The organism is Actinomyces sp. HMSC075B09 (genome assembly GCF_001812395.1).
In the GTDB taxonomy this organism is placed as follows: Bacteria; Actinomycetota; Actinomycetes; order Actinomycetales; family Actinomycetaceae; genus Gleimia; species Gleimia europaea.
Window position 1 is genome coordinate 57,672 of sequence record NZ_KV808742.1, and the last position, 113,024, is coordinate 170,695.

100 protein-coding genes, 1 tRNA gene, 1 pseudogene and 2 riboswitches (1 of these 104 only partly in view) are annotated in these 113,024 nt (G+C 56.3%); of the genes and pseudogenes, 33 read left to right on the forward strand and 69 right to left on the reverse strand.

What is annotated here, in order from left to right; translation table 11 throughout:
* A protein-coding gene (gene rdgB / locus HMPREF2854_RS07040; protein ID WP_070620934.1) for an RdgB/HAM1 family non-canonical purine NTP pyrophosphatase crosses the window boundary here: on the forward strand, positions 1-62 show its 3' portion. The gene continues 556 nt to the left of window position 1, outside the view; only the last 62 of its 618 coding nucleotides appear in the window; its start codon lies beyond the left edge, outside the window; its stop codon occupies positions 60-62.
* Positions 63-152: 90 nt separating this feature from the next.
* Here the strand turns inward: rdgB and HMPREF2854_RS07045 are convergent, their stop codons facing one another.
* The 4 genes from HMPREF2854_RS07045 to clpS are packed head-to-tail and all read right to left on the reverse strand — an operon-like array spanning position 153 to position 2,663.
* A complete protein-coding gene (locus tag HMPREF2854_RS07045) occupies positions 153-950 on the reverse strand; it encodes an MBL fold metallo-hydrolase (RefSeq protein WP_070620936.1) in 798 nt (265 codons plus the stop codon).
* Complete coding sequence (gene murI / locus HMPREF2854_RS07050) at positions 947-1,762, reverse strand: glutamate racemase (protein ID WP_070620938.1); 816 nt, start codon at positions 1,760-1,762, stop codon at positions 947-949. Before murI ends, HMPREF2854_RS07045 begins: the two co-directional genes overlap by 4 nt.
* 3 nt (positions 1,763-1,765) lie before the next feature.
* Positions 1,766-2,383 carry a DUF2017 family protein gene (locus HMPREF2854_RS07055; protein ID WP_148130927.1) on the reverse strand — a complete coding sequence of 206 codons (618 nt, stop codon included), beginning with the start codon at positions 2,381-2,383 and terminating at the stop codon, positions 1,766-1,768.
* A complete protein-coding gene (clpS, locus tag HMPREF2854_RS07060) occupies positions 2,358-2,663 on the reverse strand; it encodes an ATP-dependent Clp protease adapter ClpS (protein WP_070620942.1) in 306 nt (101 codons plus the stop codon). The genes HMPREF2854_RS07055 and clpS overlap by 26 nt, the downstream gene beginning before the upstream one ends.
* A 58-nt stretch (positions 2,664-2,721) precedes the next feature.
* Here clpS and HMPREF2854_RS07065 point away from each other — a divergent pair, with 58 nt between their 5' ends.
* Positions 2,722-4,068 carry a nicotinate phosphoribosyltransferase gene (locus HMPREF2854_RS07065; RefSeq protein WP_070620944.1) on the forward strand — a complete coding sequence of 449 codons (1,347 nt, stop codon included), beginning with the start codon at positions 2,722-2,724 and terminating at the stop codon, positions 4,066-4,068.
* 162 nt (positions 4,069-4,230) lie between these two features.
* On the opposite strand, the gene HMPREF2854_RS07070 is transcribed toward HMPREF2854_RS07065, so the two are convergent.
* The 3 genes from HMPREF2854_RS07070 to HMPREF2854_RS07080 all read right to left on the reverse strand — a co-directional run bounded on the left by HMPREF2854_RS07070 (position 4,231) and on the right by HMPREF2854_RS07080 (position 6,258).
* Entirely contained in the window at positions 4,231-4,554 is a 324-nt protein-coding gene (locus HMPREF2854_RS07070; RefSeq protein ID WP_034509238.1) for a DUF3039 domain-containing protein, read from the reverse strand.
* 499 nt (positions 4,555-5,053) lie between these two features.
* Positions 5,054-5,836, reverse strand: a complete 783-nt coding sequence (gene nagB / locus HMPREF2854_RS07075; RefSeq protein ID WP_070620947.1) for a glucosamine-6-phosphate deaminase — start codon at positions 5,834-5,836, stop codon at positions 5,054-5,056.
* A 140-nt stretch (positions 5,837-5,976) separates the two neighbouring features.
* A complete protein-coding gene (locus HMPREF2854_RS07080; protein ID WP_016444879.1) occupies positions 5,977-6,258 on the reverse strand; it encodes an HU family DNA-binding protein in 282 nt (93 codons plus the stop codon).
* Positions 6,259-6,602: 344 nt separating this feature from the next.
* Between HMPREF2854_RS07080 and HMPREF2854_RS07085 the strand changes: the two genes are divergently transcribed.
* Both HMPREF2854_RS07085 and HMPREF2854_RS07090 read left to right on the forward strand, forming a co-directional pair.
* A complete protein-coding gene (locus HMPREF2854_RS07085) occupies positions 6,603-8,387 on the forward strand; it encodes a DUF885 domain-containing protein (RefSeq protein ID WP_186822494.1) in 1,785 nt (594 codons plus the stop codon).
* Positions 8,380-9,150, forward strand: coding sequence for a Maf family protein (locus HMPREF2854_RS07090; protein WP_070620949.1), 771 nt, complete (start codon positions 8,380-8,382; stop codon positions 9,148-9,150). The genes HMPREF2854_RS07085 and HMPREF2854_RS07090 overlap by 8 nt, the downstream gene beginning before the upstream one ends.
* 89 nt (positions 9,151-9,239) lie before the next feature.
* On the opposite strand, the gene HMPREF2854_RS07095 is transcribed toward HMPREF2854_RS07090, so the two are convergent.
* The 3 genes from HMPREF2854_RS07095 to fdxA form a co-directional block, all read right to left on the reverse strand.
* Positions 9,240-10,601, reverse strand: coding sequence for a citrate synthase (locus tag HMPREF2854_RS07095; protein WP_083309449.1), 1,362 nt, complete (start codon positions 10,599-10,601; stop codon positions 9,240-9,242).
* Positions 10,602-10,687: 86 nt separating this feature from the next.
* Complete coding sequence (gene dapC / locus HMPREF2854_RS07100) at positions 10,688-11,920, reverse strand: succinyldiaminopimelate transaminase (RefSeq protein ID WP_070620951.1); 1,233 nt, start codon at positions 11,918-11,920, stop codon at positions 10,688-10,690.
* 195 nt (positions 11,921-12,115) lie between these two features.
* Positions 12,116-12,439, reverse strand: a complete 324-nt coding sequence (fdxA, locus tag HMPREF2854_RS07105) for a ferredoxin (protein WP_034509243.1) — start codon at positions 12,437-12,439, stop codon at positions 12,116-12,118.
* Positions 12,440-12,530: 91 nt separating this feature from the next.
* Between fdxA and HMPREF2854_RS07110 the strand changes: the two genes are divergently transcribed.
* Complete coding sequence (locus HMPREF2854_RS07110; RefSeq protein WP_083309450.1) at positions 12,531-12,776, forward strand: putative acetyltransferase; 246 nt, start codon at positions 12,531-12,533, stop codon at positions 12,774-12,776.
* Between the two features lie 96 nt (positions 12,777-12,872).
* Here the strand turns inward: HMPREF2854_RS07110 and typA are convergent, their stop codons facing one another.
* Positions 12,873-14,792, reverse strand: coding sequence for a translational GTPase TypA (gene typA / locus HMPREF2854_RS07115; protein ID WP_070620953.1), 1,920 nt, complete (start codon positions 14,790-14,792; stop codon positions 12,873-12,875).
* Positions 14,793-14,948: 156 nt separating this feature from the next.
* Here typA and HMPREF2854_RS07120 point away from each other — a divergent pair, with 156 nt between their 5' ends.
* Entirely contained in the window at positions 14,949-15,527 is a 579-nt protein-coding gene (locus tag HMPREF2854_RS07120) for a PH domain-containing protein (RefSeq protein ID WP_070620956.1), read from the forward strand.
* A 109-nt stretch (positions 15,528-15,636) separates the two neighbouring features.
* Here the strand turns inward: HMPREF2854_RS07120 and HMPREF2854_RS07125 are convergent, their stop codons facing one another.
* The 4 genes from HMPREF2854_RS07125 to HMPREF2854_RS07140 form a co-directional block, all read right to left on the reverse strand.
* A complete protein-coding gene (locus HMPREF2854_RS07125) occupies positions 15,637-17,316 on the reverse strand; it encodes an ABC transporter family substrate-binding protein (protein WP_070620957.1) in 1,680 nt (559 codons plus the stop codon).
* A gap of 385 nt (positions 17,317-17,701) precedes the next feature.
* Positions 17,702-19,837: an ABC transporter ATP-binding protein gene (locus HMPREF2854_RS07130; RefSeq protein WP_070620959.1), complete on the reverse strand. Its 2,136-nt coding sequence runs from the start codon at positions 19,835-19,837 to the stop codon at positions 17,702-17,704.
* Positions 19,834-20,832: an ABC transporter permease gene (locus HMPREF2854_RS07135; RefSeq protein ID WP_070620961.1), complete on the reverse strand. Its 999-nt coding sequence runs from the start codon at positions 20,830-20,832 to the stop codon at positions 19,834-19,836. The genes HMPREF2854_RS07130 and HMPREF2854_RS07135 overlap by 4 nt, the downstream gene beginning before the upstream one ends.
* Positions 20,833-20,834: 2 nt before the next feature.
* Complete coding sequence (locus HMPREF2854_RS07140; RefSeq protein ID WP_070620963.1) at positions 20,835-21,818, reverse strand: ABC transporter permease; 984 nt, start codon at positions 21,816-21,818, stop codon at positions 20,835-20,837.
* 696 nt (positions 21,819-22,514) lie between these two features.
* Between HMPREF2854_RS07140 and HMPREF2854_RS07145 the strand changes: the two genes are divergently transcribed.
* Together HMPREF2854_RS07145 and HMPREF2854_RS07150 are read left to right on the forward strand one after the other, a co-directional pair.
* Entirely contained in the window at positions 22,515-24,020 is a 1,506-nt protein-coding gene (locus HMPREF2854_RS07145) for a xylulokinase (protein WP_083309451.1), read from the forward strand.
* An 8-nt stretch (positions 24,021-24,028) separates the two neighbouring features.
* Complete coding sequence (locus HMPREF2854_RS07150) at positions 24,029-25,090, forward strand: NAD(P)H-dependent glycerol-3-phosphate dehydrogenase (protein ID WP_070620967.1); 1,062 nt, start codon at positions 24,029-24,031, stop codon at positions 25,088-25,090.
* 164 nt (positions 25,091-25,254) lie between these two features.
* Here HMPREF2854_RS07150 and HMPREF2854_RS07155 read toward each other — a convergent pair whose 3' ends face one another.
* Complete coding sequence (locus HMPREF2854_RS07155; RefSeq protein ID WP_070620969.1) at positions 25,255-25,818, reverse strand: NADPH-dependent FMN reductase; 564 nt, start codon at positions 25,816-25,818, stop codon at positions 25,255-25,257.
* 209 nt (positions 25,819-26,027) lie between these two features.
* On the opposite strand from HMPREF2854_RS07155, the gene HMPREF2854_RS07160 reads away from it, so the two are divergent.
* Positions 26,028-27,281, forward strand: coding sequence for a hypothetical protein (locus HMPREF2854_RS07160; RefSeq protein ID WP_070620971.1), 1,254 nt, complete (start codon positions 26,028-26,030; stop codon positions 27,279-27,281).
* A gap of 46 nt (positions 27,282-27,327) precedes the next feature.
* On the opposite strand, the gene HMPREF2854_RS07165 is transcribed toward HMPREF2854_RS07160, so the two are convergent.
* The 4 genes from HMPREF2854_RS07165 to HMPREF2854_RS07180 all read right to left on the reverse strand — a co-directional run bounded on the left by HMPREF2854_RS07165 (position 27,328) and on the right by HMPREF2854_RS07180 (position 30,523).
* Positions 27,328-27,906: a class I SAM-dependent methyltransferase gene (locus tag HMPREF2854_RS07165; RefSeq protein ID WP_070620973.1), complete on the reverse strand. Its 579-nt coding sequence runs from the start codon at positions 27,904-27,906 to the stop codon at positions 27,328-27,330.
* A gap of 246 nt (positions 27,907-28,152) precedes the next feature.
* Complete coding sequence (locus tag HMPREF2854_RS07170) at positions 28,153-28,839, reverse strand: ABC transporter ATP-binding protein (protein ID WP_070620975.1); 687 nt, start codon at positions 28,837-28,839, stop codon at positions 28,153-28,155.
* Positions 28,840-28,850: 11 nt separating this feature from the next.
* Positions 28,851-30,071 carry an ABC transporter permease gene (locus tag HMPREF2854_RS07175; RefSeq protein WP_034509276.1) on the reverse strand — a complete coding sequence of 407 codons (1,221 nt, stop codon included), beginning with the start codon at positions 30,069-30,071 and terminating at the stop codon, positions 28,851-28,853.
* Positions 30,072-30,115: 44 nt separating this feature from the next.
* Positions 30,116-30,523, reverse strand: a complete 408-nt coding sequence (locus tag HMPREF2854_RS07180; RefSeq protein WP_034509278.1) for a DUF4418 family protein — start codon at positions 30,521-30,523, stop codon at positions 30,116-30,118.
* A gap of 437 nt (positions 30,524-30,960) precedes the next feature.
* On the opposite strand from HMPREF2854_RS07180, the gene HMPREF2854_RS08580 reads away from it, so the two are divergent.
* A complete protein-coding gene (locus HMPREF2854_RS08580; protein ID WP_148130928.1) occupies positions 30,961-31,221 on the forward strand; it encodes a hypothetical protein in 261 nt (86 codons plus the stop codon).
* Here HMPREF2854_RS08580 and HMPREF2854_RS07185 read toward each other — a convergent pair.
* From HMPREF2854_RS07185 to HMPREF2854_RS07220, 8 genes are all read right to left on the reverse strand, one after another.
* Complete coding sequence (locus HMPREF2854_RS07185; protein WP_070620977.1) at positions 31,208-32,194, reverse strand: FAD:protein FMN transferase; 987 nt, start codon at positions 32,192-32,194, stop codon at positions 31,208-31,210. The two genes, HMPREF2854_RS08580 and HMPREF2854_RS07185, sit on opposite strands and share 14 nt — an antisense overlap.
* A gap of 48 nt (positions 32,195-32,242) precedes the next feature.
* Positions 32,243-32,686, reverse strand: a complete 444-nt coding sequence (locus HMPREF2854_RS07190) for an FMN-binding protein (protein ID WP_016444853.1) — start codon at positions 32,684-32,686, stop codon at positions 32,243-32,245.
* Between the two features lie 60 nt (positions 32,687-32,746).
* Positions 32,747-33,460, reverse strand: coding sequence for an ABC transporter ATP-binding protein (locus HMPREF2854_RS07195; RefSeq protein WP_016444852.1), 714 nt, complete (start codon positions 33,458-33,460; stop codon positions 32,747-32,749).
* Positions 33,460-34,590: an ABC transporter permease gene (locus tag HMPREF2854_RS07200; RefSeq protein ID WP_016444851.1), complete on the reverse strand. Its 1,131-nt coding sequence runs from the start codon at positions 34,588-34,590 to the stop codon at positions 33,460-33,462. Before HMPREF2854_RS07200 ends, HMPREF2854_RS07195 begins: the two co-directional genes overlap by 1 nt.
* Before the next feature lie 2 nt (positions 34,591-34,592).
* Positions 34,593-35,867, reverse strand: coding sequence for an ABC transporter permease (locus HMPREF2854_RS07205; protein ID WP_016444850.1), 1,275 nt, complete (start codon positions 35,865-35,867; stop codon positions 34,593-34,595).
* A gap of 1 nt (position 35,868) precedes the next feature.
* The gene (locus HMPREF2854_RS07210) at positions 35,869-37,131 is read right to left on the reverse strand and encodes a DUF2318 domain-containing protein (protein WP_034509282.1); all 1,263 of its coding nucleotides are present in this window, start codon (positions 37,129-37,131) and stop codon (positions 35,869-35,871) included.
* A gap of 122 nt (positions 37,132-37,253) precedes the next feature.
* Positions 37,254-37,907, reverse strand: a complete 654-nt coding sequence (locus tag HMPREF2854_RS07215; protein ID WP_186822309.1) for an iron transporter — start codon at positions 37,905-37,907, stop codon at positions 37,254-37,256.
* A gap of 72 nt (positions 37,908-37,979) precedes the next feature.
* Positions 37,980-39,614 (reverse strand): FTR1 family iron permease, encoded by a 1,635-nt coding sequence (locus tag HMPREF2854_RS07220; RefSeq protein ID WP_062614283.1) that lies wholly within the window; start codon positions 39,612-39,614, stop codon positions 37,980-37,982.
* A 197-nt stretch (positions 39,615-39,811) separates the two neighbouring features.
* Here HMPREF2854_RS07220 and HMPREF2854_RS08920 point away from each other — a divergent pair.
* A pseudogene (locus HMPREF2854_RS08920) lies at positions 39,812-40,350 on the forward strand (DNA methyltransferase).
* 450 nt (positions 40,351-40,800) lie between these two features.
* Positions 40,801-40,929, forward strand: coding sequence for a monooxygenase (locus tag HMPREF2854_RS08585; protein WP_005293248.1), 129 nt, complete (start codon positions 40,801-40,803; stop codon positions 40,927-40,929).
* A gap of 43 nt (positions 40,930-40,972) precedes the next feature.
* Here HMPREF2854_RS08585 and HMPREF2854_RS07230 read toward each other — a convergent pair whose 3' ends face one another.
* Complete coding sequence (locus tag HMPREF2854_RS07230) at positions 40,973-41,362, reverse strand: heavy metal-responsive transcriptional regulator (RefSeq protein ID WP_005290994.1); 390 nt, start codon at positions 41,360-41,362, stop codon at positions 40,973-40,975.
* Positions 41,363-41,460: 98 nt separating this feature from the next.
* Between HMPREF2854_RS07230 and merA the strand changes: the two genes are divergently transcribed.
* The 4 genes from merA (at position 41,461) to HMPREF2854_RS08785 (ending at position 44,386) form a co-directional block, all read left to right on the forward strand.
* On the forward strand, positions 41,461-42,882 hold the full coding sequence (merA, locus tag HMPREF2854_RS07235) for a mercury(II) reductase (protein WP_070620981.1): 1,422 nt from the start codon (positions 41,461-41,463) through the stop codon (positions 42,880-42,882).
* Positions 42,879-43,229 carry a hypothetical protein gene (locus tag HMPREF2854_RS07240; protein WP_005293255.1) on the forward strand — a complete coding sequence of 117 codons (351 nt, stop codon included), beginning with the start codon at positions 42,879-42,881 and terminating at the stop codon, positions 43,227-43,229. Before merA ends, HMPREF2854_RS07240 begins: the two co-directional genes overlap by 4 nt.
* Positions 43,230-43,421: 192 nt before the next feature.
* A complete protein-coding gene (locus HMPREF2854_RS07245; protein ID WP_005293257.1) occupies positions 43,422-43,691 on the forward strand; it encodes a hypothetical protein in 270 nt (89 codons plus the stop codon).
* A gap of 371 nt (positions 43,692-44,062) precedes the next feature.
* Positions 44,063-44,386, forward strand: coding sequence for a type IIL restriction-modification enzyme MmeI (locus tag HMPREF2854_RS08785; protein ID WP_049189366.1), 324 nt, complete (start codon positions 44,063-44,065; stop codon positions 44,384-44,386).
* 219 nt (positions 44,387-44,605) lie between these two features.
* Here the strand turns inward: HMPREF2854_RS08785 and erm are convergent, their stop codons facing one another.
* Positions 44,606-45,460 carry a 23S ribosomal RNA methyltransferase Erm gene (erm, locus tag HMPREF2854_RS07255; RefSeq protein WP_070429178.1) on the reverse strand — a complete coding sequence of 285 codons (855 nt, stop codon included), beginning with the start codon at positions 45,458-45,460 and terminating at the stop codon, positions 44,606-44,608.
* A 153-nt stretch (positions 45,461-45,613) separates the two neighbouring features.
* Positions 45,614-46,057 carry a recombinase family protein gene (locus HMPREF2854_RS08790; RefSeq protein WP_223845690.1) on the reverse strand — a complete coding sequence of 148 codons (444 nt, stop codon included), beginning with the start codon at positions 46,055-46,057 and terminating at the stop codon, positions 45,614-45,616.
* Positions 46,058-46,347: 290 nt separating this feature from the next.
* Between HMPREF2854_RS08790 and HMPREF2854_RS07260 the strand changes: the two genes are divergently transcribed.
* Complete coding sequence (locus HMPREF2854_RS07260; RefSeq protein ID WP_034509295.1) at positions 46,348-46,707, forward strand: Cd(II)/Pb(II)-sensing metalloregulatory transcriptional regulator CmtR; 360 nt, start codon at positions 46,348-46,350, stop codon at positions 46,705-46,707.
* A complete protein-coding gene (locus tag HMPREF2854_RS07265) occupies positions 46,704-48,596 on the forward strand; it encodes a heavy metal translocating P-type ATPase (RefSeq protein WP_034509298.1) in 1,893 nt (630 codons plus the stop codon). The genes HMPREF2854_RS07260 and HMPREF2854_RS07265 overlap by 4 nt, the downstream gene beginning before the upstream one ends.
* Positions 48,597-48,867: 271 nt before the next feature.
* Here HMPREF2854_RS07265 and ychF read toward each other — a convergent pair whose 3' ends face one another.
* Positions 48,868-49,953 (reverse strand): redox-regulated ATPase YchF, encoded by a 1,086-nt coding sequence (gene ychF, locus HMPREF2854_RS07270; RefSeq protein WP_070620983.1) that lies wholly within the window; start codon positions 49,951-49,953, stop codon positions 48,868-48,870.
* A gap of 88 nt (positions 49,954-50,041) precedes the next feature.
* On the opposite strand from ychF, the gene HMPREF2854_RS07275 reads away from it, so the two are divergent.
* The gene (locus tag HMPREF2854_RS07275) at positions 50,042-51,082 is read left to right on the forward strand and encodes a DNA recombination protein RmuC (protein ID WP_052038928.1); all 1,041 of its coding nucleotides are present in this window, start codon (positions 50,042-50,044) and stop codon (positions 51,080-51,082) included.
* 15 nt (positions 51,083-51,097) lie between these two features.
* On the opposite strand, the gene HMPREF2854_RS07280 is transcribed toward HMPREF2854_RS07275, so the two are convergent.
* Positions 51,098-52,114 (reverse strand): 4-hydroxy-3-methylbut-2-enyl diphosphate reductase, encoded by a 1,017-nt coding sequence (locus HMPREF2854_RS07280; protein WP_070620985.1) that lies wholly within the window; start codon positions 52,112-52,114, stop codon positions 51,098-51,100.
* Between the two features lie 130 nt (positions 52,115-52,244).
* Between HMPREF2854_RS07280 and xseA the strand changes: the two genes are divergently transcribed.
* The 3 genes from xseA to HMPREF2854_RS07295 all read left to right on the forward strand — a co-directional run bounded on the left by xseA (position 52,245) and on the right by HMPREF2854_RS07295 (position 54,915).
* A complete protein-coding gene (xseA, locus tag HMPREF2854_RS07285; RefSeq protein ID WP_070620987.1) occupies positions 52,245-53,573 on the forward strand; it encodes an exodeoxyribonuclease VII large subunit in 1,329 nt (442 codons plus the stop codon).
* 26 nt (positions 53,574-53,599) lie between these two features.
* Positions 53,600-53,839, forward strand: a complete 240-nt coding sequence (locus HMPREF2854_RS07290) for an exodeoxyribonuclease VII small subunit (RefSeq protein WP_070620989.1) — start codon at positions 53,600-53,602, stop codon at positions 53,837-53,839.
* Positions 53,840-54,000: 161 nt separating this feature from the next.
* The gene (locus HMPREF2854_RS07295) at positions 54,001-54,915 is read left to right on the forward strand and encodes a carbohydrate kinase family protein (protein WP_034509315.1); all 915 of its coding nucleotides are present in this window, start codon (positions 54,001-54,003) and stop codon (positions 54,913-54,915) included.
* 109 nt (positions 54,916-55,024) lie between these two features.
* On the opposite strand, the gene pflA is transcribed toward HMPREF2854_RS07295, so the two are convergent.
* The 4 genes from pflA to HMPREF2854_RS07315 form a co-directional block, all read right to left on the reverse strand.
* Positions 55,025-55,939 carry a pyruvate formate-lyase-activating protein gene (gene pflA, locus HMPREF2854_RS07300; RefSeq protein ID WP_070620990.1) on the reverse strand — a complete coding sequence of 305 codons (915 nt, stop codon included), beginning with the start codon at positions 55,937-55,939 and terminating at the stop codon, positions 55,025-55,027.
* A gap of 5 nt (positions 55,940-55,944) precedes the next feature.
* The gene (grcA2, locus tag HMPREF2854_RS07305) at positions 55,945-56,196 is read right to left on the reverse strand and encodes an autonomous glycyl radical cofactor GrcA2 (protein WP_034509318.1); all 252 of its coding nucleotides are present in this window, start codon (positions 56,194-56,196) and stop codon (positions 55,945-55,947) included.
* Between the two features lie 4 nt (positions 56,197-56,200).
* Complete coding sequence (locus HMPREF2854_RS07310; RefSeq protein ID WP_070620993.1) at positions 56,201-58,309, reverse strand: pyruvate formate lyase family protein; 2,109 nt, start codon at positions 58,307-58,309, stop codon at positions 56,201-56,203.
* A 163-nt stretch (positions 58,310-58,472) separates the two neighbouring features.
* The gene (locus HMPREF2854_RS07315) at positions 58,473-59,237 is read right to left on the reverse strand and encodes an isoprenyl transferase (RefSeq protein ID WP_070620995.1); all 765 of its coding nucleotides are present in this window, start codon (positions 59,235-59,237) and stop codon (positions 58,473-58,475) included.
* A 145-nt stretch (positions 59,238-59,382) separates the two neighbouring features.
* On the opposite strand from HMPREF2854_RS07315, the gene HMPREF2854_RS07320 reads away from it, so the two are divergent.
* Positions 59,383-60,093, forward strand: a complete 711-nt coding sequence (locus HMPREF2854_RS07320; RefSeq protein WP_083309454.1) for a PAQR family membrane homeostasis protein TrhA — start codon at positions 59,383-59,385, stop codon at positions 60,091-60,093.
* 97 nt (positions 60,094-60,190) lie between these two features.
* Positions 60,191-60,670 (forward strand): transcription elongation factor GreA, encoded by a 480-nt coding sequence (greA, locus tag HMPREF2854_RS07325; protein ID WP_034509328.1) that lies wholly within the window; start codon positions 60,191-60,193, stop codon positions 60,668-60,670.
* Between the two features lie 161 nt (positions 60,671-60,831).
* Here the strand turns inward: greA and HMPREF2854_RS07330 are convergent, their stop codons facing one another.
* Positions 60,832-62,262, reverse strand: a complete 1,431-nt coding sequence (locus tag HMPREF2854_RS07330) for an AI-2E family transporter (RefSeq protein WP_070620997.1) — start codon at positions 62,260-62,262, stop codon at positions 60,832-60,834.
* A 121-nt stretch (positions 62,263-62,383) separates the two neighbouring features.
* Between HMPREF2854_RS07330 and msrA the strand changes: the two genes are divergently transcribed.
* Positions 62,384-63,013 (forward strand): peptide-methionine (S)-S-oxide reductase MsrA, encoded by a 630-nt coding sequence (gene msrA / locus HMPREF2854_RS07335; protein ID WP_070620998.1) that lies wholly within the window; start codon positions 62,384-62,386, stop codon positions 63,011-63,013.
* A 91-nt stretch (positions 63,014-63,104) separates the two neighbouring features.
* On the opposite strand, the gene HMPREF2854_RS07340 is transcribed toward msrA, so the two are convergent.
* From HMPREF2854_RS07340 to HMPREF2854_RS07350, 3 genes are all read right to left on the reverse strand, one after another.
* Complete coding sequence (locus HMPREF2854_RS07340; protein ID WP_070621000.1) at positions 63,105-63,506, reverse strand: FKBP-type peptidyl-prolyl cis-trans isomerase; 402 nt, start codon at positions 63,504-63,506, stop codon at positions 63,105-63,107.
* A gap of 13 nt (positions 63,507-63,519) precedes the next feature.
* Positions 63,520-64,449 (reverse strand): Bax inhibitor-1/YccA family protein, encoded by a 930-nt coding sequence (locus HMPREF2854_RS07345; RefSeq protein ID WP_070621002.1) that lies wholly within the window; start codon positions 64,447-64,449, stop codon positions 63,520-63,522.
* A gap of 87 nt (positions 64,450-64,536) precedes the next feature.
* Positions 64,537-64,613: transfer RNA gene (locus HMPREF2854_RS07350), tRNA-Leu, on the reverse strand.
* Positions 64,614-64,830: 217 nt separating this feature from the next.
* On the opposite strand from HMPREF2854_RS07350, the gene nhaA reads away from it, so the two are divergent.
* Entirely contained in the window at positions 64,831-66,225 is a 1,395-nt protein-coding gene (nhaA, locus tag HMPREF2854_RS07355) for a Na+/H+ antiporter NhaA (protein WP_070621004.1), read from the forward strand.
* 17 nt (positions 66,226-66,242) lie between these two features.
* On the opposite strand, the gene HMPREF2854_RS07360 is transcribed toward nhaA, so the two are convergent.
* From HMPREF2854_RS07360 to galT, 9 genes are all read right to left on the reverse strand, one after another.
* Complete coding sequence (locus HMPREF2854_RS07360; protein WP_306825755.1) at positions 66,243-67,208, reverse strand: Ppx/GppA phosphatase family protein; 966 nt, start codon at positions 67,206-67,208, stop codon at positions 66,243-66,245.
* On the reverse strand, positions 67,205-67,741 hold the full coding sequence (locus tag HMPREF2854_RS07365; RefSeq protein ID WP_070621006.1) for a DUF501 domain-containing protein: 537 nt from the start codon (positions 67,739-67,741) through the stop codon (positions 67,205-67,207). The genes HMPREF2854_RS07360 and HMPREF2854_RS07365 overlap by 4 nt, the downstream gene beginning before the upstream one ends.
* A gap of 3 nt (positions 67,742-67,744) precedes the next feature.
* A complete protein-coding gene (locus HMPREF2854_RS07370; protein ID WP_083309455.1) occupies positions 67,745-68,377 on the reverse strand; it encodes an FtsB family cell division protein in 633 nt (210 codons plus the stop codon).
* A 132-nt stretch (positions 68,378-68,509) separates the two neighbouring features.
* Positions 68,510-69,790 (reverse strand): phosphopyruvate hydratase, encoded by a 1,281-nt coding sequence (gene eno, locus HMPREF2854_RS07375; RefSeq protein WP_070621010.1) that lies wholly within the window; start codon positions 69,788-69,790, stop codon positions 68,510-68,512.
* A gap of 160 nt (positions 69,791-69,950) precedes the next feature.
* Positions 69,951-70,475 (reverse strand): hypothetical protein, encoded by a 525-nt coding sequence (locus tag HMPREF2854_RS07380; RefSeq protein WP_070621012.1) that lies wholly within the window; start codon positions 70,473-70,475, stop codon positions 69,951-69,953.
* Positions 70,476-70,555: 80 nt separating this feature from the next.
* Positions 70,556-74,149 carry a transcription-repair coupling factor gene (gene mfd / locus HMPREF2854_RS07385; RefSeq protein ID WP_148130929.1) on the reverse strand — a complete coding sequence of 1,198 codons (3,594 nt, stop codon included), beginning with the start codon at positions 74,147-74,149 and terminating at the stop codon, positions 70,556-70,558.
* 24 nt (positions 74,150-74,173) lie between these two features.
* Positions 74,174-74,776, reverse strand: coding sequence for an aminoacyl-tRNA hydrolase (pth, locus tag HMPREF2854_RS07390; protein ID WP_070621016.1), 603 nt, complete (start codon positions 74,774-74,776; stop codon positions 74,174-74,176).
* 82 nt (positions 74,777-74,858) lie between these two features.
* Complete coding sequence (gene galK, locus HMPREF2854_RS07395; RefSeq protein WP_070621018.1) at positions 74,859-76,082, reverse strand: galactokinase; 1,224 nt, start codon at positions 76,080-76,082, stop codon at positions 74,859-74,861.
* The gene (gene galT / locus HMPREF2854_RS07400; RefSeq protein ID WP_070621020.1) at positions 76,079-77,275 is read right to left on the reverse strand and encodes a galactose-1-phosphate uridylyltransferase; all 1,197 of its coding nucleotides are present in this window, start codon (positions 77,273-77,275) and stop codon (positions 76,079-76,081) included. Before galT ends, galK begins: the two co-directional genes overlap by 4 nt.
* Positions 77,276-77,521: 246 nt before the next feature.
* Here galT and HMPREF2854_RS07405 point away from each other — a divergent pair, with 246 nt between their 5' ends.
* The 3 genes from HMPREF2854_RS07405 (at position 77,522) to HMPREF2854_RS07415 (ending at position 80,344) form a co-directional block, all read left to right on the forward strand.
* Complete coding sequence (locus HMPREF2854_RS07405) at positions 77,522-78,064, forward strand: 2'-5' RNA ligase family protein (RefSeq protein WP_070621022.1); 543 nt, start codon at positions 77,522-77,524, stop codon at positions 78,062-78,064.
* Positions 78,065-78,214: 150 nt separating this feature from the next.
* Positions 78,215-79,459 (forward strand): YihY/virulence factor BrkB family protein, encoded by a 1,245-nt coding sequence (locus HMPREF2854_RS07410; protein ID WP_261666686.1) that lies wholly within the window; start codon positions 78,215-78,217, stop codon positions 79,457-79,459.
* Between the two features lie 69 nt (positions 79,460-79,528).
* On the forward strand, positions 79,529-80,344 hold the full coding sequence (locus HMPREF2854_RS07415) for an exodeoxyribonuclease III (RefSeq protein ID WP_034509368.1): 816 nt from the start codon (positions 79,529-79,531) through the stop codon (positions 80,342-80,344).
* Between the two features lie 91 nt (positions 80,345-80,435).
* Here HMPREF2854_RS07415 and HMPREF2854_RS07420 read toward each other — a convergent pair whose 3' ends face one another.
* The 17 genes from HMPREF2854_RS07420 to HMPREF2854_RS07500 all read right to left on the reverse strand — a co-directional run bounded on the left by HMPREF2854_RS07420 (position 80,436) and on the right by HMPREF2854_RS07500 (position 105,916).
* Complete coding sequence (locus HMPREF2854_RS07420; RefSeq protein ID WP_070621025.1) at positions 80,436-81,323, reverse strand: bifunctional methylenetetrahydrofolate dehydrogenase/methenyltetrahydrofolate cyclohydrolase; 888 nt, start codon at positions 81,321-81,323, stop codon at positions 80,436-80,438.
* The gene (gene glyA / locus HMPREF2854_RS07425; RefSeq protein ID WP_070621027.1) at positions 81,320-82,609 is read right to left on the reverse strand and encodes a serine hydroxymethyltransferase; all 1,290 of its coding nucleotides are present in this window, start codon (positions 82,607-82,609) and stop codon (positions 81,320-81,322) included. Before glyA ends, HMPREF2854_RS07420 begins: the two co-directional genes overlap by 4 nt.
* A gap of 47 nt (positions 82,610-82,656) precedes the next feature.
* Positions 82,657-82,738, reverse strand: a riboswitch (ZMP/ZTP riboswitch).
* Between the two features lie 133 nt (positions 82,739-82,871).
* Positions 82,872-85,238 (reverse strand): YhgE/Pip domain-containing protein, encoded by a 2,367-nt coding sequence (locus HMPREF2854_RS07430; protein ID WP_070621029.1) that lies wholly within the window; start codon positions 85,236-85,238, stop codon positions 82,872-82,874.
* A complete protein-coding gene (locus tag HMPREF2854_RS07435) occupies positions 85,238-87,775 on the reverse strand; it encodes a YhgE/Pip domain-containing protein (protein WP_070621031.1) in 2,538 nt (845 codons plus the stop codon). The genes HMPREF2854_RS07430 and HMPREF2854_RS07435 overlap by 1 nt, the downstream gene beginning before the upstream one ends.
* Before the next feature lie 77 nt (positions 87,776-87,852).
* Positions 87,853-88,716 (reverse strand): formyltetrahydrofolate deformylase, encoded by an 864-nt coding sequence (purU, locus tag HMPREF2854_RS07440; protein ID WP_070621033.1) that lies wholly within the window; start codon positions 88,714-88,716, stop codon positions 87,853-87,855.
* 109 nt (positions 88,717-88,825) lie between these two features.
* Positions 88,826-89,812, reverse strand: coding sequence for a malate dehydrogenase (locus HMPREF2854_RS07445; RefSeq protein ID WP_070621035.1), 987 nt, complete (start codon positions 89,810-89,812; stop codon positions 88,826-88,828).
* Positions 89,813-89,961: 149 nt separating this feature from the next.
* Positions 89,962-91,632, reverse strand: coding sequence for a glucose-6-phosphate isomerase (gene pgi / locus HMPREF2854_RS07450; RefSeq protein ID WP_395994409.1), 1,671 nt, complete (start codon positions 91,630-91,632; stop codon positions 89,962-89,964).
* Between the two features lie 36 nt (positions 91,633-91,668).
* Positions 91,669-93,948, reverse strand: coding sequence for a 6-phosphofructokinase (locus HMPREF2854_RS07455; protein ID WP_070621039.1), 2,280 nt, complete (start codon positions 93,946-93,948; stop codon positions 91,669-91,671).
* A 132-nt stretch (positions 93,949-94,080) separates the two neighbouring features.
* Entirely contained in the window at positions 94,081-94,353 is a 273-nt protein-coding gene (locus HMPREF2854_RS07460; RefSeq protein ID WP_034509394.1) for a hypothetical protein, read from the reverse strand.
* A 61-nt stretch (positions 94,354-94,414) separates the two neighbouring features.
* The gene (gene purH, locus HMPREF2854_RS07465) at positions 94,415-96,094 is read right to left on the reverse strand and encodes a bifunctional phosphoribosylaminoimidazolecarboxamide formyltransferase/IMP cyclohydrolase (protein WP_070621041.1); all 1,680 of its coding nucleotides are present in this window, start codon (positions 96,092-96,094) and stop codon (positions 94,415-94,417) included.
* Between the two features lie 14 nt (positions 96,095-96,108).
* A riboswitch (ZMP/ZTP riboswitch) is annotated at positions 96,109-96,193 on the reverse strand.
* Positions 96,194-96,244: 51 nt separating this feature from the next.
* Positions 96,245-97,036: a phosphoribosylglycinamide formyltransferase gene (gene purN, locus HMPREF2854_RS07470; RefSeq protein ID WP_261666687.1), complete on the reverse strand. Its 792-nt coding sequence runs from the start codon at positions 97,034-97,036 to the stop codon at positions 96,245-96,247.
* A gap of 69 nt (positions 97,037-97,105) precedes the next feature.
* Positions 97,106-98,887, reverse strand: coding sequence for a cell division protein PerM (locus HMPREF2854_RS07475; RefSeq protein ID WP_070621043.1), 1,782 nt, complete (start codon positions 98,885-98,887; stop codon positions 97,106-97,108).
* A 140-nt stretch (positions 98,888-99,027) separates the two neighbouring features.
* On the reverse strand, positions 99,028-99,948 hold the full coding sequence (gene sucD / locus HMPREF2854_RS07480) for a succinate--CoA ligase subunit alpha (RefSeq protein ID WP_070621044.1): 921 nt from the start codon (positions 99,946-99,948) through the stop codon (positions 99,028-99,030).
* 13 nt (positions 99,949-99,961) lie between these two features.
* The gene (gene sucC, locus HMPREF2854_RS07485) at positions 99,962-101,125 is read right to left on the reverse strand and encodes an ADP-forming succinate--CoA ligase subunit beta (protein WP_070621046.1); all 1,164 of its coding nucleotides are present in this window, start codon (positions 101,123-101,125) and stop codon (positions 99,962-99,964) included.
* Between the two features lie 195 nt (positions 101,126-101,320).
* On the reverse strand, positions 101,321-103,951 hold the full coding sequence (locus tag HMPREF2854_RS07490; protein WP_070621048.1) for an ATP-dependent helicase: 2,631 nt from the start codon (positions 103,949-103,951) through the stop codon (positions 101,321-101,323).
* A gap of 88 nt (positions 103,952-104,039) precedes the next feature.
* A complete protein-coding gene (locus tag HMPREF2854_RS07495; protein ID WP_070621050.1) occupies positions 104,040-104,690 on the reverse strand; it encodes a LuxR C-terminal-related transcriptional regulator in 651 nt (216 codons plus the stop codon).
* Positions 104,687-105,916 (reverse strand): ATP-binding protein, encoded by a 1,230-nt coding sequence (locus tag HMPREF2854_RS07500; RefSeq protein WP_102218403.1) that lies wholly within the window; start codon positions 105,914-105,916, stop codon positions 104,687-104,689. Before HMPREF2854_RS07500 ends, HMPREF2854_RS07495 begins: the two co-directional genes overlap by 4 nt.
* A gap of 113 nt (positions 105,917-106,029) precedes the next feature.
* Between HMPREF2854_RS07500 and HMPREF2854_RS07505 the strand changes: the two genes are divergently transcribed.
* The 4 genes from HMPREF2854_RS07505 (at position 106,030) to HMPREF2854_RS07520 (ending at position 109,884) form a co-directional block, all read left to right on the forward strand.
* The gene (locus tag HMPREF2854_RS07505) at positions 106,030-107,181 is read left to right on the forward strand and encodes a PspC domain-containing protein (RefSeq protein WP_070621053.1); all 1,152 of its coding nucleotides are present in this window, start codon (positions 106,030-106,032) and stop codon (positions 107,179-107,181) included.
* Positions 107,182-107,190: 9 nt separating this feature from the next.
* Positions 107,191-107,784 (forward strand): hypothetical protein, encoded by a 594-nt coding sequence (locus tag HMPREF2854_RS07510; RefSeq protein WP_070621054.1) that lies wholly within the window; start codon positions 107,191-107,193, stop codon positions 107,782-107,784.
* A 105-nt stretch (positions 107,785-107,889) separates the two neighbouring features.
* Positions 107,890-108,168: a metal-sensitive transcriptional regulator gene (locus tag HMPREF2854_RS07515; protein WP_070621056.1), complete on the forward strand. Its 279-nt coding sequence runs from the start codon at positions 107,890-107,892 to the stop codon at positions 108,166-108,168.
* Between the two features lie 30 nt (positions 108,169-108,198).
* Positions 108,199-109,884: an FAD-dependent oxidoreductase gene (locus HMPREF2854_RS07520; protein WP_070621059.1), complete on the forward strand. Its 1,686-nt coding sequence runs from the start codon at positions 108,199-108,201 to the stop codon at positions 109,882-109,884.
* 111 nt (positions 109,885-109,995) lie between these two features.
* Here the strand turns inward: HMPREF2854_RS07520 and metG are convergent, their stop codons facing one another.
* On the reverse strand, positions 109,996-111,813 hold the full coding sequence (metG, locus tag HMPREF2854_RS07525; RefSeq protein WP_070621060.1) for a methionine--tRNA ligase: 1,818 nt from the start codon (positions 111,811-111,813) through the stop codon (positions 109,996-109,998).
* A gap of 181 nt (positions 111,814-111,994) precedes the next feature.
* Positions 111,995-112,855, reverse strand: coding sequence for a 16S rRNA (cytidine(1402)-2'-O)-methyltransferase (rsmI, locus tag HMPREF2854_RS07530; protein ID WP_070621062.1), 861 nt, complete (start codon positions 112,853-112,855; stop codon positions 111,995-111,997).
* Positions 112,856-113,024: the final 169 nt, after the last annotated feature.

A 113,024-nucleotide genomic window follows, 5' to 3' on the forward strand; every position in this document is an offset into this window, starting at 1 on the left:
CGCATCGGGCTAAGGCTTTCACGGCCCTTGCACCGCGAATCGTTGAGGCCCTCAAAAGCTAACTAAAACAGGGATTTCTTCGCTTCAGGGCCGTTACTCCGCTCCAGGCGATATTAGCTTCCTTGGCCCATCTGCCCCCGCGCGGCCAATCCTTAAAGCGAGTAGGTGGCCCCTGCGTATGCGGTGGAGATCGCGCCGTCCCACTCCTCACGCGCCTCCGCGATGACGATCTTCGGGTCGGTCCAGGGCTGAATGTGGGTGAGGACGAGCGACTCCACTCCTGCCTCGCGCGCGATTTTCGCAGCTCTCCCACCCGTCAGATGGATGCCGCGGGTGGTGTCGGCGCGGGTGAAGCCAGCCTCAGACAGAAGTAGGCTGACACCGTTTGCCATTTCTTGGATGCTGTCGCAGGTGTCCGTGTCTCCCGTGTAGGCGAGCTCCACGCGGCTCGAAGGATCACCCTCAGAGGGGCCTTCCACGCGGAATCCAAACGCGGGAACCGTGTGGTTAGCCGCGTACGGCGTGATGGTAAGCGGGCCTACTTGAAGCGGTTCCCGGTCGGCCAGTTGCACCGGCACGAACTCTTTCTCATAGGTTTCGTCAGGCGCGTATCCGTCAATGCCGCGCACCCGGTCCATCATCCCCTCCGGCCCGGCTAGTAACAGGGGCGGTAGCGGCCCGGTGGGATACCAGCGTCTGTGGACCTGCAGTGAAATGACGTCTCCCATGTGGTCGGCGTGCAGGTGTGAAAACAGGACTGCGTCTAGTTTCCGCGCGTCAATGTAGCGCCACAGCGCACCAAACGAGCCGGGCCCAAGATCCATCATCACGTTCCACGTGCGGATTTGACCAGTGTCGGTGTCCACTCCTCGCGCTTGTACCAGGTATGAGGAGGCCGCGGAGTACGGCCCCGACATGGAGCCGGTGCATCCAACTACGGTTAGCCTCACGAGTGCACCTCCATGCGCGAAATATCTCCCACCTGCGGGCCGAGGAAGCGCTTAGCCAGAGGGGCAAACTTGCGCTCGTCTCCGGTCACGTAAAACTCCGGCACGGGCTCACCTAGGCCCGGGTCGCGCAGCTTATCCTCTTCCACGAGGCGGCGGTAAACGTCACGGGCCGCGGACTCTGACGAAGACACGAGCTGCACGTCCTCCCCCATCACATAGGAGATGACACCTGTCAGTAGCGGGTAGTGCGTGCACCCGAGCACCAGGGTGTCAACGTCGGCCTCTTTAATTGGCTCTAAGTATTCGCGGGCAACTTCCAGCACTTCATCGCCGGTAGTGATGCCAGCTTCAGCGAATTCAACAAACTTGGGCGCTGCTTGTTGCACGATTTCGAGGCCGGGAACAGCCGCGAGCGCATCCAGATAGGCGCCGGATGTGACTGTGGCTTCGGTACCAATGATTCCGATTCGCCCAGTTCGAGTTGTGCGGGCCGCTCGGCGGGCGGCCGGTTGAATGACTTCAACGACGGAAATACCGGCGTCAACTTCATACCTTTCACGCGCGTCTCGAAGCACGGCAGCCGATGCCGTATTGCACGCAATTACAAGCATTTTCACGCCGCGCTCGGCTAAACGGTCCATGACGTCCAGCGCGAGTTCGCGCACGTAGGCAATGGGTTTTGTGCCGTACGGCGAATGCGCCGTGTCACCAACGTAAAGGATCTGTTCGCCCGGCAGTTTATCCATTACCGCGCGGGCAACAGTTAGGCCTCCTACGCCGGAGTCAAGTATGCCGATTGGAGCGGAATCCATAGTTTAGAGGTTACTAGCAGTATCTCCCTCTTGGACGGCCTGAAGTAGTGAATCTTGCCACCAAGACACTAGTACGAATACGAGGCCCACAAGCTCTTCCGCACTAATCTTGCGCGGCTTAGCAGAATCGTGAGCGAGGAGTGCGGCGGCGCGCTCGTACCAGTATTCCGTATCACCCGGAGCACTCACTTCGAGGCGACCAGCGAGCACCAATCGAAGATCATTGAGGCCGGACAGCCACTGCCACACGTCCTCACGCTCGATGGTGAACGTGCGCGATTCGCTGGTGGCGAGCTCGGCGAGTTTTCGGCCGATTATTTGCAAGCGCTCCGTCTTGAGCGTGCGCAGGGCATCTTCGGTAAGCGCGCGAAGGGCGGAGGCCTCTTCGGGATCGCTGCTCATCGAGGGCAGGAGGATCTTCAGCGTGGGATCATCGGGCTCATCCCGCTCATCCTCTGACAGAAGAGCGGAGAGCAAAGGTTCTTGGGTGGGCGCGTCGAGGATGAGGATCGTCTCGCCAAGCAGCGTCTGCATTAAGACAGCGACGTCCTCGTCAATCGTTGTTTCGTAGCCGCCGGGCGTGGATCTGAATTCGCTAAGTAGCATTAGTCGCAGGCTCAATAGTGGCTTTAAGGCCGTAGGAATGCATTGCGTAAACGTCGGCTTCCATGCGTTCGCGAAGGCCGGTTGAAACGATCGCCTTACCGATTTGGTGAACTTGAAGCATGAGGGCACGGGCGCGATTTTCGGTATAGCCAAAATGGTGCCGAAATACGCCAACGACGTACGCTTGCGTATTGATGGGGTCATCCCACACCACGGTGCACCACTGCGCGTGGTTTTCGCGCGTAGTGGCGGCATCAGCCCTGACGCGGGTGGTGGTTGTGGGAGTTGCACTCATGTTTTCAGCCTAAGAGATTGAGGCGTGCAAAGTGCCGGTTTGGGGATAAACTCGACTTATGCCTGCTTCTACATCTACAGCACTGTTAACCGACATGTACGAGCTCACTATGCTGGACGCCGCTTTGAAAGCGGGAACAGCGGAGCGTAAGTCCGTTTTTGAACTTTTTGGGCGGCGTTTGCCCGCAACGCGCAGGTTTGGCGTGGTTGCGGGTACAGGCCGAATATTGGAGGCGCTGGAGCGCTTCACTTTCTCTACCCATCAGATCGATTACTTGCATAAGAACAAGATCGTGTCTGATGTGGCGTTGGACTATTTGAAGGATTTCCGCTTTTCGGGCGACATTTTTGGGTATGCCGAGGGCGAAGTTTACTTTGAGGGTTCTCCCCTGCTGACCGTTGAGGGTACGTTTGCCGAGGCCGTGCTTTTGGAAACGCTTGCTCTGTCAATCTTGAACCATGACTGTGCGGTTGCCTCTGCCGCCTCGCGTATGACGATCGCAGCACATGGCCGCCCGTGCGTGGACTTCGGGGCACGCAGGACGCATGAGCGCGCCGCTGTTTCAGCCGCCCGCGCCGCTGTTATTGCAGGGTTTGTGGGTACTTCAGATCTGGAGGCCGGCATCCGCTACGGAATCCCTACCGTTGGCACGTCCGCACACTCGTTCACGCTTTTGCACGACTGCGAGGAAGATGCGTTCCGCTTCCAAATTCAAAGCCTTGGCCCTTCGACCACGCTCCTCGTGGACACTTACGACATTTTTGAGGCGGTGGAGCGGGGTGTGAAGCTCGCTCGTGAGATGGGCGGCGAGCTTGGCGCAGTCCGCTTGGATTCGGGCGATCTTGTGGCCCTGGCATTTAAGGTTCGCGGACTGCTCGATTCGCTGGATGCGAAGTCCACTAAGATCACGGTGACAAACGACCTCGATGAGTACGCGATTGCCGCCCTCGGTGCCGCTCCCGTGGATTCGTACGGTGTAGGCACAAAGATGGTGACGGGTTCAGGTGTTCCCACCGCCGCCCTCGTCTACAAACTTGTTGCGCGCGAAGATGGCGCCGGCAACATGGTGAAGGTGGGGAAGAAGTCCGCGTCAAAGTCCACAGTTGGTGGTCGCAAGATCGCTGGCCGCATTAGGGACGAGGAGGGCTACGCCTCCGAAGAGCTCATCGTTGCCGGTGGAACCGTGCAGGAGGCACACAAGATTTTGGAGGCGGAGGGGGCTCGTCCGCTGCAGATTCCGCTGGTTACGGGCGGGCAGATCCGTTCGGAGCTGTGGGGGCCTGGCGCGCTGGAGGCGGCCGCGGAACGCCACCGCCAGTCGCGCAACGAGTTGCCGTACGCCGCGTGGCGCCTGTCAGCTGGCGAGCCGGCAATCCCCACCAGGATGGTCAAACTCGACGACTAGCCCAGCGTTTGGAGGGATAACCTCGTTGGGAGGGATAGCCTCTCAGAAGGGACACTCCCGCATGGAAGTTTGGTGGCGGCCGCCACTCGTTTATGAAGGAAACCGCCCCTTGGGCGGTTTCCTTTTCAGGCTTGTTTCTCTATCAGAGATTGATCGGCTTGGTTATTCGTTACCGTCGGAGTAGGGCCAGTTGGGTCCGTGTGCCCCCATTTCGTCGCGCAGGGCTTTGCAACGCGGACAGACTGGGAACTTGGATGGATCCGACATGGGGATCCACACTTTGCCGCACAGCGCGATCACGGGTTGCCCGGTGATCAAAGACTTGGTTACGCGATCGCGGCGCACGTAGTGAGCAAATCGGTCACCATCACCTGGAGAGCGTTGCTCTTTAGTTTCGGTTCGCTCCAGCACCGAAGTACTGGTTGAGCGCGAGGGCGCGCTTGGCGCCTGCGGCTGGTCTGGCGCATCCAAGTTGAGGCTGAACATGCCTCTAGTTTAGGTAGTTTCCAGCCCCTGATCCACTGCCGCCCGCCAGCGCAACGATTCAGACCCAAACTGCCGTAACGGTATTCCGACCCAAAGCGGCAAAAACAGGCCCCAGAACCGGCACTTCCCCTCACGGACATGGTTTTCGAGGCCACCCGAAACAGTATTCCGACCCAAAGCGGCAAAAACCAGCAACCAAATCGGCACTTCCCCTCACGCACGTGATTCCAGGAGCCACCCGTAACGGTATTCCGACCCAAAGTGGCAAAAACCAGCAACCAAATCGGCACTTCCCCTCACGGACGCGGTTTTGAACGCCACCCGAAACAGTATTCCGACCCAAAACACCCAAAACAGGCGCCAGAACCGGCACTTCCCCTCACGCACGTGGTTCTAGAGGCCCCGCTCGCACGCCTCGAACCCCCGCCTGGCTTAGAGCACATAAAAGGGCGTGCAGGGCAGAACTTGAAAAGTTCGCCTGCACGCCCCTCTAGTTAGCTTAGAAGTTAGTTGAGTAGTAGTTATCCCAGTCTTCACGGTAGTTGGAGGCAAGTTCAAGCTCGGAAGCCGCTTCCTCGTCTACAAGCACGTAGACGAAGGGGTGGAGCTGGAGCACGGACGCCGGCCAGCGCGACGAAATACCGCCCTCAACCATTTCGCGGATTGCACGCGCCTTACCCTTACCCTGAGCAAACAGGATGATCTTGCGCGCCTCGAGGATGGTGCCAAGGCCCTGCGTCATGGCGCTGGTAGGCACCTGGTCAATGTCTCCGTCAAAGAAACGGGCGTTGTCGCGGCGCGTCTGGTCGTGAAGGTACACAACGTGGGTGCGCGATGCGAGGGAATCTCCCGGCTCGTTGAACGCAATGTGACCGTCTGAACCGATGCCGAGAACCTGGAAGTCAACTCCCCCAGCTTCGCGAATGGAAGCGTCATATTCGGCGGCAGCGGCGTTGAGGTCCGCGGCAAGCGCGTTCGGAGTGTTGACCGCTCCCTCAGCGAAATCAACCTGGTCGGTGAATTCGCGGTGAATGAAGTTCACGTAGCTTTCCGGGTGTCCAGCTTCGAGGCCAATGTACTCGTCAAGAGTGAAAGCGCGGCACTGGGCAAAGCTGATCTTGCCTGCCTGGTGGCGTGCGATGAGTTCTTTGTACAGAGGCAAAGGGCTAGAACCCGTGGCCAAACCAATTACTGAATCAGGCTTGTCTTTGAGTGCCGATTCGAGAATATCGGCGCCGACTTTACCAATAGCTTCGTTGTTTGGAAGAATTGCGATCTTCATTCGTTTTCCTTAACTAGATTGGTTAGCGTAGCCAAGCTACGCATTAGATTATATGCACCCTCACTTGGGTATATTGATTAGGAAGAAGAAAAGTGGCGAGGTTATCCTCGCCACTTTGTTTGGTTCGCTTCATGCGATGCTTACTTCTGGACAGCCTTCTTGAGGGTGGAGCCAGCGGAGATCTTCACGCCGAAGCCAGCAGGAATCTGAATCTGCTCGCCGGTCTGCGGGTTGCGACCGGTGCGGGCAGCGCGCTCAACACGCTCAACGGAGAAGAGGCCGGTTACCTTGACGGGCTCGCCAGCGGACAGGGACTCAATCAGGACTTCCTGGAATGCGGCTAGGGCAGCGTCAGACTGAACCTTGGTGAGGTTAGCCTTCTCGGCGATCTTAGCGACAAGCTGAGTGCGGTTTACGGACATGTTGGAACCTTCCGGTAGAAAACCAATATGAACAGTTACGAGCGAGTTTCGCTCTAACACCCACACACTAAGGCTTTAAGGGCGTGTTGTCAGCTTGAAACAGCGAGTTTTGAGCGTTTTGGGGTAATTTCCCACATTTTTTAGCCGTATTTTTACGCACGTTAAAAATCGTGTTAGGATCGCAAGTTTTGCGCGTGTTCATGGGCTTCCCGCGGGTGTTTTTAGATTTTGGGCAGATTATTCGGGCGCCGGTACTTCTAGCCGAGCCAGAGGGTTGTTTTGTTCTGTATTGTTTGCCCTACTCCGTGTTTTAGAGTTGAGAGGCAAGCATAGAAAGGATGATGATGCGTATACCTTCTGCGTTGGATCGCGTAACGGATGATTTTGTAGCAAGTCTTATTGGTTTGGTTCCGGAAGTAGCGATTGGCATGGGTGCGCCGTTCGCGGACAGGACAATCTCGGATTTTTCTCCCGAGGGCGCCGCGGAGCTTGCACAGCTTTATAGGCACACGCTTGAAAATGTTGCCAGCGTGCAGGATGAGGACGAGGTTGATTCGGTTACTCGCAAGGCTTTGGCGTGGGATTTGGGTAACCAGCTGGAGTTGCTCGAAGCCGGTTTAGCAGTTGGCGAGCTGAACAATATCGATTCGCCGGTGCAGGCAATCCGCGACCCGTTTACATTGATGCCAATGGAGACCGCGGAGCACTGGGATGACTTGGTTCGGCGCGTGCAGGAGGTTCCACAGGCGTTCAGCTCTTGTAAGCGCGGTCTTGAATGGGCGATGGAGGCCGGGCGTGTCCCCACGAGAGCGCAGGTTGAGTTCGTGCTTGGCGACCTGACGGCCCAAGGCGGCGCGCAGGATCCATATGGCAGGTTATTGAAGGAGTTCAATGCTTCGAGCGTGGCCAGCGATACGGGGCTACACAAGAGACTGGAGGAAGCCGCACGGAGCGCACAGGCTGCAACGCGTGATTTCAATACTTGGCTTAAACAGAAGATAGCTCCGGTTGCAACTAATCGCGATGCGGTTGGGCGAGACGAGTACATCCTGAAGTCTGCTCACTTCTTGGGCAAAAAGATTGATCCAGAAGAAACGTATGAGTGGGCACTGGAGGAACTGCGCGATATTCACGCCCAGCAAAAGGCAATCGTCAAGGAGCTTTACGGACCTTCGGTGACGGTAGGTGAAGCGTTTGACAAGCTCAATAGCGATCCGGCTCACCAGGTTCACGGCGTGGACGGGCTCCAGCGTTGGATGCAGGAGACCTCGGACGAGGCTGTGGAGTACTTGTCGGGCCGCCATTTCACGGTGACGGACCAGATGCGCCAGTTGGCGGCGAAGATTTCACCAGCCGGCGACGGAGGCATTTTCTACACTCAGCCAACGGATGATTTTTCCCGGCCGGGAACGATGTGGTGGGCTGTGCCGCCGGGCGTGGAGGTGTTCCACACTTGGCAGGAGAAGACAACCGTCTACCATGAGGGAATGCCCGGCCATCACATGCAGCTTGGCCGCGCAGTGTCTTTGAAAGACACGCTAAACACGTGGCGCCGCCAATTGTGCTGGTTCTCCGGTCACGGTGAGGGGTGGGCGCTGTATGCCGAACAGTTAATGGATGAGCTCGGATTCTTAAAGCACCCTGCTGAGCGGCTCGGCATGCTGGATGCGCAAAGACTACGCGCCGCACGAGTCCTCGTGGATATCGGCGTTCACCTGGGTCTTGAAAGGCCTTCAAACGCTTACCTGTCTTCTATTGGCATTTGCAACGCCGCATACGAGGATGCCTTGAACTCCTCCCCGTACTTAGACCTCGGTAAACCTGACACAGCAAAAGGCGTGTGGGATCGCAACGACCTGTGGGCATTTATGAGCTTGAATGTGGCTATGGATCCGAAGTTCCTAGAGTTCGAGACCACCCGCTACCTGGGTTGGGCAGGGCAAGCATCTTCTTACAAGGTGGGCCAGCGGGTCTGGCAGGATCTGCGTAGCAAGTGGCTGTCCGCGCCGACTGCACAAGCGGCTCAGAGTAGTTCCAGTGACACGCGTTTGCGCGAGTTCCACGACACTGCGCTTGCACTTGGCGGCCTTCCACTCGCCGTACTTGAGGACGTGATGAGCGGTGAGTGAATCCCCCGCCCTTTCTCGTGGCAATCACGGGGAGGCCAGCACTGTCCTGGTGCTGGCTTCGGCGTCACCCGCGCGGGCCAAAACGCTCCGCGCGGCGGGCATCGAACCACTTATCCGCGTGTCAAATGCGGATGAAGACGCCGTCCTCGCCCAGTTTGAGAACTCGGGGTCCGCTAACCAGGCGGCGCAAAAGGTCATGGCCCTAGCGAAGGTGAAGGCCGGGTCAGTAGCCCAGGCACTTAGCGCAACTGAGATCTTCGAGTTCGCACGCCAGCAAGGTATGCCCGCCCCCTCCTCGATTATCGTGGTTGGCTGTGATTCAATGCTGGAGGTCAACGGCGCGCTGGTTGGCAAACCTCATTCCCCTGAGGTGGCGGCGCGTCGTATTCGCGAGCTTTCACGCAATGACGTGGTGTTGCATACAGGTCACGCAATCACGCTGCTGCGCATAGATTATGATTCGGCCGTCTCGCTAGGAAGCTCGAACGGTAGCCCAAATGGATTAACGGTTCTGGAGACTCGCTATGACTCGTGTGCCACCACGGTTCATTTCGGCGAGCTTGATGAAGATGAGATCCACGCTTACGTGGCCACAGGAGAACCTTTAGAGGTTGCCGGAGCCTTCACTATTGATAGCCTCGGCGGCCCGTTCATTGAGGGAGTGACTGGGGATCCGCATTCGGTTGTGGGAATCTCGCTGCCTCTTCTTCGCCGGATCATCAAGGATCTTGGCGTCTTTTGGCCTAGCCTGTGGAACAAGTAGCGCACCATTACAACACAAATTAGAGGGAGGGCTTGGAACCGGATTTTCGGCCCAAGCCCTCCCCTATTTAGCTAGTCAGCGTGAGAGCGTTAGTTGCTTTTGCGAAGGCGGTTGCGTAGCGGAATGTATTCGCGCTCGGTTTCGCCAACGTAAACCTGACGCGGACGGCCAATGCGTCCCTCTGGGTCGCGAGCCATCTCCCTGTACTGAGCAATCCAGCCGGGCAGGCGGCCCATGGCGAACAGCGGGGTGAACATCTTGGTTGGGAAGCCCAAAGCCGAGTAGATGAGACCCGTGTAGAAGTCGACGTTCGGGTACAGCTTGCGCTCAACGAAGTAGTCGTCGTTTAGAGCCATTTCTTCAAGCTCCAACGCGATGTCCAAAAGCTCGTCCTGCTTACCCAGGCGCTCCAAAACATCGTGGGCCGCGCCCTTGACGATGGCGGCGCGCGGGTCGTAGTTCTTGTACACGCGGTGACCAAAGCCCATGAGGCGGACGCTCGAAGACTTGTCCTTGGCCTTCGCTACGAAGTCCTTCACCGTCATGTCCGAGTCGCGAATCTCCGCGAGCATGCGCAACACGGCCTCGTTAGCACCACCGTGAAGCGGACCGGAAAGAGCGCCAACACCCGCAGCCACGGATGCGTACATGTTCGCCTTCGCGGATCCAACCATGCGTACGGTCGAGGTGGAGCAGTTTTGCTCGTGGTCAGCATGCAGAATCAGAAGCATGTCGAGAGCTCGAACGATGGCCGGGTCAATGTCATACGACTGGTACGGCAGGCCAAACGTCATGCGAATGAAATCTTCGGTGTAGGAACGCTGTGCGTCCGGGTAGAGCGGCGGCAGGCCGGCAGCGCGCTTCGCGATGGTCGCAATCATGGTTGGCACCTTTGCTAGTAGCAGCACGGATGCCTTATCCATCGCCTCGTCATCGTCCGGATCCAGCGTGTGCTGGTAGTACGTTGCGAGGCCGGCAACGCCAGCCTGCAGGATGGCCATGGGGTGGCCGTTGCTGGGGAAAGCACCAAAGAAAGCCTGGAAGTCCTCGTGCAACAGACGGTGACGCTGTACGCGACGGATGAACGCTTCGAGGGTTACCGCATCGGGAAGCTCGCCGTAGATGAGCAGGTATGCGACTTCGAGGAAGCTGGAGCTCTTTGCGAGTTGCTCAATCGGGTATCCCCGGTAGCGAAGGATGCCTGCACCACCATCGATGTAGGTAATCGAGGACGAGGCGGATGCCGTATTGGTAAAGCCGGGGTCGTAAGTGGTTACGCCGGCGGTTGCAAGAACCTTGTTGATGCCTAGACCGTCCGAGCCGGCGGTGGCCACTACTCGCGGAAGCTCAACTTTGTGCTCATCAACCGTGAGTAGCCCGTTCGCTTTCTTGGTCTCGTCCACCTTCTCGGCTACTTCTGCCTTTGGGGTCTTGCCCTTTTCAGTTGCCATCTCCGCCTTCCTCCTGAGCTTGCGGAAAACCTTGAGCTTCGCTCCTTTGACGAAGCCGTCAAAATCAGATTATCTCAACATCGAGATTATTTCGCGGCGAATAAGGTTTTTACCTGTGACAAACGCTCGACAGCAGCGCGGATTCGTTCATCCTTACCCGATAGAGAAACTCTTATGAATCCTTCGTTACCTTCCCTATAGAATTCTCCCGGGGCCACAAGGATTCCGAGCTGGGCAAGTCGTTCCACAAGAGCGCGCCCATCCACCTCGCCCCGCTTATCACGCAGCCACAGGTATAGGCCCGCACGCGATTGGGGGTCATTTTCGAGGCCGACGCTTGCAAACGCGGCTTCGAGTTTAGCCCGGCGCCTAGCGTAGATACCCCGTTGAATAGACACGTGTGAAATCTGATCGCGCATGTCCGCTTCTGCATTATCGGGGACGTGTTCGAGTCCTTCGCGGGGGTTAGCGAATGCCGACGCGCTATCGAGTAGCGCCACGCTCATTGCGTGCATCACGGGTGAAGACACCATCATTCCCGCGTGCTTGCGTACGGCCACCGCCGCCTCAACCAGTTTCGGGTCACCCATCATGATGCCCCCGCGATACCCGGCCATGTTGGACTGTTTGGAAAGCGAATACAGCACCAACAGACCGCTCACATCGCCCTCGCACACCGCGTCGGACAGCAACGAAGGAACTCCCCCGTCAAGCAAGGATTCATCCCAAACGAGGGCGGCGTAGCACTCATCCGACGCCACAACCGCGCCGCGCTTCCTTGCCCACCAGACGATTTTGCGCAGTTGCTCCACGTCGAGCACATGACCGTTTGGGTTTCCCGGCGAGTTGAGCCAAACCATCTGAGCGTCTGGCCACTGCGCGGGATCCTCATCCACCGCAATGGGCTCGGCGCCAGCCAGGCGCACCCCGATGTCGTAGGTCGGGTAGGCACACCGCGGGATTAGAACGCGGTCTCCTGGCCTCACCCCCAGCATGAGGGGAAGCCACGCAACCATTTCTTTAGAGCCGATCGTGGGGATCGAAGTGGCACCCTCGTCCAATGCGGATATTCCGCGTGCCCTGGCCCAAACCTTGGTGGCTTCGAGGACCTCCTCCGTTCCAACCACCGTGGAATATCCCGGCGCATTTGCTGCCTCTTTCAAGGCATCTTGGATTATTTGCGGGGTCTCATCTACGGGCGTGCCGATGGACAGGTCCACGATTCCGCCCGGGTGCGCGCTAGCTACCTTCTTCGCTTCAGTTAGCGTGTCCCACGGAAACTGCGGCAGATCAACGCCGCGCGGTAATGAGCTTGTCATAGCTTGCCCCTCTTCTCCCCCGCTATACCTGGTTGCACTCTAGCGACCTTTTGCACCCGCCTCGACATATGCGAAACCCTCTGCGTCTTGCATGCGTCGCAAAGTTCAAGTGCACGAGTTTCAGCCGAGCTTTCCCCTCAATAAAGATATGCAACAAGGGCCCGACAAACGCCGAGCCCCATTACAAAAATCTGGCTAATCCTGATTTTGGGGAGGTAGCTTCGCAATGACCTCGTGGTCGTAATCCACAGCGCCCGTGCGGGCAGCGCCACCTGGTGAGCCAAGCTTGTCGAAGAAGTGCACGTTTGCCTCGTAGTATTCGGACCATTCTTCAGGAAGGTCATCTTCGTAGAAGATCGCCTCAACCGGACAAACGGGCTCGCAAGCACCGCAGTCTACACACTCATCCGGATGGATATATAGGCTACGCGCGCCTTCATAAATGCAATCAACTGGGCATTCATCAACGCATGCGCGGTCTTTAACGTCTACACAAGGTTGCGCGATAACGTAGGTCAAAACGGTCTCCTTAAGTCATTTTGCGTCGAAAATTCGCGGGCTGAAAACCCCGGCTACTTTTCGTGCCTCATATGGGGTTTATTATCTCACCATGAGCAGTTTTTCGACACCCGACCCGAACGAGGCTCCCCCAAGCCTGCCGTGGATGCAGTGGCAGGTGGGCCAGCGCGTTGTTGTCCGCTACCGCAAACCTGATGGGTTGTATGACGCCCTCGGCCACCTGACGGAGGTGGCGCCAACCCACGTCACGGTAAACACACGCAAAGGGCTCGTTACCGTTCCAGCTAGCGTCATGGTTACCGGCAAGCGAGTGCCAGAATCACCGTTCGGCAACTAGATGATTTCAGTTCGCCCAGGCAAAAGGCCCGCTCCGGTTTTAGCCAGCATGGCGGCATTAATACCAGTGCGCGCCCGCGCGGCCTCGGGTATCGAACTACTTTGATTCGCGGCGTGCGCGCGCAGCTATCTTGAAACGATCCTGAGTGGAAAGCACGTTCTTGCGGATGCGAACAGCGTTGGGTGTAACCTCAACGCACTCGTCCTCAGCCGCGAATTCTAGCGACTCTTCAAGCGTGAGCGTGCGCGGCGTATTCAATCCTTCGTAGGAGTCTGCCGATGCTGCGCGCATGTTCGTCTGCTTCTTTTCACGCGTGAGGTTCACATCCATGTCCTCATTGCGCGAGTTTTCACCCACAACCTGCCCCTCGTAAACCTGGCTGCCAGGCTGCACAAGGAACGTGCCGCGCTCTTGCAGATTGATCATCGCGTAAGGCGTTGCCTGTCCGGCGCGATCCGCTACGAGTGAGCCAGTGTTGCGCGAAATGATGGTGCCCTGCCACGGTTCGTAGCCCGCCGCGTAGGAAGAAGCGATGCCAGTGCCACGCGTTTCGGTAAGGAAGCGCGTGCGGAAGCCGATCAGGCCGCGAGCGGGGACTAGGAACTCTAGGCGCACCCAGCCCGAACCGTGGTTAGCGATGCTTTCCATGCGGCCCTTGCGAGCGGCCAGAAGCTGCGTTACCTCGCCCATGTATTCTTCAGGCACGTCAATCGTCATGTGCTCCATAGGTTCGCACTTGACGCCATCGATAACGCGGGTAACAACCTGGGGCTTGCCAACCGTCAGTTCAAAGCCCTCGCGGCGCATTTGTTCAACAAGGATTGCGAGGGCCAGTTCACCGCGGCCCTGCACCTCCCACGCGTCCGGCCTCTCGGTGGGTAGGACGCGCAGAGAAACGTTGCCGACCAGCTCACGGTCAAGGCGGTCCTTCACCTGGCGCGCGGTAACCTTAGTGTTCTTCTCGCGGCCAGCCATCGGCGACGTGTTTGTTCCAATGGTCATAGAGATCGCGGGCTCATCAACCGTAATCAGAGGTAGCGGACGCGGATCTTCTAAATCAACGAGGCTTTCACCAATCGTAATATCTGGAATACCCGCAACCGCCACGATGTCGCCGGCTTTCGCGGTTTGGGCTGGCACACGATCCAGGCCTTCGGTGCGGAGCAGCTCGGTAATCTTCACGGAGGTGAGGGAACCATCGGCATGCGCCCAGCCCACGTTCTGTCCCTTGTGGAGTTCACCGTTGTGAATGCGCAGCAAGGCGATCCTGCCAAGGAACGGGGATGCGTCAAGGTTCGTGACGTGCGCCTGCAGGGGCGCGTCTTCGTCATAGGAGGGACCGGGAATACGGTGGAGCAGCGTTTCAAACAGTGGCTCCAGGCCCGACGTGGGAACCTCCCCAACAGCGGGCTGTTCAAGTGAGGACTTACCAAGCTTTGCCGACGCGTACAGGACGGGCACTTCAAGCAGGCTGTCCACGTCAACCTCGCGCCCCTCATTTTGCAAATCTTCCGCAATGGATAGGAGCAGGTCCATGGTCTCTTCCACGACCTCCTCAATACGCTGATCCGGGCGATCAACCTTGTTCACCACCACCACAACGGGTAGTTGCGACTCTAGCGCCTTGCGGAGCACAAAACGCGTCTGCGGTAACGGTCCTTCAGCCGCATCCACCAAGAGGAGCACGCCATCAACCATGGAGAGAGCGCGCTCAACCTCGCCTCCAAAATCTGCGTGTCCAGGCGTATCAATCACGTTAATCGTGATGCCTTCAGGTAAGCCTAGCTTCTGTGCAGAGGGACCCCGATAGTGAACGGCCGTGTTCTTCGCGAGGATCGTAATGCCCTTTTCCCGCTCTAGATCACCAGAATCCATGACGCGCTCACCACGCGACTCCACGGTGTCGTGGTCAGAGAAGGCTCCGGACTGCCATAGCATTGCATCCACGAGAGTCGTCTTACCGTGATCCACGTGGGCAACGATCGCGACGTTACGAATATCTTCGCGAATAGTCATTTTGCCTCCAGGTCTCCTCTTCTAAGCGTGCGCGCCAGCGTGGTTTCGCTAAAACATGCGCCCTACTACCTTATGCCCCGGAGCTTTCGATCACGCACTTAGGTTTCTGCGAAATGCGCCACTACCCGATAATGCGTTGCCATCTAAAATGGAGGCATGCATCCAACGATTAAGATCGCCTCTGCTCCTGCACGCTACGGAACATATTTTTTTGCCGTGCTGGCGCTGGCCGTTTCAATTGTGACTATTACGCGTGATGGCGTATCCGTAGCTGTTGCAGCCCTGCCGTATGTTTGGCTGGTATTTTGGGCGATTTTCATGCTGTGGTGGATGCCGCGCCTTACTATCGCGCCAGACAAAATAACGGTGCGTAACATGATTTTCTCGTGGACCGTGCCGTGGGAGCGTTACACGGGCGCGCGCCTGAACCTGGGTCTCATCCTCGAGACGCGTGACATCGATATTCGCGCAGCCGCCGCTCGTCCTCGTACCGGCGTTCGAAACATGAAAGCTCAGTATGGCCCCCTGCAACTTCCGTACATTGACGAGGAGGTGCCGAGCCACCTTCTTGACTTGGATTCATCTCAAACAGCCGAGTTGCTGCGCACCTACTATGAGCGTCACCTCGAGGCGGGGATGACGAATGCCACTACGAAGGTAGAGAGGAAGCTCAACACCGCCCCCCTGCTGGCTGCACTTGTGTTGCTTCTGGCCACATTCATTCCGCGCCTCTGACTCAGTTCGCGCCCCCGCTAGGCTTGCCGTTACATGAAGGATCGCCCCGCACAATGTGCGGGGCGATCCTGCCACGTTAGCTATTCAGCTAGGCTCGTTTCACCAAGTGTTACTCCGAGACGTAGCCGATGTCCTCAACCTTGCCGGAAGAGAAGCCGAAGGCGCCGTAGTTGGCGAGGGTCTTCGGAACTGCAACGTACTCGACGCGGCGGTACAGCGGAACAGTCATGACACGGTCCCAGATGGCAGCGTCAACTTCGTTCGTGTACTCAACGCGCTTGTTGTGGTCCATCTCGACGTCGATCTTCTTGATCAGCTCGCTGATCTCATCGTCGCATAGGCCCGAGAAGTTCGAGTCGGAATCGCAACCGTAGATCTGGCCTACGTTAGCCATCGGGTACGGGGTACCCTGCCATGCGAACGAGGTGATACCGAAGGTGCCATCAAGCAGGAATCCGGGGAAGTCATCCGGCGACTTGTTAACCATATTGACCTTTACGCCAATGTTGGCCATGTCAGACTGAAGGAGCTTACCTTCGTTTTCAGAGGTTGGGATGCCCTGGAGTAGCTGGTACTCGATTTCGAGGGTCTGGCCGTCCTTGGTACGGAATTCTGCGCCGTCATCAAGCTTCCAGCCGAGCTCGTCAAGCTGCTTGCCTGCAGCCTCGGGATCGAACTTGAAGTCTTCGGCGTTGTCGGCGTAGCCTTCCTGGCCAGGCATGAAGAAGTGGTTACCCATCATGAGCTCTGCCGGCTCAACGGGCAGACCAGCAAGGTCAGATGCTGCGATAGCTTCACGGTTCAGGCCCTTAACGATTGCCTGGCGAATGCCCTTGTCCTGCAAGAGGCCAGAGTTCGTGTTGAACGTGAAGTGACGCCACTGCTTGCCACCTGCTTCACGGATTTCCGCATCTGCACGGCCAGCAGCAGTCTGGTACTGGTCGGCGTTGATGAGGCCGGATACGACGTCGATTTCCTTGTTAGCGAAGGAACGGGTCGAGGTCGACGGGTCGAGCTCGCGGAAGCTTACCTTGTCGAGCTTCGGAGCATCGCCCCACCAGGTGTCGGACGGAACGAGAGTTACGACGCGCTGAGAGCGGTCTACCTCACCGAACTTGAACGGACCTGCGGTGAAGTCGTTGTTCGGGTTTTCCTTACGCGCGTTGTCGAAGTCCTCAGGCGTGGAAATGGCAGCCTTCGGCTCAACGCCGGACCAGGTTGCAGACCAGTCAGCGTAGGCCGTGTTGTACGTGATTACGACCTGGAACTCGTCCTTGCCCTTCTCGACCTTTGCAACCTCGCGGAAACCGTCGGTGGTAGCTACCTGGTAGTCAGGGTTGGAGCCGTTAGCGGCCTTCCAGGTTGCCTCGTAGTCTTCCCACGTGATCGGCTCGCCGTTGCCCCAGTGTGCATCCGGGTTCAGAGTAAGGGTTACTACCTGCGGAGGTCCGTCCACTACCTCGTAATCGAGAACGTAGTTCTTGTTCGGCTCGAAGGTGGAGTCCTCTGCGTAAATCCAGTTGCTAGGCATTACCCAGCCGGCAATCTCGTTGTTGTCCACCTGGTTTCCGGCAGCATGCAGGATGTTCCACTGCTCAGGGAACTGGCCGATTGCGAAACGTAGTTCGCCGCCTTCTTGCACCTTGTCGCGGGCTTGTGCGTTGATATCGGAGAGCGCCGGCAGATTTGCGTCGCCGCCGGATCCCGATTCTCCGCCACCTGCACACCCTGCGAGTACGAGGGTTGCGGCGGCAGCTACTGTAGCGAATGAACGTAGTGAACGCTTCACTGTTGTACCTCCATAATGTTGACATCTCTTGCCGGGCGTACCCGGCCACGATGGATAGGCTACTTTAGCGCACCGGCTTCTTGATAGTTGAGAGCCGCCTTTCGGTCCCTCCTTGTTCTAATCGCAACAAAAGTCCCAAATAATGAGAAAACGAGCATTCGCCAAGATTTTCGTATATGTCTGCGGCGCGTGATCTCGCTTGTCGATGTCTGCTCACCTTTCTAACTTCCGCCCTTGACCGCAATGCGGTCAACAACCTTTCGCCATTTTGATCCTAGATATCGGTTTACAAAAACCGGCGGCCTGCATCCATTTTTGGTTGCAAACCGCCGGCTTTGAAGTTGGTCAGTGGTAGAGCGTGCGCACAAGGCGTTACTCCACCCGGCTAGAACATGTGGGCCTCTTCGGGGTAGTGGCAGGCGTTCATCGAGTCGACGTCGCCGTCACCCTTGAGCTCAGGATGTTCGTTGACACACCGTTGCTGTTCTGCTTCGCCTAGAGTGAGGAACTTCGGGCAACGCGTCCTGAAGCGGCAACCCGAAGGCGGGTTTGCGGGCGAAGGAAGGTCACCTTCAAGCAGGATGCGTTCACGGGAACGTTCCTTGCGTGGATCCGGAATTGGGATAGCCGAAAGCAGGGCTTGCGTGTACGGGTGACGCGGCCTGTCGAAAACCTCTTTAACCGCTCCAATTTCAACGATCTTACCCAGGTACATGACGGCCACACGGTCCGCGATGTGGCGCACAACGGAGAGGTCGTGGGCAACAAATAGGTATGAGAGGCCGAGCTTGGCGCGCAACTCCTCAAGTAGGTTAATGACACCAGCTTGAATCGACACGTCGAGAGCCGAAACCGGCTCGTCAAGCACGAGTAAGCGCGGACGCAACGCGAGCGCACGTGCGATACCAATCCTTTGACGCTGACCACCGGAGAAGTGACGCGGGTAGCGGTTAAGGTGCGCAGGCTCAAGGCCAACGAGTGTCATGAGTTCCTCAACCCGCTCGTCGATCTTGTCCTTTGGATAGTTGTTGTACTTCAACGGCTCCGCGATGATGTCGGAAATCGGCATGCGCGGGTCAAGCGAAGCCATCGGGTCTTGGAATACAACCTGTAGGTCTTCACGCACCTTGCGGCGCTCGCGGCCAGACATGGTGGAAGCATCCTTACCGAACACAACGATGGTGCCACCCTGCGGCTTTTGCAGGTTCAGTACTTCCAGAAGAGTTGTGGTTTTACCGGAGCCGGATTCGCCTACGAGGGCCAGAGTTTCGCCCTCGCGAATGTCCAACGAAATCTCATCAACGGCGTGAACCGTACCCACCTGTCGCTTGAATACTGCGCCCTTCATTAGCGGGAAGTATTTCTTGAGGTCGGTCACACGCATGACTTCGTCACGCTTCATGCGGTCTTCATCGGCAATCGGAGAGCTGAATGCTTCCGGTATCGGGTAAATGCCCGCGTGATCCCAGTTGTTTTCAACGATGTCTTCAGCACGCACACAAGCAACGGTGTGATCGACGCCGTCGTTCGGATTGTTATTGGGTGAGACGCGAAGTTCCGGCTCGCCGTTAAGGCACGCGTCCGTAGAGATCGGGCAACGAGGCGCAAACGGGCAGCCCGTGGGTTCTTGCAGCATCGAAGGAGGGTTACCTTCAACAGATGCGAGGGGCTCAGAAGAGTCCTGATCTGGACGCGGCAGAGAACCGAGAAGCCCAACCGTGTACGGCATCGTCGAGTGATAGTAAATGTCATCAACCGAGCCGTATTCAACGCAACGTCCCGCATACATAACGGCAACGCGATCAGCCATACCCGCAACGACACCGAGGTCGTGGGTAATCATGAGGACAGCTGCGTTAGTTTCGCGTTGTGCCTTCTTTAGCAGGTCAAGAATCTGCGCCTGAATGGTTACGTCCAGTGCGGTGGTTGGCTCGTCCGCGATGATTAGATCCGGATCGTTGGCGATTGCAATTGCGATCATCACGCGCTGGCGCATACCACCGGAGAATTCGTGCGGGAATGCCTTGAATCGAACCTCGGGGTTTGGAATGCCAACGAGTTCGAGTAGCTCAATCGCTCGCTCTCGCGCCGCGGTCTTGCTCATCTTCTGGTGAATGGTCAAGGCTTCCACGATCTGATCGCCAATCGTGTAAACGGGCGTTAGTGCAGATAGCGGATCTTGAAACACCATCGCGACTTTTTTGCCGCGGATCTTTGACATCCACGCGTCAGATTTGCCGAGGATCTCGGTCCCGTGTAGCTTCACGGAGCCTTCAACCTTGGCAGATTCGTCAAGCAGGCCCATGACAGCCAGCGAGGTAACGGATTTACCGGAGCCGGATTCACCAACAATGCCCAGCACCTCGCCGGGGTGAACTTTCAGGTTGACGCCGCGAACAGCGCGCACAACGCCGTCTTCGGAGGGGAAACTGACGTTTAGATCCTGGATGTCAAGAACCGGAACGCCTTCTTGGCGCTCGGGTACCGGCGTGTTGTCTAGCTTGCGGTTTTTGCTGCTCATGCTTGACCTCCAGACTTTGAGGACGGGTCGATTGCGTCGCGCAGTCCATCGCCGATGAAGTTAACGAAAATGAGGGTCAGGGTCAGGATGGTGGCCGGGGCCATGAAGATCCACGGCGAGGTAGTTGCCATGCCCTGCCCTTCCGCAATGAGAACACCAAGTGAAGTCTCTGGCGGTTGCACGCCGAAGCCGAAGTATGAAAGCACCGTTTCTGACATGACCGCTGCAACGAAACCGAGAGCGGCATCGATAATCAGGTAAGACGCTACGTTCGGAATGATGTGCTTGGTGATGATGACGCGTGCTGGCACCGACATGTAGCGCGCCGCCGTTACGTACTCGAGGTTCTTAACCGACAGAGTCATAGAGCGAACAACGCGAGCGGTGAGCATCCAGCCAAATCCTGCCAGCAGAAGGATAAACAGGAACGTCGAGGAGTTCTGCCCACCGGTCTTTTGTGAAATAACAGCGATGATGAGGAAGGACGGGATCACAAGCAAAAGGTCGATAACCCAAAGCGCAGCTTTTTCAAAGAAACCACCGAAGTAGGCTGCGGAAGCGCCAACGATTGCAGCAACGGTTACCTGGATTGCAGATACCGAAACGCCAATGATTAGTGACTTGCGCAGGCCCTCCAAGGTTAGTGCGAGGACGTCGCGCCCACCTTGAGTGGTGCCAAACCAGTGTTCAGCGTTTGGGGGTTTCAGGAAGGAGCTAGTCACCTGCTGGTAGTCCCACGGAACCACCATGGGGCCAAAGATTGCGATGAGAACAACCAACGCGAAGCCGATAACACCGATCTTTGAGGTGGTTGAGCGCATGAAGCGCCGGCGAATCAGGGTCGCGCGTGAGAGACGCTTGGATTTGCCTTTTTCGTTCTTGCCGCCCATCGTGGTCTCTTTTGCGAGGTCCGATCCTGCGGTCAGGGCGGTTTCGCCGCGCGCAGTTTCAGCGTTGCGGACGTCGCGCTCTTGGGGTTGAGGTTGGTTAGACATGTTTAGCTCACCCTTACACGCGGGTCGACAACGACGATGAGGAGGTCAGACAAAAGCGCACCGGCTAGCGTACAGACACCCGAGAAGGCAACTACTGCGGTGGTGCCGTTGATGTCTTGACCACGAATGGATGAGACGCCGAAGATGCCCATGCCGTGCCAGCCGAACACCTGCTCGGTAACGGTTGCGCCGAGGAACAGAGTAGCTACCGCGAAGGCGAAGAACGTTGCCATTGGAACTAGCGAGGTGCGCAACGCGTGGCGGGTTACAGCCTTCGACTTGATGAGGCCCTTGGCACGCGCAGTACGAACGTAGTCAGCTCCGAGCGTGTCGAGCATCAGGTTGCGCTGGTACCGCGAGTAGGAAGCAATTCCAGTTAGCGACATGGAGATCGTGGGCAAAAGTAGGTGCTGCATCCGGTCAACGAAGGCCGCACCGAAATAGTTTCCTACTGTTCCAGTCTCGCCTGTGAACTCAAAGAACTGCGTGCCGGTTGCGACGTTGAACTGGGTCGCTCCGATCTGCAAGAGGTTCGCAAGAACAATAACCGGCGTAGAGATGATGATGAGGGCGAGGATCGAAATAATGCGGTCAGTCTTGGAGTACTGCTTGGTTGCAGTCCACGCGCCCACAGCCACGCCGCCGACCATGCCGATGATCGAGCCGATGATAATAAGCCTGACAGAAACCCAGATACGAATGCCGATGATGGAGTTCACGGAGGCGCCGGTTGGCGTCATGCCCCAGTCCCAGTCGGTGAACACGCGGCCAAGCCATATGGTGTACCTATCCCACACGGGCACAGTGTCTGAGATGTTGTATGCAATGAACATTCGCTCAAGCGCGTCCCAGTCACGCGTGGGGTCCGTGAGGTCGTAAGCGGCCTTCGGGTCTAGCGTGTTGGAGGCGATGATGTACGCCAGTGACACGGCAATGAACAGCAGGAGAGCATAGTTGGCAAGCCTGCGTGCCAGGTAGTAGAACATAGGCTCTGACTTTCTTCAGGTCATGTTTGTCGCATAAGGTGTTTGGTATTCCTCTTAGCTCGCAAAATTTCCTGATGGTTTCAGAATTATTGTCAAAACTGTGTATTGACTTTAGTGAATTTCGTGGCAAATGAGAAACCAGAAAGGCATTTTATCGAGGTTTATCTACCTTCCGGCCAGTTTCTAAGGCCTTCCTCTCAGTGTTCTGCACAGACGTTTTTGTAACCTCCACGGTTCATAATTGTCCGGTTTGGTCGCCGAATCCTAAGGCAGTTATCTCATTTCGTTCCCCATTGTGTGGAATCTGCGCAATGCTCGCAACACTTCGGATGTGGCGTTCTTGACATTTATTTCCGCGCCGTTCACTTCCCTTTGACGTTTAGCACTTGACGCAGTTCGTGGACGATTTCAACAAGGTCTGCGGCGTCCGAAAGCACGCGAGGCACGACCTCTTTAAACATCTCTATTCCTTGCATTTTTGAACATGGTTTGGTTGGGCCACCACTCGGAATACGCCGTCCTAAACCTCTCGTCAGACGTTATGAATAACATTCGCAATGTTAATCTAGTGATGAACAGATTAATCGACATCATGTGAAGCAGTTCAAGGAAATATCTACCACTTATAAGCGTTTAGCTACTGATTAAATCACTGCGGTCGAGACATACGACGGCGTAGAGATTGGACATAAGCAGATGAACAACCCATTAGTAATCGCTATTGATTCTTCAACTACCGCCACGAAGGCAGTTGTGATCGACACGTCGGGAAACGTTATATCGATGGGACGAGCGGAAATTGAGCTCCTTTCCCCGCAGATGAATCACTACGAGCATGACCCGCGCGAGTGGTGGGGTTCCACGCATCAGGCAATCACGGAGGCGGTCAGTAGCCTGAGCGAGAGCGACAGGGCGCGTATTGCCGCTATTGGGATTACGCACCAGCGCGAATCGTTTGCGCTTATCGACGAGGATGGCAACCCGATCCGCCCGGCAATCTTGTGGCTCGATTCGCGAGCGGGTGAACAGATCAAGGAGTTCGGATCTGACCACATCCACGAGTTGTCCGGCAAGCCGGCTGATACTACACCCGCACTGTATAAGCTGGCTTGGCTTAAGAAGCACGAACCAGAAGCTCTAAGTCAGGCCTTCAAACTGGTTGATGTGCACGCATACTTGTCCCACGCGCTTACCGGAAAGTGGGTTTCTGCAGAAGGCTCGATTGACACTCTTAACCTGTTTGATATTGCGGCGCGAACATTCTCTGAAGAGCTACTTGAGATCGCGGGGCTACGCCCAGATCAGATGGTGGAGTTCACCAGGGCGGGTGATGTTATTGGCACGCTGCTACCGAGCCTCGCTAACGAATGGAGATTGAGTCCGGAGGTTGTACTGGTTGCGGGCGTTGGTGATGGTCAGGCCGCTGGTCTTGGCACGGCCGCGATTGACCCGGATGTAGCTTACGTGAATATCGGCACCTCGGTTGTGTCGGGAACGCATTCGAACGAGTATCAGTTCGATCGCGCTTACCGCACACTGATCGGCGGTATTCCGGGCACTTACGTACTGGAGATCGTTCAGAACTCTGGTTCGGTGCTTTACAACTGGTTTAGGAAGAATCTTGGCGATCCTGCTCTAGAGGGAGGCTTGGACCCAGCTTTGGAGGCAGAGGCGAGCCGTATTGCCCCTGGTTCTGACGCCTTGTTGACGCTACCGCATTGGAATGCAGGCCAATCACCAGATTGGGATCCGTTTGCGACTGGAGCAATGGTGGGATTCACCACGGGGCATACGCGTGCCCACGTTTTCAGATCTATTGTTGAGGGCACTGCGATGCTACTGGCAGAGAATCTGAATCGCGTGCAGGAAGTGACGGGCCGAAAGCTGGTTGAACTTCGTGCCACAGGAGGGTCGGCCAGGTCCCCCTTTATTAGGCAGATTTTTGCAGACGCTACGGGCCTTCCAATCGTAATGTCTGAGGTTGATGAGCTGTCCGCACACGGAGCTGCCATGATTGCAATGGCTGGCGTTGGCGCATATCCCGATGTTGAATCGGCTGCGCGAGCGATGGCTCATTTGGGTGAGAGGACGGAACCGAATCCGCAGGCTCACGAAAAATATGTTACTTGGATGCGGCTACATAGCCGTATTTACCCACTCCTTGCGGAGCTTATGACCGATATGAAGAATGTTGAAGACTAGGAGAAGTGATGGCAAAGATAGTCGTATTTGGTTCGGGAATTATGGGGACGGCACTTGCGTTCCCTTCGGCAGAGAACGGCAACGAGGTGCACCTGGTTGGCACCTTCTTGGACCGCGAGATTATTGAATCGATCCAGACCACGGGTGTGCACCCCAACCTTGATTTGAAGGTCCCCGAGTCGGTTCAGGCCCACCAGCTTGAAGAGGCTACGGAGGTCATCAAGGACGCGGACGTCGTGATGGGTGGTGTGAACTCGTTTGGCGTTGAGTGGGCGGGCGAGCAGTTGGCCGCCATGATGCAGCCCGGTCAGCACTTCCTGTGCGTAACTAAGGGTATGCGCGCGGATGAGGATGGCAACCTGAAGCTACTGCCCGATGTTTATCGCTCCTATTTCGATCCTAAGCTCGCCGACTCGATCACGTGGAACGCCGTTGTTGGCCCCTCCATTGCAGGTGAGGTTGCGGTTCACCACGACACCGCGGTTGTGTTCACCGGCGAAGACAAGGAAGCTTTGGAGTACTTGGCTGGCCTTTACCGCACGGACTACTACCAAGTATGGACGTCCACTGACTTCGTTGGCCACGAGACTGGCGCTGCGACGAAGAACATTTACGCTTTTGCTGCTGGCTTCGCAGACGGCCTGCTTCGCAGCCAGGGCAAGGAAAACGACCGTTACGTCATGTACAACATGGGGGCTGCTCTCTTTGCTCAGGGCCAGAAGGAGCTGCGCTCGTTCGTTAAGTTCATGGGCGGCAAGCCAGAAACGGCTGACGGTCTAGGCGGCGTTGGCGACATGTTCGTGACCTCCATGGGTGGCCGCAACGTGAAGGCGGGCGGCTACGTTGGTGAGGGCATCCCGTTCTCTCGCGTGCGCGACGAGCTGATGAAGGGTGTCACGCTCGAGGGCGTTGCCGCGATCAACGTTGTTGGCGCGGCTTTGCACAAGCTGACCGAGCGCGGCGTGGTTCGCGAGGAGGAATACCCGCTGTGCCGCTTCCTCTACTCCGTGGTTGCCGAGGACGCTCCCCTAGATATTCCGTGGGATAAGTTCTTCGCAGACCTCGTCTAGTCCGCTAGCGCCCAGGCCCGAGATTAACGTGATGTGTGTTCGAGGCCGAGGCTAGGCAAGCTCATACAGTTGTTGCCGGCACCTTTTGGCGCCGGCAACAAATTTTACCTGGAATGTTTGCTCGCTTCGTCCTCGGACACGAAATGGATGGGCCGTATCAGGTTTTAGCGTAGCGAGGCGAGTGCGCGTTCCATCTTGGCCAGCTCATCCAGAGCGGGCGCCACAGATCCGGCGATAATCTCATTTGGCGCAAACTTGCCGTCCACAATATGTGCGCCAATCATCGGGATCATAACCTGCTCGGTGATTGGTACCATTTTCAGTGCCGAAAGCACTGGCTTCAACTGCTGCACAGCACGGAGGCCAGCGGAGATACCGCCGTATGAAACAAAGCTGACCGGCTTGTACGCCCACTCTTTAAATAGATAGTCAATCGCGTTCTTAAGCGGCGCCGGGTAGCCGTGATCGTACTCCGGAAGAACAAAAACGAATGCATCCGAGCGTTCCACGATCTTTGCCCAACGCTTAGTGTGTTCGTGCTGGTAGGCCTGCATTATGGGGTGATTCGGCTCGTCCATTAGAGGCAGGTTCAGCTCTGCCAGGTCGGTAACCTCAACCTCAAATGCGCCGTGTTTACGCGCCTCCTCCGCAAACCATTCGGCCACGATTGGGCTCACTCGACTGGGGCGAACACTTGAAACAACAACCTGCAATACGGGCTTAGACATTCCTGTTCCTCTCAAAACGAATGCGGTTCTGTTCAAATTTAAACTAACTCTCTCGAAGTGGCATCACGAGTCCAGGCGACAGTAGCACTCCCAACACAACCATGCTCATTTCACATCTCACGACCGGGGTGTGAAAGTTAATGCACGTTCCAGCTTTCTCGACCCAAATATCTCTCTTTAAGGCATAGCTTTTCGGTAGAGTCTTGGCTATGACGAGTTCCGGATCACAAATCGAATTCTTCTCTGATGGCGAAGGCCTCATTATCTTCAGTCAGGATGAGGATTTAGAAGAGTTCGATAACTGTGATGGGTTTTCCGTTTCAAAGGTTTCTCCCCAAGTCCTATTTCGCGCTCAGAATGTTTTCTCCACATTCAGCGAATTTCAAGTGCGCTCAAGCCGCTACGTGAAACTCAGCCCGGAGTCAGCGAAGCTTATGAGGCAACGCGTCACCAAAGGGCCCGTGAGAGGAGCGTTTCGGCGCTGTGATTTCAATCTTGTCGGAAACCCGGGTCAGTTTTTTCGACAAATTGAGATACGGAGTACTGGCACCTTGGCCCCGGCATTCGCGACTGCGGGAGCTAGCCTAATCGCACAAGCAGCTATCGAAGCAGCGATAGCTGAAATCAAGGATTATCTCGAGACCATCGACGCAAAGCTCGACGCGCTTCTGCGACAGAGCAAAGTGGAGTCTTTGGGAGAACTCGAAGGCATCTCGAATGCTCTCAAAGAAGTTGAAGATTACTACCGAACAAATAACAGTGTTTCAGCAACCAAATGGTTAACGATCAGTCACCTAGGCGCCTCCCTCCACACCATGGAAACTACCGCGCTTGAGCAGATATCGAGTTTGGTGGAACAACTGGCGGCAAGCCAAGGTAACTCGAAGAAAACAGCCGAATCCTTCCAGAGCCTAGATGAGAACCTTTCATTCTGGCTCGGTAATCTTGGCTGGAGTATTTGGCTACATGACCGGTTTTATGTCTTGGAGATCGCACACGCACAAGAATTGGAACCCGACCACTTCGACGGCTACCACGCTTCAATCCAAAGAACACGTCAGGAAAGAATCGAATCTGTAGCCTGTCGGTTACTGAGAATGAACGATTCTATTCGTGCCACTGCGAACTTGGGGAACAGTGTTTGGGCCACGCATTACCAACGAGCTAGAAAGATAATCGAAGCAGCTAACAGGGCAGAAAGCTCAATTCAGCGTTTTGCCCTTCACGTTAATCTCAGCTTTGAAGAAAAAAGCGAACTTCAAATACGGGGGTGGAAAGAGTCTGTATCGGGTTTTGTAGGCGACTCTGTACAAGCAGTCAACCAAAGCCGCCAGAGAGGTGTGGAGCAGATACAAAAGACTGGTGAACGGTTGCGCACGTACCGCGAGGATAGGACTCTGGCGAAGGCGGACAAGATTAGGGCTCGGCGAAATGCGAATAATAACCCGCCAGATTCCCCTTGATTTGCACCGTTGTCGGTGCTTACTGTCTACTGGCCGCTTTTCTTGGTTACACGAGTTTTCGGGCGCGTACCAGTTCGTCATAGGGGTGCTTTGAGTTTGCGCCTCGTTCAATGACTTCGTATTTCTCGATCGTCCACTTTGGCGACAGATTTTCGAGGACTTCGCGCGCGCTCATAACCTTCGAAAAGTCCGGGCCGTGTCCGCGTGGCTTATCCGGGTCAGGCATGTGGTGCACAAACAGGAGGGTTCCGCCTGGTTTCACGAGCGCACAAACATGATCGAAGAAGTCGGAGCTCTTCTGAATCACGGGGTAGAAGGCACTGACTAGGTCATATTCCCCACTAACTTCGCGAACGTCAGCGACAATCCAGCGCACATTCACTGAGGCCTTGTGAGCCGCAGTCTCGGCTCGGTCTATAGCAATCTGTGAAATGTCTACGGCACTCACCTGCCAGCCTTGCTGGGCCAGCCAGATCGCGTCTGCCCCCTCGCCCGCCCCAACATCGAGGACGGTACCTGGCTTCATGTCTTCAATTTCTCTGCGTAGGAGAGCGTTGACTTTACCGCTCCACAGGCGCTCTTCCGAGGCGTAACGTGCATTCCATTCCTGCGCTTCAGTACTCACGCGAATAAGGTTATCGAAATCCGCACCCTATAGCGCTAGCCAGCACCCTAAATAAAATTCAACGCGAAATAACGTTAGATATAGATGCTGATGAAAATGCCGTAATAACCCAAGTTATCAAGGGATGCGAAAACAAAACTCCACTTATATTCACCGACACCGAAGGCAAGGTGCAATTATTCCAGTCGAAAGTGTCGGATACGTGCAGTGCAATTCAGGGAACACTAGACGCGTCGGATTTGGATTCTATTTCAGCACGCCTTTGGTTATCGTGTATATCTGATCGGCAAAGCTAGATGTGTCCGAATCGTGTGTAACCACTATCACCGCGGCACCGTCATCAGTAGCTGATCGCAACAAATTCATTACCAATCCGGTAGACTCCTCATCTAGATCTCCCGTGGGCTCGTCTGCTATGACCACCTCAGGTATGTTTATCAATGTGCGCGCAATTATTACACGGCGCGTCTCACCCCCAGATAGTTCCCGCGGGTAAACCTCGCTTAGGCCCTCAATTTGCAAAGCTTTCATTAGTGATTCAGCCCGCGCATTGACGTCGTAAGGTTTTTCTATACCCCGTTCTTTAGCGATCAACGCCGGTAACAAAATATTTTCACGAACGTTAAGACTAGCGATAAGAGTTTCCTGTTGCGTAGCATATCCAATTCTGCTGCCACGCAAAGTCGAAAGCTCAGAATCATCCAAGTCGCCTAAAAGCTGGCCGCATATGCGAACCTGCCCTCTAGTTGGTTGCAACAATCCAGCAAGCATATTAAGCAAGGTGCTCTTCCCGTTGCCGGATCTGCCCTGAATCATTACCATCTGCCCGCTACTAACCTGTAAATTTGCCTCTTCCACAGCGTTAAAATAGCTTCCACGCCGGTAAAACTCGCGGGTTAATCCACTGGCTTGCACAACGACAGAATTCGCCATTTTCCCTCCCTTTACCTTGCCGCACGCAAAGTCAAATAAGTCTCATTTTTCAAGGTTTTACCAGCAGCTATTATCGCTGCGAGTATAGAAATGAGGAGGGCTCCGATTACACAGCAAGCAACTATTACAGACGCTGTTGCAAAACTTATATCAACATAGGGAAGCTCCAACTTGGCACGTATAAGATTGGCAAAGGGATACATTATTACCTCCCCTAATACGCCACCAATCAATCCACCACCCAAGCCGATGAAAAAGCACTCTTTCCCTAGCATAAACATGAGGTTCTTACGAGTCGCTCCCATTATTCGTAATGATGCCAATTCCTTTTTACGTTCACCTACGGATGTGGCCACAACTGCTACCAAAACTATCAGGCCAACCAACCAAAACATTGCAACTATCAACCAAATGTAACCGATTATAGTTATTGCATTAGCCTTTACCTGCGATGCCATTCCCGCAGAGGAAACTACACCCACATGTTGCATTTTATTGGCCAAAGCATCCCCTACGGCTTCTGCCGGATAGTTCGGATCAACTTTTACCAAGATAGACGAAATTGCTCTACCGTTTGGAGGGTTGTGAATATACTCCACTTGCGAAGAATATTTAAACATTTTCTCCACTGTGTTTTGATTTACGAACACAACGGTGTCATACGAAGTTCCTGTGCGCGCTAACTTAGCAGCAACATGCCAAAACTCATTAAAAAGACGCACCTGCCCATTTGGGTCAGCAAACACGTCAGCGCCTACTATAACTTCGTCATCTTTAAGCTCACCAGCATACTCACTGGCTATCCACGGTTGCACTACAAAGTCGGTTTTTGGGTTGAATCCAATGATCTGTACATCCACCGCGCAACAGCCAGCATCAAGTGAGGTCAAGTAGGTTTCAGGGGTTGCAGCTTTAACTCCCTCTACCTTACGTACCTCTTCCAATATAGAGTCATCGTTAAAATAAAATTTTTCTTTGGACTTACCAAGTAGAAAGCTTTCGGCTGCCTGCTGGTGTTCGTTTGGAAACACAATCAGATCAGCCCCCATGCGTTCCTCCATAGCAGAAAACCCTCGGCTAAGAGCTAATGACATGAAGGTACCGGAGAAAAAAATAACACTTAAAACAATTACTGTGATTGAAAGACCTAACGTGCGTCCCGAGTAATATTTAAGATTTTCCTGTGGAAGCTTTCGTAGCCCGACACCTACCGACGAACTTTTTCCTGCCATGGAACAACCCTTCTTGAGTGCCTATTTACAGTGTTTACGCACTTTTATTTCGCGATCTTTTCACTACGGCAGTCAAACCATATAGCCACAAGCGCACACAGCAACGCCAAAACGCTCACTATTACGAGAGTTGGCAACATTACCTGCCTGCAATGCATGGTTGGCATATCACATACGCCTATGAGCAACGTAACCACTAATATTTCCAATACCGCAGTGGCTGCTACTGAGATATTTAGGCCAATGCGTGTTGGAGCCTTTACTAAGAAGTTAATAAGACCCAGTACGGCTATCATGGCGCCAATACCGAGCGAGGCTTTAGCGCTCCAGTGACAAGCCATCATCGGATGGTCACCATGAATTGGACAAGGCTGAGCGATTGTCATAGGCGCTATCGCTATCATCGTTCCAAAAAGAACTGCTGGGATTCCAGCGATATATTTGTTTTTCATGTGTCTCTTACTTCTACTTCAGTGTCGATTAGAAACGCATTGTGCGAGTCTAAGGCTTCACCCGTCGCGAGCCAAGGCTATAATAACCTGTTAGGTAAGCCTTACCAATGTCTTTACGGTGTTTGGTGCGAATCTAAATGCTCATAAAAATAGCTTTCCCCTGCAAATAAACACATCACACACCAGCTCGCCCCCAGCAAGCAACGCTTTTCACTTCACACACGATACTGTAAAGACCACTTAACCATTTGAGGATTAAAATCCCATGCTGGTTAATTACCTCGCGCTTTGCTCACCAGCACTGCTCGTATTGTAGGATGATTTTAGGGATGCCTGGTCGTCAAGTTTATGCAAAAGGGTTTTCACGATCGGCTTGCGGGTGCTTTTTATCTGACGCACCCTGGAGTGTCCTAGGTTTTTAGGTCCAGGTGACTTGAGTGTGGTCCATTGATACCCCGCCACTAGGTGGGGAGAATGGAGCAATGGTGAAAAAGTTCAGTAAACACGCGCCCGAACAAATTGTTCGCAAGCTCGACAAAGCGCGAGAGTTGAGGGAATCAGGATCGACGACAGCTCAGACTTCAATCTTCTTGTGCGGTGCAAATTCGGAATACGCCAGCCTATCTAATACCGCTGTATTTAACAGTGTTTTAAATCAGCATTACACCCAAAACCAAAAGCTTTTTATTGAGTCCTAACTCGCTGTGCTTCCAGCCACTGCTGCACTCCCGGATGAGCAGTAATCTGCAAATTAGGACTAGCTAGCACCCGACCATCTGCCGTGAAAAAAACCGTGTCTATGTGCTGTTGAGTCGCATCCAAATCCATAGCTCTTTCCAAACCCAACACTAAGAACGCGGTTGCCCAAGCCTCACACTCCATACCATCAGCCGTACAAACTAAAACGGCAACAAGGTCCGTAAATGCCGGTTTTCCAGTACTTGGATCTAAAACATGGCTAACGCGCTTACCCGAACCTATTCGCGTAGCTGTATCAGCACTAACAGAAAGCGCCGGATGAGTAAGCAACAAGTGCCCAAACTCTTCTAATCCCTCCCAAGGGCTTTGCAGGCCAACGCATACTGGGTCACCCGCAATCGAAATAGAGGAGGAACCAAATGACACCACCACGTTTTCCCCCCCCTTAGAAACTACCAAATCACGCACCTGATCTGCCGCATACCCCTTGGCGATACCTCCAAAATCAATTATGGAATCACTAAGCTCAAATTCTCTATTCGCCCTTTCAGCCACCAATTTTTTCCAAACATGCATTTGACGGCCCAAAAACGGGTAAAATGCGCCTTGAGTCAAATTCGCGAATTTTACGGATGCTTCCATGACTCGTGCCAGATCGGAAGAAAACCGATTTGCTTGCAATATATCTTCCAATCGGAAAAGTAATTCAGCTCCAGCATCATGATTTTCCAAACCAACTTCCGCGCTCTCTGCCAAGCTGTAAACGTTGGAAGAATGAAAGAGGGAGCTTCTGAATTTTTTCAAAATATCTTCCGAACCAGCATTTAAAATACGGCTAAGTGCGACCACCTGCGAAGTTTGCTTAAATATGCTAAGCCTATTTTCTAGTTCCCTAACTCGTTGACGAATAAGACGCTGAATTTCTTCAACATTCCCCGCCGGTTCCCAAGTGGCGCACACCAACGTACCCATAGCGGGAAAGCTACATGAACCATGCCCGATCACTCAGATTACCGGGTCTTACTTTTCGGCGCCAGCGTTAAGCACGGCGTCTTCAACCGCCTGCATGAATAATCTGTGTGAAAGAGATCCACCAGCGATGCGCTCAACCTGATTTTGATCCGACGTCTCCTGGAACTTTTGCACATAGCTATTTTCGTGCTTTATCGCGTCTTGCGCTCTTTGATAAAAAATCGGATCATGTGCTTTGCCATCGGTTCCCAAACCATAATCTTCATCATGGGGCGTACCATCAGCATCCTTTACTAAAAAGTTTGCCTTAGTGACTTTTCCTCCACTAATTGTGAAATTCACTGTGCCGTAAGAACCATCAGCTTCTTTTTGTGAAACTCCTTCATATTCCCCATCTGGCAAAGTGTTTGCAGCCGGCACATCGGCCGAGCATCCGCCAAGTACTGCAACTCCCACAATCGCTGCTATAGCTAACAATCGGGAACTTCCCATAAGGCCCTCCAAGTTTTCTAACTTTTAAATATTTGGCATTTTGTGATTATTCGGCTCCTGTTAATAAGTTTCACCGAAACGTAATTCTTTTATAGGAGAATCGGCCAGATCGGTAACCTCTTGGGCAATTCGCCCGTGCTCTAAAATTATTTGTCGCTGCCCTTGTGCAGCCACTTCGGCATCATGCGTTACCACTACCAAAGTTGTTCCCTCTTCATGCAGGCGATGAAAGAAATCTATAACTATTTTTTCATTAGTCTCATCTAAATTTCCGGTGGGTTCATCAGCGAGTATCACGGCCGGACGATTTATCAAAGCTCTGGCCACACAAACACGCTGTTGCTCCCCTCCAGAAAGTTCATGAGGTAGATGCGTAGCTCTGTCTTTCATCCCCACCTGTTCCAGTGCTTCAAGCGCTTCCTGCTCATCAGGAACCGAATGATAGTACTGCGCCAACATCACGTTTTCCACAGCGGTTAGGTGTTTAACAAGATGGAACTGTTGGAACACTAGGCCGATTTTATGACGGCGCACATCTGCCAGCTCCACCTCGCCCATTTTATCTAGGCGGTCGCCTTCTAAAAGAACCTCACCCGAAGTGGGGGAATCCAAACAACCCAAAATATTCATCAGGGTCGATTTCCCCGAACCAGATGGGCCCACTATGGAAAGCCATTGACCACGCGGAATTTCCAAGCTCACGTTGTCGAGTGCCGCAAGATCGCCGTAGTGCCGACTAGCCGAGCGTACTGAATATATAGAATCTGCGGGCATTATTCTCCCCCTAGAACTTGTGAAGGATCTATTTTGGTGATTCTGCGTGCTGGCATCAAACAGCCCAGCATCGCTATGACTATTGAAAATATGAGTGTTATTGGCACGACCCACCAATTTATATTCAGGTTTATGGCAAACACACGGCGTGATATTTCCGCTGCGATCCACACCCCTGTAGCTGCACCTAACGTCCCCCCGAATACTCCCAGCATAAGCGATTCTCCTACGAATTCGCGCATAACATCACCGGGCAGTGCACCAAGAGCCTTCTTCAATCCGATTTCCTTGGAGCGTTCCGAAATTATCGAATTAAGAGTTGTGGAAACCGCTATCAAGGTGAGCAGCGATATTATTGCCGAAACTATCCAAATTAAGGTACGCAAAGTGGTGGCGATTCCGGTTTCCGCCTCTGAAATACGGCGCACTACTTGAGCGTCAGCATTTTTTACTTTAGTGTTTATTTGTTTGGCGTATTGCGCAATTACTTTAGAGTCTGCATCTATTGAGTACTCGATGATGTCATAACCACGATCTCCTAAAAATTCACTTAGTGTTTTAGTGCTCATTACTATCTGCTCGTCTTCCGGCCCTCCGGTGTGAATAATTCCAGAAACCTTCATCTGTTTAGAGACCGCATTTTCAGACGTGGGTTGCATCAGACCAACCTCATCCCCAATTGAGAAACGATAACGCGTAGCCACATCTGCGCCCACCAAGAATTCATCATCATTAGCAGGCATTTTCCCATCTAAGTTCCAATATGGGCGGACACCTTGCACAGCGTCCAAATCCGTTGCCATTACCTGCAATGGCTGCTGATTGTATAGTAGGTTTCCATACTGGTATCCGGCGCGTTTAAGTACGCTGTTGCCAACTATGGAATCAGTTTCCTGCAATGTGCCATCCGTAAGGTTTTCTGAAGAATCAGGCAATATAACCATATTGGCACCAAACGCACGCAACTCCTTACTCATTTGGGCCGGAACAGTGAAGGCCACCAAACCCAATGCGGCCAAAGTTGTACCCCCCACCGCTATTGACAGGGAGGCAATGAAAACACGGGTAATCCGATTTAAAAACGCCTTCCAGATCATGCGCAAATACATCGCAGTATGCTTATTCTTCACGGTTACCTCCCGTGCAACACTTGGGCCGGCTGCACACGTACCAGTGAACGGATGGCAGGCAAAGATCCCAAAAGTACGGTTACAAACACAATTAACGCCATTAGAGGGGCCACAATTGGCCGCATAGCTATAGCGGATCCAAAAACAATGTGTCCGATTAGTTGAGCCAATCCGAAACCTAAAGCAAATCCAACAACTCCGCCAAACAACCCAACGATAAGAACCTCTGCCAACATGAGTCGAATAATTTCTCGGTTTCGTGCACCTATAGCCTTCATTAAACCAATTTCACGTGAACGCTCCATAACCGAAGCGAACACCAAATTCGCAATCCCTAAAGACGATCCAATCACTGCAAATAGGGCAACAAAAGCCATGATAAGCTCAGTTTTATTAAGGATCTCCCCCTCAGTATCTGCAACTTGACGTACGGGCTTAGCCACTGCGTTGGTCATAACTTCCTCTATCTGATAGGCAATAGAGGAAACATAGGCCGTGCAATACCATGTTTCCCACTCGTCCAAAGTGAGCAATGTAGGATCTTCAGCAGCTTTACGAGACAGATCATTATCCGGCGTAGTAATTGCGCGTACCTCTACCCGATCAACCTCATTATCCCGCCCGGTAAGCTGTTGAACCAGATCAAGATCTGCATATATTTGCGAATCTTCTGCATCTCCGCCCGTAAAAATTCCGGAAATAACCACATCGACAACATCACCGTTTTTATCACGAATTTGTAAAGTATCGTCAACTTTCCAATCATTCTTTGTGGCAATACGGGAACCCACTATTACCTCTTTAGGCGTCTTTCCCCAAGTTCCCTCCCATTTCCACCATTCCCGCATGCCGTCCATACCCGTCATAACCTTTTCTCCGGTTGGAATGGCGAGTTCTTTATCAAACCAGGTACCCCGCACCTGCTCTTCTTTACCGTCTACTTCAAGCTTTGTTTCCAAATAGGGAGTGAAGTTTTCAATATTGTACGTCCAAAATATGGTTTTCATATTCGGTAATTCATCTTCCCGCAGCGCGCCGCCGCCCTGCTCGGAAGAGTCAATATTGTACAAATCCGCGGCCATTGCCCTACCTTGGGGAAGAACCTGCAAATTAGAACCATAAGAGCTGAGTTCTTCTTGCACTTTATCTCCAACATCAAACATCACCGCCAGCATCGATGTTGTAAGGGAAGCACCCAACATTACTGTCACAGCTATCATCAGGCGTTTAACTGCCTGCCTACGCAACGCGCGGGCTATCATAATCCAGAAAAACATATCAGCTAAACACCTTCTCGTGGCTTTCTAACTCTTCAGCGAAAAACTTTAAGCGAGTATCTTCCACCTCATATTTGATTGGGATCGGGTTGCAACCGCCGGGGAATCCAATGGTTTGCACGTTCATCATCACGTCACACTTAGAACAAATTATTTTTCCCTTATCTTCGTAATATCCCGAATCTCCGCAAATTTCACAGGCATCTAAACCTACGCCAAAAGCGACCTCATTTTTACGCACCACCAAAAATCTAACTTCCACTCCGTTTGCTGTTTTGTACCCAAAACGATGTAGGTGACCATCAGAAACCAGCAGACGATCCACGTATACAAAATCGCCTTCCAAGGTCGTGGCTTCCAAATCTGTTAGTTCAGGAACATACTCTGAGCGTCTCTTTCCATCCGTCAACGACCAGGCAAACGCAATTGCAAGGACCGAAGATAAACCAAAAAATTGACGGCGGCTTATGGTGTCTGCTTTTTGTAAACGGCGCTCTGCAGGATTATGTGGAGGTTTTTTAACCTGCGTCCACAGCGCTATAAAACCGGGGAAAGCAATTAGAAACACTAGTATCAGCTGAGTCATCGCCTCATTGCGTTGAATCCACAAAACTATGTCAAATAGGCCGGGGAAAGACGGCACTATCCGCCTCGTAGCGAACTGTTGATACAGCAAAATCATGCGGGGCAGTATCATCGCCATGAAAACTACCGAAGTGACTAGGGTGCGCACCCACCAAGGAACTTTTTTCGCACATTGGACATATCCCCAACAGGCAACCACCGCCAAAATTGTTCCTAAAGAAAACCCGGCCAAACGTAAAAGGGAGGCGGTTTCAAAAACTGATCCACCCGTGTGCACAATCGAATCGGTGGAATAAAAATATGGAACCGCATAGTAAAGAGCAGAGGTACATATAGCCAATATCGCGGTTACGGTCAGCCCCCGGTGGCGCATTCCCTGGTTTATATCATGCAAATCCCTATCGCCAAACAACCAAAGCATTACCAAAAACGCGAACATGGTAATAAACAGCGCGATTCCCGCCCAGGCGGTAAAAACAGGAATATCAACGTGCGGGGTGTTCAACCGCAACCATGTGAAAACACCCGCGCCCAAAAGGCCAATAGCGGTTGAAGCAAAAGTTAGTTTGGCAACCGTTTGTCGCTCCATAGGTGCATGAGCTCGGCTGGCTACCAAAATACTCACCGCTAGACACAAAGGAAGCGCCGTTTGAATTGAAACAATGAACAATTCCAACATGTAAATCCCTGCAAAAAGTTAAAAATAGCTACTAGATTATTTAGTTAAAATAACCGATCATGAAACTGTACATAAGTGTGAGAGCTCGGCGGCAATGCCCCGAGCTCTCACACGCGGTTAGCTTAAAGCAGCTGGCCGTCCCACTTCCAGTTTTCGAAAGTGAACTTCAGTGGCTCGGTCCAGAAACGCCCGTCAACAGCGGAGGTATCTTTTCCAGTGTGCAGCATGAACTTGTCAGCAGGTGAAGGAATCTCAACTTCAACACGGTACTCGCCCGGTTCCAGCTTGATGTTATTTCCGTAGTGCGGGCCGTCAGAAGCCACCATGGGCATCATCGTCCCTAAATCCTTGACCAAGCCACCCGTGGCCTGATCATAAATTTTCACGTTTATCTCCAAGTAAGGCATGAACTGATCGGCTTCATAACCGATTTCAGCAGCCTTCTCATTGGTAGCAACGTCAACTTCGAAGTGCATGTCAGATTCGGAAGCCGGCGGTACTAGCACCGAGCCTTGCTCCATGTCGATTGCCTGGAAGTAAACCAAATCAACAGTTAACGGACCACTGGTCTGCGGGCCTGAATCGCCAACCGGAATTTCGTTAATTCCTACTGCCTGCCCTTTTTCAGCAGAGCTCGTCTTTTCGTCGGCGGTAGTCTGCACAGAAGTACCCTTTTCATCCTTGGGCTTGTCACCAGAATCATTCGAGCAACCAGCAAGACTCAAGGTAAGCGCGAATGCCGCTCCAAGAGCAACCATTGCTTTCTTGATCTTCATTTATTTTTCCTTTCGTGTTTCGGGATTTCCCGGCCAAAATTGGAGATGTTAGAACTGATGTAACGTTACTGACTAAACAGAAGTTGTATCTTTCACCGATCTTTGTTCGTTATTTGCTGCGCTAGCACAGCTCTCCCGTTTTGTGTTTTTGCTGATGCGATATTGCACAACAGCCAAAATTATGAGAATTACAACCACAATTGCCTGTGCCACCAAAGTCTGAACCGTTGGGTAAAGACCAAGCACAGCTATTTCCGGTACGCCCGGAACATCAGTTGTATGCAGCCAAGTTGCATCCTGGAACTCTTTAGCAGCGCCACCCGCAATGGTAACTGCCAACATGCCCAACAGAACCGAAGTCCACCGGAAGAACTTCCTGATTGGTAGACGAACTCCAAATACCCACACCAGTAGGAATAGGATTATCAAAATGACTAGTGCAACTCCCACCCCAAGCCAAATGAATGCGTAATCCGAACCGGAACGCGCCGCGGTGAGTATAGGAGAGAAGAACAATATGGTTTCCGCGCCCTCACGCAATACCGCCAGGAACGCAACCAAGGCTAGTCCGAATACGCCACCCGACTGAGTCTTAGATCCGGCAACAGATTGCATGTACTCATTCCATTTGGCCCCATGAGACTTGGAGAAGATCCAGTTGGAAACGTATATGAGCATCAGCACCGCAGCAATACCGGTAAAGCCCTCGATCAACTCTTGTGCCAACCCTGAAACGTTTGATGTGAGGCGAGCCAGCACTATAGCGATCATTACCGACAAAACGATGGCTGCGACCACGCCGACTATGATTCCAGCTACCTGATCCTTACGCTTTGCCTTCATAGCATAGGTAATAACAGCAGCCACAACCAGGAGGGCTTCAGCACCCTCACGCAGCAGAATTAGGAACGAGGCAAAGAATCCCTTCCACCCAAGTCCCTCATTGGAACCAGCCAGCTTGTCCAGCTCAGTGGCGTCCTCATTCACCATTGACTTTAAGTTTTCAGCTATCTTGACAACTTCATCGTGTGCCAATCCGCCACGAATTCCCTGACGCAGATCTCGGAATCCGTTTTCAACTTCAGAAACTCGCCCCTGCCCTATGTAGGAGATTGTTGCCTTCTCTAGCCCCTCGGCTTCATAGTGTTGTAAGTAGGCAGCGGTAGCGTGCTTGTAGCCCTTATCCACATCACCCGCGCCGTACTCTTTAACAGAGGTGTCAATATTTTCCACGATTGCTTGGGCTACCCTAGTCCACTGATCTGAAATAGTCTTAGTGGTGGCAAGTTCGGCAACGTCTTTATTTAGATGGTCAATGGCAGTTTTTACCGCTTGTTCGACCTCGTCTTGAGGTGCCCCCTCATTGGAAAGCGTGCGCACGTTTAGCAAAACTGCAACAAAGTCTTCTTGCCTATCCCGCCCGAGCCTGTGGCGAATTTGATCTTCAAGGCCGGAAACCTGGTAAATATCATAGTAAGCTTTTCTGATGGAGTGTTGAACTGCCTTAGAATCTCCCGAAGCATACTCGGCAGGAATACCCTCCAGGTACTCTTCCATTTTTGTTACTACCGGCTGCCAATCCTCTTCTTCTTGTGCATTCGCCGTAAGAGACGAAGAAAGAGCGAAGAACACTCCCACAAAGAGGAAAATCGCTAAAATCTTCGATATTCGCGCGCCCGATGCACTGCTAGGCGAAAACGCCATCATTCGCCCTCCAGCTTTTGTTAGCCTAACCTAATAACCAGTATGAGCATACGCGCTACCACTTTAATTGCGCAAGGCCGGCATGTTGAAAATAGGATCTTTGAGAACAAGTTCTCAAGGGATACTCCAAATGAACCGCGAGTTCAAGAAGCAGTTCGGCATCTCCATCCCCCCTCATCCCCTTGAAAGAAACAGGTTAGATCCACGCTGGTAACGCCACGCGCCTAGACTGGGACGAGGCCTGCCCGAACAACGGCGAAGACGAGATCTACCTGATCGGCAACCCACCATATGTGGGATCGAGCATGCAGACCACAGAGCAGAAGGCGGATTACCCTGTGGTTTTCGGTAGCTCCAAGTACCCGAAGAAGCTCGACTACATTTCTCTCTGGTTTATCAAGGGCGCCGCTACATCTCCGGCACCCGTGCCGAGCTGGCCTTTGTTTCTACCAACTCCATTACCCAGGGCGAACACGTCGGTCTTCTGTCCCCCCTGCTTCACGAACAAGACGTAGAGATCGGGTACGCCTATACCTCATTTAAATGGGGGAATAATGCCAAGTTCAACGCCGGCGTCACGGTTGTGGTTGTAAGCCTGCGTCCCATCTCAAATGCGCCCATATATTTCCATGAGGATATTCGCACAAACGTATCCCAAATAAATGGATACTTATTAGATGCACCGTGTGTATACGTTGGGCCTCGACCGCGCCCGTTGAGCTCAGAGCTACCAAAATAATAAAAGGCTCTCAGACTACGTATGGGGGGGGGAAAATCACCTACTCACGGTGCCGGAGAAAGAGCACCTTAACGGCATTTCATCGCTAGCCTCGTCTTGGATCCGTAATTATGTGGGATCGACGAGTTTATTAACGGTTCACAACGATACTGTCTTCGCGTTCCGGATGCAGACCTTGAGCGAGCGCAGGACGCAAAAGGCGGCTTCGGAAACCCGAAGCCGCCCTAGGCGAAAAACCGGATTGAGTCCTAAACGTTGAACTTGAACTCCACGGTATGTCGTTGCAAAGTTACCCCCTCTCGTTAACACCATCAAAAGGAGTGTTATCCAATGAAAGCGTTCGGCTTCTTAAGCTTCGGGCATTACGCCTTCGGCAGCTAGTGCGGGCCATCTGCGGAAAAGATCGCCAAGACTCGTCTGGAGATCACCCAGGCTGCGGACGAAATCGGCGTGAACAACGCGTCCTTCCGAGTCCACCACTTCGCGCTGCAGGCCTCCGCCCCGATGCCGCTGCTGTGTGCTATCGCGGCCACCACCAAAATCATCGAGGTGGGCACCGGCGGCATCGACATGCGCTAGCGCATATCGGGGTTGTAGCGTTTGAGTCATTGACTCCTGCCGTCTACAAGTACCTACACACTTGATCGGTGCTGCACGTTTCAGGATCCGGGTGCGCGGCGTCCTGGCTAAGGTCCGCGATAGTGTCGCGCAGCACGGAGAGTTGCGCGATCTGCTGCTCGATCTCAGCGAGGCGCACGTCAAGCAGGTCGCGCACGTGCTCGCAGGGCGCATGGCCGCCGTCGCGGATGTCGAGGATCTGGCGGATCTGGGCGAGAGTGAGACCCGCGGCCTGGCCGCGGTGGATGAAGTCGATCCGAGCGACCGTCTCGGGCGCGTAGTCGCGGTATCCGGACGGCGTGCGCTCGGTCGGGGGCAGAAGGCCCTGTTCCTCGTAGAAGCGAAGGGTCTTCGCGGTAGTGCCCGCCCTCTCGGCGAGTTCTCCGATCCACATTGCTGTCTCCCTCCGTGGTCGCGCTTGACCTTCCCCTGCACTGGAAGGTCCAGTATGGCTGAGACAGAGCAGAAAGCCAAGAGTTGACAGGAGTAGCGATGCCTACGAAGTACGATCTCGCCATCATCGGATCGGGAGGCGGCGCGTTCGCCGCTGCGATCCGCGCCAGCACGCTCGGGAAGTCGGTGGTGATGATCGAGCGCGGGACGCTCGGCGGCACCTGCGTGAACACGGGCTGCGTCCCGTCGAAGGCGCTCATTGCCGCGGCCGGCGCGCGGCACGTCGCGGTCGACGCCGCAACCCGGTTCCCCGGGATCGCGACGACGGCGGATCCCGTCGACATGCCCGCGCTGATCGCTGGGAAGCAAGCGTTGGTGGAGTCGCTGCGCGGCGAGAAATACGCCGACGTCGCCGACTCCTACGGCTGGCAGGTCCTCCGCGGCGACGCCTCGTTCGTGGGCACCCCTGATGCGCCGGTTCTCGATGTTGCCGGATCCGACGGAAGCGTCGAGACCATCGAGGCCCACCACTACCTGGTCGCGACTGGTTCTCGCCCGTGGGCACCGCCGATCGACGGCCTGAAGGAGACCGGATACCTGACCTCGACCACGGCGATGGAGCTGACGGAGGTCCCCGAGTCGCTGCTGGTGCTCGGCGGCGGCTACGTCGCCCTGGAGCAGGCGCAGCTGTTCGCCCGCCTCGGCTCGCAGGTCACGCTGCTCGTGCGGTCCCGGCTCGCCTCGAAGGAGGAGCCGGAGGTGTCGAAGGCGCTCCAGGAGGTGTTCGCCGACGGGGGCATCCGCGTCGTCAGCCGCGCAGTGCCCACCCGGGTCTCTCGCGGCACGGGAGGCGAGGCCGTCGTGACCGCCGCCTTGTCCGGCGGCTCGCAGGAGTTCCGCGCCGACCAGGTCCTGGTCGCCCTCGGACGCCGTCCCGTCACCGATGGCCTGAACCTCGATGCGGTCGGGGTGAATACCGGAGACTCCGGCGAGGTGGTCGTCTCCGACCGGCTGCAGTCCTCGAACCCGCGGGTCTGGGCCGCGGGCGACGTGACCGGGCACCCCGAGTTCGTCTACGTCGCCGCCCACCACGGCACCCTCGTCGCCGAGAACGCGTTCGCCGACGCCGACCGGTCCGTCGACTACGCCCGCCTGCCGCGGGTGACGTTCACCGGGCCCGCGATCGGCGCGGTCGGGATGACCGAGAAGGACGTCCTCGCCGCGGGGATCCGCTGCGACTGCCGCGTCCTGCCCCTGCACCACGTGCCCCGCGCCTTGGTCAACCGCGACACCCGCGGGTTCATCAAGATCGTCGTGAACGCCGAGACGAAAGAGATCCTCGGCCTGACCGCCGTCGCCAAGGACGCCGGGGAGCTCGCCGCCGCAGGCGTCCACGTGCTCGGCAGGACCGTCGCCGAGGTCGCCAACGCCTGGGCCCCCTACCTGACCATGGCCGAGGGCATCCGGATCGCCGCGAAGGCCTTCACCACCGACCCGTCACTGCTGTCGTGCTGCGCATGAACGGCAACGCAGGCAATCGGGGAGATCTCATCCTGAAGCAGACGATGAGCGCCGATCAGGACCGCGACGAATGGCGCGCCGGTCCCGTCGTCGCTGCAGTGACCGGGCTGCTCTTGCTGGCATGCTGCGCGCTTCCGTCGCTGCTCTGCTGCGGCCTGCCGTTCATCGCGGCGGGCGGAGCACTCGCAGGCGTCGGTGGGCTCCTCGGTAATCCCTGGATCATCGGTGCCGGGACCGCCGTCGTGATGGCCGTCATGGCGGGGATGCTCGTCAGGCTACGGCGGCGGCACCGGCGCCGCAGGTCCGGCTGCTGCGAAAATCCTTCGACCGCTGATCGGAACCGGTAGTTCGAGCGGATCCAGCGATCACTGCCACCTGCGGAGGCCGCTGAAATCGAAGCCCGACGGGAGAAGGAGGAGCAAAAAGCGTTCGAATCAACCGGTGACGAGGATAATACTGAGGCTGGATCCCGGCCGTCGCGACGCGGTCTCCGCTTCCGCCGAGACGAGAAAGGGTTGTGGGCACCTAGGCTGGGCGGCATGAACGACATGACCATAGCACCCGGCCCGGGGATCCCCGACGGTGCGGTCATCGCCGCCGATCTCGCGGAGCGTTTCGCGAAATCGTCGACTCCGGGCGGCCAGGGCGTCAACACGACGGACGGCAAAGTCCAGCTTTCCATCGATGTCGCGGAATGCGCATCGCTTACCGACGCCCAGCGTCACCGTATCTCGCGCAACCTCGAGCACCGCCTAGACGGCTCCGTCTTTACCGTGACTGCGTCGACTCAGCGGTCTGTGTTTCGCTAGTGGTCCTCTCGCCTGCACCTGCGACACAGCCTCGTGCCCCCGGGCCGTAGCGTTCGGGGGAGAACAATAGCCCCAGTCCTCATCACGTCCCGGGATCAAAGAGTTCATCGCAGAGGTTAAGCACTACACGTTGAACTTGAACTCGACGGAGTGTCGGCGATAAATAACCATTTTATTCGCAAGTGCGGAAGTAGCAACGAAATACCGCTAAAACGGACAACATGGGGGTGCACAGAAATACATATAGGTTCTGCGGAAAACCTATAGGGATCGTCGCTATAAACCGCTGTGCGTGGAAAACACAAAGGGTTTACGGACCCGGTCCCAGCCCCCTCAATACTCTGAGCCGGGAGAATGGAAAATGGAAGTCGATGTATCCCCACTATTCATTTTTCCGTTCTTCGGAGTACACCGGGAGCTACTCCTTCGGACCAGCTCCGTGTGAACTAGATGAGAAAGCGCAGCAGCGAATCATCGACGCTGGACAGTTGGTACTGCGGGCCCGCGAGCGGCACCCCGAGGGGTCACTCGCGGAGCACTACAACCCGTTAGCGATGGACCAAACTCTGCTCAAGGCTCACGACGAAATGGACCGAGAAGTAAATAAAGCTTTCGGTGTGGCACGCAAACTCACCAACGAGCGCCAGCGCCAGGAGCTACTGTTCGCCAGCTACGGGGAGTTGTCGAGGGGCTAATCTCCTCGCTTCCATCAAAATCGAAACCACCAGCAGGGTCGTTCCCCGTGCGGGTAATTTTGATCGGCCCCGCTGCTGGGTATAGAACCCTGTCGCCGGCAACGCCGGGAACTATGACTGTGCCCGACGAGAACACGTCACTGTCATAACCCGGCTCACGGTAGACCAGCACTGGTCGTCCACTACTACTGGTGGATTTCGGTTTGGGTGGCGGGGAGATTAACGCCGCCGGCCTCGTTTTTTGCGTTGAGGAGGGCGTTGACTACTTCCCGATTGTGAAATTGGCCGATGGTGCGATGGAGAGGAACCAGTCACCTGAAAGAGATCGATCCAGTCGCTGGTGCGCAATCTGGGGGGTAGGGTTGCGGGGTCGATTCCTCGCGAGCGCAACCATGATTGTGTATCTGAACGTGATGAAAACAACCCTGCCCTTCGGAGAATTTCCCCTATCCCGCGTCCCCGGGCGGTGAAAACGGTGTGCACCATAGCCTGAAAGGCTTTGCGTTGCTCTATCGGGATCTTCGGGTCACCCACCCGGCGGATCACTAAGATCCCCCCGTCAACGTTAGGCTGTGGACGGAAAGCAGACCTTGGTACTCGGGAACCAAGGTGAAACGTGAACCATGGGGACCACTGAGCCGTCATCATCGTGCTTGCGCCTACCCCGGCCCGGCGGCGAGCGACTTCCCACTGCATGAGGAGTACAGCGTCAGTCCATGCCGGCGCATGCAACAACTTTCGAAGAATGGCAGTGGTGAGGTGAAAGGGAATGTTTCCCACAATGACGCAGGGAGTGGCGGGTAACGGGAAGTTAAGGAAATCATCATGGACCACTTCGACCGACGCCGAGGCGGTCTTTTTTGTGAGTTTGGCAGCTAGTTTTGCGTCTACCTCAACTGCCGTTATTGCCCTCCCCAAGCGGGATATCGGGTGAGTGAGGGCACCGCTTCCCGGCCCGATCTCGATGATGGGGCCGGTGGTTTGTTTTACAAGATCGACGATGGTGTTGATGATCTTTTGGTCTGTGAGAAAATTTTGGCCATGTTCGTGACGGCCGTATCCGTATGTAGACATCAGGTGTGCTCCGTGGAGTTGAAACGGAGCCGGGCATGGCAAATGGCCGCCCGGCTAAAGGACCGGAGCGGTTTTTGACCCGCGGGAGGGAGAAAACCGCCTTAGCGGTTGGTGAGCGGCCGCATGAAAACGGAACCTGAAATCAACATGGTTCTATCGTATCCAATTAATCTCACAGGGTGCAATACGGTGAGAAAGAAGACAACCGCACCGCAACAGTGCAAGACCTCTCTGGATTGGAATTTGTCCTACCTTCGGGGCGTCATACAGACGCCACTGGCGTATTTTGTCTCTGGGCAACGAGGGGGAGTTACCCCCACCTCCGAATGTTTTTAAGGTGCACCCCTGATTACGCTGGGGTGCGGGAGTAATTCTGTCCGACCGATCGGACTGTCCAGCGAGGTCCCAGCAGATGATCGCGTCGATTTCGCCGCGTTCGAGGGATGCCACCATGGCGTCGTAGTTGGGGCGAGCCACATTCTTCTTTGACGCGGAAATGGACTGATCGACGTCGTTATGTCCTATGTCCAACGTGCAAGCCACGCTGCTTTGCAATGACTTCACAGTCCTGAGGCTGCAGGTCGATGGTGCGGCCATCCACGTCAGCGTCTCGTGAGATACGACGGCAAATAGGAGCGCGTGTTGTCAAACGCTATTAATAAGGCCCTTAGCTACACGTTGTACTTAAATTCAACGGTATGTAGTTGCAAAGTTACTTTCTCGAGAACCTCGCCGCCCACGTCGCTCCCGCGTTGGGCGGCAGCCGAACCACAAAGGATCAGTCATCTGCTATCCCATCGACTAATTCTTGCAGGTCGCAGGACCTTCGCGTAACTGTCAGGTCAGCGCATTTTGAATAGTTCAGCACACGATATATTGTTCAGCACATGCTGACCATTGCTTCACGCCTCGACGTCATGAACCGGCTCGGCCGGGCCATGGCGGATCCGACGCGCTCCAGAATCCTGATGACACTACTCGACGGCCCGAGCTACCCAGCCGTGCTTTCGCGCGACCTGGGCCTGACCCGCTCGAACGTCTCGAACCACCTGACCTGCCTGCGTGACTGCGGCATCGTCGTTGCCGAGCCGGAGGGCCGCAAGACACGCTACGAAATCGCCGATCCGCACCTCGCGGCAGCGCTCAACGCGCTGGTGAACGCGACGTTGGCTGTCGACGAAAACGCCCCGTGCATCGACCCTGCATGCTCGGTGCCCGGCTGCGGCGAGAAGGGAGCGGACGCATGAGCTCGGCGTGTGGATGCGAACACGAACCCGCCGCGGAGGTCGAAGAGCTCGATCGGCCATGGTTGAAGGACCCCGAGTTGCTGCTGCCGATCTTCTCCGGCGTAGCCCTCTGCATAGGCCTGGCGCTGGGCTGGTCCGGGCTAGCGACACCCGCGACAGTACTGTTCTGGGTCGGCCTGCTGCTAGGGGCGTATACGTTCGCGCCCGGCGCGATCCGGAACCTTGTCACGAAGCGCAAGCTCGGCATTGGTTTGCTGATGACGATCAGCGCGGTCGGCGCGGTGATCCTCGGTTACGTCGGGGAGGCCGCGGCGCTAGCGTTCCTGTATTCGATCGCCGAGGCGCTTGAAGATAAGGCGATGGATCGGGCCCAGAGCGGACTGCGGGCACTGTTGAAGTTGGTACCGCAGACCGCGACGGTGCTGCGCGACGGCACGGCGGTCGAGGTCGCAGCGAAGGAGCTCATGGCTGGCGAGCTGATGCTCGTGCGCCCCGGAGAGCGGATCGCCACGGACGGCATCATTCGGTCTGGGCGCTCCAGCCTTGACACCTCAGCGATCACCGGAGAATCCATTCCGGAGGAGGTTGCGCCCGGCGACGAGGTGCCCGCGGGAGCGATCAACTCCGCCGGTGTGCTGGAAGTCCAGACGACCGCAGCTGGAACGGACAACTCGCTGACCACACTCGTGGACCTGGTCGAGCAGGCGCAGGCGGAAAAGGGCGACCGCGCCCGGATCGCCGACCGGATTGCCCGACCCCTCGTGCCCGGGGTGATGATCCTGGCGGTGCTAGTCGGCGTGATCGGCTCGCTGCTGGGCGACCCCGAGACGTGGATCACCCGTGCGTTGGTGGTTCTGGTCGCAGCGTCGCCGTGCGCGCTGGCAATCTCCGTGCCGCTGACGGTCGTGGCCGCGATCGGCGCGGCCAGCCAGTTCGGCGTGGTCATCAAGTCTGGCGCGGCGTTCGAGCGGCTCGGCGGCATCCGTCACCTGGCGGTGGACAAGACCGGAACCCTCACCCGCAACCAGCCCGAGGTTACCGGCGTGGTCCCGGCAGACGGGTTCGATCGGGCGCAGGTGCTTACTTTCGCTGCGGCAGTTGAGCAGCAATCGACGCACCCCCTCGCCGCGGCGATCGCGGCAGCGGAGCCCGAAGCACCCGCCGCCCTGGACATCAGCGAGGAAGCCGGACATGGCATCGGCGGCACCGTCGAAGGCCGACGCCTGCTGGTCGGCAGCCCCCGGTGGATCGACGCCGGGCCACTGAAGGGAGACGTTGAGCGCATGGAATCCGAAGGCCAGACCTGCGTCCTGGTCACCGTCGATGACACCCTCGCCGGAGCGATCGGCGTCCGCGACGAGCTGCGGCCCGAGGTGCCCGAAGCCGTGCAGACCCTGCGCGCCAACGATGTGGAAGTGAGCATGCTCACCGGCGACAACACTCGTACCGCCCGGGCGCTGGCTGAAATCGCCGGAATCGACGACGTGCGCGCCGAGCTGCGCCCAGAGGACAAGGCAAGCATCGTAGCCGAACTCTCCTCCAAGACGCCGACGGCGATGATCGGCGACGGCATCAACGACGCGCCGGCACTGGCGGGCGCAACGGTGGGCATTGCGATGGGAGCAACCGGCTCTGACGCCGCGATCGAGTCCGCTGACGTCGCCTTCACTGGCCACGACCTCCGGCTGATCCCGCAGGCGCTGCAGCACGCCCGCCGAGGCAGCAGGATCATCAACCAAAACATCGTGCTGTCTCTGGCTATCATTATCGTGTTGATGCCACTGGCGATCAGCGGTGTGCTGGGCCTGGCCGCCGTCGTGTTGGTTCACGAAGTCGCCGAAGTCATCGTGATCTTGAACGGCCTGCGGGCTGCACGAGCGAAACGCTGAGGCTGTGACCGGCAAGTCTTATAAGAGTTAAACCACGCGCCGAGCGCACACACGTTGGACCAGGCGAGTCATTCGAGTTCACCACCTGGTCCTTCTCGATGCGTGCAGGCACGGGAACTGTGGGTGAACCTAATAGTTCAACGGCCCGATACCGCTTGCAGATTCTACACTCGAGGTAGCGGAATGGACCGAGGCCGAACGAAAACCGGAGATAGAGACAGCGCTCTTCAACCTACCCCCCAATAACGCGAAACGTCATTAACGCTCCGCGTTACACGTTAAATTTGAACTCCACCACGTCGCCGTCTTGCATCACGTAGTCTTTGCCTTCCAAGCGTAGCAGGCCTTCAGCGCGGGCCTCCGCGATCGAGCCGGCCTTCACTAGGTCCGCGAACGAGACGACCTCGGCCTTAATAAAGCCGCGCTCAAAGTCCGTGTGAATCACGCCAGCAGCCTGGGGCGCCGTCCAGCCTTTGCGGATCGTCCACGCGCGAGCTTCCTTCGGGCCAGCCGTCAAATAGGTTTGCAAACCAAGCGTGTCAAAACCAACTCGCGCAAGCTTATCCAAGCCGGATTCTTCCTGGCCAACCTCGCCAAGCATCTCGCGAGCCTCGTCCTCGTCAAGCTCCACCAGCTCCGACTCAAACTGGGCGTCCAAGAACACGGCCTCCGCTGGAGCAACAAGTTCGCGCAGCTCCGCCATTTTCGCCTCGTCCTCAAGGCCCTCGCTGTCCATGTTAAATACATAGATAAAAGGCTTCGCAGTCATCAGCTGGAACGACTTAACGATGGCCGGGTCAAGGCCAGCAGCCTTCATACCTGCGGAGATGAGTGTGCCTCGCTCCAGCATTTCGAGACACGCCTGCGCGGTAGACAAGTACTCCGGCTCAATGCGCTTGCCCCGCACTTCTTTTTCAAGCTTCGGTAGCTGACGTTCAAGGGTTTGCATGTCGGCAAGCATGAGCTCAGTTGAGACCGTCTCGATATCGTCCTTGGGCGACACTTTACCGTCGACGTGGACAACATCAGGATCGGCAAACGCGCGCGTTACCTGACAGATCGCGTCGGCCTCACGAATATTAGCGAGGAACTGGTTGCCCAAGCCCTCACCTTCGGAAGCACCCCGCACAATCCCCGCAATATCAACGAAAGACACAGTCGCATTAATGATCTTTTCGGACCCGAAAATGCCGGCAAGCTCTTTCAACCGTTCATCCGGGAGTGGAACCACACCAATATTCGGCTCAATCGTTGCGAATGGGTAGTTCGCTGCTAGAACGGTTGCGCGAGTGAGCGCGTTGAACAACGTCGACTTCCCAACGTTTGGAAGTCCTGCAATACCAATAGTCAAAGCCACGCCTATAGTTTAGGCCACGGGCGTTGATTAAAAAATTGCGAGGCAGGGCGTCCAAAATTTTGTCCGCCCCATCCGGTCTAATAGAACCATGACAACAATTGGCTGGATCATTTCTTTAATACTGCTGGTAGTCGGACTCGTTAGCGGATACTTTGCGGGCCGGTACGCCCAGCCGCGCCCGAGCACCCCCGAGAACGAGGGCGTAGCGCGTGACGCTTTGGCTTACCAGATTTCTAAAGAGCTAGCGCCGCTAAATCAGGCACTACATGCCATTGATGCGCGAGTTGGGCAAATGGATGCGGCGCAAAAGCATCAACTCGACTGGGTCATCTCCGAACTTGGTCTCAGCCAGAAAACCGGGCGCGAGGTTCTTGCCGCCACACAAAAGCTCGATACAGCGCTAAGGTCCTCTCCCACTCGCGGATCTTGGGGTGAGCTCTCCTTGCGCCGCGTGCTTGAAATGTCGGGCCTGACTAACCGCATTGACTTCCTCGAACAAATGCAGGTTGGCCCGGCGCGGCCAGACGTCGTTGTAAATCTACCGGGCGAGGGTGCTCTCGTAATCGACGCGAAAGTTCCCCTGGACGCCTACCTGAAAGCCATTGACGAGGAGGATTCGAGCGCTTTAAGAGCACATGCAAGCGCGGTGCGCTCCCACGTGAACCAGCTGGCAAACCGGCGCTACAGCGAGGTCATTGCTGGCTCTTTGGACCTAGTGGTCCTATACATGCCCTCTGAAGCGCTCATCTCTGCATCACTCGAAGCTGACCCTGCCCTTTTTGACGACGCCCTTCAAAAAGGCATCATTGTCGCTGGCCCCTCCGCCCTCCACACGCTACTGCGAGTGGTTGGATACTCGTGGGCAAAAGATTCCCTAGAGCAGGATGCGCGCGACATCCTTGAGCTTGGACGCACCCTCACCGAACGCATAAATGTGCTTGGTGAACACCTCGGGAAACTAGGCAGCTCCCTCCAATCCGCGGTTGAGAACTACAATCGCACCATCGGATCGTTCGAGAGCCGATTGGGAGTAACAGCAATCAACATCGCCAGCCTAGAGCGCTCCATCAAGCCTGCTCCTCGCCCCATAGACAAGGCCGCGAGAAGCCTGTCCTCATCCCAAGAATAACGGCGGGTAGCCGCGTCAGCAGGTGTGGTCCGGGCCCGGCGTGCGCCTACCCGTTGCGTCCTCCGCGTCAGCACCCTCGCGTTTTAGCGCCTGACGCAAGTTGCGTGGAAGCGCGAACGTGATCGTCTCGGTGCGCGTACGCACTTCCTCAACCTCACCAAACCCAAGTGACTGTAACCGCTCAATCACTTCGCGCACCAAAATGTCCGGCACCGAAGCACCCGATGTAATACCAACCGTTTCAACGCCTTCCAGCCACGCCAGATCCAGCTCAGCGGCCTCATCGATCCGGTAGGCCGACTTCGCTCCCGCATCCAGTGCCACCTCAACCAAACGCACCGAATTCGAAGAATTTGCCGAGCCCACCACAATCATCAAATCAGCCTGTGGCGCGATAGTCTTTACAACCTCTTGCCGGTTCTGCGTTGCATAACAAATGTCATCCGACGGCGGGTCCATCAAAACCGGGAAGCGCTCGCGCAGCCTGCGCACCGTCTCCATCGTCTCATCGACCGAAAGCGTGGTTTGAGACAGCCACACCACCTTGTTCGGGTCACGCACCGTCACGCTATCCACTTCATCCGGCGTGCCCACAATCTGAATGTGATCCGGAGCCTCACCGTAAGTGCCCTCAACTTCCTCGTGCCCCTCGTGGCCAACAAGAATGATGTCGTAATCCTGCTTCGCGAAGCGTACAGCCTCCTTATGCACCTTCGTAACCAGCGGACACGTTGCATCAATCGTGGAAAGCCCGCGCTGCGCTGCCTCTTCATGCACCTGCGGGGACACGCCGTGCGCGGAAAACACCACGCGCGCCCCCTCGGGCACCTCATGTGTTTCTTCCACAAAAATCGCGCCGCGACGAGACAGGGTCTCTACCACGTAGCGGTTATGCACAATTTCTTTACGCACGTAGATCGGCGGACCGTACAAGTCCAAAGCCTTCTCCACCGCATCTACCGCACGGTCCACGCCCGCGCAGTATCCGCGCGGGGAGGCCAACAAAATTTTTTTACCGAATACGTCACTCACGCCTCTAAGATAGCCGCAAACTGGCGAACTTGCCGCCCGTAACAAACTGAAACAATTTATGTCCCACGTGTTTCGTAAACTAGAAGGTAGCAACACAACTTAGCGCTAGTGGGCGCTCACAGGGGGAAGCATGGAAGTTAGGACCACGCCGAGTCGCGGCGCGGACAAACCAGCGCTTGCAAAAGTAGCGCGCGAAACCACTCGGGAAAACCCGTGGCCTCTTGCCCTGCTCTCTAAGAACATGAAGCAGTACATTGACCGCATGTCCGCCCTGTGGGTTGAAGGCCAAATCGTTCAACTCAACGAGCGCCCCTCCACCCGCATGTCATTCCTAACCATCAGAGACGTAGATGAGGACGTCTCAATGGATGTAACGGTTTTTGGCGGAGTCCTTCAAAGAACGGGCGGAGCTGTCCAAGCGGGTACACGCGTAGTTGCATACGTAAAACCCACGTTCTGGGAACGCTCTGGGCGGCTCAACCTGCAAGCTAGCGAAATTCACCCGGTTGGAGTTGGCGACCTACTGGCACAGATCGAGCAACTGCGCCAGAAACTGCAAGCCGAGGGCCTGTTCAACGCCGAACACAAGAAGCTTCTACCTTTTCTTCCTCGCACCATCGGCCTCATTTGCGGGCGAAACGCGAAAGCTAAAGACGACGTGCTTGTGAACGCTATGGCGCGTTGGCCCGGCGCACGCTTCGAAATCCGCGAGGTACTCGTACAAGGCCCCAACTGTCCTCCCGAAGTTAGTGCAGCCATCGCAGAGCTCGATGCGATTGAAAGCGTGGACGTCATCATTGTTGCGCGTGGAGGTGGTTCTGTTGAAGACCTGCTTCCCTTTTCCGATGAGCGCATCATCCGAGCCGCATTCAAAGCTAACAAGCCCGTAGTTTCGGCAATCGGGCACGAGGGTGACGCTCCCCTACTGGATCTCGTCGCAGACGTGCGCGCATCTACTCCAACCGACGCCGCGCGTAAAGTCGTGCCCGATCTGAAAGAAGAACACGCAAATCTCGCGCGCGCGTTGGAAAGCATTCGCTCACGCGCGCAGATGCAGATCAAGCGCGAGAGCGAGTACCTCAACCTGTTAAAAGACAGGCCCGTGTTGAAAGAGCCAACCGGCTCTCTACAGATCTACAAGACTGGGCTAACTCAGGCGGTTACGAACATGCGCCACTTTGTGAGTGCGCGCATCGACCGCGAGCGCGCTGGCCTTGTTGAGGCAGCCGCGACCTTGCGGGCGCTCTCACCGCAGGCCACTTTGGAGCGTGGTTACTCGATTGTTAAAGCTCCCGGCGTTGGCCTTGTTAAAGACTCTGCGAGTGTGAAGAAGGGTGACATTTTGGAAATTATGCTTGCCCGTGGCTCCATGATCGCAACCGTGTTTGGAACCCAGCCCGCGCATGGGGTGGATGAAGCGGACCAGTCTGCAAAATCAGATTCCCCCACAACGAACTAGATACTTTACAAAAGAGGAGAGAGAAAATGGATAAGGAAAAGTTGATTGACCCCGGTCAGCTTTCATACGAGCAGGCCCGCGATGAGCTGGTACAGATTGTGAAGATGCTTGAAAGCGGGAAAACTCCGCTGGAGGAGACGCTTACTCTTTGGGAGCGCGGTGAAGCTCTTGCCGCACGCTGTCATGCTGTTTTGAGCGCTGCAGAACAGCGCATTGAACAAGCCCGCGCCGACTCGTCCCCCGCTCATGAAACTACGGCAGAGTAGCGAAGGCTCATCTCAGTAAGAGCTCAAAACCTCCGGATACCGGGCAGTACCCAACGGTTCCCTCATCTGCGATCGGCATACGTTCAGAGATTGAAAGGGCCAAACCGCGCCCAGGGTGAACATATACACTGAGATCAAAATCTCGAGAGTATGGAAGTCCAATGATTAATCCAAACGCACTGATAATCGGCGAAGCCCTGGTGGACATTGTTGTTCCCCAGCGCGGTGAGTCAAAAGAAATTCCTGGCGGGTCTCCCGCAAACGTTGCTCTTACACTCGGCCGGCTTGACCGCAATGCTCGCCTACTCACGTGGCTGGGCTCAGATGCGCGCGGCCAGCTCGTGCGCAAGCACCTGGAAGAGTCCAACGTGGTCGTATCAGAAGAGTCGATGCGTGCCGAAAAGACCTCTACCGCTCTAGCCAGGCTCGACGAAACAGGCGCCGCAACCTACACGTTCGACATCGAGTGGAAGCTACCCGAGTGCGAGATCGGTGACGATACCGTGGTTGTACACTCCGGCTCTATTGCCGCAACCCTGGAACCGGGCGGTAGCGATGTCGTGCGGCTTTTGGAAGGAGCGCGCGAAGTAGCCACCGTAACCTATGATCCCAACGCGCGGCCTACCATCATGGGAGATCCCGCTAAGGCATACGAACGCATCAAGGAATGCGTCCGCCTGGCTGACGTAGTAAAAATGTCCGACGAAGACGCTGAGTGGCTAACTGGAAGCTCCGACATAGACCAGGTGGCCCGCGAATGGTTAGAGCTGGGGCCCGCCCTGGTAGTTGTAACCAGAGGTGGCGAGGGCGTAAGCGCATACTTCGGCGACGAAGCTGTACACCTTCCCGCAGCCGATGTGAAGGTAGTGGACACGGTTGGAGCAGGAGACTCGTTCATGGGCGGACTCATCGATGCGCTCTGGAGCGAAAACCTGCTGGGGGCAAACAATCGTTACGCACTTGCTCACATTGATCGCGAATGCGTTATTCGCATGCTTGGCCGAGCTGGGTCGATATCTGCGATCACGGTGTCACGTGCCGGCGCGAACCCGCCGTGGAAGAAAGAACTCATCTAATCCACCAGGTAGATAGAGCAACACAAAACGGCGGTTCAGATTTGAACCGCCGTTTCCATATGGGTGTATCTGCTCAAATGCAACGAGCTTAAGACCGTTACTGACTGAACTAGTGGGTTTCGATCCCGCGGGAACGAAATACTTCTCGCGCAGCTTCGGTTTCTTCTGGTGTTGGAGGCTCTACGTCTTCCAACTCGTATTCCATGCCAAGCGCGTCCCACTTGTCTCGCGCCATCTGGTGGAACGGTAGTACCTCAACACGTTCAACATTGGGCCAGCCTGCCACGATGTCCGCCACGGCCTCGATGTTCTCTTTTTTGTCCGTAAGCCCGGGAACTAGCACAAAACGGACCCACACCCTTTTGCCAAGCTCCGCGAGCCTATTGCCAAACGCGATAGTGGGCTCTAGTTGCGCCTTGGTGGTTTTGAAGTACGTCTGTTGGTCCCCGGCCTTAACATCCAAAAGCACTAGATCAATATCGGCAAGCATGCTATCCGTGCAGTTCACGCCCAGATTCCCCGACGTGTCAATCGTGGTGTGGATCCCCTCCTCCTTGCACGCGCGAAGCAGGTTAGCAAGGAATGCGGGTTGCATGAGCGGCTCGCCGCCAGAAAAAGTTACGCCCCCATTGGTCACCTTGAAGATCGTCTTGTATCGACGCAAACGATCCATGAGGTCATCAAGCAGAACTGGCGTTCCCTTACGCATGTACAGCGTGTCCGGGTTGTGGCAGTACACGCAACGCAAAGGACAGCCCGAGAAAAACACAGTTGCCCGTGTTCCCGGCCCGTCCATTGCGGTCACAAGCTCCCACGAATGTACTGAGCCCAGCTTGCCTTCACGAACGGCCTGGAAATGTTCAGATCGTTCCATGTGCGGGGCAGCGGCAATACCGTTCAGCCCCGCACCTTGCGCTCGGGGAACCTCATGTTCTAAAGGATCGGGGCGGTATTCCCCCGTTGAACCTTCCGAGTAACCGGAAGATCCAGCAAGCGAAGCCCGCCCCGAAGTTACGTCACTCAATCTGCTTACATACCCGCGTGGAAGGTACGAGAGAGCACGTCAAGCTGCTGTTCGCGCGTAAGACGCACGAAGTTAACCGCGTAGCCCGACACGCGCACGGTGAGCTGCGGGTACTTCTCTGGGTTCTCCATTGCATCCTCAAGGGTCTCACGGTTCAACACGTTAATGTTGGCGTGGTACAGGCCCTCAACGCCGCCGGTCGCTTCCCGGTTTGCCTTCATCGATGCGAGGCGTTCATCAAAGCTCTTTACAGTCATTTTGTTAATCCTTCTTGATAAAGCCGGCATCCATGATACCGACGAGGTTCTCAATCTGTTCTTCCAGGTTTCGTCCCAAAGACGAAGGAATGATCGTGTTGGTAAGCGAAATACCGTCCAACGCGTCGGAGTAGTCGAGCTTGCCAACGGAAAGCATGGAAGCAAGCATTCCGTGTGTGTCTGCACCATTTTCTGGGTTTGCACCCGGCGCGAACGGTGTGCCGGCCTGGTGACCCGACGGGAACGAGCCCGTGGCCTTACCGTAAACCACGTTCGAGGTAATCGTCAGCACCGACTGGGTCGGGATTGCATTGCGGTACATCGGGATGGCCTTGATCTTCTCCATCACGGTGTGAACAATCGTTGCCGCAATGTCATCAGCACGGTCATCGTCATTGCCGTAACGCGGAAACTCGCCCTCGGTTACGTAATCAACTACGAGGCCAGTTTCATCACGCACGGGCGTGACCTTCGCGTACTTGATTGCCGACAGCGAGTCCGCAACGATCGACAGGCCCGCGATACCGCAACCCATCGTGCGGGTGATCTGCGAGTCGTGTAGCGCCATTTCCATAGACTCGTAGGCGTAACGGTCGTGACAGTAGTGGATGATGTTCAACGCCTCAACGTAGGTGCCGACCACCCAATCGAGCATTTGCTCGTACTTTTTCCATACCTCATCAAAATCCAGCGGACCATCGCCCTCAACCGGAGTATGGTCAGGCACAACCAGCTTGCCGGACACCTCGTCGCGGCCTCCGTTAATGGCGTACAGGAGGGCCTTAGCAGAGTTGACGCGAGCGCCAAAGAACTGCATCTGCTTGCCGACCTTCATCGGGGATACACAGCATGCGATAGCTGCGTCATCTCCCCAGCGGTCGCGGATCTGGTGATCCGACTCGTACTGGATCGAGGATGTCTCGATCGAGACCTTCGCACAGAACTTCTTGTACCCCTCGGGAAGCTCGGGGGACCAGAAGATCGTGATGTTCGGCTCGGGAGCCGGGCCGAGGTTCACCAGGGTCTGGAGCAAGCGGAACGAGGTCTTCGTTACGAGCGTGCGTCCGTCCTCGCCAAAACCACCGTCGGACCAGGTTGCCCAGTACGGGTCACCAGAGAAGATCTGATCGTAAGCTTCGGTACGCAGGAAGCGGACAATGCGAAGTTTGATAACAAGCGCGTCAATGATCTCTTGCGCTTCTTCCTCAGTGAGGATGCCGCGAGCGAAATCGCGCTCAAAGTAAACGTCGAAGAAGCCGGACAGGCGACCGAACGACATTGCGGCACCATCCTGCGACTTAACCGATCCGAGGTAGCCGAAGTAGGTCCACTGCACGGCTTCTTTAGCCGTTGAGGCCGGACGCGAAATGTCGAATCCGTACTTCGAAGCCATGCTCTTCAGCTTGTTCAAAGCTTTGATCTGCTCGGAAATCTCTTCGCGATCACGCGCCCAGTCTTCCGAGAAAGGCTGGTCCGCACAGCGGTCTTTGTCAGCCTGCTTCTGGGCGATCAGGTAATCAACGCCGTAAAGCGCTACGCGACGGTAATCACCGATGATGCGGCCGCGACCGTATGCATCGGGCAACCCCGTGATGATATGCGAGGAGCGAGCCGCGCGGATGCGTGGAGTGTAGATGTCGAATACCGCATCGTTATGCGTCTTCCGGTACTTAGTGAAGATCTTCTTAACTTCTTCATTCGGCTCTTTACCGGCTTCCCTGATGGCGGTTTCAACCATGCGCCACCCACCGGCAGGCATCATCGCGCGCTTCAGCGGAACATCGGTCTGGAGGCCAACCACTACATCGTCATCCTCGCTGATGTAACCAGCGCCGAAAGCATCAACGTCCGCAGGAGTTTCAAGATCAACATCGTAAACGCGGCGCTTGCGCTCTTCCGAGAGGTACTTCTCCTCAAGCGTCTGCCATAGACGCAAAGTTTTTTCCGTTGGGCCGGCTAGGAAGTCCGCTTCACCCAGGTAGGGGGTGTAGTTGCGTTGAATGAAGTCTCGGACATCGATTTCCCAGTCCCAGTTTCCGGTGTTGAAACCTTCCCACTCAGCAAAATCGACTTTTTCACGGCCAGCGTGCTCGTCGACGGAGACAAATGACATTAAACACTCCGATTTCGATTATTTGACTTTCTCTTCACCAACAACGATACCTAACGTGATCACTGATTGGTCGGACATATATGTAAACTTGCTCACTTAACCACCCAAGCTCGTATTTTCTGCACAAACGCAACAAAAAATACAGGTAGCCAGCAAAGTGATTTTACTTACCCAGACGGCGTTCGCGCTGCCCGAAGTCGCGGAGTGCGCGCAAGAAATCAACTCGCCTAAAGTCAGGCCAGTATGCCTCGGTGAAATAGAACTCCGAGTGCACTGACTGCCAGAGCAGGAATCCCGAGAGCCGTTGCTCCCCAGACGTTCTGATCACGAGGTCCGGGTCTGGAACACCGGCGGTATATAGGTGGTCAGTAATGTCATCCACGGTTAGGACATCCGCCACCTCGTCAATACTCAAACCCTTTTGCGAGTATGCGCGAAGCAACGCGCGAACAGCGTCGGTAATCTCGTGCCTGCCGCCATAACCGACGGCAATATTCACATCTAAAGACCCCGGTTCTCGGCCTTTTGCACAGGTTAGGCAGTCTTCAAGTTCGTCTCGAATATCATCGGGCAAGAGCGAGAGGTCGCCAACATATTTCAGGTTCCATCGCCCATCATCTGCCAGACGCCTAGCGGCCTCCGCAATGATTTTGAGGAGCGGGCGAAGTTCGGCTTCATCTCTATCTAAGTTATCGGTTGAAAGCATCCAGAGCGTAACGATCTTGATACCAAGCTCATCGGCCCACTCCAAGAACTCGGTGATCTTGTCAGCACCTTTGCGATGCCCGTAGGCGGTTGCATTGCCGCCTTCCCGCGCCCATCTGCGATTCCCGTCGAGGATAACGCCCACATGCTTTGGCAAACGCTCCGGAGTGAGTTCGGATACAAGCCGTTTTTCGTACAGGCTGTATAACAAACGGTTTTCCATCCCTCACTCCTTCAAAAAATGATTTTACGCTTGCCTTACCTCGATAGTAGATGAGGTTTTATCGGGATTGAAGATAATGCCTCCTTGACCACTAACTTACTCCCGCGTAACCTTAAGTTACCACACCGTAAGTTATGGAGCAGAAATGCAACCTCACCCCCTTAGTGACACCGTCTTATCGGATCCAGATGTGAACTCGTCGCGGTCACTCACACCCCCCTCCATCAAGCCGCTGATGCGCGGTTGGATACACCTTGTCACGGCACCACTGGCGTTCGCCGCCGCCCTCGTCTTGCTAATCCTCGCCCCCACCGCGGGCACGAGGTGGGCATCGGTGGCATACCTCGTGTCTAGCCTGCTCCTATTTGGAATGTCCGCGCTGTATCACCGCGGAAACTGGGGCCCCAAAGCCAATGCTCTTCTGCGCCGGTTTGACCATTCGAATATCTTTCTGCTCATCGCCGGAACCTACACGCCAATCTGTGTGGCATTGCTAAGCCCGGCACAAGCAACCAAGGTGCTGCTAATAGTTTGGATCGGAGCCGCACTAGGCATTGGCACATCAGTATTTTGGCCAAGCGCTCCGCGATGGTTCACAACCCCGATCTACGTACTGCTCGGCTGGGTGGCGCTTTGGTACCTGCCAGACCTATGGCAAGCGGGTGGTCCGGCGGTTGTTTGGCTACTGGTTGCCGGTGGCATCTGCTACACAATCGGCGCCCTCGTGTATGGATTCAAATGGCCCGGGCCAAGCGCACGCGTTTTTGGCTTTCACGAGATATTTCACTCGTTCACGGTTGCAGGATGGGCAACTCATTGCGTTGCCGCGTTTATCGCGGTGCTGTCAGCTACCTAAACACAGGTTTACTTGCTAGAGTGATCACGTCTCGCGCCTGCGACTTGGAACTTCAACTTCCGGGTCGCGGCGTCGTTCGTTTTGTAGGGAGGGCCCAATGGCCGAAAAGACTTGGTTGACGCAGGAAGCATACGACCGGCTCAAGGAAGAGCTCACGCACCGTTCCACGGAGTTGCGCGCTGAGATTGCGCGAAAGATTGACGAGGCACGCCAGGAAGGCGACCTTAAGGAGAACGGCGGCTACCACGCTGCTCGCGACGAGCAGTCGATGAACGAGACGCGCATCCAGCAGCTTGAGAATCTTCTTAAAGAGGCCGAGGTTGGAGAGACGCCGGCTGATGACGGCGTCGTTGAGCTCGGCATGATGGTGACCGCGGAAATCCTGGGCGAGCGCACGGAGTTTCTACTCGGCTCGCGTATGACGGGCACGGGACTAGGGATCGAGGTTTACTCCCCTGATGCTCCTCTTGGCGAAGCCATCATGGGTGCTAAGAAGGGCGACACCGTCTCTTACTACGCGCCCAACGGAAAGGAAATCGCGGTGAAGATCATCGACGCCGTTCCGTACAAGGGCTAATGCGCACATAACGCACACATAAATATTGGCGGTTCTAGGAAATATTCCTAGAACCGCCAATATTTTTATCTGCTAGTCCGCTCTAGATCGCATTTTGACCTGGCGATACTAGGTAAGACGGCGCTCACCTACCTGATAGCACCTCTCTAAAGATAGGAGGACTACTCGGCGGATTCCTCACCATTTTTGGCCGGGGAGTCTTGTAGCACTGCCTTCACAGAATCTGATACTTGCTCGCTAACCTTCGAGTTATCCGCCTCTTCCTCGTCGGCCGTTTCTGCCGGTTCGGCTTCCGGATCGATGCGACGCATATTGGGATCGTAGGAGGTCAAAAGCTGTTCTTCTAAACTTCCGGGAGGCCCGCCCGCACGGTCATTGTCTGTGGCAAGATTCGGGAACTTGTCGTAACCATACAGGTACAGAATCGAAGTGTTGAGGAAGGCCAAAACCGGGACGGCAAATAGCGCGCCCGCAATGCCAAACAGGAACGAACCCGCCGCCACCGCGAGTAGCACCGCAACCGGGTGAAGCGAAACCGCGTTCGACATGAGCCACGGTTGCAACACGTTTCCCTCCAGCTGCTGAACCACCAAGATGACCACCAGCATGAACACGGCGGTCATGAGACCCTGATCAACCAAGGCGACCAACACGGCAATGGTGCCGGTGAGGAATGCACCCACGATCGGAATGAACGAGCCTAGGAAGACCAGAACAGCCAGCGGGATAGCCAGGGGAACACCCAGGAAGAAAGCGCCCAAACCAATACCCGTAGCATCAATAGCGGCCACGAGAATCTGCGCCTTCGCGTACGCACCGAGCGTGGTCCAGCCACGAACCGCAGCTTCGTGAAGCGGCACGCGCGCAGGCTCTGGCATGCAACGCAAGAACCAGATCCAAATCTTGCGTCCATCCTTCAACAGGAAGAACAGGACGAACAGCGCGATCAGGGCACCGGTGAACACATTACCGACCGTGGCCGTGATGGATAATGCCCCCGAAGCAAGACGTTGAGAGTTGTCTTGAACCGCATTTATGATCTCGTCATTAAGCGAATTTAAGTACTTATCAACCGCTTCACTCTCAATGGGAAGCGGCCCCGTCCTAAGCCATTCAGTTAGCCTTGAAAAGCCGTCTGTTGCGCGCGAAACCAGATCGCCAAACTGCGCAATAATTTGCGAGGAAGACAAAGAGATCAGGCCCGCCACAACCCCAATACCAATCAATAGACTGAGCGTGGCACTAGCAGCCTTTGGCATACCGAGCTTGCGGTGAAGCAGTCTATTAATCGGATCAAGCAAGACGGCGAGCAATAGTGCCAACGCCACCGGAATCGCAATGACCGTCACGTACGACAATCCATATGCGACAAGTCCCAGAGCAAAAACAACGATTACCATCCGCCAAGACCATGCGGCCGCAACCTGTAGCGGCCAGCTCACATGATCTTGCACTCGCCTATCCGAATGCGGAGCAGGCTCAATCCTCTCCACTCGTACAGGTTCGGGTTGGATCGACTCGCGAGCCCTCAACAGGGGTTCAGAAAAACGATCAAAAAGATCGCTCACTCGCGTGGCACGACGCTTGGCCATGTGACCTCCAAAGTCTTTATTTTGCCGTCAAGGAAGTATACCGCTTCCGCTGTTTTCAAGCACAAGCGGTCGCGGCATTTACCGCAGACATGTAAGTTGTGACCAGAAGAAAGGTATTCACATGGCTACCCATAGCGGAACTATCGCGGGCAGGACCACACCGGTTGCCTCCCACCTCGGAAATCATCCCGTTTTAAACACTCCCATAGAGGGCCCCTGGGGTGAACCACATGAAGTGCTCTATGTAGGCATGGGATGCTTCTGGGGCGCGGAGCGCATCATGTGGCGCCTGCCTGGAGTAATTGCAACAGCTGCTGGCTACATGGGTGGCACCACAGAAAACCCCACGTATGACGAAGTGTGCACGGGACAGACTGGACACGCCGAGATCGTCCGTGTGGTTTACGACCCGCGCAAGATCAGCACCGAACAGATCCTGAAGGTGTTTTGGGAGAACCACGACCCAACTACACTCAATCGGCAGGGCAATGATCGTGGCACGCAGTACCGCTCCGCGATTTACTACACGAATGAGAGCCAACGCGAGGCTGCTCTAGCAACCCGCGACGCGTTCCAAAACGTTCTAGGCGAGCACGGCAAAGGGCAGATCACCACGGAGATTGTTAGTGAGGGCGAGGCCGGCACGTTCTACCTTGCCGAACGCTACCACCAGGCCTACCTGCACCACATTCCAAACGGGTACTGCAACCACGGACCAAACGGAATGAGTTGCCCCATCGGCATCGTTTAAGACGCGTCGCGTAACCAGCCACGCGGGCAAAACAAAGCGGCGGCCCTCGCCCAAAATGGACTGAAGGCCGCCGCTTCACCTATTGGTTTAACTAGCTGACTCGAACGACGTCAGTCACGAACACGAGCGTGTCTCCACCGCCAATGCCGGCTTGTGGAACACCCGCATCGCCGTAACCAAGTTCAGACGGAATCGACAGCACAACACGCGAGCCTTCACGAATACCGATCAGGCCCTCATCCCAACCGCGAATGACCATGCCGATACCAACGGTGAAAGACAGCGGCTCGCCGCGATCATAGGAGTTGTCGAACATGTTGCCGTTCCAAACCTGACCGAGGTAGTGCGCATCGATCTGGTTACCAGGTGTGATGGGAGCCCCCGCCCCCTCGCGAATCACTTCAACATGCAGACCCGCGGGAGGCTCCTCGGTAAGGAACGCAATAGTGGGCTTGCGCAAGAAGTTATCGGATACTTTCAAAAATTCACTCATGGCGTCAGTCTACTTAATCTCCTGCAGCAGAGCGCAATATTGCCAGCAGACGCAGCACCTCAACATAAATCCACACGGCCGTCACGGTGATTCCAAAAGCCACACGCCAGGCGAAAACGGCGGGTACGCCGGCCTCGACGCCACGCTTTGCCACATCAAAATCTCCAATAAGGCTGTATGTGCCAATCACGATCGCGAGACCGCCTACAATCACCCCGAGGGGGATTCCTAGCACCGTGATGGATCCCAGGCCAAACGGCGTGGTTATAGCCCCCGTCCAGACCAAAACCATGTTCACGAGGTTGTATCCCAGCACCGAGAGAAGGCCAATCAACACAAAACGGTTTGTGCGCGAGGTGTAACGCACCTTGCCGGACGCGAACAGCGCGAGAGCCACCCCGATCACCACGAACGTTGCAATAACTGCCTGCAAAACGATACCCGGATACAGGAACTCAAACAGTAGCGAAAACGCGCCCAGCATGAGGCCCTCTGCAACCGCGTAAGCCGCAATCAGACCGGGGCGAATCGTCTTCGAGAAGATGTTCACCATTGCCAGGATGAGGCTGGCGATCATGCCGCCAAACACGAGCGGGACGGCAAGGGAAGGCGACATGCGAATCCCGAACCAAGCCACAACCGCGCCTAGAAGCACGAGGGCAAACATCGAGCCCGTCTTCACAATCACGTCGTCATAGGTCATGCGCCCGGTATTAACCGCGTCCGCGGCCGGAGCCCTGTAGGCGTCCTCAAACTGATCCATGGGCGCGGTACCCGGAGCGGTTTCCTGCGGGCGATGCGCTGTAGCGTGCGGATCAAATCGGCTCGACCCCGCATCTTGCATACCAGGGCGGCCCGGCTCGTAGCCCGGCATCGTTGGATATCCAGCGGGAGTTTTAGAAATCTCCCTATCGAGCTCTACCATCACGGGATTACCGCTCATATGCATCCGCTCCTAAATATAGCTGTCTCGTGAATTGCTATGAATATAACGAACTTTGCACGTGGCCGAAACATTTAACTGCCAACTTGGTACCCCCAGCCGGGCTCGAACCGGCACTCGGTCGATTTTAAGTCGACTGCCTCTACCAATTGGGCTATGGGGGCTCGCGCCCATTCTACGGGCAAAATGCCTGGTTACACCAAACGCGCCTGCCGGCCCCATTTCCAATAAACAACACGAAGCAGGTACAAACTGTTACAAATCGCACGGTTTCGCCCACATTTTAATCTTGTCCACTCATGGGGCGGGCAGATTTATTAGAGTCGAGGATAAGGTGTGTCTCGCGCGAGGCACCGAATATCTGAAAGAAAGGTAATCCGTATGTGGTCTGACGGCCGTAGAAGACCCGGCGTGAACCCTGACCCAAGTATTAAGCGCAGGTCAACACACAACCTGCCGGGAAATGTGGGAATGCAACGCCCCTTCGCCCTCTCTTCGTCGCAAATTAGGCGAATTGAACGAGAACGCAACGCCGCTAGACCACACGCGTTAAAGAGCGTCAAAGATCTGCCCAAGTCATTTGTTCGCTTCGTATCGGACGAGACGAAAGCGGGCATGCTCCTAGTGGTTGCGGCACTACTTGCGCTTGCTTGGGCAAACTCACCGATCGGCTTCATATACGAGGCCATGGCTAACTTCACCTTTGGCCCGCAGGCTTGGCACCTGCACTTGCCGATCTCCGCTTGGGCCGCAGATGGCGTTTTGACCATCTTCTTTTTCGTGGTTGGTCTTGAGCTGAAAACCGAGTTCGTAACCGGTGCACTTCGCGACATTCGCGAAGCAGCTCTGCCCATGCTTGCCGCAGTTTTTGGCATGGTAGGCCCTGCCGTGGTGTACCTGCTGGTGCAGATTTTTGCAGGTTCCGAGGCGTTCTCGGGGTGGGCAATCCCCGCGGCCACCGATATTGCGTTCGCAGTGGCGCTCCTCGGAGTGTTTGGCAAAGGCATGCCCCCTGCGGCACGCACCTTCCTACTCACCCTGGCTGTGGTTGACGACCTCCTCGCAATCATCATCATTGCTGTGGTTTACTCCACTGATCTGAATTTCATTGCCCTCGGCATTTCTTTGGCACTCATTGCCCTATTCGGGTTCTTGGTCCAGCGCCGCCACATGCACTGGTGGCTCCTGATACCGGTAGCAACAGTGGCGTGGGGCTTCATGCACGCATCCGGTGTGCACGCCACGATCGCGGGCGTAGCGATGGGCTTGCTGGTGCCCGCAGTCCGTAGGCACGGTGAGCCACAGTGGTCCCACCACCTGGCAGAAAAGATCAATCCGATTTCAGCAGGTCTGGTCGTTCCCTTCTTCGCATTCTTCGCAGCTGGCGTGAACGTTTCGGAATCTGGCGGCATTGTAGAGACGCTTGCCGACCCGGTAGCGATTGGCGTCTCCCTCGGCCTGCCAATCGGGAAGCTGCTGGGAATCGCGGGTTCCGTTTGGCTACTAACCAAGTTCACGCGTCTGCGCCTGGGTGCCGGTGTCGATATGCCCGACATTGCGGCCATTGCAATGCTTGCCGGCATTGGCTTCACCGTGGCACTACTGATCGCGGGGCTCGCATTCCCCGCCGATTCGGTTCACATTCCGCACGCCAAGATGGGCGTCATGATGGGTACTGCGATTGCGGCCATCGCGGGTGGTTACGCGGTGCACTACCGTGCTCACCTGCATGCACGCGGCGCGGCCGCAAACCGCTTGCGCGCGCTCTCCTCGTAATCTGCTTAGAGGATCAACTAGATAATCGACAGCGCGATTCCATCGAGGATGTCGTGCTCAGAAACCCAGTTGCCGCGTAGTTTCGGATTATCCGATGCTGCGCGGCAAACTATTTGCCGCCAAATGAGCGCGCCGCCACTAATGACGTCTTCGCGTCCAGCCGGCATGTAGGGCAGTCGCGCAAGCTCATCCACGCTGGCATTGATCATGTAGTCGCAGGAATCCACCATCTGCTGAAGACTAAAGCGCGACGCGTGCACGGCCTCTGGATCCCATTTTTTAAGCCCCAGGGCGTGGCAGGTAATGGTGGTAACCGTGCCGGCAACGCCAACTAGCGAGTTCACCTGAGTGAACGGCACGGCCGCTGCAGCCTTGTCAATCAAGCTGTCAATCCACGCTACGGCCCGGCTCGTATCCGGGTTTGGGGCTGCTATTTCGGGGAACTTCTCAGTGACACGAACCGATCCCATGTTCATGGAGATCGCGCCGAGCACGCCAGCTTCGGCAGAACCCGTCACGAACTCGGTGGATCCTCCCCCGATATCAATCACCATCACGGGGTTTTCAGCTTCGTGCAAGCTCGAGACCGCACCGGTGAACGAGAGCCCAGCTTCCTCGTTGCCCTCCACAACTTCTGGCTCAATCCCCACCGCGTCTTTAATAGCTGCGCGGAAGTCGTCACGATTGTGCGCATCGCGACTCGCAGACGTGGCCACAAATCGCAGTCTATTCACGCCAGCTTCACGGCAGATCTGCGCGTATTCCTTCGCCTGGTTAGCTGTGCGCGTAATCGCCGCCTCAGAGAGGTAGCCGGTACGATCCACGCCCTCCCCAAGCCGTACGATTTCCATTGTGCGCAGGTCGTCAACAAACGAGCCAGACTCCATGTGGCCAATCAGAAGCCTGATGGAGTTGGTACCACAATCAATGGCTGCCACCTTGCCGCCCTCGCGGCCCAAAAGCCACGGGAAGTCTTCACTCACGCGTCCGCTCCTTCAAAATCAGCGGGAGTTTGACCCGGCAGGCAGGAACACTTCTTCTGGTCCCACAGCCCCATCTCTTCTAACTTGGCAAGTGTCCAATCTCCAATCGGATTTACGCCCGGGCCAGCGGCAAGCGCGTGGCCAAGCAGGGCATGCAAACACTTCACGCGCTGCGGCATTCCTCCAGCCGAGAAACCACTTATCTCATCAACTTTTTCCACAGCGTCACGCGCCTCAATATAAGCGAGGTGGGCAGCGGCGTATTCGCTGCGCAACTGCTCGTCGTTTGCAAGGCACTCATTCAAATGCTCCATCCACTGATTGGACTCGAGAACGGAACACCCCTTAACGGCGGCGGGATGGGTCAAGTAGAACATGGTCGGAAAAGGGCTGCCATTTTCCAAGCGAGGAGCAGTTGCTACTACCAATGGAGCACCGCAAACACACCTGGCCACAATCCCTAAAACCCCGCGCGGCTCGCGCCCTAACTGAAGCTCAAGAATCTTCAGATCAATATCTTGCGTCTTATCCAACGCCTACTCCTCGTTTTTCTTTAAGCGCACCGACGGATCAAGACGAACCGGCTGATTCACATCATCGGCGGCATCCGCAGTATCAGCTACCACCAGGTACCAAGGCCGAGGCGGACCCTGATCCTCAACAGGCTTGGTATCTGCCATCCCATCCGCGATGCCGGGCGCGTCAAGCACTTGGTACTGCGTCTCCCCCGGCTGGACGTACTGTAGTCGCGCCCGCGCCTGTGAGGCTACGTACGACTTGTCGCCCCACCGGTCCAGCTGATCTTGCAGCTCGGCGTTAGTCTGCTTCGCTTGCTCGATTTGGATTAGAACCGAACGATACTCACGCTGCTGGGCCCACCACTGGTGAAGTGGTTGTGTTACGCCCAAAAGAGCAACTACTAAAGTCAGAGTCAAGGCGAACGCTTTGAGCGACACCTTTCGCTCCGCAGCGGGAGCCTCTGCCGTTTTGGTGACGCTAGTCTTTCTTGCCCGCGAACGCGGCCTGCTACTTCCCGCTGACGAGTGCGGCCGCGCCCCCTTTCGCGCGATACCGGTGGGATTGGATTGCGAGGTAGCTTTCTTCGCGCCGCTCCCCATGCCTTTAGGCATGGTTGGACGACGAACTCCGCTAACCCTACGCTCACTCATGCCTCTAGTTTTACAAAACTTAAGCGAAGTTGGCTAAACCGCGCCGGCGGCGGGTGAAACAAAAGAGACGGGGCCCGAAGGCCCCGTCTCGATGCTCTATCAGCTAGCGGTTAAACCACTTGCTGTAAAGAGTTAGAAGTTCGCGCGTGGGAAAGCGCTGCGGCCAGCGTAAACCGCTGCGTCAGCAAGCTCTTCCTCAATACGCAGAAGCTGGTTGTACTTAGCAACGCGCTCAGAACGAGCCGGAGCACCGGTCTTGATCTGACCGGAGTTCGTTGCAACAGCGAGGTCAGCAATCGTGGTGTCCTCGGTCTCACCGGAGCGGTGCGAGGTCATCGACTTGAAGCCCGCACGGTGTGCAGCCTCAACAGCGTCAAGCGTCTCGGTGAGGGTACCAATCTGGTTTACCTTCACGAGCAGAGCGTTAGCGGCGTGCTCCTTAATGCCGCGCGCAAGACGAGCCGGGTTCGTTACGAACAGGTCGTCACCAACCAGCTGCACCTTGTCACCAATCTCGCTCGTAATCTTGACCCAAGAATCCCACTCGTCCTCAGACAGCGGATCCTCAATCGAAACTAGCGGGTACTGTGCAAGTAGCTTCTCGTAGTACTTCACCATGAACTCGGTGTCGCGACCCTCGCCCTCAAGCATGTACTTGCCATCCTTGAAGAACTCGGTAGAAGCGACGTCAAGAGCAAGAGCGACGTCCTTGCCCGGCTTATAGCCAGACTTCTCGATTGCCTCAATAATGAGGTCGAGTGCAGCTGCGTTCGACTCCAGCGACGGCGCGAAACCGCCCTCGTCGCCAAGACCGGTGGAAAGACCGCGGCCCTTAATGACGCCCTTGAGAGTGTGGTACACCTCAGCACCCCACTGGAGGGCCTCGCGGAACGAACCTGCACCAATCGGAGCAATCATGAACTCCTGAATGTCAACGTTCGTGTCAGCGTGCGAACCACCGTTGAGGATGTTCATCATCGGAACGGGCAGGACGTGCGCGTTCGGGCCACCAACGTAGCGGTACAGCGGCAGGCCAGCCGACTCTGCAGCAGCCTTAGCAACAGCCAGCGAAACACCAAGAATGGCGTTAGCACCAAGCTTGCCCTTGTTGTCCGTACCGTCGAGATCAATCATGATCTCATCGATCAGGCGCTGCTCAGTGGCGTCTTCATCGATCAGCTCTGGAGCAATAACGTCAGTTACTGCCTCAACTGCATCCTCGACACCCTTGCCCATGTAGCGGTTGTCGTCACCATCGCGACGCTCAACGGCCTCAAATGCGCCGGTAGAAGCACCCGACGGAACGGCTGCACGCGAAACGGTGCCGTCGTCAAGCAGAACTTCAACTTCAACAGTCGGGTTGCCACGAGAGTCAAGAATCTCGCGAGCACCAATGGCCTCAATGTGTGCCATGTTTTTCTCCTTCTATAGATCCGGTAATGTCGCGGACTATTTTTAACGAGTTATCGTTCCCTCAATAGGGTTTTGCAGACCGTCTGCATTCCCCTTAGGTCTAGGTTGAAGATCAGCGGGGTGTAAGTCCTGTGAGGGCCCTGCCGATGCTTCTTAAAACTTACTGTTGTGGCGGGAGTACAACGCCCTGCAGATTCGGCGCGTACACAGCGTTGTTCTCATCTAACGCCCCGTACCTCGGGTTGAGCTCAATGTCCTTGCCCTTCTGGACCTCAGCCATTTCCTGCGCCAACACCTGCTGATCCACTTTGCCCTGCAGGAGCACCAAAAGCTGGTTGACACGTACAACGCCAACGGCAGCCGCATTAGCCGGCTCGCCGGGAGACTGCACCGAGGCCAGCGCATTACGGGCGTCTTCATCTGAGAACTCAACGCCATGCTGGTTTGCAACCTCGCGAACTGCCTCCCCTTGCGCCAACACATAAACCACGCCTGCAGTTGGGAACTGCTGGCCGCTGATTTGCGAAAGCTGTTGGGCAGCCTCGCTCACTTCGTCTTCCGTATAGGTGGTTCCGTCGATATTCAGCGCCACACCCGGCTGGGCGGAACAGGCTGCGAGAGCAACCGTTGCCAAAACTGTGCCGGCGCCAACTACAATGCGTTTCCATGTTGACTTAAGTGTCACGGTTACGCGTCCTTTCGTTTTCAACCATCTGGTACAGATTCTACGCTGTTTCCCTTAACATTTTCTTGCCCCTACCTGGGTTAACCTTTAGATTCGGGCGAGTAATCAACGATTGTCTGCAAAAAGTTTTGCGTCCAATCAAGTAGTTCCTGGTCCACAATGGCCGGGCCACCAAGTTTTTTGGACTTAGGAGCAGGCACCAGAATCTGGCGAACAGCCCCCTTAATTATCGAACCCGGGTACAGTCGCTTTAGCCGCAGAGCTTGAGAATCACGCAACTCCACGGGAGAAAATCGAATGTAACGCCCCTGCGCCACGATCTCTTTAATACCGAGGTCGCGTGCATACTCGCGCAATCCAGAGATAGCGAATAGCAGCAACACCTGCTCGGGGATTTTCCCGTAGCGGTCCACAAGCTCTTCGCGCAGGTCATGAGCCTCCTCGGGTGAACGCAACGCTGCAATTTTTGCGTACGTTTCGAGGCGAAGCTGCTCACCCTCAATGTAACCCGGTGGAATGTGCGCGTCGACGGGGATTTCGATGCGCATCTCTTCACGTTTCGGAGGCTGCCCATCGCGATAGGTTGCCACGGCGTCAGCAACCATACGCACGTAAAGATCGAAGCCTACGCCCGCAATGTGTCCGGACTGTTCACCACCCAGCAGGTTGCCGGCGCCGCGAATCTCCAAGTCCTTTTGCGCCACCGCGATGCCCGCGCCCAGATCGGTGTTAGCCGCAATCGTTGAAAGTCGCTCATGTGCGGTCTCGGTCAGAACCTTGTCTGCCGGGTACAAGAAGTACGCGTATCCCCTATCGCGTCCGCGTCCCACACGGCCTCGTAGCTGGTGAAGCTGCGACAGTCCCATTGCGTCCGCACGATCCACGATGAGCGTGTTGGCGTTAGAAATATCCAAACCGGTTTCAATAATCGTGGTGCATACGAGGACGTCGAACTCGCGATTCCAAAAGTCCACGATTACCTGCTCTAACTGAGCTTCAGCGAGCTTTCCATGCGCAATACGAACCCGCGCCTCGGGCACGAGCTCTTGAATGTGATCAGCGATCTTGCCGATATCTTCCACGCGGTTATGCACGTAGAACACCTGACCATCACGCAGAAGCTCACGTTTGATTGCGGCACTAACCTGCTGGTCTGAATATGCCCCCACAAACGTAAGGATTGGGTGGCGCTCCTCTGGCGGGGTGGCCAGGAGCGACATTTCACGGATGCCTGTGATTGCCATTTCGAGAGTACGAGGAATAGGCGTGGCTGACATCGACAAAACGTCCACGTCGGTGCGCATCTGCTTCAGAGTTTCCTTGTGCTCAACCCCAAAACGCTGCTCCTCGTCAATGACAACGAGACCGAGGTCCTTGAAGCGGACCGAACCTGTAAGCAGGGAATGAGTTCCAATCACAACGTCGATCTGGCCGGTGCGCAGACCTTCGCGAATGCGCTCCCCCTCGGCCGCGCTAGTGAAACGAGATAGGGCCGCAACATCTACGGGGAAGCCCGCATAACGTTGCTGGAATGTCTCCAGATGCTGCTGAACCAAGAGGGTGGTGGGCACGAGGACAGCCACTTGCTTGCCGTCTTGCACTGCCTTGAACGCGGCTCTAACCGCGATTTCAGTCTTGCCGTAGCCCACATCACCGCCAAGCAGACGATCCATAGGGATCGGCTTTTCCATGTCCGCTTTGACCTCGTCGATCACGGTCAGCTGATCCGGCGTCTCCACGTACGGGAACGCGTCCTCAAGTTCGCGCTGCCACGGCGTATCGGGGGAGAACGCGTAGCCCTTCGCGGACTTACGCGCGGCGTAAAGACGAACCAGCTCTCCTGCGATTTCCTTAACAGCCTTACGCGCCTTGGCCTTAGTTTTCGCCCATTCAGCCCCGCCCATTTTGGACAGCTTCGGCTGATCCGAACCCGAATACTTAGAAACTTGATCCAGCTGATCGGTTGGAACGTACAGACGGTCCCCAGGCTGGCCGCGGCGGGTGGGCGCGTACTCGATTAGCAGGTAGTCACGCGTCACAGCCTCTTCGCCGCGTCCAATGGTACGCGAAACCATTTCAATGAACTTGCCAATACCGTGCTGCTCATGGACGATGAGGTCGCCCTTTTCTAGCGTCAGCGGATCAATGCCTTTGCGCCTGCGCGCCGGCATTTTTCGCATTTCCGCGGTCGACGAGCCCGCCTTGCCCGTCAGATCAGTCTCGGTAACAACCGCAACCTTCAGTTCCTCAGCTACAAATCCCGGCCCTGAGCCGGCGGCCAGCACTTCGATTACGCCTGGCTCTAGCCCCTCGGACACCGCCTCGACTATTTTTGCGGGCACAAATGCTTCGTTTAGCACCGCTGTAATACGTTTAGCCGGGCCCGGCCCATCCGTGGTTACAACCAGTTTCCAGCTGTCTTTTTGAAGTTTCCCAAGGTCAGAGGCGGCCTGGTCAATCTTGCCGCGATACGGCTTTACGTCACGAGCGCCCACCTGCATGAGGCTCGGCGTCACGACAATCGAAGCGTGCGCCGACGGCGCGTCGGTAAGCGCGTCGGCCAATTCCATTGGAGCAAGAGTGGAAATCTCTGCCCACCCAAAGCCGCGTTTGCGCGCAAGCGAGCGCATTTGCGTCAATGTTTTGAACGACGCGTTGCCGGCCTGAAGCGGAATCTCACCACCGGCCGCGGCGCCTGTCCAGGCGGCCTCCAAGAACTCTTGCGTAGTGGCAACGAGGTCTTCGGTGCGCGATTCAACGCGTTGCGGCTCGATGATAACCACCTGCGAATCGGCGCCAACGAGATCCAGCACGGTTTCCATGCCGCCTACGAGGATGGGGCTGAGCGACTCCATGCCTTCCACGTTGATGCCTTCGCTGATAAGCTCCAGCATCTGGCCCGCGCCCGGTAGCTTCGCGACGGCCTCGCGCGCGCGTTCGCGCACATCGTCGGTTAGCAAAAGTTCACGAGCAGCCGGCGCCCACAGACCCTCTTTAGCTGCGCCAACCGCGCGCTGATCTGCAATTGAGAAGTAGCGGACGTCGTCAACCTCATCGCCAAACATTTCGATACGAGTCGGATACGGATCAATGGGCGCAAATACATCGAGAATCCCGCCGCGAACGGCCATTTCGCCGCGCTTTTGCACCACTTCCGTGCGCTCGTAACCCAGATTCATGAGGCGGTTAGCCAGGCTTTCAAAATCAACGGTGTCGCCCACTCTAAGCCGCACGGGCTCCAGGTCCCCAAGACCGGAGATCACCGGTTGCAAGAATGCGCGTAGCGGCACAAGCAGCACTCTGATGGCGCCGGTTCGCGAGCCAACTTCGCCCTCGGGGTGCGCCAAGCGCCGCATGACCGCAACCCTGCGGGCCATCGTGTCCCGCTGCGGGCTGAGCCTCTCGTGCGGTAGGGTTTCCCAGCTGGGCAACACCTCCACTCCGTCGATATATCCGCGCAGGTGGGTGGCCAGTTCTTCCGCGTCCCGGCCGGTAGCTGTTACCACAACCAGCGGCCTTGCCCCCTCCTGCAGTGCCGCTTTAGCAAGCAGAGGAGCCCGCACTCCAGCTGCGGCAATGACCGTGGGGTTGCCCCCTTCGTTCAGGGCAAGGGCGGCAGCGGCAAGCGCCTCGTCACCATCAAGAGCGCTAAGTAGACCGCGAAGTTTTTTCAAAACAGCTCCTTGCATGAAACCGGACTAGGCCGTATGCAGTTTTTGTTGCGCCTGTTCAAAACCGAGGGTAACCACATCCTCGATCGCATCCGCAGCCAAGCGGACAGTTACCGCCCATTCATCCAGGTCTTTCTTAGGGAAATCCGAAAGCACGAACGCTGCCGCGTCCATTCGCCCAGGCGGGCGGCCCACGCCAAAGCGCAACCGGTTGTAATCCTTCGTGCCAATCAGCTGCGAGATTGAGCGGAGCCCGTTGTGTCCGCCCTCGCCACCACCTCGTTTAAGGCGAAGAACGTGCGGTTCGATGTCAAGCTCGTCGTGCACAACCAGCAGGTGGTCCGGCTTTATCCCATAAAACTGCATGAGTTTCGATACCGCGTTGCCCGATAGATTCATGTACGAGTCGGGGTATGCAAGAATCGCGGCCGGCCCGGGCCTGCCTCCCGAAAGCATCCCAATACGCGCATTTGCTACATACGCGCCAGCGCGGTGCTTACTGAACGTTGCGCCGGCATTGTCAGCTACCGCATGGAGCACAATGCGACCCGCGTTGTGCAGATTGTTTTCGTATTTTGGACCCGGATTACCCAAACCAACAATAAGCCACTGATTCGCTGTTTCTTGCACGCCCCCACTCTACCAACTCACGCGGTGCGGGAATTTCACGAGGGGGCAGAACAAAACGAACACACCAATAGACCGCGTTGACCTAGTTGGCTGGCGCCGATGGCTTTGCATGCAGGAAGTGCGGCTGATTAAAGCCTTCCTTCGCGAACCGTTTGGTGATGGCATCCATGACCGCGCCGGCCTGGTGCTTTCGAACCAGCGCAATCGCTGATCCGCCAAATCCGCCACCTGTCATGCGAGCCCCCACAGCTCCGTTCTCAAGCGCCGTTTCCGCAGCGATGTCCAGTTCAGGAACCGTGACCTCGTAGTCATCGCGAAGCGATTCGTGCGATGCCGTCATGAGCGAACCGATCTGGTCCAACCGCTCATCCATCAATGCTCCGTCCTCGAGGAGCTCAACGAAGTCGAGCGTGCGTGCCGTTTCAGTGATGACGTGGCGAGCGCGCTTTTGTTCCTCTTCGCTGAGGGCGGACAGATCCGCATCGCGGGCCAAGCTAGCGAGGTAGTCCACGCCGAGCTTCTGCGCCGCTGCCTCGCAGGTGGCGCGACGGTTCGCATACTGACCATCTGCCAGGCGGTGTGGTGCCCGCGTGTCAATGACCAGCATCTCCAGACCAACGGATTCGAGGTCAAATGGAATGTGCCTGATGGAGGCATCTTTCGAATCAAGCAGAATCACTGCTCCGGCACGGCACCGCATCGACGCAGCCTGATCCATTCCACCGGTTGGAGCGCCAGCAATCTCGTTTTCAGCGCTAATGCAGGCCTCAACCAGTTCTTTACGCCCCTTCTTAGTGGTCATCATCGAAACCCAGTTTTCGGTCTGCGCCATGAGAGCATCCCAGGCAACAGCAACCGCACACTCAAGCGCCGCAGAAGATGAAAGGCCCGCACCAAACGGCACGCAAGAATCGATTGCGAGGTCGAGGCCAGGCATCTTGCCCCTCCCCTGCTGTTCAAGAGCCCAGGCAACTCCCACCACGTAGGCCGGCCAGCCCTCAACGGGGTTCTTCGAATCATGCGTATCGACCTCGTCGAGGTTAACCTCTCGCACGCCCTCCTCCTGTGCGGACACCAGGCGAACAATCCGGTCATCACGCTGACTTACCGCGGCATAGGTGCGGTGTGGAAGCGCCATAGGAAGCGCGAAACCACCGTTGTAATCGGTGTGCTCACCAATCACGTTCACGCGCCCAGGCGCCGAGTGGAGGGCCTCCGGACTGTAACCGTAGGAGCGCTCGAAAAGCTCGGTGACTTTGCGCGTGCCCTCTTCAAGAGTCCATGACTCCATCACGATGTTGCTCATTTTTCGTAGACCTCCCGTAGACGATCTGCAATTTTTTCTGGCGTGGTGTCAGAAATCCACGCGCCCATCCCCGATTCGGAACCGCCCAGATACTTCAACTTGCCGGGCGCGCGCTGGATCGAATGCAACTGCATGTGCAAGCGCATAAGTTCGCGCTCCTCCCCCACGGGCGCCTGGTGCCAAGACATCACGTAGGGAATCTCCAGGTAGGCCTTCTGGCCATCTTCCTCGACCTCAAAGAACTTGTTCCCCGCCTTCAGCATACGAATGTAAAGGTGGGCAAGTTCCTCACGCTCTTCATCGGTAAGCTCATAAAGCGCCTTCACATCACGCTTGGGCATCAGATGCATTTCAACCGGCCAACGCGACGCCGCAGGCACATAAAGCACCCAATGCTCAGTTTCATCGACGATCCTGCGACCGCTACGTAATTCGGCGGCGAGGACATCGCTCAGCAGATCTTTGCCCGTGTTCTCCCGGTACTGTTTGGCCTGACGGATCATAGTTGCCGTGCGAGGCGTGATGTAAGGGTAGGCGTAGATTTGCCCGTGCGGATGATGCAAGGTCACGCCGATTGCTTCACCGTGGTTCTCAAAGCAGAACACCTGCTTAATGCCATCTATCTTTTCGAGCTCCTGCGTGCGGTCTGCCCAAGCCTCGATGACTGTGCGCATGCGGGTTGGCCCCATGTCCACAAGATTGCGATTCAGGTCAGGGCCAAAACAGATGACCTCACACCGACCAGCGGCCGGAGCCACCTTCCAAATGCTCTCTCCATCCAGGTCACTAACCTCCATGGTTTCGCCCGGAATCTGCATGAGCGAGGGGAAACGATTCTCAAACACTACGACGTCGTAGTCGGTATCGGGGATCTCACCGTCCTGATAGGCGGCACCCGGACGTGCCGGGGCGAGCGGGTTCGCATCTGCTGGAGGCAGGAACGTGCGGTTCATGCGGTGCGTTGCGATAACCACCCATTCACCTGTTAGCGGATCCAAGCGCATCGTTGGCCCGGTTACCGGTTTCTCATTGCCATCCTCATCCTTGACTGGCGCGAACCTATCTTGCAGGGGCCTTGGATCATCCAAACGGCGAGTCTTCTCACCGCTGACGTAAGGTTCCGAATCATCGAAGTAGAAAAAGTCGCGACCATCAGCCAGCTTCGTAGCAGTTTTACGAACGCGAGCAGTCATCAGCACTCCCAACAGTGTTTTCGTATTTATTAACCTCCTAAAGCCTACCCCTCAAGAAGCTTTTCTGACGCTGTTCCTTGAGCTGTCTTTTTCCTTCCATTTACCTATCAAGGCCTTTGCATCGGCACATTTTCGCGCAAACTAGCTGTTCAACTACTTCTTCCGCCCGCGCAAAAATGAATACCTCCCGCCGCTTGTGATAGTAATAATCCGTAAACAGGCGACTATGCGTGGCAAGGAATAAGTATGTACCTTCCCTCCTGCGGGACCGACGAGGAACTCATCGGCATACTCGTAGCAGTTCCCGAGCCACTTGCAGGCGACATTGACGCACTTCGCACCCGCCTCAACTTAGATACTGCAAACAGTACCGCGCCGCACATCACTCTTGTGCCACCTACTCCCGTGAAGCGGGCCGACCGCGAGCGCATCATGCATCAACTGGGAGAGGTTGCCGCGAAACGCGCGCCTTTCCGGATTTGTCTGCGGGGAGCGGGGTCGTTCCGCCCGGTATCGCCAGTGTCTTTCATTAATATCGCTGCTGGTGGCGAGGCTCTGGCCGCCCTCGAGGACGAGATCAGCGAAGCCCTAGATCTTCCGCCCGCACGTTTCCCCTTTCACCCGCACGTGACGCTCGCCCACGTTGAGCACGAGGAAACGTTGGATGTAGCCGAGAAACTCGCCGAGGATTTCGAGGCGGAGTGGGTTGCAAGCGGCTTCAGGTTGGACCGTGTGGGCGCCGATGGCGTGTACCATTCCCAGGCATTGTTTAGTTTTACTGCCGGCTAGATTCACGCGCTACGAACCCGCCTCGTGAGCAATTGGGCACATAACCACGACTGCAAGTGGGTTTGGGAAAGCCGCGGCGCAGATTTTCGGGTAGTTTCGAGCTGTAGACGATTCCGCGCTGGATAGGACAGACGAAATATGGCGAAATCCGTGCTCGATCAGCCAGTAGAAGTTTTGGCACCAAGAGCTCCCGATGCTCCAAACCTGTACGGCCCCACTTTGCAAGAGGCCAAAGAGGCCGACGGGATAGTGGCCAAGGTAATGGGGCTCATGGATTGGTACAACCATTCTCGCGTTGGGCGGGGCATGCGCCGCTACACGCTAAAGCGCGGAAATCTATTGGCCGGCGGTGTCTCTTACACTTCGCTGTTTTCCATTGCGGCGGCACTAACCGTTGGGTGGACGATTTTCATGTACTTCCTGGGCGGCAACGATCAGCTTCGCGAGGCCGTGTTGCATGCCCTTGAATCGGCCATGCCTGGCCTTATCGACACCGGCGATGGCACCGGCATGATCGACCCGGATTCACTCATTCAGACGAATGTTTGGTCTGTCACCGGCATAGTGGGTCTAGTAGTGCTTGTGTTTTCAGCATCGAAAACCATGGACGCGCTGAAAATGTCGCTGTGGTCGATGTTCGGAATCGTACGCCTGCCAAATAGTGCGGTAGCGATCAAGATCCGCGACTTGTTTGGATTCGCGGTCCTGGGCATTGGCGTGCTTGCCACTGCCGCTCTCGGAATCATGATGAACACGGTCGGCTCGTGGTTTATTGACCTGTTGAATATCGAAGGGGCAGCCGGGCGCATCCTTTTGAATATGGCTACCCTGCTTGCCGCTTTTGTGGTGGACACTCTTTTGGTGATTGCTCTGGTGCGCGTCACTGCAGGCGTTCGGGTTCCTAGCCGCGATCTGTGGATCGGCGCGGCTGTTGCGGGTGTTGGTTCGGCTATTTTGCGGTATCTGGGAACCAGCGCGGTTGGTTCCGTAGCTGACAACCCTTTGCTTGCCGCCTCGGCAGCCCTGGCCACCCTCATGCTGTGGGTTAACCTCATCGTGCGCCTGTTGCTTATGGTTGCCGCGTGGATGGCCAACCCGTTCTACGCGGAGTTCCCGCAGGATCAAAAGTACGTACACGGTGATAGCACACCTAACTACGTCACCATGACAGAGCCCGATACCCTCGATTGGCCGCATAATCCCCTCACGGGTGACATCGCGTTTGACCCGCGTGAAGATCCGGAATCTTACGAAACCGTCCTGGAGGACGAGGTCTGGCATTCGCCGCGCGCCAAGTGGTTGCGCGTTCGTATTGAGAGCGCGGAGGCCAAAGCCCAAAAGTATCGCGACGAACTTTTAGCTATGGGCCAGCGCCAGCAGGTGGGCGAAAAGTAGGGCCCGCTACCGCACGTGTTAAACAGAACTTTAAGTAATGCTACGCGCTGAGATTTTGAAAGTAGGACAATGACCTTCTCGCTAGCTTCGATCAACGTTAATGGAATTCGCGCCGCGGTTAAACGCGGCATGAAGGATTCCCTGGCGGACACTAAGCCCGATGTGATCGCGTTGCAGGAGGTGCGCGCGGCAAGCGCAATCACCACCGACCTGCTGGAAGATTGGGAGCTACTCAACTTCGAATGCGAGATTAAGGGGCGCGCCGGTGTAACCATCGGGGTTCGCCGTGACTCCCACGTAAAGCTCCTGCCCGAAACCGCCCGTTTTGGCGCCCATCCGCAAAATAGTGAGGCAGTGGCTGTAGATACAGGCCGTTGGCTCGAAGTGGACGTACAGGACGGAGATCAAACTGTACGTATTGTCTCCGCCTACTTGCATTCGGGCGAAGTAGGTACGGAAAAGATGGATCAGAAGTATGCTCACCTCGATCTCGTTACCAGCCGTATGAGCGAACTGCGCGAGCTACCCAACGTGATTATCACGGGCGACCTAAACATCGTTCATACCGAGCTCGACATCAAGAACTGGAAGGGCAACCACAATAAGACAGCTGGCGTGCTCGACTCCGAAATCGCGTACGTGGACCGCTGGATTGAATCGGGTTGGGTTGACGTTGCCCGGCAGCTAACCGGCCCCGTGCAGGGCCCATACACTTGGTGGTCATACAGGGGCAAGGCGTTCGACAACGATGCGGGTTGGCGCATCGACTACCACCTGGCCAGCCCCGCGATGGCTCAGCGCGCTCAAAGCGTGCACGTGGACCGTGCGGTCGATTACGCCTCCCGGTACTCCGATCACGCTCCCCTGCGCATCATTTACAGCTAAGCGCCTAAACTGCGCACGAAAAAGTCGCCCCCACTTGGGGGCGACTTTTTGTCTAGATTTTCGAGGGCGCTGCCGCCTCAGCGATTATCCGCTAAAGCCTTTCAGCGGCTTCAACTACGTTGGCGAGCAGGAGGGCGCGAGTCATCGGCCCCACTCCTCCAGGGTTGGGAGACAGGGCCGAGGCAACCTCATCAACACCATCTGCAACGTCACCGGCCAGGCGCGCTTTGCCATCGACTTCAACGCGGGAAACCCCTACGTCAAGAACCACGGCGCCCGGCTTCACCATGTCCGGGGTAATAATTCCCGCGGCACCGGTGGCGGCAACCACCACGTCAGCTCGGCGGACCTTGCCGGCAAGATCCTGCGTGCCCGTGTGGCAGAGCGTGACGGTTGCGTTCACGTACTTGCGGGTAAGTAGCAAGCCGATGGAGCGACCCACGGTTACGCCGCGCCCCACTACAACCACGTCTTTACCTGCCAGATCTATACCTGCGCGTTCAACGAGTTCGATGACTGCCCGCGGCGTGCACGGTAGGGGCGAATCGATTTCTTCCGATACACGAAGCACCAGACGTCCCAGGTTCATGGGGTGTAGGCCGTCTGCGTCTTTCGCCGGGTCAATGGCCTCCAAAATCCGGTTGGTATCCACACCCTTGGGCAGCGGAAGCTGCACGATGTAGCCCGTGCACGAATCGTCAGCATTGAGGCGCTCTACCGCGGCCAGAATGTCGGCCTCAGTAGAATCACCGGGCAAATCCACGCGGATAGATTCGATCCCCACCTCTTGGCAATCGCGATGCTTTCCCGCAACGTAGGTTTGTGAGGCCGGGTCATCGCCCACCAGGATCGTGCCAAGCCCGGGCACAACGCCGCGAGTACGCAAAGCCTCCACGCGCTCGCGCAGTTCAGTTTTGATCTGCGCTGCCGTAGCTTTTCCGTCTAGGACCTTGGCTTGGCCGTCCCAGGGCGCCCTCACTTGTCAAGGCCTTCGTAGAGCGGGAATGCATCAGTTAGGGCCCTCACTCGGGCGTGTAGGCCCTCAACGTTTACGTCACCGCCCGATGCGCCCTGCACGAGGGTGGTGGCGATGATGTCCGCAACCTCCTCGAACTCCTTGGCGCCAAAACCGCGGGTAGCAAGCGCGGGAGTGCCGATTCGCAGACCGGACGTGACTCGCGGAGGGCGCGGGTCAAACGGCACAGCATTGCGGTTCACGGTGATACCAACCGCGTGGAGCAGATCTTCGCCCTGCTGACCGTCGAGATTCGAATCGCGCATATCAACGAGAACGAGGTGCACGTCGGTACCGCCGGTAACTAGCGAGATGCCAGCGTTCTTCACATCGTCTTGGAGCAGTCGATCAGCGAGGATCTTAGCCCCCTCGAGTGTGCGCTGCTGGCGCTCCTTAAATTCTTCGCTCTGCGCGATCTTCATAGCAACAGCCTTGGCAGCAACCACATGCATGAGCGGGCCGCCCTGCTGCCCGGGGAATACCGCGGAGTTAATCTTCTTGCCGAGCTCCTCATCGCGAGACATGATCATGCCGGAGCGCGGACCACCAATGGTCTTGTGCACCGTGGTGGATACGACGTCCGCAAATGGAACGGGGTTCGGGTGCAGGCCGGCGGCAACCAGGCCGGCGAAGTGCGCCATGTCTACCCACAGGTATGCTCCGACCTCATCGGCAATCTCGCGGAACTTCGCAAAGTCGAGGACGCGCGGGTACGCGGACCAGCCGGCGATGATGACCTTGGGCTTAACCTCGAGGGCAATCTCGCGGACCTCATCCATCTCAATGCGCATGGTCTCTTGGTTCACGTGGTAGAAGTGCGGTTCATACAGGCGGCCCGAGAAGTTGATTCTCATGCCGTGAGTCAGGTGGCCACCGTGATCCAGTGAGAGGCCAAGAATACGATCGCCAGGCTGGGCGATTGCGGCTAGAACCGCCGCGTTTGCCTGCGAGCCCGCGTGAGGCTGCACGTTCACGTAAGCAGCACCAAAAACCTCTTTCGCACGTTCAATCGCGAGGTTTTCTGCGACGTCTACAAATTCGCACCCCCCGTAGTAGCGGCGGCCAGGATAACCTTCCGCATACTTGTTGGTAAGGACGGAACCCTGCGCTTCCAAAACTGCCTTGGGCACAAAATTCTCAGACGCGATCATTTCTAGGGTTTCACGCTGGCGCCCCAGTTCATCATCAAGAACCTTTTGGATCTGTGGATCCACCTGCGCTAGGGACTGCAAGAGTTGAGATGTTGCCATGAGTTCTCCTATTTAGGTTTGTCTTCCAAACACCAAGTGTTTTGATGATCCTTGACCCAGGCGGGCGGCCGTTGAATCCCAAAGACGCTCCCCGGTGGTGGTCCACCTGCGCCAGTCGCGTCATCGTTTCAAACATAGCGCAAAACGCGCGCGGGCGGGGTGCCCGTCCTCTTTTCGAACACTTTTGCAAACAGCTAGTTTTTAGGCTCGAGGAAATGGCTAACACTCACGATTACTTCCGCGAGCGCGAGGAGGGCGCCCCCTACATCACCTTGGTTTTTTCAACCTCTTTAGTCATCTTCTCGATATTGCCGGCAATCGCATGACGGAACACGAGGCCAATGAGCAGGTTGGGAATGATGAACAGCAGGATCATGGCGAGGTTTTGTACGAAGTCGCCCGCGTAAATGCCGGCCACTGCTGAACGCATGAGGTTGATCGCGTAAGTTGCGGGAAGCCACGGGCTAATGTTTTGGAACCACTGGGGTAACAGTTCAAGTGGGTATGCTCCTCCGGCAGCAGAAATCTGGAGCACAAGTAGCACTACCGCTATCGCCTTGCCCGCATTGGACAGTGATATCACCAGCGTGTACACGATATTTGTAAAAACGGTAGAGATTACCCATCCGGCAAGCATCAGCAGGAAGGGGTGCGCCGGTTCAATCTCAACGATCACGATCAGACCGCCCATCAGCAATGTTGATTGCGCCATGCCGATCAGCCAGAACATGACGTAGCGTCCCAAGTATTCTTGCGCTCCCGTAAATGCCGGCTTACGTGCGTGCTTCACCGTCTTCCTTGCCTTGTCGTCTGAGCTATCGCTAGCCTGGGTTCGATCAGCCGCTTCATTATCATCGACCGATTCGTCGTCGCGAACCTCCTCGGCGTTTTCGGGCTCCTCGAGTTCACCAGAATCTTCTAGTTCTTCCTTTGCCTCTGCGTCATCATCTGAATCGTCAGCATCACTGCTTTCCACGCTTTCCAAGTAGCGTTTGCCCACGTTCTTAGATACGTCCGTACGCAAGAAAACACCAGCCAGTAGCGCGCCCACCCACAGCGCAATCACAGTGAATAGAGGCGCCATACCCACTCCGAAAGACGCCACTGGGAATACAGGCGTGCGATCCACGGCTACGGGCGATGACAATAGGCGGGCAAAACCCTGCGGGTCGGCGCCAAGCGCTTTGGCGATTTGGCTCGTATCTGCACCGGAGCTGGCCTCACGAACCTGCTCGTTAGCCTCGTTCAGGCGTTTAACACTCTCGCGCATACTCTGCGCCGTTTTTGAAAGCGATTGCGCCGCGCGATCCATTCCCGCGATGAGGCCACCCGCACTCTCTGATAGGTCGGACTGCACTGCCTGCATGTAGGAGCGGAAAACCGCCGCGTTCTCTCCAGCTGATTCGAGGCTGGATCGCAAGCTGTCGATTTGTGGCTGCAGGTTCTTTGAAAAGCTATCGTGAGCCGCGCTGATTGCACCGGCGGCTTCTTCAATAGCCTTACGCGCAGCCTCTTTAGAATCCGAATCGCTAGACCTACCTGCACGCAGATCCTTTGATATCTGACCTAAGCGGTCTGAAAGGCTTTGTTGCCGCGCAATCGCCGTATCAAGATCAGCCAGAAGGTCGTCCCCGTCCGGTCCTAAAACTTGGGCGAGCTTGTCCCTCGTCTGCTTGAACCCGTCTATCTGCTTATCGAGCATGGCACGTAGCTGATCAACCGCATCCGCGCTACTCTGCGCGGTCTCGTCAGCCGAGTTCAGCAAAGTATCCAGACGAGATTCAACTTTTTCAATGTTGGAGGATGCCTGGTTCAGCGATTCACTTAACCCGGCGGAAAGCCCAGCGAAAGGATCGGCCATCCCACTGCTTGAATCGAAAGAAGTACCGGTGGCCTCATCGAACGATTCCTGGATGCCCGCAGCTAAATCGCGAGTTCCAGTAGCCAGCGGGATCGTAGAGCCAATCAGCGCAGAAAGGGAATCTACTGTGTCAGCGCCCGCATTTAACTGCGCGGCCAGCGACTCCAGGCGATTACCTAACCGATCCAATGTGGCCTGCGTTTGCGCATCATCCAGATACGCAGAAACGTCCTCGGCCATACCCACTGCCACTTCGGCTAGGGCTTGCGAAAACGTGGTGTTGATCTGCGCGGTTACCCCCTGCGCCCCTTGCGTGGTTAGGTTCGCGGAAAGTGGATTCTTCTTCTCGTTGGTGTACAGCGTGATGTTGGCAGGCTTTGCCCCGCCCGCGTAGAACGTAAACATCGAGGTGGAGAAGTCATCAGGTAGCACAATTGCCGCGTAGTATTCACCCGACCTCGTGCCCTCAAGCGCCCTGTCCTCACTGGTTAATATCCAGTCAAGCTGATCGTTAGTGGCGAGCTCTTTCATCACGATGTCGCCCACGTTCACGTTCATTCGCAGCACTTCGCTGTTGTATCCCTTATCCGTGCTGGCCACAGCGATTTGAAGGCGATCAGAGTTAGAGAATGGGTCCCACGTTGCAAGCACGTTAAACCACGTGAAGAACAGGGGAACGCTGATGAGGATCACTACGAAGATCTTCGCCATCACCGAAGAGTTGATCTGGCGCAGGTCATCACGCGCAATAAAGAAGATCTGTTTCATCACCGCGCCTCACCTTCGGCATACTCCCGCTCCGCCTCACTACGGGGGCGCGCTAGACTGTCAAACAGTTCATCTTCACTCAGGTGCGATAGGTCATTTGCACGCTGGAGGGAGCTCCTTAGCCCCTCGGTGGCAACAAGCGCGCCTATGATTACCAGGCCCCAAACGGCGACGAGGCCAAGCAAAGCTGATTTGCTTGCAGCGGTCAGGCTCGAAACCAGGCTCAACGCTACGAATCCTAAGATGCCTACTATGGTTAGACCGTTGATTAACAGGCGATAATGCGAGTTGAAACGTTCTTGACGGTAAGCGATCCGGTTGGCAAATTCCTTGCGGTTTGAGAGCAACGCAATAATGTTACTGAGCCGGTATACCGAACCTTGTAGCTGCACGTCCTCGTTAACTACCAGTTCGGTGCGAGCCAGATCGTTGTAGAACAACTGCGTGAAATAGCCCAGGTGACGCCGGCCCAAGAAGCCGAGTAGTAACGCTGAAGTGCTCATGAGTAGCAGGATTGCCATGAGGCGCCAGTAGTGTCCGGCGTAAAACCCGCCAATGGTTTCTCGCATGGCATCAATGCCGTAAGAAAATGGCAACAAAGGATACAGGCCACGGAAGAAGCCAGGCATAAGCTCAATGGGATAAATGCCTGAAGCTCCCGGAATCTGCAAGACCACCAATAGAATTGCGAGGGCACGTCCCACATGGCTGAGTGCCGCCGCGAGCGCGTAGATTATGGAAAAGTATATCGGCCCGATCAGCGTAGCAGTTGCAATAAAAGCCAGCGCATTCGCGGTTTGCACCCCAATCATGAGGCTACCGACGCTCACTATCAGCCCCTGCCCCATCGACAGCGCTCCTGAAAGCATGAAACGCCCTATGTACGCCGAGCGCAATGGGAGCCAGTCGAACCCTTCCTTATCGACTTCCACCCGGAAGATGATTACGAGGATGAGGCCACCGATCCACATCGAGAGGTTGATGAACATCGCAGCCATGCCCGAACCGTAGGAATTAACTTTGAAGACGGCCTGCTGGTCAAACTCCACGGGAGATGCCAAGTAGCGCCCGATATTTCGCGCATCCAGGCCAATCACCGTCTCAAGTGTGCCCGATTGTATGGCAGTGGCAAGTGTTGCCACATCGGTTTGGGCCACTCGAACAGAGCCCGCAAGGCCATCCAAATTCCCCTTGGCCTGCGTCAGTACTTCTTGGGTGGCACCAATCTGTTCTTCTACCCCGTCAACGAGGGAGAGCACCTGGGTAAGCGATGCCCGCGTGGTGGTGATAGCCGAGTCGATTCCACCCAGGCGTGCAGAGAGATCGGTTACCTGCGCGGTCAGTTCACTAACTGCTTGACCGGCGAGTTCTTGCGTTTTGTTAGTAATGCCCTGCGTAGCCGAAAGTGCGTCATTGAAAGATTGAACCAGCTGGTCAAGATCCTTGGCAGCCGCCGTAGCGCCCTTACCGGATTGATTTACCTTATTCAGCAGGTCTTGGGCATCATCAAGACGCGCATTAAGCTCCTGCGCCGCGTCTTGCGTGGCCGGGATTTGCTCAAGAATCGCCACGCGCTCACGAACAGCGTCAAGCGAAGTATTTGCACGGTCAATGCCGCCTTGAAGCTGAGGCTGTATCTCATTTAGCCGAGCCGTGGCATTAGACACCGCAGCCGTAGCAGATGCCGAAGACTGATTTAACGCCTGCTGGGCACTCGCGCTGGCTTTACCTGCAGACACGGCAAAACTCTGCGCATCCGATACGACGGTTCCCAAAATCGTCTGCGAATCAGTCAGCGCGCCTGATATGTCAGCAAGAGCCGGATCTGCAGCCGCAAGCGCACCGCGCACGCTCCCCATGGTCTGTAGCGATTCGGTTAGGGATGCGCCAGCCGCATCGAGGGTTACCTTCGCCTCCTCAAGGTCTTTCTCCACGCCTCCTAAAGCGCCAAGCGCGCTACTTTCTGCACTATTGATATTTGTAGAAATTTTCAGGCTTCCATCGCGCAGTCCTTGCACGATCGCCTGCCCCACCTGCTTGCGGAAAGTGGAAGTTATTTGAATATCGAGTTCGTTGGCACCCACGTCAGTGATTTTCGGCGCTATCGCGCCCTTCTTCTCATTGACCAAATACTCGATTGTGGGTTGGTTGCGTTCACCGGAGAAAATATCGACGAGGTCGTCGCTAAAGCTGGCCGGGATAATGAACGTGGCGTATACGTCGCCAGCTCTAATACGGTCTGTAGCTACGGCTTCTTCGAGAAACTGCCAACCTAGCTGATCATTTTTCGAAAGCTCTTCAACGATCAGATCACCAACATTGATCTTCCCGGTGAGATCAGAACTGGTTCCCACGTCATTATTCACTACCGCAATCGGTAAGTTCTCCGTAGCCACATAGGGGTTCCAAAACGCCAGAATATTTAGCCACGAATAGAGAGCTGGCATCACGAGGATGCCAATCACGATTATGAGGGAGCGCGGGACAGCAAAAATGCGCTTGATGTCCCTGACGAATACCCGCCAGCTATCGTTCATCCACCCAATAATAGCCCGGGACCCAGGATGTTGCCGGTTGTGGCCGCGTCTACTCCCTCACCTACGCTGGCCAAATTTTAGTTGAACACAACCGTGCGAGTGCCGTTCAGTAGCACCCGGTGTTCGGAGTGCCACCTCACTGCCTGCGCGAGGACGCGGCGCTCCACATCTTGCCCTTCAGCAACGAGGTCGCGGGTTGAATCGCGGTGGGTCACGCGAGTGACGTCCTGCTCGATGATCGGGCCTTCGTCAAGGTCGGCAGTCACGTAATGCGCAGTTGCGCCAATCAGTTTCACGCCGCGATCGTGGGCTTGCGCATACGGCCTCGCCCCCTTGAAAGATGGCAAGAACGAGTGATGAATGTTGATGACATTGCCGGCAAGCTCATCGCATAGGCTGTCTGACAGAATCTGCATGTAGCGAGCCAGCACAACCAGTTCAATGTTTTCGGCGCGGACGAGGTTCAAAAGCTCATCCTCTGCAGCAGCCTTTGTATCCTTCGTAACCGGAATGCACAGGAACGGAATGCCGTAGAACTGCGCAACGGGTGCGAGGTCCGGGTGATTGCCAACAATCGCCACGACGTCAATCGGAAGATCAGCGTATCGCTGGCGGTAGAGCAAATCAGTTAGACAGTGCCCTTCTTTAGACACCATGATGATCGTGCGCAGAGGACGGCCGTACAGGTCAAGATTCCAGACTGCGTCAAATCGCTTAGCGAACTCTTCCATCCCCACCTCGATGGGCGCACGCCCGGCGGGACATTCGAGTTCTACTCGCATGAAGAACAGGCCTGTGTCCGGGTCGCCAAACTGTTGCGACTGGATGATGTTGCCCTGGTTCTCCACGATAATGTTAGAAACCGCGTGCACGATGCCCGGCCCGTCCGGGCACGAGATAGTGAGGATAAGTTTGGTGTCACTTACGTTTTCTTCAGCCATGCGTCCCACTTTAAACCAAAGCCAAAAGGGTTAATAACTTTGCATACCAAAGGCGGCTCGCAGGCCAGACAAAAGCGCCTAGCTGCGAGCCGCCTTTAGCGTAATCTGTTTACTTTACGAAGCCGAGGGCGCGCACGGCGTCACGCTCTTCTTCAAGAGCCTTAACGTTGCGCGCGATGCCGGCCTTCTGGCGATCGTCAAGCTCGAGGCCCTGAACGATCTTCCACTCGCCACCGGTGGAGGTTACCGGGAAGCCGTAAATGAGGCCTTCGGGTACGCCGTAGGATCCGTCAGATACGGAGCCGGAGGTTACCCAGTCGCCTTCTGGAGTGCCGTTTACCCAGTCGTGCATGTGGTCGATCGCCGCGGAAGCAGCCGATGCGGCCGAGGAAGCGCCACGTGCCTCAATGATAGCCGCACCGCGCTTTGCGACGGTAGGAACGAAGTATTCGTCCAGCCATGCCTCGTCAACCAAATCCTTGGCGGACTTACCATCAACGCGAGCGTAGGTAACATCCGGGAACTGGTCTGCCGAGTGGTTACCCCAAACAACCATGTCCTTGATGAGGCGCGACGGCACCTGCAGCTTGTGAGAAAGCTGCGACATTGCGCGGTTGTGATCCAAGCGCATCATCGCGGTGAAACGCGAAGCCGGTACGTCCGGAGCCGCTGCCGAAGCAATCAGAGCATTCGTGTTAGCCGGGTTGCCAACCACGAGCACGCGAACGTCGTCAGCCGCGTTGTCGTTGATTGCCTTACCCTGCGGGCCGAAGATACCACCGTTTGCCTCGAGCAGGTCGGCGCGCTCCATGCCCTTCGTCCGGGGGCGAGCACCAACCAGGAATGCCGCGTTCGTGCCAGCAAACGCCTTGTTCGCGTCATCGAAGATGTCAACGCCTTCGAGGAGCGGGAATGCGGCGTCATCAAGCTCCATCGCGGTGCCTTCAGCGGCCTTCAGCGCCGGCGTGATCTCAAGAAGGTTCAGTTTTACAGGAACATCCTTGCCAAAAACAGCGCCCGAAGCGATGCGGAATAGCAGTGCGTAGCCAATGTTTCCGGCTGCGCCAGTAACGGTTACGATGCGAGCTTCTGTCATAGTGGAAATCTCCTTACGTTTTAGACAGCTAGGGTCAAATGACCCACCTCTTCTATCGTAGCGCGCACGCCGCTCAAGAGTTAGCTAACGCCCCCACTTTCGGTGCACCTTTGGGCGCGCAATGCGAGGGCGTTAGCGCAATTTACCGGCTACTTGTCGCGATGCTCCAGGTAGTAGCTGATTAGCGACCTCGTGGACGGATCCTGCGCGTCAAGCACTTCGCGGTCTCCCGCAACGGCTGGAGTAAGCTCGCGTGCAAGCTCCTTGCCAAGCTCAACTCCCCACTGGTCAAACGAGTCGATGCCCCAAATGATGCCCTGCACAAACGTGATGTGCTCATACAGTGCAATCAGCTGTCCCAGAACGGATGGGGTGAGCACCGGCGCCATAATCGAGGTTGTCGGCTTATTGCCCTCAAACACGCGGGCCGGAACGATGTGTTCGGGCGTGCCCTGGGCGCGAACCTCGTCTGCGGTCTTACCAAATGCCAACGCCTTGGTCTGGGCAAAGAAGTTGCCGAGGAACAGGTCATGCATGTCGGCGTCCTCGTCTCGAAGCGGCCACGCCGGGTTCGCAAACGCGATGAAATCAGCTGGCACAAGGCGCGTACCCTGGTGAATCAGCTGGTAGAACGCGTGCTGTCCGTTGGTACCGGGTTCGCCCCAGAACACCTCTCCCGTCTGGTAGTTAACGGGCCTCCCCTCCCAGGTGACGCTCTTACCGTTAGACTCCATCGTGAGCTGCTGCAAGTACGCGGGGAAACGGTGCAGGTACTGCGAGTACGGAAGCACAGCGTGCGTGTGGGCGCCAAGGAAGTTCGTGTACCACACGTTCAGCAAAGCCATTAGGACAGGGACATTGGCTCCCCATTCTTCGGTGCGGAAATGCTCATCCATGTCGTGGAAGCCAGCCAGGAACTCCTCGAAAGCCTCCGGGCCGAGCACAATCGCCAAGGAAGTACCCACCGCAGAATCAACGGAGTAGCGGCCTCCAACCCAATCCCAAAAGCCAAACGCGTTCTGTGGGTCGATGCCAAACTCTTCCACCTTATCCAAGGCCGTGGACACGGCGATGAAGTGCTTGCGCACCGCCTCGGCCTTCGACTTACCAGCAAGCGCGCCCGACTTTTCGAGGCCGTTTAGTAGCCACTCGCGAACAACCCGCGCGTTCGTGAGTGTCTCTAGCGTGGTGAACGTCTTTGAAGCGACGATAACGAGTGTGGTTTCCGGATCCAGATCCTTCGTCTTCTCACCCGCATCCGTTGGGTCAATATTCGAAATATAGCGAGCCGTGAGGCCTTCCTTCGCATACGGCTTCAGCGCCTCGTAGGCCATGACCGGGCCGAGGTCCGAACCGCCAATACCGATGTTCACAACCGTTTCAATCGGCTTTCCGGTTACGCCAACCCACTCGCCAGAACGTACCTTATTCGCGAAGGCGTACACGCGATCTAGCACCTCGTGCACGTCCTGCACAACGTTTTGTCCATCAACATCAAGCGAAGCGTCCTTAGGCAGGCGCAACGCGGTGTGCAACACCGAACGATTCTCCGTCACGTTAATGCGCTGCCCGCTAAACATGGCCTCCATGCGCTCTTGCAGATTCGTCTGCTCGGCAAGATCCAACAGCGCCTCAACAACCTCGTCGGTAATGAGGTTCTTTGACATGTCAACGCGCAGATCAGCGGCGTCAAACGTGAATCGATCTACGCGGCCAGGATCTTTTGCAAACCAGCCTCGCAAATCCGGGGCAAAATCCTTCGCAAGAGCAGAAAGCTCACTCCATGCTTTCGTAGACGTAGGGTTCACTGGAGTTGTCATTGCCATTCCTTCTTTAGGTATAACCTCTTTTGAAATCTAGTATGTCACGACGTGGTCGGCGTCTCCGATTGGTATTTCCACGGGAATCACGTCCCCGCGCGGCATCGACACAACCGGTATTACAGCCGCGATTGATAGCCACCACTGTTCAAAGGGGCGTCGGTTCTTGGTGTCCAGATGATCCATCATGCGGCGCACGGGGAATGCTTGCATTTTGCCGCCGGCCTCCCCGATGTAGCACGCGTCATCACCGCCGCGCGCAAAAATTTCATCCAGGACCTCGATCGCCTCGTATACAAGGCGGGTTGCGAGCAGCCGGTCGAACGGTGACGGCGCGCCGCCCTGCTGTAGGTGGCCAAGTGCCGAATGACGCACGTCGTACAGGCCCTCCCCCTCAGATTCGAAAACCCGCGCGAGGAACTCGCGGTTATATTCGGGGTGAGCTTCCTCGTTTCGTACTACGAGGAACAGGCGCCGCCCCGCGCGGAACGACTGCTTCAGGTAGGCAACGTCCTTTGAAATATCCGCGAGCGTAATGGGTTCTTCATTCAGATACACTTTTTCAGCGCCGCTGGCGATGGCAGCCATGAGCGCCAGATAACCGCACTTGCGCCCCATTGTTTCCGCAACGAAGCAGCGGCGCGAGGCAGCAGCAGACTCTTTGATTCGATCCAGTGCCCAAACCGCGTTGTTAACCGCCGTGTCCGCGCCGATGCTGAGCTCCGCGCCGGGCAGGTTGTTATCGATTGTGGCTGGCACTAGCACCATGGGGATGTTGAACGCCGGGTAGCGGCCGCGCTCTTGGAACATGTCGTAAATCGACAGGTAGGCGTTCATTCCGCCAATAAGAAGCAGCGCATCGATCTTATGTTCTTCGATGGCTCGCCCGATCGCATAGTACTGGTCAACGGTCGGCATGGTGCGGCGAGTACCAAGCTCGGCCCCACCCTTGAACGCCCAACCTTCAACATCAGACCAGGTCAGCTCCCGCACATTGCCATTCATCAGGCCGGCCATGGAGCCCTGCACGCCCAGAATCTGCATGCCCTTATCCAGGCCAATGCGCACAGCGGCGCGCGCAGCGGTGTTCATACCCGGAGCCAACCCGCCCATGTGCATAACAGCTACCCGCTTTGCTCCCTCGGGAATCGCGGTATTGCCCGGCGGCTCGGACAGAATCTGATTAATGCGCGTCATCTTCACAAAAGAGGCGCCCCGCGACTCGATGGCCTTATCGAACTCTTTGTTTGCCACAAGTTCGGCAACGTTGCGGGTGGCCTCTACCGATTCAACTAACGGAATGCGAGTCAACCGGTTCTTGCGTACGCCGATAACATTCGCCGGGGTATCTGCGGTGGCCTTCAAAATCTCTTGCGCCGCACCGTAGCCCATAAGGGTCGGCATCCACCTGTCGTATGCAGAAGGGGTGCCACCGCGCTGAACATGCCCGAGGATCGTGATACGCGGCTTTTCTCCCAGGCGGGCCTCAATGGCCTCGGCAACCTGCGCCGATGTGATCCGATTACCTTCCGAGTCTTTTGCCCCCTCGGCAACAATCACGATGGACTCGCGCCTGCCCGCCTCGCGGCCCAGACGGAGCTTTTCAGACATGTCCTCTTCCCAACCGGGCGTGGGCGGATTCTCGGGCGTGAACACGTAGTCCGCACCGCCCGCAACCGCCGACATGAGCGGCAGATAACCGCAGTGACGCCCCATTACCTCGATGACGAACATACGCTGGTGGGATGCGGCCGTTGACGAAATGTCGTCAATCGCCTCCACAATGCGGTTTAGCGCAGAGTCCGTACCGATCGTCATATCGGTGCCCACCATGTCGTTGTCGATCGAACCGACAATGCCCACGATCATGAGCGCAGGGTGAGCACTGGCCACCTCTGGTGTGATCTCACCAGCTTCCAACAGGCCCTGGACGTGGCCGGGCCATTCCTTGCGGAACTCGTTAGTGCCGGTCAAAGACCCGTCGCCGCCGATCACAACCAGGCGGTCAATGCCCCTCTCGAGCAGATTCTTGCACGCGCGGCGCCTGCCTTCGTACTCGTAGAACTCCGGGCTTCGAGCCGTGCCGATCACGGTTCCGCCCTCGTTCAAAATTGAGGACACATCGGACCACGCCATTTCTTTGATCCGCTCGCCGCCCTCAACGGCGCCCTGCCAGCCCTCCAAAATTGCGTACGGCGTGGCGCCCATCTCGAGGCTGGTGCGCACCACCGCGCGCACAGCCGCATTCATTCCCTGAGCGTCACCTCCCGATGTAAGCACGCCAACGCGTTTCTTCAAATCAGGAGACGGTGTCATCTAGACCTCCAAACTAGGAACAAGATCACTCCTATTATCGACTGTTTGGCACACACTTTGCCAAGTGTTCAGGAAATGTGACTCTCGTGAAGTATTTGTGCAAGTGACAGGGGCGCAACGCGCAAAGATTGTCTAAACCGGGGAAGGCGTTGTTGCCGCCGATATTGTTAGCGCAAGCCCCGTGATAATCGCGATCAAAAACAGGGCGTCAAACAGGGTGGACCGCGCGCGTAGCCACGTGTGACCGCGCGCCAAAATGCGGATTAGAAGCAGCGCAACAAAAAACGCAACCAGGCCCCACAGCGCCGCCCGCACACTCGCCCACAGCGCAACCGCCGTCAGACCCGCAATACAGGCCGTAACAAAAATGATTCCGGCCGCAATCACTGCTTTTTTACTCGACACGCCCTCCATCCTATCGGCTGGAGGGCGCGTCTACATTCACCGTTTAGATTGTCGCTTGGTTCTAGTGCGAGAAGTGGCGATTACCCGTGAAATACATGGTGATGCCGGCTTCCTGAGCTGCCTCAATTACTTCCTCATCGCGAATCGAGCCACCCGGCTGAACCACTGCTTCCACACCTGCATCGATCAAAAGCTGCAGGCCGTCAGCGAACGGGAAGAAAGCGTCCGAGGCGGCTACCGCCCCCTCGCTTCGACGCGGAGCCTGCTCCACCTTGAGGTCCGCATTTGAAGCGCCCCCAACTCCGGCCTCCACCTTCGCAGCGTCACCGGTCTCACGACCTCCGAGGGTATTTGCCCGCTCCACAGCCAGGCCACACGAGTCCACGCGGTTAACCTGCCCCATACCAACACCCACCGATGCCTGGTCCTTTACCAGCAAAATCGCGTTTGAGCGTACCGCCCGAACCGTTTTCCACGCGAATTTCAAATCCGCAAGCGTCGCCTCATCGGCAGGAGCCCCCGACACCAGTTGCCAGTTTGCCGGGTCATCGCCGGTGGCATTCACGTCGTCACGATCTTGGGCCACGAGGCCTCCTGTGATCTGCTTGAACTCAACGGTTCCACGCGAAGGCGCCTCAACCGTTAGCAGCCGAATGTTCTTCTTCTTAGAAAGGACCTCGAGAGCGCCGTCCTCGAATGAGGGAGCCACTACCACCTCGGTGAAAATCGGGGCAACCTGCTTGGCCATCTCTACCGACACCGGACGGTTCACCGCGATCACGCCGCCAAACGCAGACACCGGATCGCACTCGTGCGCCTTGCGGTGAGCCTGCGCAACGTCCTCGCCAACCGCAATACCGCACGGATTGGCATGTTTGATGATTGCAACACACGGCTCATCGTGATCATATGCCGCGCGCAAGGCCGCGTCCGCGTCGGTGTAGTTGTTGTAAGACATAGCCTTGCCGTGCAACTGCTTTGCGCGAGCCAGGCCGCCAGTTTCCGTGCGACCTGCAAAACCAGCACCCGCATTCACATACACAGCGCCGCGCTGATGCGGGTTCTCACCGTAACGAAGCGTATCCAAACGCTCCCATGTGCCCGCTAAGAAGCCGGGAAGCGGCTCCTCACTACCCTGTTCCACCTCGTCCTGGTCGATCTGTTGCGCAAACCAGGTGGCAACCGCCGCGTCATAAGTTGCGGTGTGGGCAAACGCTTGCGCTGCCAAGCGGCGACGCTGCTCATCCGTGAAACCACCAACTTTAACCGCATCGATAACCTCGCCATAGCGAGACGGATCAATCACCACCGCAACGGAAGCGTTATTCTTCGCCGCCGCGCGCACCATCGTGGGGCCGCCGATATCGATCTGCTCGATAGCCTCTTCAAACGTTGCGCCCGACGCGATCGTTTGTGCAAACGGGTACAGGTTCACAACCACGAGGTCAAACGGGTCAACGCCAAGCTCAGACAACTCATCGACGTGTTCCGGTTTTGTCCGATCGGCCAAAATACCCGCATGAATCCGCGGATGCAGAGTCTTAACGCGGCCGCCCAAGCATTCTGGAAAACCGGTGACATTCTCAACGGGAGTGACCGCAACTCCAGCCTCTTCGATCAAACGGGCAGTCGAACCCGTAGAAACAACCTCCACGCCATTTTCTGCCAGAGCCTTTGCCAGCTCCACCACGTTGGACTTATCAAAAACAGAAACCAGGGCACGCTTAATTGCAGACATCATTCCTATCCAATCCTGCCCCACACCCAGGCGGGCGGCGTCGAAGGCACTGCTAGGCCGCTCCCCGGTGGTGATCCACCTGCGCCAGTCACGGCCACTCTCAGTGTAATGAACCCGCTCTTGCAGGTTAAGGAATGTCCAAAAAGTGAGGCGTTAGCCTACCTCCACCCAGCGGCCCGTCGTGGTCCAGCCTTCCCGCATCATTTTGCCCACGATTTCAACCAGCTGGCGACGCTCAGCCACTTGAATGCGCTCTAGTAGCTCGGCCAGCGTGTCACCTGCCTCAACGGGAACAACGCACTGGGCAATCACGCGGCCCGTGTCCATTCCGGGATCCACAAAAAACAGGGTTGCGCCCGTATATTTAACGCCGTAAGCGAGGGCATCTGCCGGACCGCGAATACCTGCAAAAGATGGAAGTAGCGAGTTATGCGTGTTCACAACGCGACCATCGAAAGTATTCAGAAATTCGGGGCCAAGTAGCTTCAAAAAACCAGCCGAAATCACCAGGTCAGGGTCAAAACCCTCTACGACCTCGGTCATAGCGCCGTCCCATTCTTCGCGGCTCGCATAGTCACCAACACGCTCCACGAAAGTGGGAATTCCTGCTTTTTCAGCGCGTTCCAAACCTTTAGCTCCCGGACGATCCGAGCCTACGGCAACGACCTCGCACCCGTATCCGGGGTCTTCACACGCGTCGATAAGTGCTTGCAGATTTGTGCCAGAACCAGAAATGAGGACTACCAAACGCGCAGCTTTCACGCCGGCTGATGACTGCGACGGCGAGTACTGCGTGCCTGCTGCGGGAACGCGCTCCCCTTTTTCCTGCGCTGATGTAGCCGGGGCGTGCGGCGACACTTTGAGGGTCGAGGCCGCGATGCCCGCCTGCGCCACGTTCCTGTCTGCGGCGGACACTTTGATGGGAGATTCTGCGGAAGTCGTCACTGCTGCTCCTTGAGGGCGATAATCCGATAACTAGTTTCAAATCCTCACCCGGTTTCGTCAACCTTGGTCTCAATTTGTCTCGTTATGGTCGGGGGAAACTTCTTGATCTGCGTCTTGATCTGCATCCGGGTCAGGCTCCTCCTGATCCGCGCTATCTTCCTGCGCAAGATCCGGCAGAGCGACCTGATCGTCGATGGTCTTATTCCGGCTAATCTTCTTGGAGGTCGAGCGCGTGACTCGAGACGCGGCCGCTCCTGCCTGCGCATACTTATCGAGGAAGAACGGGTGCGCGAGTGCGTACACGACCGCAGCGCTCACACCAACTTCGAGCGCCGCCAACGCCACAGCGTAAACCAAGCGCGGCCCCAAAAGCCCCATTCGCGCAACACCGAGGGTTCCCATCGAAAGCCACATCCACGCCGCCACCAGCACCAGAAAGGTTAGTACATACATTGAGGCATGTACCAGGTGGTCGGCCAGATTCTCTTCCCCCCTCCACTTCACTGCGGCCATACCAAGCAAAACACCGAGCGCGATAGGAATTAACACAACCCAAATTCCTACCTCGGTCTGCGGAATAGCACCCAGGATTGGGATCGCGGGAATCGCGGCTACATCTGCGCGAGAGGGTGTGACTATAGCGTCCGAAGCCGTGTAAAAACCCGGCCCCATTAGCCACGACGCTGCCCAACCGGCCACATTAGGAAGGTACAGGGCCTGAGTGATCCAAATGATCACGGAGTCAAAGACGGAGGCATTAAGCAGATCCGCTATGCCTCTTATCCGGCTCCAGCCGGCAACAATCCCCACGAGGCCGGTCACCATTCCAACCGCGAAGAGTGCGGCGAAACCAACTACTGCATCTTTGATGGCACGTAGGTACGGGCCCCCGCCGGGCTTAGATTCCAAATCTAAATCATGCGACTTCAGCGACCACACCCACGCCAGGGCTGACACGAAGAGGCTCCCGAGGACCAGCTGGGGTAGCGAGGCACTCGTTTTGTTGAACACTGCCAGCAAAAGCACGACCCCGAGGTAAACCGGTATGAACAGAGCTGAACCACGCCAGCTTGCCACGTTTGCCCTTGCCAGTCCGGCTCTGGCCAGCGCCACGTGCATGATTGTTAGCCCCAGCGGAATCATCTTGTAGCTTGCGCCAGCAATCGTCACACTGGCACCGTAGGACATGGCCCAAAAGTCGCTACCCACCGAGATTGCGGAGTTCCAATCGGCCTCCATCATCCACGGATTCGACGCGTTGGCCAGGAAGCTAACCAATGCGACTGCGGCGATTAGTGCCCCCGAGAAGAACGCGGTTTCGAGGGCTGCGAGCAGTAGCTGCGGCCAACCTGCGGGCGGGCGCACCACAATGACCTTGCGCTCCACGGGCATTCGCGCCACCGTTGGAACAGCATCGGCTTGTTCAGCTGGCTCGCCCTCTGCCGCTTTCAAGGACTGCGCTGGCTCTTCTTCAGCCTGTCCGTCCACATCTTCTTCGATTTCGACTTGCGAGGGAGCCTCTTCCAGCTCGTCTAGAAGATCTTGCTCGATAAGTGCGCGCTCCACGTCGGTGAGACGCTCGGTTGGAAGTTCATGTGGCGTGCGTGGATCTGCGGCGCGTCGGTTCTGGCGATTGCGAGCCTGCGCAATGGCGCGCCGTAGCTCCTCGGCGTCTCGCCGCGGGTTTGACACACCGGCCTCGACGTCGCGACGGCGCTGCTCTAAAACCCGCTCGCGAACCTGATCGGCATGTGCCTTGCGAGCTAACTTCCGCTCGCTAGCTTCCCGTTCTTTTTTGCTCGGCCGGTGCGCCTGCTCGCGCTCGCTTCGATCCCCTGTGTTTTCTCGCATCGTTTCTATCTTGGTTCAAACCGCAGGCTTTATCACGGCGAATTGCCGGTGTGTCCACCAAACGCACCTCTGCTATCGCGTGGGAGCAACGCAAAAGGGCGGCCCCACGTCAGTGTGAAGCCGCCCTTGGTGCTTTTCGCCTAGCCCAGGAGGATTTCGCGAGCGAGGTTAGCAGTTTCGGTAGGTGTCTTACCTACGCGCACACCAACTGCCTCGAGTGCTTCCTTCTTGGCATCCGCGGTACCGGACGAGCCGGTGACGATCGCGCCGGCATGCCCCATGGTTTTTCCTTCCGGAGCCGTAAAGCCCGCAACGTAGCCAACTACGGGCTTGGTTACGTTTGCCTTGATGTATTCGGCTGCGCGTTCTTCCGCGTCGCCACCGATCTCACCAATCATGACAATCAGCTCGGTATCGGGATCTTCTTCGAAGGCCTTGAGAGCATCAATGTGCGTAGTTCCGATTACCGGGTCGCCACCAATTCCGATGCAGGTGGTGAATCCGATGTCGGAAAGCTCGTACATCATCTGGTAGGTGAGCGTGCCAGACTTGGAGACTAGGCCAATGCGGCCGGGACCCGTGATGTCAGCGGGCGTGATACCCACGTTGGACTTTGCGGGCGAGATGATGCCGGGGCAGTTCGGGCCAATCAGTTGAACGCCCTTGGCTTCAGCAGCTTGGCGGAACTCCACGGAGTCCTGAACGGGAATGCCCTCCGTGATGACCACGACGAGACGCATACCTGCGTCTACGGCTTCGAGCACGGCACCCTTGGCAAAACGTGGGGGCACGAAAACTACAGAGACGTCCGCTCCAGTTGCTTCCTTAGCCTCGGCAACGGTTCCAAAAACAGGGACCTCAACCTGGCCGGCCTCAACCTTGTCGGCCATGGGGCCGTATGGCGTGACGTCGAAGGTCTGTGTTTGTCCAGCCTTGCGTGGGTTCACGCCGCCCACGACCTTGGTGCCAGAAGACAGCATGCGCGTGGTGTGCTTGGTGCCTTCTGAACCCGTCATGCCCTGGACGATAATCAGATCATTTTCATCTAGAAAGATAGCCATCTTTTCGGTCCTTTCAGGCTTTCGCAAGTTCAGCGGCCTTGGCGGCAGCGCCGTCCATGGTCTCGATCATGGTTACGAGGGGGTGGTTAGCTTCGGCCAAAATCGCGCGGCCTTCTTCAACCTTGTTGCCGTCAAGGCGTACCACTATTGGTTTCGTTGCGGCATCGCCCAGAAGTTCGAGGGCGCCGATGATGCCCTTGGCAACCTCGTCGCACGCGGTGATGCCACCGAAAACGTTTACGAGGCAGGAACGGACCTGTTCGTCACCGAGGATGACGTCAAGGCCCTTGGCCATAACCTCTGCGGAAGCACCGCCACCGATGTCGAGGAAGTTCGCGGGGCGCGTACCGTACTTCTCGCCTGCGTATGCGACGACGTCAAGGGTGGACATTACAAGGCCTGCGCCGTTTCCAATAATGCCAACCTCGCCTTCGAGGCGAACGTAGTTCAGGCCCTCCGCCTTGGCCCTGGCCTCGCGCGGGTCCTGCACCGACGTGTCCTTCAGGGCCTCATACTCGGGGTGACGGAATGCGGCATTGTCATCAAGCGAAACCTTACCGTCAAGAGCAATGATCGAGCCGTTTTCAACCTTGACCAGCGGATTCACCTCAACGAGCGTTGCATCTTCACCCTTGTAAACGTCCCAAAGTTTCACGAGGACGGGAGCAAGCGCATCAAGTTCATCAGCAGTAAAGCCAGCCTCGGTAAGGATTTCACGCGCTTTCGCATCATCGATACCAACCGTGGCGTCCAGGCCTACTTTGGCGAGGGCTTCGGGGCGCTCTTTCGCGAGGGTTTCGATGTCCATGCCGCCTTCGCGCGAACACATGGCCAGGTGGCGGCGGTTAGCGCGGTCAAGAAGGATGGAGAAGTAGTACTCTTCTTTGATTGCAGCGCCCTCGGCAATCATGACGCGGTGGACGGTGTGGCTCTTGATATCCATGCCGAGGATTTCCTCGGATTTCTCACGAGCCTCACCGGGCGAGTGCGCGAGTTTAACGCCACCTGCCTTGCCGCGGCCGCCGACCTTAACCTGGGCTTTGACAACTACAGTGCCGCCTCCCAGTTCGGTAGCTGCCGCTTGTGCTTCATCTGGGGTGGTGGCGACGATGCCACGGAGAACTGGTACACCGTGCGCTTCAAAGAGGTCGCGCGCCTGGTATTCGTATAGATCCACGCCCTTGCCTTTCGTCTGGATCGTATGGTCCTCGGTTGCGAAATCTGAAGAAGAGCTTCACATAAAAGAAGCTCGACATCGAGACATCTTGATATTAGGTTAGCGTCTTGCGGCAAAAAATGCGTCACTAATGGCGCGAATCTCACTTTCATATATCAAGTTTGAGATTTGCGCCATTAGCTTGCCAAGGATTGCTTAGAGCTTCTTTAGCGGAGCGTAACGAAGCAGTAATCGGCGTGGTTTTCCTTCGCCAAAATCTACGTGCGCCACCTGTGACGCTCCGTCTCCTTCCAGACGAATCACCACTCCCTCACCGTAAGAGGCGTGTTGCACCCGATCACCGGCGGCCAGCTGAATCACTGGAGCGGAGCTCTTCTTCGTCTTACCTTGCCCGAGTTTGGTGGGTTTGAACTTCTCACCGGCTTCTCTCACGCGGCTGACAGCGTCACTGTCAAAACGTGAGGTGACGCGCGACGATCGCTTCCCAGAGTACGTGCCCCGGTAGCGACCCGACCCAAAGGCAGGACTGAAGTCAGAATCGGAATAGCCCGAACCGGAACTGTATTTAGCTCCGTAGTCAGATCCAAAACCACCGGAGCGGTAATTGTCCATTTGGGTACGCTCACGCCGGATTTCCAACACCTCGCCGGGAATGTCATCCAGGAAACGCGAAGGGGGTAAATCCACGGGCGTTCCCCATGCAGACCGCACGGCGGCGCGCGTTAAGTACAGACGTTTTCGGGCGCGCGTGATCGCAACGTATGCGAGGCGACGCTCTTCGGATAGTTCGCTTTCGTCCGTGAGGCTGCGCTGGTGCGGGAATGTTCCATCCTCGAGGCCGGTGACGAACACGATAGGAAATTCCAGGCCCTTAGCAGTGTGCACGGTCATCAGGGTGACTTCCCCACTGCTCGCGCCGCCCGCAAGGTCCGCGGAGTCTGGAACCTGGTCGGCATCTGCTACGAGGGATACCCGCTCGAGGAAGTCCACTAACCCACCCTCGGGATTCACCTGGGCAAAGTCCTCGGCCACGGAGTGTAGTTCGGCCAGATTCTCAACGCGAGAGGCGTCTTGCGGGTCGTTAGATTCGCGTAGCTCTTTGAGGTAGCCGGTGGCTTCCATGACGTCATCGAGCACAGAGCTAATGGTCGCTCCTACTTCTACCGCGCATCGCATGGTTTCGAGCAGTCCCCAGAAACCGGCGGCCGCGTTGAGCGCCCTCGGGCTGGCCCCCGTAACCAAGTTGCCACCGCTTTCTGCACGAGCCTTTTCTATGTGAGCTTCCCATGCCCCCTCGGGCAGGTCTATGCCCTCCCCTTCCCCGCGCGGGCAGTCTTTTGCAATCCAGTTTTCGCGTAGCGCCCCTCCAAAATTTGTGGCATACATGTCGGCATGGGCGATGAACGCCCCCTCTGCTTTGTCGCCAATGCCACGCCGGGGCGTGTTGATGATGCGGCGTAGTGAAACCGTATCATCAGGGTTTGTGATGGCCTGCAGGTAGGCAATCGCGTCCTTGATTTCTTTGCGCTCATAGAACTTGGTGCCGCCCACAACGCGGTATGGAATGCCGGCTCGGACAAGCGATTCTTCTAGGGCGCGCGATTGGGCGTTGGTGCGGTAGAAGATAGCCATGTCGCCGTACTTGTAGGTGCCGATCAGGTTGTCGATTTCACCGATGATGAAGCGCGCTTCGTCGTGTTCAGATTCTGCGGCGTCGTAGATGATGTTGTCTCCGGCGCCCAGGTCGGTCCACAGGGCCTTCGCGCGCCGCCCGGAGTTTTTTGAGATGACGGCGTTTGCTGCCGACAAAATGTTTTGGGTGGACCGGTAATTATGTTCTAGGACCACGGTGTGCGCGTTCTGGAAGTCTTTTTCGAACTCTTCGATGTTGCGAATGGTGGCGCCCCGGAATGCGTAAATCGACTGGTCCGAGTCGCCAACTACCGTCAGTTCGCCCTGCGGAACATCGGTTCCGTCTCCGATTAGTTCGCGGATTAGCACGTATTGTGCGTGGTTCGTGTCTTGATATTCGTCGACGAGGATGTGGCGGAATCTCCTGTGGTAGTGCTCGGCAACGGCCCTATTCTCTTTGAGAAGCTGAACGGTGCGCATGATGAGATCATCGAAATCGAGGGCGTTCGATTCGCGCAAGCGCTTTTGATAGTCGCGGTAGACGTTTGCAACGGTTTGCGAAACTGGATCGTTTGGTGCGATCTCTGCGTATTTACTAGGCGTGATGAGGTCGTTCTTGAGGTCAGAAATACGCGCCTGAAGCATTTTGGCACTAAATCGCTTGGTGTCGACATTTTGGGCACGTGCAACCATGGTGACGAGACGGTTGGAATCCTGCTGGTCGTAAATGGTGAACGAGGAGCGCAGGCCCGCCGCCTGGTATTGCTCGCGCAGAATGCGCACGCATGCGGAGTGGAAAGTGAATACCCACATGCGGCGCGCCTCGGGGCCGATTAGACCGGCAACCCGCTCCCGCATTTCGGCCGCAGCTTTGTTAGTAAATGTGATTGCGAGGATCTCGCTGGCGCGAGCCCTCCCCGTGCGGAGCAGGTATGCAATGCGATGAGTAAGCACACGCGTCTTTCCGGATCCCGCACCGGCCACCACGAGTAACGGCCCACCCTCGTAAACAACGGCTTCATGCTGCTGCGGATTGAGGCCGTTGGTGAGGTCACTGGTGTCAACAGACGCTGGTTCTTCCCACAGCGTGCCCGGCGTATCCCACGATACTTCCGGCTCGTCTCCTTGCGCCGCCAGTGGAGGCAGGCCAGGTAGTGCGGTGTAGGAGTGTGCAGGTTCGTTAAAGCTTCGCATCGCGCTTTCCAACTTGTCGACTATTCGGGCAGGTTAGCCGCCCGCATCAACTGTACACACTGCCACGGACATGAAGTTAGCGGGGCGCTCACACGATGTTTCTTGCGGCAGCCCAACGCGCGAGTTCATTGCGGTTTGAGAGTTGCAGTTTGCGCAGTACAGACGAAACGTGGGTTTCTACAGTTTTTACCGAGATAAAAAGTTCGCCCGCTACCTCTTTGTAAGTGAATCCGCGAGCGATTAGCCGCATAACTTCACGTTCGCGCGCGGAGAGCAGATCTAGTTCCTCATCGGTAGTGGCGATTTCATGAGTTCCAAATGCGTCGAGGACGAACCCGGCAAGGCGCGGCGAGAAGGCAGCGTCACCGGCACCAACGCGGATGATCGCTCCCACGAGATCCTTGGTTGAGATCGATTTAGTGACGTATCCGCGAGCGCCTGCGCGTATGGTTGCAACCACGTCTTCGGGCGAATCCGACACGGAGAGGGCCAGGTAGCGCACGTTGGGAAGGTCAGCGGTTGCGCGCGGAATTTCAGCGCCTCCTCCGCCTCTTCCACCGGGTAGGTGCACGTCTAGCAACACGACGTCTGGCTGGAGTTCGCGAACGAGGGCGATACCGCTGTCTACGTCTTCGGCTTCGCCAATAACACTGACTTCTTCGGAATATTTTGACAGCTCGTGGCGCACGCCGGCACGCACGAGGGGGTGGTCATCAATGATTATTACGTTTAGTGTCACGGTTTAATCTTTTCACTTCGAGGAACACTGATGTGAATTTCGGTTCCGGGGTTTAGGGTGCGGATTTCTACGCGGCCGCCGGCGCGTTCGGTTCTGGCGATGATGGAGTCGCGCACGCCGTGCCGGTCGGCAGGCATGTTTGAAAGGTCGAAGCCAGGGCCTGCGTCTTTGATGTAGATGTCGTATTGGTCGCCAAGTTCCGCGTAGATCTGTATGGGCGGCGCTCCGTGGCGTGCGGCGTTCTTGGCGGCTTCTGTAGCAGCGGCGATGGCGGCCTGTTCGTTAGGGCCGGGCGCGGCGTCGCCAACGGTTACAGTTTCGATTTCCACGCCGTAAAGTTCTTCAACTGCCTCTATTGACGTTTCGAGTAGGCGCCTAGCGGATGCGCTTGTTCGTTCTGCTCCCGTATATAGCCACGATCTAAGCTCACGTTCTTGTTTGAGGGCAAGAGAGCGCACGCTGGCGGGGTTATCCGCATTGTTCTTAATGAGAGTGAGAGTTTGGAGGACGGAGTCGTGCAGGTGCGCTGCAATGTCGGCGCGTTCGGTTTCGCGGGCACGAGCCACCTGGGTGGCAGAGAGTTCTTTGGTCATGCGCATAACTAGGGGCGAGAATGCGAGCGCGAGAACGAGGATGAGGGCCAGGCCTAGGATCAGGCCGGGAAGCAGGCTGGCCCCTCCTCCCAGAAGTAGGAGGGTGACGCCGCCGAGGACGGCAACCACACCCGTTCCGGTAAGGCCAAGCACCATGGGGTTCTTCCAGTCTTGGATGCTGGAGGACTGCACCCAGATGAGAGCGATGCCCGCCAGGAGAAGGGCGGTGGCAATCCAGTCTTTGCTCAGGTAGATCCACCCGGATTGCACGGCCCAGAAGATCGCGGCGGCTAGAAGGAGAACGATGGCGAAGGCGACGCCGTTGCGGGCGGTACCGGCGGGCACGTTACGGTGTTCTTTAACGGGCCTCGCGATGCGGGTCGCACGGTATCTGCGTTCTTCGCTCACCTTGGGCGTGAGTGCCCACAACCATACGTAGAGTATTGGGCTCCCAAGTGGAACCAGCGCTAAAAAAGCTACGCGTAGTACCGTTACGGATACGCGCAAGTGCACGGACAACCCGGATACGACGCCTGCCAGCCACGGCTTAGGCCTACCATCCGCTCCGCGCGGAGTACGCTCGAGTGGCGGCCTTACTGCGGCCAGCCAATTTTGTTGTTGCGCGCTATTCACACTCTCATAGTGCCAAAAAATAACCTCGCTTGTACTTCCCCTACCCCAGATTCAGGGTGAAATCAGGGCCTTCCCTGATACCGCAAGACGGCGGCGCGGGTGATTATTGAATCATGAGTTACAACTATCAGCCTCCGCGCCCGCCCTACGAGCCAGATGAGCGGGGTCGGCAAAGCTTTTTCAATTCGATCCGCAGTTGGCGTATTCGCCGTGAACCCGATCGTTGGATCGGCGGCGTGGCTTCCGGCGCTGCAGTTATCACAGGTCTTGACGCTAACCTGATTCGCGGCCTGATGTTCATTTTCGCGATTTTGAACCCGCGTGTGATGCTGTTCGCGTATGCGGCGCTCTGGGCGCTCGTTCCAGAACGCACGGATAACCGAATCCATCTTGAAGAGTTCATTCAGGCACGTTTCGATATCGCGCACTTGGGTGTGGCAGCGTTTGCTATTTTCGGCTTCTTCTGGCCTATTTCTATCGAGTACAAAACGGGCGATGGCTGGATTGGAGGGTTGTATGGTGCGGGAGGCACCGTCGCAACATTCTTCTTAGTCGCAGCGGCTGTATTGATCATTATTTTGATGAGTAAACGCAAACAACGCGAGGAGCTCGGGAGCCCACATGGTCCGCGCCCACCCTATGGCGAGGCGCACCAATCTCACAGCAGCGCATTTCCTCCCCGCCAGAACGACTTCAGGTTTGACGAGACTGGCAACGCGGTCCAGCCCGGTGAGACTTCCCTGCCTAACCAAAACCAGCAGGAACCAAATGCCCCGGCTTGGAATGTCTCGGACGATGCACCGGAACACGAGGAAAATATAGTTGGTCCCGCTCCCACGAATGCCGCGTTTATGACCGATCAAACAGCATGGAACTCGAACCAACCGGCGCCCCCCTTGCGTGGCCCTGAGCCGAGGCCAGTTCCCTACGCCCCGTATGGGCAACCCGCACCACTACCGCCTTACCCGGTGAGGACACGCCCGCAGGGCCCTGGCGTGTCTGCATTCCTTGGCATTACGGGTTCACTGTTCCTCGTTACGGCCCTCACTTGGCTACTGTGGCGGATGAATTTCTTTACGAATCCGGGAATTATCGCAACTTCGGTGGTTGGCGTCGCGTTCATAATCACTGGAATGGTTTTGGGCGTGCGCGCGTTGCAGAGCAAGCAGGGCACGTGGCTCACCGCGCTGTCGATTGTAGTGACGGTTCTGGTCCCGGGATTCATGATGGTTGTTGGTAGCGCATCGGCCTTTTTAGCTTTTTAGGAGTGAATCATGACGGAAAATAAGAACATTCCTGACGAAGATAAGACCACTTCGTTTGAGGTGGACAGCACCGCCCAAATGCCGATGGGCGAGGGAGAGGACTCCGGCGCAACCGAGCTTCTTCCGGAGCTTAACTTTGACCCAGCGGACCAGCCCAGCGCGTTTGATCCGCGCGTGACGGGGGAATCCGATGCGAATGAAACGGAGAACAACGCGGGAGAGCCTGAAGTCTTCGCAACCGCGTCTTCACAAAATGAGCCAGCGCAGGCCGGGCATGTCCCCAACGAAACACCTGGCCCCGCTTCCTCCTTCGAAGACTCGCGCCGCCAGGAAGACCCGTTTGCAGATACCGGCTTTGCTCCGCAACGTCCCGCTTTTCAGCCTCCCCTAGAGAATGAAGACGAGGATCGTTCGGTCAAGTTCGGCTTGCTGACTTGGGCGCTCACCCTCATTGCGATTGGAGCGCTTATCATCTCGATGCCGTGGTGGCACATGTTCAACTGGCCTCTGATAGGAACGGTGGGCTTAACGGTGATGGGCCTCATTATGCTGATTACCGCGGCCATAGCAAGCGTGAAGGAAAAGAAGTCCAAGATGTGGTGATTTTCCACTCGATTAACTCCCCTTCGAGAATACCCCCACGGGTACACGATATGATCGATCGTAAACCCGTGGGGGTATCTTTCGTATAGATTGCAGGTTGTAAAAATGACTTCAGTTCAGGTAAGCGAAGAAGATCGCCGCGCGGTTCGAAACCGCCTATCTCGGGCACGCGGTCAAATTGATGCCATTATCCGCCAGCTTGAGGAAGACAAGCCGTGCCTAGAGATTTTGCCGCAAATGATCGCGGCATCGAAGGCGGTGGACAGGGCTACGTACGCGATGGTTTTGGCGGCCATCCAATCTTGTGCGGCCAGTGAAGGCAGCGGGGTGGATGATCATCCCGACGCTGAGGAACTTCGCAAAATCTTCTTGTCCCTTGCGTAGTTTGCGCAGCTTTTCAGTTTTAGGAGTGTCATGAAGTTTGTAGTTGTTGGCGGCGTTGCCGGCGGCATGTCCGCGGCGGCGCGGGCTCGCCGTATCGATGAGCACGCCGAGATTGTGGTTTTTGAGGCCGGGGAGTACGTCTCATTTGCAAATTGCGGCCTCCCGTATCATTTAGCCGGGGAGATTGAGGAGCGAGATGCACTTTTGTTGCACACTCCCGAGTCGCTGGCTCGCCGCTCAAACTTGGACGTGAGGATTGAAACGCGGGTGACCCGGATTAATCGCGATGCGAAAACGGTGACGGCCGTGGGCCCTGCGGGCGAGTACGAGGAGGCTTACGACAAGCTGATTCTAGCCCCCGGTTCGGTGGCGGCCACTCCCCCAATTGAGGGTATCGACCATCCGGCTGTCTCAACGCTGCGCACCATCCCCGAGATGGACAAAGTCATCAGCTTGGCCGAGGCAGGCCTTGCAAAATCGAATGAGAACCGCGCGGCCAAAGCGATTGTGATTGGTGCGGGCTTCATTGGTTTAGAAGCTGTAGAGGCACTGGTTCACCGCAGGTTTGAGGTTGAACTGGTGGAGTTCGCCAGCCACGTCCTGCCCATGATGGACGGCGACCTGGCCGTGGTGTTGCACCGTGAGCTTCGCGCAAACGGGGTTGGTCTGCACCTTGGGGTGGGAGCTTCGAAGTTCGAGGACGGCGATGGCTACCCCGTGAAGGTTACTTTGTCTGATGGCAAGCAGCTGCAGGCTGACGTGGTGGTAACCGCGATGGGTGTGCGCCCCAACTCTCAGCTGGCTAAAGACGCGGGCCTCGAGCTCGGTGAGCGAGGCGGCATCTTAACTGATGCGAACCAGATAACTTCGGATCCGGATATTCTTGCGGTTGGCGACGCCGTCGAAGTGCAGTGGGCAGACGGTAGCGTGGCTCCGGTAATGCTGGCGGGCCCGGCAAACCGGCAGGGTAGGCGCGCGGCAGACGTGGCTTTGGGCCGCAAGCCGATTAGGCAGGCTCCGGTGCTCGGCACAGCTGGTATTCGCCTATTTAACTACGTTGCGGCATTCACGGGCGCAAGCTCAGAAAAGCTTGACCGAATGGGCATAGAGCACACGACGGTACGCATCCACGCGGCTAACCACGCGGGATACTACCCCGGCTCGACCCCAATCCATTTGAACGCTAACTTCGCTCCCGATGGGCGCCTGTTGGGTGCCGCAGCTGTGAGTAAGGACGGTGCGGAGCGCCGCATTGATGTCCTCGCCACTGCGATTCGTGCGGGAATGACTGCGGAGGATCTTGCGGAACTGGAACTCACCTATGCTCCCCCCATTGGAGCGGCTAAGGATCCGATCAACATTCTTGGCTTCGTTGCGCGCAACACGCTTGAGGGAAACGCTCCGATCTGGGACTTCTCCGATTTTGAGCAGGTGAAAGCAGATGAAGTCATTTTGGATGTTCGCCCAACTCACACGATTGCCCCGGATCGCGTGATCCGCGAGGCTGTGGCTATCCCAATTTTCGAACTTCGCGGCCGACTTGACGAGCTGCGCGAAATTGCGGGCGACCGCGCGATCGCTGTGCACTGCAAGACCGGCCTAAACGCCTACTTGGCTGAGCGTATCCTTTCGCAGGAGGGTTTCAAGGTTCGCAATCTGACGGGCGGCTACGACTCGTTTGACCTGGCGAACGAGGCTGCTCAGACCAGCAAGTAGTCTGCCCGGGCTCGCGTTAAATGCGGGCCATTTCGAAACGGTAAAAGTATTGGTGCGGATCCTGATTTTTCAGATCCGCACCAATACTTTTAGGTCTTTACGCTCCTTCGCCTACTTGTCGGTTAGGCCGGCGTAGCGTTCGAGTTCTTCTTCAATGACGGAGTCATCAAGCTTTTGGAACACAGGCTTGGGCTTGCCGATCACCGTGCCGGGTACCACGTCGTAGCGCTTCCATTCGGGAAAGTCACTGTAGTCGCCGGTAATGATCGGGTAGTGCAGGTCCGAACCGTCCTCGGCCTTAACGTCAAGATCAGTTACCTCTTCAATACGAGGCATTGGCGCGATTTCGCCCTTACCTCCCATAACCGCGTCAACAGCGTTTGCGGAGGTGGGTAGGAACGGCGAAAGCATGAGGTTCAGGTCAGCAACCGCTTGCGCCAGAGTCCACAGGATCGTGCGTAGGCGCGGCATTTGCTCTTCGGACTTCAGCTTGAAGGGTTCGGTGTCCGCAACGTATTTGTTGGCTTCCCCAACGAGAGCCATGATTTCGCGGATCGCAGCCTTTTGGTGGTGATGACCAATCTTATCCCCAACAGTTTCGAATCCTGCCTCGATCTTGTCGAGGAGGTCGCGGTCGATCTGCTCCAGTTCACCGGGCTGTGGGATCTCACCAAAGCGTTTGGCAATCATGGAGGCCGTGCGGTTCACCAGATTGCCCCAGCCGGCTACGAGTTCAGAGTTGGTGCGGCGCACGAACTCCGCCCAAGTAAAGTCAGCGTCGGAGGTTTCCGGCCCGGCTGCGCTAATGAAGTAGCGCAGGGCGTCCGCCTGGTAGCGCTGTAGCATGTCGCGCACATAGATCACGATGCCGCGCGAGGATGCGAACTTCTTGCCCTCCATCGTGAGGAACTCGGAAGATACCACCTCGGTGGGAAGGTTAAGTTTGCCGAGGTCTCCAGGTTGCCCTCCCTTATCGCCGCCGCCGTTGTAGCCGAGCAGTTCGGCTGGCCAAATCTGCGAGTGGAACACGATGTTGTCTTTGCCCATGAAGTAGTAGGACAGCGCTTCAGGATCATTCCACCATTTGCGCCAAGCTTCGGGATCACCGATGCGTCGCGCCCACTCGATCGACGCAGACAGATAGCCCACTACCGCGTCAAACCAAACGTAAAGGCGTTTGGAGGGTTGGTCTTCCCAACCTGGCACGGGAATACCCCAGTCGATGTCGCGAGTCATGGCGCGCGGGCGGATGTCTTCAAGGAAGTTCTGCGAGAACTTAATAACGTTAGGACGCCAGCGTCCCGACTCTTCGCGATCATCCAGCCACGCCGATAGTGCTTTGGCGAGAGCGGGAAGATCGAGGAAGTAGTGGTCGGTTTCCACAAACTCTGGGGTTTCCCCATTGATTCGCGACTTCGGATCGATGAGGTCGGTGGGATCCAGCTGATTGCCGCAGTTGTCGCACTGGTCGCCGCGAGCACCGGGGTCACCGCAGATTGGGCAGGTGCCTTCAATGTAGCGGTCAGGGAGCGTGCGCCCCGTGGAGGGCGATACTGCGCCGTGCGTGCGCTGGACAAGCATGTAGCCGTTGTCGCGCACTACTTCGAACATGGCTTGCACCACCTGGTAATGGTTACCGGTGGTGGTGCGCGTGAAGAGGTCGTATGACAGGCCGAGGGCCACTAGGTCTTCAACGATTAGGCGGTTGTTCTTATCGGCTAGTTCGCGTGGAGTCATGCCTTGCTCGTCAGCGGCAACGAGGATGGGCGTACCGTGTTCATCGGTACCTGAGACCATGAGCACGTCGTGGCCCCGCATCCGCATGTAGCGAGAGAATACGTCGGAGGGAACTCCGAAGCCTGCTACGTGTCCGATGTGACGAGGGCCGTTTGCATACGGCCATGCTACTGCTGACAGAATTCGACTCATGGCTCTACTTTAGTGCTTTTGCGGGGCGTGGTTCCACCTACTCCCCTCGCTGACGTTCTTTTGCCAATAAAGGAAACCGCTTCAATTCGGAGCGCTTTGCTTGCTGAGAGTTTGACCGTCTTAAAATCGATAAAGGAGGATCGCGAAGCATCGCGCTGTTGCACATGAAATCGAATGGCTACTACTCGGGTTTACGAGCGAGCGCCGCCCGGTACAGCTCGTTTTTACGAACTCCAGTTTCTTCGGATACAAGTTTGGCAGCGGCTTTCAGTTTCATTCCGCCTTCGGCTAGGGCAATAACTTTAGCAACGTAGTCTTCAGCGCTCTTGTCGCGTGGATCTGCGCCTGCAACCACAAGTGTTAGTTCACCCTTGACGTCGTCGCGGGTTGCGTAGATTAAATGATTGAGGTCTCCGCGAATAACCTCTTCATGGGTTTTGGTAAGTTCTCGGCAGAGCACTGCTTTGCGCGCACCGCCAAATATGTTGGCCATATCTGTGAGGTTCTCGTGAATCCGCTTTGGGGAGTCAAAAAACACCATGGTACGCGGCTCTTCTTTAAGGTCGTCGAGGCGGTGCTCCCGCTCCCCCTGTTTGCGGGGGATGAAGCCTTCAAAGCAGAACCTGTCGGTGGGTAGACCCGAGACACTGAGTGCCGTGAGTACTGCGGAAGGGCCGGGGAGGGCGGAGACTGGGATGCCTCGTTTAGCTGCTTCGCTGACCACCCGATAGCCGGGATCGGAAATCGTGGGCATGCCAGCGTCGGAGACGATGAGGACTCGCTCGCCGTCTTCAGCTCGGTGCAGAACTTTATCTACCCGCTCGTTCTCATTGTGCTCATGAAGGGATTTGATGTCGCCGTTGATACGTACGCCGAGGCGTGTTGCGAGTTTAAGAATTCGACGCGTGTCTTCTGCGGCTACCAAGTCTGCTTCTGCGAGGGCACGAATGAGTTTAGGAGACGCATCATTAGTGTCTCCAATAGGTGTGGCTGCTAGAAGGATAGAGCCTGATCTCTGTACGGGAACGTTATCTGAGTCCACGCTTCTATCATGTCAAACTTTCGGTTTGCCGTCACGACGACGATAAGCAAGGAAGCTGTGGGCTACTGTTCTAGTGGCGTTTACGCACTAGTGTGGTTATAAGGTTAAACGCCGTTGTATTAGTGGGGTGGGTGTACGTGTTGGGGCCCCACCAAGTGGTGGGGCCCCA

Excerpts from the sequence above, each read along its gene's own strand:
- murI (WP_070620938.1), bottom strand. The coding sequence starts at position 1,762 with ATGGATTCCGCTCCAATCGGCATACTTGACTCCGGCGTAGGAGGCCTA.
- clpS (WP_070620942.1), bottom strand. The coding sequence starts at position 2,663 with ATGAGTGCAACTCCCACAACCACCACCCGCGTCAGGGCTGATGCCGCC.
- HMPREF2854_RS07065 (WP_070620944.1), top strand. The coding sequence starts at position 2,722 with ATGCCTGCTTCTACATCTACAGCACTGTTAACCGACATGTACGAGCTC.
- HMPREF2854_RS07070 (WP_034509238.1), bottom strand. The coding sequence starts at position 4,554 with ATGTTCAGCCTCAACTTGGATGCGCCAGACCAGCCGCAGGCGCCAAGC.
- nagB (WP_070620947.1), bottom strand. The coding sequence starts at position 5,836 with ATGAAGATCGCAATTCTTCCAAACAACGAAGCTATTGGTAAAGTCGGC.
- HMPREF2854_RS07080 (WP_016444879.1), bottom strand. The coding sequence starts at position 6,258 with ATGTCCGTAAACCGCACTCAGCTTGTCGCTAAGATCGCCGAGAAGGCT.
- HMPREF2854_RS07085 (WP_186822494.1), top strand. The coding sequence starts at position 6,603 with ATGCGTATACCTTCTGCGTTGGATCGCGTAACGGATGATTTTGTAGCA.
- HMPREF2854_RS07095 (WP_083309449.1), bottom strand. The coding sequence starts at position 10,601 with ATGGCAACTGAAAAGGGCAAGACCCCAAAGGCAGAAGTAGCCGAGAAG.
- dapC (WP_070620951.1), bottom strand. The coding sequence starts at position 11,920 with ATGACAAGCTCATTACCGCGCGGCGTTGATCTGCCGCAGTTTCCGTGG.
- HMPREF2854_RS07110 (WP_083309450.1), top strand. The coding sequence starts at position 12,531 with ATGAGCAGTTTTTCGACACCCGACCCGAACGAGGCTCCCCCAAGCCTG.
- typA (WP_070620953.1), bottom strand. The coding sequence starts at position 14,792 with ATGACTATTCGCGAAGATATTCGTAACGTCGCGATCGTTGCCCACGTG.
- HMPREF2854_RS07120 (WP_070620956.1), top strand. The coding sequence starts at position 14,949 with ATGCATCCAACGATTAAGATCGCCTCTGCTCCTGCACGCTACGGAACA.
- HMPREF2854_RS07130 (WP_070620959.1), bottom strand. The coding sequence starts at position 19,837 with ATGAGCAGCAAAAACCGCAAGCTAGACAACACGCCGGTACCCGAGCGC.
- HMPREF2854_RS07135 (WP_070620961.1), bottom strand. The coding sequence starts at position 20,832 with ATGTCTAACCAACCTCAACCCCAAGAGCGCGACGTCCGCAACGCTGAA.
- HMPREF2854_RS07140 (WP_070620963.1), bottom strand. The coding sequence starts at position 21,818 with ATGTTCTACTACCTGGCACGCAGGCTTGCCAACTATGCTCTCCTGCTG.
- HMPREF2854_RS07145 (WP_083309451.1), top strand. The coding sequence starts at position 22,515 with ATGAACAACCCATTAGTAATCGCTATTGATTCTTCAACTACCGCCACG.
- HMPREF2854_RS07150 (WP_070620967.1), top strand. The coding sequence starts at position 24,029 with ATGGCAAAGATAGTCGTATTTGGTTCGGGAATTATGGGGACGGCACTT.
- HMPREF2854_RS07155 (WP_070620969.1), bottom strand. The coding sequence starts at position 25,818 with ATGTCTAAGCCCGTATTGCAGGTTGTTGTTTCAAGTGTTCGCCCCAGT.
- HMPREF2854_RS07160 (WP_070620971.1), top strand. The coding sequence starts at position 26,028 with ATGACGAGTTCCGGATCACAAATCGAATTCTTCTCTGATGGCGAAGGC.
- HMPREF2854_RS07170 (WP_070620975.1), bottom strand. The coding sequence starts at position 28,839 with ATGGCGAATTCTGTCGTTGTGCAAGCCAGTGGATTAACCCGCGAGTTT.
- HMPREF2854_RS07175 (WP_034509276.1), bottom strand. The coding sequence starts at position 30,071 with ATGGCAGGAAAAAGTTCGTCGGTAGGTGTCGGGCTACGAAAGCTTCCA.
- HMPREF2854_RS07180 (WP_034509278.1), bottom strand. The coding sequence starts at position 30,523 with ATGAAAAACAAATATATCGCTGGAATCCCAGCAGTTCTTTTTGGAACG.
- HMPREF2854_RS07185 (WP_070620977.1), bottom strand. The coding sequence starts at position 32,194 with ATGGGTACGTTGGTGTGCGCCACTTGGGAACCGGCGGGGAATGTTGAA.
- HMPREF2854_RS07190 (WP_016444853.1), bottom strand. The coding sequence starts at position 32,686 with ATGGGAAGTTCCCGATTGTTAGCTATAGCAGCGATTGTGGGAGTTGCA.
- HMPREF2854_RS07195 (WP_016444852.1), bottom strand. The coding sequence starts at position 33,460 with ATGCCCGCAGATTCTATATATTCAGTACGCTCGGCTAGTCGGCACTAC.
- HMPREF2854_RS07205 (WP_016444850.1), bottom strand. The coding sequence starts at position 35,867 with ATGTTTTTCTGGATTATGATAGCCCGCGCGTTGCGTAGGCAGGCAGTT.
- HMPREF2854_RS07210 (WP_034509282.1), bottom strand. The coding sequence starts at position 37,131 with ATGTTGGAATTGTTCATTGTTTCAATTCAAACGGCGCTTCCTTTGTGT.
- HMPREF2854_RS07215 (WP_186822309.1), bottom strand. The coding sequence starts at position 37,907 with ATGAAGATCAAGAAAGCAATGGTTGCTCTTGGAGCGGCATTCGCGCTT.
- HMPREF2854_RS07220 (WP_062614283.1), bottom strand. The coding sequence starts at position 39,614 with ATGATGGCGTTTTCGCCTAGCAGTGCATCGGGCGCGCGAATATCGAAG.
- HMPREF2854_RS07230 (WP_005290994.1), bottom strand. The coding sequence starts at position 41,362 with ATGTGGATCGGAGAACTCGCCGAGAGGGCGGGCACTACCGCGAAGACC.
- merA (WP_070620981.1), top strand. The coding sequence starts at position 41,461 with ATGCCTACGAAGTACGATCTCGCCATCATCGGATCGGGAGGCGGCGCG.
- HMPREF2854_RS07240 (WP_005293255.1), top strand. The coding sequence starts at position 42,879 with ATGAACGGCAACGCAGGCAATCGGGGAGATCTCATCCTGAAGCAGACG.
- HMPREF2854_RS07245 (WP_005293257.1), top strand. The coding sequence starts at position 43,422 with ATGAACGACATGACCATAGCACCCGGCCCGGGGATCCCCGACGGTGCG.
- HMPREF2854_RS08785 (WP_049189366.1), top strand. The coding sequence starts at position 44,063 with ATGTATCCCCACTATTCATTTTTCCGTTCTTCGGAGTACACCGGGAGC.
- erm (WP_070429178.1), bottom strand. The coding sequence starts at position 45,460 with ATGTCTACATACGGATACGGCCGTCACGAACATGGCCAAAATTTTCTC.
- HMPREF2854_RS08790 (WP_223845690.1), bottom strand. The coding sequence starts at position 46,057 with ATGGCCGCACCATCGACCTGCAGCCTCAGGACTGTGAAGTCATTGCAA.
- HMPREF2854_RS07260 (WP_034509295.1), top strand. The coding sequence starts at position 46,348 with ATGCTGACCATTGCTTCACGCCTCGACGTCATGAACCGGCTCGGCCGG.
- HMPREF2854_RS07265 (WP_034509298.1), top strand. The coding sequence starts at position 46,704 with ATGAGCTCGGCGTGTGGATGCGAACACGAACCCGCCGCGGAGGTCGAA.
- HMPREF2854_RS07275 (WP_052038928.1), top strand. The coding sequence starts at position 50,042 with ATGACAACAATTGGCTGGATCATTTCTTTAATACTGCTGGTAGTCGGA.
- xseA (WP_070620987.1), top strand. The coding sequence starts at position 52,245 with ATGGAAGTTAGGACCACGCCGAGTCGCGGCGCGGACAAACCAGCGCTT.
- HMPREF2854_RS07290 (WP_070620989.1), top strand. The coding sequence starts at position 53,600 with ATGGATAAGGAAAAGTTGATTGACCCCGGTCAGCTTTCATACGAGCAG.
- HMPREF2854_RS07295 (WP_034509315.1), top strand. The coding sequence starts at position 54,001 with ATGATTAATCCAAACGCACTGATAATCGGCGAAGCCCTGGTGGACATT.
- grcA2 (WP_034509318.1), bottom strand. The coding sequence starts at position 56,196 with ATGACTGTAAAGAGCTTTGATGAACGCCTCGCATCGATGAAGGCAAAC.
- HMPREF2854_RS07310 (WP_070620993.1), bottom strand. The coding sequence starts at position 58,309 with ATGTCATTTGTCTCCGTCGACGAGCACGCTGGCCGTGAAAAAGTCGAT.
- HMPREF2854_RS07315 (WP_070620995.1), bottom strand. The coding sequence starts at position 59,237 with ATGGAAAACCGTTTGTTATACAGCCTGTACGAAAAACGGCTTGTATCC.
- HMPREF2854_RS07320 (WP_083309454.1), top strand. The coding sequence starts at position 59,383 with ATGCAACCTCACCCCCTTAGTGACACCGTCTTATCGGATCCAGATGTG.
- greA (WP_034509328.1), top strand. The coding sequence starts at position 60,191 with ATGGCCGAAAAGACTTGGTTGACGCAGGAAGCATACGACCGGCTCAAG.
- HMPREF2854_RS07330 (WP_070620997.1), bottom strand. The coding sequence starts at position 62,262 with ATGGCCAAGCGTCGTGCCACGCGAGTGAGCGATCTTTTTGATCGTTTT.
- msrA (WP_070620998.1), top strand. The coding sequence starts at position 62,384 with ATGGCTACCCATAGCGGAACTATCGCGGGCAGGACCACACCGGTTGCC.
- HMPREF2854_RS07340 (WP_070621000.1), bottom strand. The coding sequence starts at position 63,506 with ATGAGTGAATTTTTGAAAGTATCCGATAACTTCTTGCGCAAGCCCACT.
- HMPREF2854_RS07345 (WP_070621002.1), bottom strand. The coding sequence starts at position 64,449 with ATGAGCGGTAATCCCGTGATGGTAGAGCTCGATAGGGAGATTTCTAAA.
- nhaA (WP_070621004.1), top strand. The coding sequence starts at position 64,831 with ATGTGGTCTGACGGCCGTAGAAGACCCGGCGTGAACCCTGACCCAAGT.
- HMPREF2854_RS07370 (WP_083309455.1), bottom strand. The coding sequence starts at position 68,377 with ATGAGTGAGCGTAGGGTTAGCGGAGTTCGTCGTCCAACCATGCCTAAA.
- eno (WP_070621010.1), bottom strand. The coding sequence starts at position 69,790 with ATGGCACACATTGAGGCCATTGGTGCTCGCGAGATTCTTGACTCTCGT.
- galK (WP_070621018.1), bottom strand. The coding sequence starts at position 76,082 with ATGAGCAACATCGTGATGGAGTCATGGACTCTTGAAGAGGGCACGCGC.
- galT (WP_070621020.1), bottom strand. The coding sequence starts at position 77,275 with ATGACTGCTCGCGTTCGTAAAACTGCTACGAAGCTGGCTGATGGTCGC.
- HMPREF2854_RS07405 (WP_070621022.1), top strand. The coding sequence starts at position 77,522 with ATGTACCTTCCCTCCTGCGGGACCGACGAGGAACTCATCGGCATACTC.
- HMPREF2854_RS07415 (WP_034509368.1), top strand. The coding sequence starts at position 79,529 with ATGACCTTCTCGCTAGCTTCGATCAACGTTAATGGAATTCGCGCCGCG.
- glyA (WP_070621027.1), bottom strand. The coding sequence starts at position 82,609 with ATGGCAACATCTCAACTCTTGCAGTCCCTAGCGCAGGTGGATCCACAG.
- HMPREF2854_RS07430 (WP_070621029.1), bottom strand. The coding sequence starts at position 85,238 with ATGAAACAGATCTTCTTTATTGCGCGTGATGACCTGCGCCAGATCAAC.
- HMPREF2854_RS07435 (WP_070621031.1), bottom strand. The coding sequence starts at position 87,775 with ATGAACGATAGCTGGCGGGTATTCGTCAGGGACATCAAGCGCATTTTT.
- purU (WP_070621033.1), bottom strand. The coding sequence starts at position 88,716 with ATGGCTGAAGAAAACGTAAGTGACACCAAACTTATCCTCACTATCTCG.
- HMPREF2854_RS07445 (WP_070621035.1), bottom strand. The coding sequence starts at position 89,812 with ATGACAGAAGCTCGCATCGTAACCGTTACTGGCGCAGCCGGAAACATT.
- pgi (WP_395994409.1), bottom strand. The coding sequence starts at position 91,632 with ATGACAACTCCAGTGAACCCTACGTCTACGAAAGCATGGAGTGAGCTT.
- HMPREF2854_RS07455 (WP_070621039.1), bottom strand. The coding sequence starts at position 93,948 with ATGACACCGTCTCCTGATTTGAAGAAACGCGTTGGCGTGCTTACATCG.
- purH (WP_070621041.1), bottom strand. The coding sequence starts at position 96,094 with ATGATGTCTGCAATTAAGCGTGCCCTGGTTTCTGTTTTTGATAAGTCC.
- HMPREF2854_RS07475 (WP_070621043.1), bottom strand. The coding sequence starts at position 98,887 with ATGCGAGAAAACACAGGGGATCGAAGCGAGCGCGAGCAGGCGCACCGG.
- sucD (WP_070621044.1), bottom strand. The coding sequence starts at position 99,948 with ATGGCTATCTTTCTAGATGAAAATGATCTGATTATCGTCCAGGGCATG.
- HMPREF2854_RS07490 (WP_070621048.1), bottom strand. The coding sequence starts at position 103,951 with ATGCGAAGCTTTAACGAACCTGCACACTCCTACACCGCACTACCTGGC.
- HMPREF2854_RS07505 (WP_070621053.1), top strand. The coding sequence starts at position 106,030 with ATGAGTTACAACTATCAGCCTCCGCGCCCGCCCTACGAGCCAGATGAG.
- HMPREF2854_RS07510 (WP_070621054.1), top strand. The coding sequence starts at position 107,191 with ATGACGGAAAATAAGAACATTCCTGACGAAGATAAGACCACTTCGTTT.
- HMPREF2854_RS07515 (WP_070621056.1), top strand. The coding sequence starts at position 107,890 with ATGACTTCAGTTCAGGTAAGCGAAGAAGATCGCCGCGCGGTTCGAAAC.
- HMPREF2854_RS07520 (WP_070621059.1), top strand. The coding sequence starts at position 108,199 with ATGAAGTTTGTAGTTGTTGGCGGCGTTGCCGGCGGCATGTCCGCGGCG.
- metG (WP_070621060.1), bottom strand. The coding sequence starts at position 111,813 with ATGAGTCGAATTCTGTCAGCAGTAGCATGGCCGTATGCAAACGGCCCT.